Source organism: Pedobacter sp. B4419, assembly GCF_059693725.1.
The window spans coordinates 877010-992352 of record NZ_JCASSL010000002.1 but is presented as its reverse complement, the minus strand read 5'-3'; the positions used below and the strand labels follow the sequence as shown (position 1 = coordinate 992352).

Below are 115343 nucleotides of genomic sequence, written 5' to 3'. Positions count from 1 at the left end.
TCCCAGGCAATTTTTTCGCCTTGCGCTTCCGTATAGTCGAGGTATTTCATCATGCACCAGATCACGTGCTCAAAAGTATTTACGTCGTCGTTCCATAAAATGAGGCGATGAACGGTCTTTAGCGAAGTGAGAATTTCTTCTAGTGTAAATGTTTCTTCCTTGGTTTCTGTCGACATGCTACAAAAATAACAAATAGTATCTAGATATAGATGTAAGTTGTATGATATGAAATTGTTTGTGTAATGATATGCAAACTGGCATCGGAACTTAGGTGTCAAAAAATAACTACATTTGTTAGTCAAACCAACCGTTATGCAGCAGTCAAAAATTGCAGGAATAGGCTATTATGTGCCTAAAAATGTTTACACCAATGCCGATTTGTCTCGTTTTATGGAAACCAGCGATGAATGGATCCAGGAACGTACGGGTATAAAGGAACGCCGCTTTGCCGATAGGTTAACGGAAACTACGACCACCATGGGCATCGAAGCCGCTAAGATAGCCATCGAAAGAGCTGGCATTACCGTTCAGGATGTAGATTTTATCATCTTCGCCACTTTAAGTCCGGATTACTATTTTCCGGGTTGCGGGGTATTGCTGCAGCGCGAGATGGGCATGAAAGAGATAGGTGCCTTAGATATCCGTAACCAATGCTCGGGCTTTGTGTATGCGCTTTCGGTAGCCGATCAGTTCATCAAAACTGGTATGTACAAGAATATTTTGGTGGTAGGGAGCGAGAAGCATTCTTTTGCCATGGATTTCGAAACCCGTAGCCGCAATGTATCTGTCATTTTTGGCGATGGAGCCGGAGCTGTGGTATTGCAACCTACACAAAAAGAAGGCCAGGGTATTTTGAGCACGCATTTGCATAGCGATGGTGCCGATGCCGAGATTTTGGCCATGTTCTATCCAGGTGCGCATGCCAATAAATGGATGCCCGAAAAGCCAGGCTATCCAGATCAGGAGTTGGGCGGTTTGTTTATGACTACCGAACAATTGGAAGGTGGCGCAGCCTTGCCTTACATGGATGGCCCTGCCGTATTTAAAAAGGCAGTAGTGAAGTTCCCGGAAGTAATTAGGGAGGCCTTGGCAAAAAATAATTTAGAAGCAAAAGATATCGATCTGTTGGTACCTCATCAAGCCAATTTGCGCATTAGCCAGTATGTGCAACAACTGTTGGGCTTAAGAGATGATCAGGTATTTAACAATATCCAAAAATATGGCAATACCACGGCAGCCTCGGTGCCCATTGCCTTGTGCGAAGCCTGGGAAGCGGGAAAAATAAAAGAAGGCGATTTGGTTTGTCTAGCAGCCTTTGGCTCGGGCTTTACCTGGGCTAGTGCACTGTTGAGGTGGTAGTCCTTGAGGAGAGTCTGGAGTCGTTAGTCTGGAGTCCGAAGTCCGAAAGTCAGAGGTTGTTAGTCAATAAAGCAATAATCCCTAATGGCTAATCAGCTAATCCTCCAAATGAACCAATGACCAATGAACTATTGAACCAATAAAAGAAATGAGCTTTAAATTAGGAGATTTTGTGCGTTTTGTAGACGAAAAACGTGAAGGTTATATTACACGTGTGATCGATGCACAAACATTTGGGGTAACCGATACCGATGGATTTGAAATTCCGGTGGCGGCGAGCAACTTAACGCATGTGCATGGTCATGGGGCAACCTCTGCCGAAGCGCCACAGCAAACGTTACAGGTTGACGAAGACTTTAAAGAACATGGCGTTTTCTTGGCGGTGGCCGAAGATTCGAAAGCCAGTTCGGTAGCGCATTTTACTTTGGTTAACCGCAGTTCATATCAATTGCTGCTCAGCCTAAAAACTGATGCCAAGGGAATTTATAGAGGTGAATTTTCTGGAACAATACCTGCAAAAGCACAAATGCAATTATTTAGTGCCAATTTGGGCGACCTCGACAATTGGCCCCAGTATATTTTTCAGGCGCTTTATTTTACATCGGGCAATATCAAGCCAAAAGATCCGCTGCACGTCACTAAGAAATTCAGGAGCAAAGATTTTAACTCGGCCAAACAACAGATAGCAGAGATCAATAAATATGGCTGGTTGGTACAGTTGGATGAGCAGGCTTCGTTAATTGATCCCCAGAAACTAAAAGAAAGCTTTTTTAGGGGCGAGACGCCAAAACCAGTAGTTCCAGTACCGGCAAAAGAGGTTGATTTACATATTGAAAAACTGAGAGACGACCATCAGTTCCTGTCGCAATCAGAAATTATCGATATCCAATTGGCCCATTTTCGTCAGTTGCTAGATGCAGCAATTGTGCATCAGTTGCCCTCTATCGTTTTTATTCATGGCGTAGGCAATGGCACTTTGAGGCATCATATCCATCAAGCCATCAGCAAGCATCCGCAGGTGCGTACCTTTATGGATGCCCGTAAAGAGAAGTTTGGCTATGGCGCTACCGAAGTAGTATTTAAGGTCTAATCAGTTATTTCGATTCGGTTTTATTGACGATTTTAATCTCACCTCGCTGGTAGCCAAAACGGCCCATCAGATCAGTTCCTTCTATTTTTACCGAATAAGAAGTAGGCAGATCGGTGGCGTAAAACGATACCGTAGCCTTTCCGTTTTCGTCGGTCACTACATTGGCATTCCAGTAAATGGTTGATCGAAGATCGGGCATAGCCGAGCTGTTAGCCGTATATTTTGGACTGTAAAACTCTTTTGGTACAGACAAAGGCAATGGCCTGTATATATACAGGCCTCGGCTGATGTCAATCCAAGGGCCACGTCCACTTCTGGTGGTGATTTCCAAATAGTAGTTTACACAGCCTCTGTATACGTTTACTTCCTTAATGTCAGCAGCGCTGAGGGCATTGAATACCAGGGTGTTTTGTTCAAATATGCCATCGCCACCATTTGCCGAACTTATACCAGTCTCATTGAAGGTGTCGGGTTGACCATTAGCTACAACACTGGTATTGATCTTATCTACCACCACATGCGAAACCAACATGTTGCCGATCACATAATTGGGGAAATTGTGGTGCGCAAGCCTGCCACTGCAGGTCGCTGTCCAATCGTATCCTACACGAAAGCCAGGAAGAGTCTCTTTCAACAGGTCGATTAGGGTTTTTTGCGGTTTTTTCTTTAGGTCTTCCTCACTGATTGTTTTAATAAATTTGGCATCCCATGCCTGTGTTTCTATAAAATCCTTTAGCTTTTTATTGCCTTTGATTTCTACTTCTTTCAATAGCGTGCCTTTGGCCATCATTTGGGCTTTTTCTTGTTGTGCTATTTGCTTTTCGGCAGTTTTGTAATAATTCAGCAAGGTGCTATCGGTATTTACGTACCATGGCTTAACCATTGCAGCTTCGGTAATGGCTGGGGCAGGCTTAAACTCATCTACAGCTATAGTTGCACTAGAAGTTTTGCCTTTTGCATTTTTGATCTTGATGGTAAAGGCCGGTGTATCTATGAGGGGAATATCCTTAAACACAAATCGGCCTTCGCTGTTGCTAACCGTATCGGTAAAGAAGAGGTTCTTGCCCAAAGAAAGCAAGTTGAGCTTTACGTTGGCGGCAGGTTTGTTGAACAGGCCTGTTAACTTGCCTTCGATCAGGTTGCCTTTTTCGGCCTTGAACTTTGGCAAGGCTTGAGGATCTAATATTTCAGGCCATTTATAGCCTACCCATGCCTGTGTAAGCAATAGGTTGTCTAAGGCCTCTAAGGTACTAGGCTCATTGTTATTGAAATACCAGCCAGGTTCTTCGATATTGCCCTTTATATTGCTTTGCAATAGAAAATAGCTAGCCATATTGCCTTCGTTTTCACTCTGTTTTACCATACCTTGGTCGGTAACTGCAAGGGCAAAGCTGCCACGAACAGGCGACCCGTCTGTAGCAACTGCCTTAAGCTCGAGCGCAATGCTATCGCGGGTACGATAGGTATTTTGGGCAGTGCTGATTTCGAGGTTGATTTTCTCGCTATGGTTAATTACTAATTGACGTTCGTTTAAAGGGGCTTGTTCTGGCGAGAACAACGTAAAGTGGACAATTCCGTTTGGAAAATCCTTTTTGGCCAATTTAAGATTGCTAAAGCCGTTTTTAAGGCTAATGTTAATGGCCAATAGCGTCTCTTCGTTTTGTTGTGCCAAAAGTTCGTATTTACCATCAACGCGCTTGGTTTCGCTGGCCTTAATGTAAACCAGCAAGGAATCGGGCTTGCTTAATGCATCTATTCTTAGCGTAGTGCCTTCCTCTTTGGCCAAGGGTAAGGCCTGTCGCTGCTCTTTGCCGTTGAGGCTAAACAAGGCGAAATAGCTTTCTCCCTTTTGGGGCAGCATATAAAAATTGCCCATGCCTTTATGCTGGGTGTTCAGTTCGGCCATTTGTTCGTTTTTGCTGTTTACGATTTTACCCTTCAGGTTAAAGCCTAAACCGTCGTTACCCACTGCCTTGAAAGCAACTTTGCCATAAATGTTATTTACCATATAGCCGCCTTCGGGCATAAACTGAAGGTCTAACTCGTCAGGCTCTTGCAGCATAACAGGCAAGCTGGCTTTTTTGTGACCGTCTTTTTTATCAATGATATAGAAGTTGTACTTGCCTGTGATCTTGTTGTCGCCCAATGGAATTTTGGTTTCGATAATACCGTCTTGCGTGGTTTGCAAAGTGGCGCGCATAACCCGTTTTTTGTCGTTCATGAGGTAGATTTCTACCTCTTTGTAGCCAATTGCTTCCTTTTTTTTGTTGCTCAGTTTGAGTTTAAGATCGAGGGTTTTGCCCGTGCTCGTGTTGCTGATTTTCTGATATGAATCTACCATCCACATTTGGTTGCCCGTATTGCCGATGTAAATGCTCTTCTGAAAAAAATAGTCGGAACCAAAATTCTGCTGCCAATTGCTGTAGGCCCTGATAACATAGGTGCCTTCGGGCATTTTTTTGTCGATGGCATAATCGCCGTAGCCCAGGCCATTGTTGAGCGCAATTGCTTTTTTTTCTATCAAAGCCAGGCTGTCGTTGTAAAGTTCTACATAAATCTTGTCGGTACGATCGTTACGCATGTAATCGCCGTTCAGAAGTACGCTTTTGAACCAAATTGTATCTCCGGCACTATAATAGGGCTTGTCAAATGAAAGGTAGAGCTTCTCTTTGGGAAATACCTGCTGATATTGTGCTAACCGCTTGGTAAGTGCATTGTTCTGGTCGGCAGTTTGCGCCTGTGCGCGGCTCAGGTTGAATTGTAGCAAGATGAGCAGGCAAAATAGTTGAAGAGCTTTCATTTGTCAATAGGATTAGTGTTTAATTTGATTAGCTTCCCTTGGCCGAGCGGGTCATTTGTTCGAGCATGTCCCACATTTCGGTAGGGATGGCTTCCAGTCCGTTCATTTGTCCGGCACCCTGTAACCATTCGCCACCATCTATCGAAATCACTTCGCCATTAATATAACCAGAGAAATCGCTGATGAGGAATGCAGCCAAATTGGCCAGCTCCTGATTTTCGCCAACGCGTTTAAGCGGAACCCGGTTTTTGAAGTCGAATTTTTCGGCCAAATCGCCAGGCAACAACCTGTCCCAGGCACCCTTGGTAGGAAATGGCCCGGGGGCGATGGCATTGGTCCGAATTCCATACTTGCCCCATTCAACAGCTAGCGAACGGGTAAGGGCCAGTACGCCGCCTTTGGCGCAGGCAGATGGTACTACATAAGCCGATCCGGTAAATGCGTAGGTAGTTACAATATTCAAAACGGTAGCCGGCTGTTTTTGGGCAATCCAATGTTTGCCAAAGGCTAGGGTACAATTTACCGTACCTTTAAGCACGATATCAATAATGCTCGAAAAGGCATTTGCCGATAAACGTTCGGTAGGTGAAATAAAATTGCCGGCCGCATTGTTCAATAGCCCATCCACTCGTCCAAATTTTTCAAGACTTTGGGCCAATACTTCTTCTACCTGTGCATAGTCTCTCACATCGCATTGCACGGCCAATACCTTGCCTCCTGTTTCGGCCTCCATATCGCTTGCCGTTTTTTGCAATACACCCAGTTTCCTGCTGGTGATCACCAGGTTGGCGCCTAGCTTTAAGAAGTAAGTGCCCATGGCGCGACCAAGGCCTGTACCTCCGCCAGTTACTACAATGGTTTTTCCTTTGAGAGCGTCGTCTTTTAACATGGGTTCGTTGTACATACCTTATTGAATGATAGAATGAGTGAATGTTGAGTGGAACGTTTTGATTAGGATTTCTTTTGCAGACTGTCTATAATGGTTTTTAAGATGGCTCGAGTAGTTGGTGCCCACCATTGCTTCAGCATGGCTTCCAAATCGGCACTCTGATCGGCACTTGTACTTGCAATGAGTTCCTTACGGATGTTAACCTTGCTTTGTTGCCAGGTATTACGCTCAAAAGCCATGTATTTTCTTGCTTTTCTTTCGGCTGCGGTTAAAATGCTTTCTGGTTTAACCAGTTCATCTACCAAGCCAACGCTTAAGGCTTCGTCCGGATTAAACAACTTTCCTTCTAAGAGGCTCCTAGTTGCCGAAGCCTTGCCCAGCCAAAAAGCATAGAGGTTAAAAATGCTGTTGGGTACGATAATGCCTACCGGCACTTCGTTGAGGCCGATAATGTATTTGCCCTCGGCCATTACGCGTGCATCGCAGGCCAGTGCAATTACGCAGCCACCTGCCGGACTATGGCCATTAATTGCCGCTACCAAAGGTTTTTTAAAAGCGGTAATCTTGGCTACAAAATCGAGGAACAAATGCCAAAAGCTCTTGGCTTCTTCTTCGTTATAGTTATACAGCTCTATCAGATCTAGCCCTGCCGAGAAAAAATGTTCTCTTCCCGTAATGAGTACGCCGCCGATATTGCTGTCGTTTTCTATGTTGTGCAGCATGTCGCTCAGTTCGGTTACCATTTCGCGGTTCATCGAGTTAGATTTGCCTCTGTTTAGGGTAATAATGGCTAAACCATCTTTTATGCTTGTGTCAATCGTATTCATATCTGATTATTTTACTTCATAAGTATAGACTTTTCTGGCCATCTTTCCAAAACTGTCTATGCCTTCTATGGTAACGCGATAAGTACCAGGACTATCGGTATTGAAGAAACTAAAGCTTGCTTTGCCTTTTGCATCGGTAGTTACATTGGGATTCCAATAAACGGTGCTACGCAGATCAAGCATCTGTTGATCTGTTTTTGGGTTTTCATAATCGGGCACATAAAACTGCTTCATTTTGGTATAGCCAAACTTGCTTATTCTGGCTACATTGGTAGCTTTTATGGCTTCCAAATCGCCTCCTCTTTTGGTAGTGATAAAAATCACTCCATCACCAGCGTCTGGACCAAATACTGATAAGTTATAATCAGAGGTCAATACCTCAATACCTTCTAGATCTAATGGATTTATCGAATTGATAAATTGAGGATCTTTCGCTTGATCTATCTGCACACCATCTACCACGAGCAACATTGGTCTTTTGGTTAAAATAGACCCCCTTCTCATTCTGAATATCATGCCATTTTTGGTGTATATGCCCGGAACCCTTGTGAAGGGCGTTAATATATACGTCTCTTTAGAAAGCGTTTTTTTATCGATTACATAATCAACCGCCCCACTGATGTTTACCGAATTTCGGACATTTATTGAGGGCTTTAATATGGGCTTGGCCACAATATTTACCGCTTTAAGCATGATTCCCTTGTCTAGCTTTTGGTATTTGTCCATTTCGGTATAGCGCGCTTTGGTGCTTTGCAGATAGGGAAGTATACTGAATGATTCTCCAGCAAGCACATATGGCTGTACGGCAGGTCGTTGTATAATGGCAATATTTGAGTTGGGATTGTCTTTGCCAAATTTGGTCTGTACCAAGAACGAAGAACTGTCTGAAACATCGAGCCTGTCAAAAAAGAAATTGCCTTTGGAATCAGATAAGGTATCGAGCTTGAGCAACAGACCTGGTGTAGTAGAAAAGAGGCTAACTTTTGCATTGGCCAAGGGCTTATTGCCCCAGGTAGTAGCCTTACCCACAATTTCCAGGCTTTGTTCTGGCCTGTAGGCAATTTCAGGCTCTTTCTCCTCAATTACTTCCTGCCATACAAAACGGCGCCAACCTTGGGTAAGTAACAGGTTGTCTAGGTGTTTTTCTCGGTCTGGGTTAGCTGCATTGAAGTAATAATTGGGCTGTTCGATATAGCCTTTCAAATCGGAAGTGAGCAAGAGGTTGGAAAATATACTTGTTTCTTCGTCTTCCTTTATTTTTACTTTGCCGGCATCGGTTACAGCAACAGAGAAGTTGCCATCGATAGGGTTATTATTGTTATCGGTTACCTGCATGCTGTACTGCATTTTCTTTTTGGTAGCTGAAAGTGTGTTCTCGTTGCTAAGGACTATTTGGAGCTGATCTTTATGGTCAATAAAAAGCAGGCGTTCTGCGATGGGTTTGTAATCGCCGGTAAATAAAGTAAACTGCACAATCCCAGTAGGAAAGTCGTCTTTTTGTAGGTCGGTTACCATAACTGGACCATCAATTTTCCCTCTAAAAGTAGAATAGATGATCCCATTTGCTTGCCCAATCACAATAATTTCCTTACCAATATTAATCATATCGCTACTTGCGGCAATTCTGAAATTAACCTTGTCGTTAGTTTGGCTTATGGCGAGGCTATAGCCACTCTCTTCAACTATGGGAAGCTCAAACGATTCTGTTTCACCCTCGGCAAGGCTAGCTACTGCTGTATATTTTTCGTTCTTGAGCGGAGTAAAGGCGAATACGCCCATTCCTGCATGCTCGGTGTCAAATTCTGCTACTTTTTCCTTGGCTTTATTGAGGATGTATCCTTTTAGGTTTACACCATTGCCATCGGGAGCTTGTGCCTTAAGGCCAACCTTGCTTCTGATGCCACTCACCAAATTGCCACCTTCAGGGAAGAACTTGAGGCTGATGCCCGATTTTTTGACTTTTGTCGTTTTTTCTGCAGTGTCGAGTACGTTGCCAATTTTAAGTGGCTTTTCAAAAAAGAAATCAGCGGAAAAATTGCGCATATAATTGGTATACGACCTAATGCGGTAATTGCCAGATGGCAAGCTGTCTACCAAATTGATATTGCCATTGGCCAAACCGTCTTCGATAGGCAGGGTCAGTTTTTTCCTGATCACATTGTTTTCGTCTATCAGGTCTACATAAAGTATTTTGCTCAGCAAAGAAGGTTCGTTTTTCTCGGCAGTTACTACATAGCTTTTAAACCAAATGTCTTCGCCTACGGCATAATAGGGCTTGTCGGTATGCAGGTGCACTTTTTCTTGCGGATACGTGGCGGTAAGTTTGGCCAGTTGCTTCAGTATTTTTTCAAGCGGATCGCCAGCCTTAAAGCTGAGGCATGCGATTGCAAACACGCCTAAAACAATCATTTTCAGTTTCCCTGACATACGCATTTGTGTTAATTTACGGTATAGGTATAAACTTTGCGGCCCATTAGTCCATAATTGTCTGTGCCTTCTACTACAATTCTATATTTGCCGGGCAAACTAGTGTTGAAATAACTGAAATCGGCTTTGCCATAAACCGAAGTATTGATATTCGGATTCCAATAAACAGTGCTTCTCAAATCGCGCATCTGCTGATCGGTTTTGGGATCATCGTAATCGGGCACATAAAACTCTTTTGATGCCGTATAGCCGATATTGCTCACCTTGGCTACATTGGTTGCCTTCTCGGGTTTTCCGACTCCGTTTTTTGAAGTGAGATAGATAATGCCCGATGAACCATCAGAACCATAAATGGATAAGCTGTAGTTTCTTACCAATACTTCTATCGCGGCCAGGTCCTTTGTGTTGATGGTGCGTAAGAACAGCGGGTCGTCATCTTGGTCAATTGCTACGCCGTCTACCATGAGTAACAAAGGCTTTCTGCTGGTGATCGAATTTCTCGCCATCTTGTAAAATTTGGAATTTTGCATGTATATACCCGGCACACGAGACAAGACGGTATAGATGCTTTCGTATTTTTCGATTTCTTTTTGGGGAAGCATATAGTCGTAATTGCCGCTTGTATTGTAGGAGTTTGGAGTAGCCAATACTGGTTTGAATGGCAATTTTGCAGTAATGTTTACCTGCTTTAGCAAGATGGCTTTGTCTAATTTGTTGTATTTGTCCAGTTCAAAGAACATGTCTTTGGTATATTGTACATAGGGTAAAATATTAATCGAGCTGTTCACAAATGTATAGGGCAGTACCTGCGGACGTTGGTTTACAAGAATACCAATGTTTTTATTGTCTTTGCCCAGTTTGGATTGGATGAGGAATGTAGCACTATCTGGAACATCAAGTCTATCGAATACAAAGTTTCCGCGCAAATCAGAAAGCGTATCTAGTTGGAGATTGAAGCCTTGCGTAATCGAGAAAAGATTGACGTTTGCATTTGGCAGGGGTTTGTTGCCTGCTGAAGTGATCTTTCCTCCAATTTCAACGCTCTGCTCTGGACGATAGGCAATTTGTGGTTCTTTGTCTGCAATGACGTCCTTCCACACGAAGCGCCTCCAACCTTGGGTTAACATCAGATTGTCTAGTTGTTCTTCTCTATTGGGATTGTCAAGATTGAAATAGTAATTGGGTTTTTCGATAAAGCCCCTCAAGTCTGAACTGAGCAACAAGCTAGAAAAAATGCTCGTTTCATCGTCTTCATTGATCTGTACCTGATCGGCATTGGTAACCGCAATAGAAAAATTGCCATCAATTGGATTGTTATTGGCATCTGTTACCTCCAAATTGTACTGCATTTTCTTTTTTGTGCCTGCGTTAGTGCCCTTGTTATTGATGTTGATTTTGAGTTCATCGTTGTTGTTTACAAAAATCAAACGCTCTGCAATAGGCTGATAATCTTCTGTAAACAGCGTAAATTCGGCAATACCCGATGGAAAATTACTTTTAGCCAGATTGGCTGTCATGATGGTTTTATCCAGTAGCCCTTTAAAGGTAGAGTAAACAACACCATTGCTCTGGCCGATTACAATAATCGATTTGGCCTCATTTGCAATGTTTGCCGTAGCTGCGATTTTGAGGCTAATCTGATCAGCGGTTTGATTAACAGCTAAGCTATAGCCGTTTTCTTGTGCCGCAGGAAGATCGAAGATTTTGCTGCGCCCATCTTCGAAGGTGATTACGGCTGTGTATTTTTCGCTTTTTTGTGGCGTCAATGCAAAAACGCCCATCCCTGCATGGGTAGTTGTAAATTCGGCCACCTTCTCTTTGGCCTTGTTCATTACATATCCAGATAGGTTAATGCCCATGCCATCTGAACTTACTGCCTTTAAGCCTATCCTGCTTCTGATTTCGTTAACCAGGTTGCCGCCTTCTGGGAAAAACTGCAGACTAACCTCTACCTTTGCACTCTTTGTTTTTTGTTGCGCAGTATCTAAAACGCTCCTGATGTTCACTACTTTCTCGAAGAAGAAATCATTAGAAAAATTGCGCATATAGTTGGTGTACGACCTGATTCGATAATTGCCCGATTCCAAGGAATCCAACAGGCTGATGTTTCCCTTTGCCAGTCCATTTTCCAGGGGCAGGGTCAGTTTTTTTCTGATGTTATTTTTATTGTCGATGAGGTCTACGTAGAGTACTTTGCTCAGCAAGGAAGGTTCGTTTTTCTCTGCCGTAATTACATAGCCCTTAAACCAGATGTCTTCACCCACTGCATAATAAGGCTTGTCTGTATGCAAATGGACTTTTTCTTGGGGGTAGCTGGCAGTGAGTTTGGCCAGTTGCTTCAATAGTTTCTCAAGCGGGTCATCTGGCCCTTTAAAGCCCATGCATGCCAACGCAAGCAAGCATCCCAGTGAAAGTTTCAGTTTAGTTGACATAGTTTAGGTTAGTTAATCGTATAGGTATTCATTTCGGCCTATTCATCCGAAGCTAGTTGTGCCCTCCATTATATTTTATGGCTAAAAAAGATTAGCCATAATTCACATTAATTTACAGTATAGGTATAAACCTTACGCGCTAAGTTGCCCAAGTTGTCTATTCCTTCAATTACAATTCTAAAGGTTCCGGTTTGGTCTGTATTGAAATAGTTGATAGTTGCCTTTCCGGTTACATCAGACACCACCTGTGGATTCCAATAAACCGTAGTCCTTAGATCGGGTTTGCTATCTGGATTGGTATCGTATTTCGGCGAGTAAAATTCCCTTACCGAGTAAAAGCCCTTCGGAGAGTAGGTCACAATTCCCGGCGCATACCTGTTGTAATTGCTGCTGCCGCCGCGTTTAGAAGTAATCACCAATACGCCGTTGCCTCCATTCATTCCGTAGATGGCAGTATTCCCGATGCTTTTTAATACCTCCACGCTTTCTACATCCTGTACCACGATGTTGTCTAAGTCAAAATCATCGCCCATGTTCATGCCGTCTAAAACAATGCTCATCGGCTGTCGGCCATTTAAGCCCATCGAACGCATAGAATAGGCCTTGCCATTGGTCACGGTAACCCCGGCAATCCGGCCAGATAAAAACTGCGAAAGCGAAATCGCATTCTCCAATTCTTTTGCGGTAAACACCTGGTCGGCATGGCCAGCCCCATTAAGGTTGGCCGAGTTTGGCGCCGGATTTTTCTTCTCCACAATTTTCACCTCATCGAGCATAATGGTGCGATCTAAAAGCCCTCTTTTGCTCTGTTCGTCAAAATAGCGGCCACTTGCGGTAAGGTATGATTGGAGGCTTTCGTTTACGTTTACCTCCACATCGCCAGTGTTTTTATTGGTCGTTACGATTTGTCCAGGCGTAATGTCTAGGTCTATCTGTACGTTTTTGTTGTTCTTATCTGTACGTGCCTGTACCACAAATTTGGTGCTGTCGCCGAAAGAAATCTGATCGAAATTGAACCTGCCTTTGTCATCACTTAGCGTGTCTACTGCAAACATGCCTCCCGACGAAGAGAAAAGTGATACCCTTCCTTTTACTACGGGCTTGCCACCTTTGGTAATGGTACCACTGATTTTCATGTTTTTTTCTGGCTGAAATATTGGTGCTGGCATTTGGTTGTTTAAAATGCTTTTCCAGCTTATTTTTCTCCAGCCCTGAGTAAGCAACAAGTTGTCAAGTTCGGTTCTTGTTTTCGCGTCATTGCTTAGAAAATAATGGTTTGGTTTTTCTACATAGCCGGTCAAGTCTGAGGTAAGCAACAATCGGGTAAGGATATTGCTCTCATTGTCCAAATCGGGTATTACCGTAGTTGCATTGGTTACCGAAACCGAAAAGCTGCCCCGTATAGGTTTAGCTTCGTGGGTAGTGGTGAAGCTGAAGTTGACATTGCCACGTGTGGCATAAGTTGGTTTCAAGTTTTGTGCTGTTACCTCAATTTTGTCGCTCGGATTGTTCACAAATGCCAAACGCTCGCAAACCGGTTGGTTGTCTGGCGTAAAAAGAGTAAGTTGTACAATGCCCGATGGAAACTCGGCCTTTGGCGCACTCACAGAAACCAATTGTTTAGCCGTAGGCAATTTGGTGGTAAAATATACATTGCCATTGTGTTGCGCCACCAACTTCAGTTCGCCTTTGTTCATCAGGTCTTCGGTCATCATTACCTTAATGGCCATTTTGCCGGTATCTATATTATTTACAGCCATCACATAGCCACTAGGTGCTGCCTTGGGTAGGGCAATGCTTTTTTCCAGTCCACTGGCCAATTTAACTTTGGCCGTATAGGTTTTGCCAGGTAATGGATTGAGGATCAAAGAACCCATACCCAGGTAGGCGGTTTCAAATTTTAATAGCTCTATACCTTCGTTGTCTACTATGGTGCCGCTTACATTTTCGCCGAGTCCACTCGCGTTTACCGCTTTAATGGCTATTTTATTTGGCAAGCCTTCTATCATGCCTCCCCCCTCCGGAAAAAACTGCACGTCTACGGTGTTGGCCGTGGTTTTGATCGGAATGTTTTTAATTACCTTTTGTTTGTTAGGCAGGGTAATTGTTGCGGTAATTTTGCCTGATTTATAAAGACTGGGCTGGGTATTGGTATAGCTGATGTTAATTTCGCCCTCATTATTAGTCGTGGCTTTTCCTTTGGTGATATTTCTGGAGCTGAGCTGCACTTCGTAGCTTACCTCGCAGGCGACATAAGGTTTGCTGTCTTTATCGGTAAATTGCACGGTACTGCTCACCTTTTCGGCATTGTTTTCGGTACTCAGTACGCTTTTGGTTTTGGTAAATACCTTGTTGGCCCAAGAGTTGCCTATTTTAATGGTTTTGTCGAAAAAGAAATCCGGACCTGCATTGCGCATCCATTGGGTATAAGCCCTGATGCGGTAATTGCCTTCGCCCAATGAATCGGTCAGTTTAAAATCGCCCCAGGTAATGCCGCTTTGCATCGGCAATTTGAGCTGTCTTTTAATGGAATCCCTTTCGTTAATGAGTTCTACATACAAGATGTTGCTAATGTTAGAGGGCTCTGATGTCCTGGTGTCTACTACGTAAGCCTTGAACCAAATATTATCGCCGATGGCATAGTAAGGCTTGTCGAGGTGCAGGTAAATTTTCTCTTGCGGATATTTTTTAGTGTATTCCTCGAGTTTTTTGAGCAGGGCGGTAAATGGATCGTCGTCTATGGCAAATGCAGAAAAGCCGAATAGCGCAAATAAGGCAACGGTTAAGAGAAGCAGATTCTTTTTCATTGTGTGTTAAAAAATAAAGCCTTAAGTTACAAAAACCTAAGGCTTTATTACAATAAATCAATTAAAAAGCTAGTTGATTGCTAAAAAGTATTCTTCCACATCATGCTTTCTACCGGCTTGGTGGTTTTGTTGTTGTACTTGGCGTTGCTTTTAGTGTTGTACATATTGGCAATGCTGCCGTCAACCACAAAGTAGATCAGTTGCCCAATAGGCATGCCCGCATACACCCTAACAGGCTGGGCACAAGAAATTTCTAACGTCCAGGTATTGCAAAAGCCAACATCGCCCTTGCCAGCGGTGGCATGGATGTCTATGCCCAGCCGACCGGTGCTGCTCTTGCCTTCCAAAAAGGGAACATGGGCATGAGTTTCGGTATATTCGAGGGTTACGCCCAGGTACAAGGTGCCCGGTTGCAGTACATATCCCTCTTTCGGAATCTCGAAATGGTCTATTTGATTATGGGCCTTGGCATCTAAAACACGGTCTTTATAAGTGGCCAAATATTTGCCCAGATGTACGTCGTAAGAGTTGGTGCCCAAACAATCTATGTTAAAAGGCTCTATAATAATGGTGCCCTTATCTATTTCCTCAAGTATCAGTTTGTCTGAGAGTATCATTTTATGAGTTATTTTGGACTAAATTATGATTAATTTAAGATACTTTTGTATTGATTTTCTAAATAAGAGATGCCAATAGTTTTTAATAGAAAAATTGACGACCAAACCATACTCGCCGTATGGAAAATCGAAGAAACCGAAGAGCAGCTTTTAGCCAGCCTGCAATTGAAGCAGCACGAACTGGATGTAATCGCTTCTTTAAGTAACGGCAAACGTGCCCTACATTGGTTGGGCACAAGGGTATTGTTGCGCACCATGCTCAATACTGCCGATTATATCGATTGCCGAATGGACGAACATGGCAAACCTTACCTGGTTAATTCAGATACACACATTTCTTTAAGCCACTCTTATGATTATGCTGCCGTAATTGTGGGTAAAGACAAGAAAGTAGGGGTTGATATCGAACTGATCAAGCATAAAATAAAAAGCATCAAGCATAAGTTTCTTTCGGATGTAGAGCTGGCCCAAAAACAAATTGGCGATAACATAGACGGCCTTTATGTAAGCTGGTGCGCCAAAGAAGCCATTTACAAGTGGCACGGCAAAAAGGGACTGGAATTTAGGCAACACATTCACATTAAGCCCTTCAAGCTAAAAAAAGAGGGTTCTTTACAGGCTTTGGTTGATTTGCCCGAAGGCACCAAAGAATTGACCGTGAGCTATTTTAAAACCAACGACGGTTACATGCTCGGCTATGTGGTAGCTTAGGGAAACAGATATGGAAAACAAAAATTTGAGTAATGAAGTGCCAGTGGCTACTGATGCAAAAACAAAAGTAGCTTTTTTGGATTGGGGGCTAATCGATTACCAAAAAGCTTGGGACAAACAGGAAGAACTGTTTAATGCCACAGTAGCTTTGAAAACCAAAAACCGTACTGAAGAAACCACTGTTCCAACACCCGATTATCTGGTATTTTGCGAACATCCGCATGTATATACCTTGGGCAAGAGCGGGCATCCAGAAAACCTGTTGCTCGATGAGCAGGGGCTGAAAGAAAAAGAAGCTACTTACTACAAGATCAATCGGGGTGGCGATATCACCTATCACGGTCCGGGGCAGATTGTAGGTTATCCAATCCTCGATCTGGACCACTTTTTTACTGATATACACCTCTACCTGAGAATGCTTGAAGAAGCAGTGATCCAAACCTTGGCCGATTATGGCATTGTTGCCGGTCGCTACCCAGGCTATACGGGTGTTTGGCTAGATGCCGATAATGAAAAAGCCCGTAAAATTTGCGCATTAGGGGTACGTTGCAGTCGTTGGGTAACCATGCATGGCTTTGCGTTTAACGTAAATACCGATCTCGATTATTTTAAAAATATCGTGCCCTGTGGCATTGATGATAAAGACGTTACTTCCCTAAAGCGCGAATTGGGCAGGGAAGTGCCTATTGATGAAGTAAAAGAAAAACTGAAAAACCATATTGCCCAACTCTTTGGGATGAAACTGCACTAGATAGCTTTCGATTTAAGGTCCTTTTAAATAATGCTGTATGGTGTTTTTTTGAAAAGCGCAGGCAACATTTCATGGCAATTGCAGCCCCACTGTCCGCTTTACTTCGTGCCCGCTCCCATCGGGTTTAGGTAATTCGGGTTTGTACAAAACTTAAATGTTGGCAGCTTCGGATTTGCCTGGCAACAAACAGCAATCGGGTTAAGCGACACAAAATGCTGAAATATTTATAATTTAGCATCTAATAGCAATTAGTCTCTTATGATGAAGATAATCACCTTGATTTTATTTGCCTGTTTATCCCAAAGTATAGCCATGGCCCAAAACTTGGATGAATTGATCAGTTTGATCAAACAAAATCCTAAAAAGGCATCGGTTTACCTCATAGAAAATGGGCAAACGACTATTGATTTTAATGGTAATCAGACAATGCCCTTGGCTAGTGCCGCTAAAACCATTATTGCTATAGAATTTGCCAAGCAAGTGGCCGCTAAAAAGATTTCACCCTTAGGCAATGTTGCTGTAAAAGATTTAGCCAAATATTATATTCCCAATACCGATGGACAGGCACATCCCAATTGGCTCAAGTCATTGGGCAAATCGGCTACCGATAGCGTAATCTTGCTCCAAGTGGCCCAAGGGATGATCAGGTTCAGTTCTAATGCCAATACCGAATACCTGCAAGATTTGTTGGGTTTGGCCAATATCAACAAGAATTTAGATGAACTGGGCTTAAAAGGACATCAGCCTTTGTACTATTTTACGGCATCGGCCATCATGGTTTGTTTAAAGCCTGAAGGCAAGAACGAAGAGCAATGGATAGGCGAATTGAAGGCTATGCCTCTGGCAGTTTACCATCAAAAATGCAAGGAGGCGCATCAATTGCTCAAAACAGATCCAAATTATAGCAGGCAGTTTAGTTTTGCCAACCTTTCTATGAACATCCAAAAGGTATGGTCCGACCGTTTAGTGGGAGCTACCACATCCAATTATGCACAACTGATGCAGAAAATAGCCTCGCGACAATTTTTTAATGCCGAAGCGCAAACCGTATTAGAAAGTGTAATGGAATGGCCGATGGCCTTTGCGGGTAATCAACAGCTATTTAATCACCTAGGACAAAAGGGAGGTTCTACGGCTTTTGTGCTGACCGACGCGTTCTATGCAAATCCAAAAAACGGAGCAAAGGTTGCCTGTGCGTTTTTCTTTAATGATCTCAGCACTGCAGAAAGTGCCTTGGTAAACAAAAATTTTGGCAGTTTTGAGGGCAGTATCCTTACCAATGCCAACTTTAGGAAGAAGCTAACAGAAGCGTTACAATAAGAAAATACCGCTATACTGTGGTGTTTCCTAATTGTCTCACGGCCAATAGGTAATGTGGGAAAAAATAACCTTGATTTATTTTGATGTTTAACTGGAAGTTTTAACTTTAGGTTAACTAAAAACTAAAAACTCAAATTAAATTATGGATTACTCGTCAGACTATTCGTCCGGAGGAGCTGGTATCTTAGCAGGTATTGGGCTCACTTTTTTTGTCATTAGCTTTGCAATTGGTATTATATCAATTGCCGGTATGTGGAAAGCCTTCGAAAAGGCAGGCAAGCCCGGTTGGGCAGCAATCATTCCCATCTACAATATTTATGTGATGATTGAAATTGTAGGTAAACCTGGCATCTGGCTTTTATGGTGCATCTTGCCTTGCATTAACTTTGTATTTGTAATCTGGCTCTTAAACTTGGTGAGCAAAAGCTTTGGCAAAACCGAGGGCTTTACCGTTGGGCTGTTTCTTCTAGGCTTTATTTTCTGGCCAATTTTAGGCTTTGGTAGTGCCAAATATTTAGGCCCATCGGCTGCAGAAGCACAAAATCCTTTCGGAGGCAATCCGTACAATAATCCAAATGGACCGTTTAAAAATCCGCCAACCCCACCTAGTAATCCTGAAGCTTAATATCAATTGCAATTATTGACTATTTATAGCCTATCCACTTTGTTAGCCGTTTTTAACAAGGTGGATAGTTTTTTATTGCCCTGTCCATTTAAGTACCTTACGGGGATCGATTGTCCGGGATGTGGCTTTCAGCGCTCCCTTTTAGCCTTGCTGCATGGAAACTGGCAGGAAAGTTTCCAGTTGTATTCACCCACTTTATTGTTTTTGGCCAGTGCCATCGCAACTGCATTAAGCTATGGCTTCAAATGGAACACTGAAGCCAAATGGCTCAAGGTGCTTTACTTTGCTACCGGAATTGTAGTGGTGATTAACTATACCTATAAAATCATAACGCATCAATTGCATTAGCCAAAAACCAGGTTACATCAAATTCCGTAAATTAACTTGATGAACCTTACAGTCAAATTGGTGGAACATCTAAATTATGGTAGCTTCATCACCATTGAAAATATATTTAAAGCCGATGAAAATTAGCGGTATTTTTCTGTCATTTTGTTTATTATTGAGCTGCGATAAAAACACCGCATCTAATATGATTATTGATCCAGTAGTGCCACAGGGCACGTCTTTAACTTATTTAGCCCTTGGCGATTCGTATACCATTGGCGAAGCCGTTACTGCCAACGAATCCTTTCCCTATCAGCTGGTTGCACAGCTCAAAATGCAAAACCTGAATGTGCAAACCCCAAAAATCATTGCCAAAACCGGCTGGACTACCGATGAATTGCAGACTGCCATTACAGCCGCTAACCTCAAAACTTCGTTTGATATCGTTACGCTGTTGATTGGCGTAAATAACCAATACCGCGGCAATTCCCAAAGCACTTACCGAAAAGAGTTCAAGGAACTGTTGCAAACCGCAATTGCTTTTGCGGGTAACAATAAAAAACATGTTTTTGTGGTTTCCATTCCCGATTGGGGCGTAACTCCCTTTGGCAAAAACAGTGGACGCAATATCCAAACCATCGCACAGGAAATAGATGCCTTTAATGCCATTAACAAAGAAGAAACCTTGGCCTTGGGCATCAGCTATACCGATATTACACCGGCTTCTCGAAATGCAGCAACAGATGCGGCTTTAGTAGCATCAGATGGTTTGCATCCTTCGGGCAAGATGTATGGAGAGTGGGCCGTTAAGGTGAGTAGTGCCGTGCAAGGAAATTTCAAATAGCTATACCGCCCTAGAGGTAACCTGGTTATAATCCATTACCACCGTCTTTAAAAAATCAAGCTCGTTCATGCCTTCTGGGATGCCCACCTGCAGGTGATTAGAAAGCTTGGCTGCCATTTGATAAACCAGGTTCGCATTCAATGTTTTATAATAGGCATTCAGCACCTCGTGTACCAGTTCTATTTCCCTGTCGTTTAAATGATGTACACTTTCAAAAACAGGAATGTATTCGGGTGCGGTGGGGTGAAAAGCCACATGTTCCAATTTGGTGCGTGGAACGGTTTTGATAACGGTTGTGCCCGCTACAATATCACCGATGCGTTGTTTGTTGTCTGAAAGTACAACGGTAAGAAAGCCCCCCGCCCAGGCCGTTAAGGGGAAATCTACAATCCTAAACACCCAGCGGATAAAATACTGGCCCAAGGTAGGCTGACCGCCATCAAGGCTGACTACTTTTGTTTTGAGCAGTTTCTTGCCCAGGGTTTGGCCGTTCAGGAAAATTTCCGACAGCAGGTCGTAAAACAAAAAGATAGCCGCGTAAATGATAAAGACGGTGTTAGAAATAATCGACCCCATTGCAGAGCCCATGCTTAAAGCCAAGGCAATGATGATGAAACCAATTGCCAAAGCAGCAATATCTATCAGCCACCCGGCCATCCGTTCGCCTACGCCTGCAACAGGATAGTCAATGTCTACATGTTGGCTTGTGTTTACCTTTACCGTTTCCATAGTCCCAAATATAATATCGTTTTTTAATTTTTGTTGACTAATAAAATTTTTGTTTTATTTTAACACAAAAATTCTAGACCCGGAAAATCTACCTATGAGAGAAGCGCTGTTTGTGAAGCAGAATGCCGAAAAATGGAAGAGCTATGAGCTGCTGCAAACCAATAATCCAGATGAGCTGGCGCAGCGCTTTATAGATATTACCAATGATTTGGCTTATGCCAAAACTTTTTATCCGAAGTCTAAAACCACTTCTTATCTAAATGGCATCGCCTCCTTGCTGCATCAGGCCATTTACAAAAACAAGAAAGAAAATACGAGCCGTTTTACACGCTTTTGGAAGTTCGAACTGCCCTTGTTGTTCCATAAATATCGCAGGCAGCTGCTGTATTCGTTTCTCTTTTTTATCATATCAATGAGCATCGGCATCCTTTCGGCTAAATACGACGAAAGTTTCTTGAGACTGATTTTGGGCGATGGCTACGTAAACATGACGAATGAGAATATAGCCAAAGGCGATCCTTTTGGCGTATACAAACAAGATAGCGAATTTACCATGTTTCTAATGATTGCCTCTAACAATATATGGGTAACCTTGGTTACCATTGTAAGCGGAATCTTCCTTTCGATAGGCCCAGTATTTGCCATGATGAGGAATGGTATCATGATTGGTGCATTTGAATATTACTTTTTTAGCAAAGGTCTTGGTGCCGAATCTATTTTGGTGATTTGGATACACGGCACCTTAGAAATCCTTTCGATTATTATAGCTGGTGGCGCCGGATTGGTTTTGGGCCACGGCTTGCTCTTCCCGAGAACCTATACCCGGGCAGTAGCCTTTAAGAACAGTGCCAAAGATGCCACTAAGATTGCATTGGGAATTATCCCGATTATTCTGCTGGCTGCCTTTTTCGAAAGTTTTATTACCCGTCACACCGGAATGCCCATTTGGCTAAGCATTAGTATCTTGGCCGGTTCGCTTTACTTTATGGTCTGGTATGTGATCATTTATCCAATTAAATTAGTTAAACGCACTCAGTCTGTATCAGATGAAAGAGAAAATAGAATTTAGGAAAATTCGTGAGTTTGGAGATATCATTAACGATACCATTCATTTTATCAAACAAAATATCAAGCCCCTGCTAAAGGCTTATCTCTCTTTGTGTGGCTTCTTTTTGTTAGCCAGTGCATTGAATTCCATCTTTATCCAATTGCAGCTCAAAGGTCTTTTAGATGACGGCAGTAGGTTCGCATCTGCAGATAACCCATTTATAATGCTTCGCAGCTTTACGTTTAGCTACCTGATGATGATTGTTTTTTTGATCCTCAACTATACATCGATAGGCCTCACGGTTTTGTCTTACGTTGCTTTGTACATCAGAAAAGGAAATGTGGCGCCAACAGTAGCAGAAGTATGGTCGTATTTTAAATATTACTTCTTCCGGATGCTGGGGAGCGGCATCATAATGACGCTTTTTGGCATGCTTTGCTTCATCTGCTGCATCATTCCCGGTTTTTATGTAATGCCGGCAATATTTATTTTTTATGCTGTCCTCGTTTTTGAAAATGCCGGGTTTTCATTTTCGTTTAACCGCGCATTTCAGCTGGTAAAAAATGAGTGGTGGATTACCTTTGCCACCATATTGGTGGTGTACTTTATCTATTATGCCTGCGCTATGGTGATACAGGTGCCGGCCATTGTCATTTCTATGGCCAGTGGCTTTATGCAACATGAGGGAGTATTGATGGGTAGCTATGGCATAATTGTTTCCATTGCCCAACAGCTTTCGCAGGTGTTTATGATTATTCCCCTTGTAGCCTCGGCATTCATTTATTTTAACTTGGTAGAGCGCAAAGAAAGCTTGGGCTTGATGCAAAAAATAGAAGGCTTCGGCGAAAAAACTACGGACGAACATCCTTTTACACCGGAGGAATATTAATATGCGTACTAAGTTGGTTTTTGTGTTGTTGCTTGGGGCATCTTTTGCTGTCCAGGGCCAGCCTTTGCAAAAACCTGTTGCCGTTAAGCCAATCGTTGTAAAAAAGCAGCTCAAGCTAGACAGCAGCAAAGTCGAGATACGCAAGTTAGATGAACAGGCTATCGAGGCCTACAGCAAACAAAAGGAATTTAAATATGATGTAGCCCCTCAGCAATTAAATTGGTGGGACAGGTTTTGGAGATGGGTATGGGACATCATCAAGCAAATTTTTCAGAGTGATGCCGGCAAGGGCAGTGCTGGGTTGCTCAGGGTGTTGCTGATTACCTTAAAATACCTCATTATTGTAGGTTTGGTTGTAGGTTTGGCCTTTGCGATCATCAAATTGCTGGGTCTAGACCTAAAAATGCTGACCAGAAAATCGAAGACAATAGAAGTTCCTTACGAAGAAAGCCTGGAAAATATCCATGAGATTGATTTTGACGAACAATTAGACAAAGCTATTTTAGATGGAAACTATCGATTGGCGGTTCGTTTGCTTTACCTCAGAACACTGAAACAGCTAAGCGATCGCGAAATCATTAATTGGCAGCCCGATAAAACTAACCAGGCCTATGTACAGGAGTTGCGCAATGAAGAGCAACGAAAAGAATTTGCCCAATTGACCTATCGTTTCGAATATGTTTGGTATGGAGAGTTCTTTATCGATAAGAGCAGTTTCGAGCCTATTTCACAATCCTTTCAGCAATTTAACCAGCAGCGCAAATGAACGGATTGAGAAGATATTTGATAATTGGAGCTTTGTTGCTGATCGCCTATATGGTTATGCAGTATTTCAAGCCAAAGCCTATCGACTGGCGACCAACTTACTTAAAAGAAGATAAAATCCCTTACGGAACCTATATCCTGTACCAAAGACTGAACGATCTTTTTCCAAATGCACAGGTAAGCGTACAAAGGAAAGCGATTTATAATACCTTAACGGAAGATACGATTTCGGGTAGCTCAAACTATTTGATTGTTGCGCCAGAAATTAACGTCGACAAGCTAGACTATGCGCAAATGGTCAAGTACATGCAAAAAGGCAACCATGTTTTTATTGCGGCCTCGCGGATCAAAGGCGTCTTGCTCGATACTTTAAAGACGTCGTTTTCGAGCAATGTTTATTTTAAGAACGGCAAAAAATATGCGGTCAATTTTGTAAATCCAAGCTTAAAGCGCGATATAGATTTCTACTTTGATAAAGGCATTTGCGAGCAGTATTTTGCCAAGCTAGATACTACAAGGGCAACCGTGCTCAGTACGAGGCAAGAAGGGCCCGCCAACTTTATCCGTTATTCGTTTGGCAATGGCTCATTGTACATCTTGCCTAATCCAGAGCTGTTTTCAAATTTTAATCTGTTGCGGGAAGATGGTGCGGCTTATGCCGGTACAGCCTTATCGTACCTGCCCAAAAACAGGCGCTTAATATGGGATGAGTATTTTACCAGGCCCGATAGCGACAACCGATCGCAGCTGCGTGTGCTTTTCAAATATGACCAGTTGCGTTGGGCCTATTACATCGCCCTGTTTAGCCTTGTCGCTTTTATTTTGTTCGAAATCAAGAGGAGGCAGCGCATTATTCCAATTATTTCGAGGCCAAAAAACACATCGGTAGAGTTTGTCGAAACCGTTGGACGTGTTTACTATCAGCAACGCAACAACAGGGATATAGCCGATAAAAAAATAAACTATTGGCTAGAATACCTGCGCAACAAATACCGCTTGCGCACGGTAGACCTGAACCCAGAATTTAAAGAAACGCTGATCAGCCGGACAGGCGCGAATACTGAAACCATCGAAGCACTTTTTGTAGAGCTGCAATACCTGAGTGGGGGCTATTCGGTAAGCGACCTAGACCTGATCAGATTAAATAAACTTATTGAACAATTTTATAAACAAGACCAATAATATGGAAGAGGAAATGTTTGAGCAAAGAACGGATTTGAGCCAATTGAGCGATGCGGTAGCGCAGATCAGAAGCACATTGGGCAATATCATTGTAGGCCAAAAAGATACCATAGATCTGCTGATTGCAGGTTTGTTGGCCGATGGACATTTGCTGCTGGAAGGCGTACCCGGCGTAGCCAAAACCCTAAGTGCAAAGCTGATGGCCAAATGTATTTCGGCATCTTTTTCTAGGATCCAGTTTACACCCGATCTGATGCCCTCAGATGTGTTGGGAACAGCTGTATTTAGTCCTAAAACGGCTGAGTTCCAGTTTAGGCAAGGTCCTATTTTTGGCAATATTGTACTGGTTGACGAGATTAACCGTGCGCCTGCCAAAACGCAATCGGCCTTGTTCGAAGCTATGGAAGAACGCCAGATTACGGTTGATGGACATACCTACAAACTAGAGGAGCCTTTTATGGTATTGGCTACACAAAACCCGATTGAGCAAGAGGGTACGTACCGTTTGCCAGAGGCTCAGTTAGACCGTTTCCTTTTCAAGATCGAGGTAAAATATCCATCGCTTGAGGAAGAAATAGCCATTTTGACCAATCAGCATCAGCATAAACCCGAAGAACAGTTGCAGGAGATCCATGCGGTTTTATCGGTAGCGCAGATCAAGGCTTTGCGTGCCACCATTAAATCGTTGGTGGTAGAGCCGAAGCTTTTGGCTTACGTGGCGCAGATCACACACGAAACACGCAACAATAAATCTTTGTACTTAGGTGCATCGCCAAGGGCATCGTTAGCGATGGTAAACGGCGCAAAAGCCTTTGCTGCCATGGCTGGTCGCGATTTTGTAACACCTGATGATATTGTTCGAGTGGCTACACCAGTACTGGCACACCGTGTAATGCTAAGTCCAGAAAAAGAAATGGAAGGCCTAACTGCAGCTGATATCATTGCCCAGATTATTAAGAAAATAGAAGTGCCAAGGTAATTCGACGCATCATCCTGGGCCCGACCCAGGATCTCGCTCGAGATAGATGCCGGATCGTGTCCGGCATGACGATTTTGGTAGCCCCGCAATGACGAACAAGAAAAGAAATGAAACAATTCTTTAGAAAATATTATACAGACCTTTTTTTAGGTAAGCGCCTGTTCATCGCATTGGGCAGCTGCGTAGCCCTGTTTTTATTTTCTTTTTTCATTCCTGTGCTGGGCGATTTGCCTTACCTGTTTTTTGGCGTGTTGCTCTTGTTGGTGCTGTTAGATTTTTTCTTGCTCTATAGAACCAAGAAGGGCGTGTTTCTGCATAGGGAAGTACCAGAGCGCCTCAGTAACGGCGATGACAACGAGCTGAAGATCTACCTGGAAAATTTTTATTCGTTTCCGGTAAGCTTAGGCATAATTGATGAAATTCCTTTTCAGTTCCAAAAGCGCGACATATGGTTCAAAACCCATTTGGCATCACGGGAACAAAAAATCATTAGTTATTTATTGCGTCCAACCAAAAGGGGTGAGTACGATTTTGGCCTAACCCGATTGTATGTTCAATCGCCATTGGCTTTATTGAGCCGGAGATTTAATGTAGGCGCTAATAAAACGGTACCTGTTTATCCTTCTTTCTTAAAGCTGAGACAGTACGAACTCATGGCTGTTTCTAATCGCCTAACCGATATCGGGATCAAAAAGATCAGGCGTTTGGGCCATAGCATGGAGTTCGACCAGGTTAAAAATTATGTATCCGGCGACGATTACCGTACCGTAAACTGGAAAGCCACAGCCCGCAAAGGCGATCTGATGGTCAACTCCTACACTGACGAAAAAGCACAGCACGTGTATTGCGTAATCGATAAATCAAGGGCCATGCGCATGCCTTTTGATGGCTTAACCTTGCTCGATTATGCGATTAACGCCAGCTTGATTTTAAGCAGTGTGGCATTGGTAAAAGAAGATAAAGCGGGACTGATTACCATTGCCGAAAAAACCAAAAGCATTGTGCCCGCCGATCGCAGGCCGATACAGTTGAATAGGATTATGGAAGTGCTGTACAAAGAGAAAACCAGGTACCTCGAAACGGATATGGAAGCCTTGTACATCAGCATGCGTGCTACGTTAAAGCAAAGAAGTTTGGTGGTATTCTTCACCAATTTCGAAAGCATGTCGGCACTAGAAAGACAGCTGCCTTTCTTAAAACGGATTGCCAAGTTCCATTTACTGTTGATCGTGTTTTTCGAGAATACAAGCTTGAAGGCACTAAGCGAAGAACCTGCAAAAGACGTGCAGGGCATTTACATTAAAACCATTGCCGAGAAATTTGCCTACGAAAAGAAACTGATGGTAAAAGAACTGACCAAGCATGGTATTCTGAGTCTGCTTACCCCTCCGCAGAACCTAACCGTTAATGTGGTGAATCGTTATTTGGCGATTAAGGCCAAGCAACAGATTTAATCTGATAGACTTGTCATGCTGGACCCTGATGCAGCATCTCACTCGAGATAAGATTGCTTCGTCACTACGTTTCTCGCAATGACGCGTACCCTCAACTTTGCTGTGCAATGAGAAATCTATCTCGAGAATAGATGCTTCGCGTTGCTCGTCATGACAAAATAATTTATGGAGAAATTTGTTATTAGGATTGCCTAACTAACAACTGAAAACTGCCAACTAACTTAACACTCCGGCAAGCTCAGCGGAATATTGGTAGCCAAACCACCGTCAGAAGTTTCTTTGTATTTCGAGTTCATATCTAAAGCCGTTTCCCACATGGTATTTACCACGGCATCTAAACTCACCTTTGCCTTATCAGGATTGGTTTGCAGGGCCAATTGACTTGCGGTAATCGCCTTAATAGCGCCCATGGTATTGCGTTCGATGCAAGGGATTTGTACCAATCCGCCAATCGGATCGCAGGTAAGGCCCAAGTGGTGTTCCATGGCAATTTCTGCAGCCATTAAAACCTGGCGCTGCGAACCGCCCAAACATTCGGTTAAGGCTGCCGCAGCCATTGCAGAAGATACACCGATTTCTGCCTGACAGCCACCCATGGCCGCAGAGATGGTTGCGCCTTTTTTAAAGATGCTGCCTATTTCTGAAGCACAACAGATAAACTGGATAATCTTATCTTCGGTATAGCCATCGCAAAATGCGATAAAGTATTGCAATACGGCTGGAATAACACCAGCAGCACCATTGGTAGGGGCGGTAACTACGCGTCCAAAAGCGGCATTTTCCTCATTTACGGCCAAGGCAAAGCAACTTACCCAATCTAAGGTATAGTTAAAGCCGTTGCCACCTTTTCTGATCACTTGTACCCAGCTATCATAGTCGGTATAGACTTCTCCAGCAGTTAATTTGCTGTTTACTTTCGATGCCCTGCGTGCTACATCTAGTCCGCCAGGTAGAAAGCCACTGGTATGGCAACCCCTGTAAATGCAGTCTCTAATTACTTGGAAGTGTTGCATCACACCGCGGCGGGTTTCGGCTTCTGGTCGCCAAGCGGCTTCGTTTTCCATGACCACTTCGCTTACCTTCAAACCTGTTGAAAGGCACCAATGTAAGAGTTCACTGGCTTTCTCTACTGGAAAGGGTAGATCTACCTGTTCTTTTTCAGAACCGTTTTCGCCTTCTTTAACTACAAAACCGCCACCAATAGAATAATAGGTTTCCGAAAAAGCCTTTCCATTATTTAAAAAAGCCTGAAAAGTAACTGCGTTTGGGTGAAAGGGCAAACTTTCTGCAAAAAGGAAAATCAGGTCTTCGGCGTAGGAAAATGGAATTTCCACTTCTCCGCCTAAATTTAAGCGTTGTTCTTGCTTAATGGTTTCGATGGTACTGTCGATGGCATTGACATCAAAGGTAACAGGATCGCCACCGGCCAAGCCCAACAAAACGGCGATATCGGTGCCGTGTCCTTTGCCGGTTTTAGCCAAAGAACCATACAATAGGATTTTGATCTGCTCTACATCGGCTAAATCGGCCTGTTTTTTTAACGAAGCCGTAAATTGCTGTGCAGCGCGCCAAGGGCCCAAAGTGTGAGAACTTGAGGGACCAATACCTATTTTGAATATGTCGAAAACCGAAATCTGTTCTTTTTGCATGGATAACAAAGCTATATACTTTTACTGATATTTACGTAAATTGGCTCATCAATTCAACCTAACCTATGAAAAAAATCTACTTCTTCTTGCTGCTCCTGTCCACATACAACTTAACCAGGGCGCAGCAAGAACATTTCCAGTCGCAACATTACCAAGCGCCTAGCGATGCCAATGTACGAGCCAAACTGAGCCAATGGGGCGATAAAAAATTCGGACTGTTTATGCATTGGGGGCTTTATGCCATTCCTGGGATAGTCGAGTCTTGGAGTATCTGTTCTGAAGATGCTTCATGGATACCCAGAGACAGCACCAAAAATTACGAGGATTATAAAAGATGGTATTTCGATCTGAACAAGCAGTTTAATCCAGTCAATTTCGATCCGACCATCTGGGCCAGTTATGCCAAGAAAGCAGGCATGCAATATGTGGTTTTTACCACCAAGCACCACGATGGTTTTGCGATGTTCGACACCAAGCAATCAAATTATAAGGTCACGGCAAGCGAAGTACCTTTCGCTAACAACCCGAAAGCCAATATCGCCAAAGAAGTTTTTGGTGCTTTCAGAAAGGAAGGATTTATGATTGGGGCCTATTTTTCTAAGCCCGACTGGCACAGCGAGTATTATTGGTGGCCTCGTTATGCCACAGCCGATCGGAACAACAATTACGATATCCGTTTGCACCCGCAACGCTGGCAACAGTTTAAGCAATATACCTTTAACCAGATCGAGGAGCTGATGAGCGATTATGGCAACATCGATATTTTATGGTTAGATGGGGGCTGGGTAAGGCCAAAAACCACTGTCAATCAGGAAGTTGTTTCCTGGGGAGCGCCAATTCCGGCTTGGGACCAAGACATCAACATGCCTGGTATTGCAAAAATGGCGAGGGCCAAGCAACCCGGACTAATCATGGTCGATCGTACGGTGCATGGCGAGTATGAAAACTACCAAACCCCAGAGCAAAAAATACCTGAAAAGCCTTTGGATTATCCTTGGGAAACCTGCATGACCATGGGCGATGCGTGGGGCTATGTGCCGAATGATAAATACAAGAGTACGAATACCCTTGTCCATTTGTTGATTGATATTGTAGCAAAGGGCGGTAACTTCTTATTGGATGTAGGGCCAAAGCCCGATGGTACTTTTCCGGAACCAGTGTTGCAGCGCCTAACCGAAATAGGACAATGGATGGATATTAACAAGGAAGCGATTTATGCCACTAAACCTGTTGCACCTTATAAAACCAATCAGGTTTGCTTTACGCAAGGTAAAAATGGAAGTGTTTATGCGCTTTACTTATTAGATGAAGGAAAGACAGCCGATGCAACAATAACTATTCAGTCGCCACCAAAAACGCCCAAAAAGATCAGTTTGTTGAGTGTTAAGCAAACTATAAAATGGAAACAAAAAGGGGATGTATTGGAAGTGGTTTTGCCGGCTAGCGCGAAAATGCTAAGACATGCATTGGTGTTTAAGATGGATTAATGTTTTTCACCACCTCAGATACCTAAGAAAGGCTAAGGTAGGTTCGCATATCGTTTCCTCCCCCTGCCCCCTCCAAAGGGGGACAAATTCATTACGAGCGCTTCGCGGAATAACCATGGCGCTGCGATAAAACTTAGATGCCCTTAAACGCCTAAGGTGGTAAAAATAAAATAAGCCTAACCACAAAGGCATGAAGCTAGCAGAAAATTTTAAAGCATTTTATCATCCAGAACGCAGTGAAGGATCTGCCTTGAGTTAGATTCCTCGTTGCACTCGGAATGACAGATTTAATTATAAGAAATCGTCATGATAGACACTGATCTTCCCCCTGCCCCCTCCAAAGGGGGACAAATTCATTGCGAGCGCTTCGCGAATTAACCACAACATACTATGTCTCTTTGAGATAAAACTGAGATGCCCTTAAATGCCTTAGGTGGTAAAAATAAAATAAGCTTGATCATGAGGCGCTAAGCCAAAAAAAAGATGTCCCCTATGTGTCTATGTGGTGAAAATGAAACTGTCCATTTCCTTCCCTTGCCCCTCCGAAGAGGAATAGGCTTAATGTTGAGGATTTCAACTATGTACCTAATGTAGTTAAAAAAGCTAGCGTTTTTTCTTAAGTGATAAAGCCTCGATTGTGAGCTCTTGAGCTTTAATGGTCTGCTCTTGGATGGTGATAATTTTGACCAGCAGTTCGATGTCCTTTTTAGGATCGCCTTCGCCAATGCGTGCGGTTAGATATTTTTCGGCAATCTCGTTGATAACAGAAAGGCTATCATCTTGTTCAGGATATTTTCGAATGGGCAACCCTTTGCCTTTCAAAAGCCAATCGGCATTCAGCTCTTCACATTTCGTGAGTACGAGCTCCAAGTTTATAGTTTTCCTTTTGTGCCAGTTGGCCAAGGTATTGGAGGCGATTCCTAGAAATCTAGCAAGTTCGGCGTCTGATTTAAAATTATAATGAGATTTTATTCTGCTTATAATCAATTCATTATCTTTTTCTATTCCCATTTCGTGAGTTTTTCTTAGGCAGGGTATTGCTTTACTCACGAACAGTGAGTAAATTGGGATGTAATTATAAATGTAAGCAAAATGCCAATATACTAGCAAAAATAGGCATTCGAAAAATATTTAAATCACATCTACACATCTAACCCTTTTGAAAACATGAAAAATCTCATTGAAATTACGCCAATGGCTGATCCCTTTTTGCCAGATGCAGAAAGCACCTTCGCCTCAGAACCCCAAATTGCAAAACCTATTTTAAAGGGTCTGCAAACCTTTTTAGATACCGTGCCTGCCTATCGCCTTAACAAAGGGCTCAGAAAATTGCTAATTGATTATCTATTCTATAACATCGAAGCGCTACCTGTAGATTTTGAAGAACTCTTGGGCGATTTTTATTGGCTTACCCATTTTCTGGATCAGATCCATGAAGAGGAGCTCAGCAAGGCAGGCTAAAAATCGAAGGCAATTATTTTGGTGTCTCTTAGCATCCTATCAACAAACTTTTTATGGTTTTTGGGGCTGCCAACGGCTATCCAGGTGCCACTGATGATGCCATCGGCCAATTCCTGCTTGCCACGGTGCAATGTAAGTTTAGAGGTTCTGATGTATTCTTCATAGCTCTCTAAACTTTCGTTTTCGTATTTTTTTACGATGCGGTAAACCCTTCTGGTAAAGCGTCTTTCTACAAAATTCTCTACAAAAGGGAAAACAAGCAAAGACGCCAATACCACAGCAGTAACGCCAATGGCCTGCTCGTAATAACCGCCACCAACGGCCATGCCAATAGCGGCCACAATCCATATTACGCAGGCAGTGGTCAGGCCTTTTACCTGGTTGTCTTCTTTAAAGATTACGCCGGCGCCCAAGAAACCGATACCAGTTACAATATTAGAAGCAATACGGTCTTGGCTGGTAGGGCCCACTTTTATCGATAAAATGGTAAATAAAGTAGCTCCCAGACCAATCATGATCATGGTTTTGAGGCCAGCCTGTTTGCTTCTGAATTCGCGTTCTACGCCAATGAGTCCGCATAGTAAAATGGCCAATAAAAACTTGTTGACTTCACTTTGGGTAATGAAGTGTTGGTTGTTAAACAAATCCTCGAACATAAAGCTGAAATTGAATATTCCGTAATTTCGAAAATATTATTGAAATAACGCATGCCAAAGGGAAAAGTTTTGTGTCTATTGCAGTGCTTTTGTCATTCCGACGTGAGGAGAAATCTATTTAAAAAGTTGTTCTTTGTAGATCCTTCGCTTTGCTCTGGATGACAATGTTCGCTCTGGACGACAAACTTTTTAAAGATAAATACCGGATTGGTGTTCGGCGTAGCAAATTTTAGGATTAAAACTAAAAGAAACTAGAACAACGCAATCCGTTATACTTTTTGGTACGGGTACTGTTTGGCCAGTATTTTTCATAGCCCAAACTAGCTTCGGTGGTGCCGCTGGTATTGGTATAGTTCAGCTTTGAGGTGGTAGCATCGTGGCTCACGCCGATCCGCATTTTTTCGCTGTCGTTCCTTTTCAAAAAGATATCAAAGATGAGCGAAAACACAATGGCATCCGATCCACCCTCCTGATTGGTCCGGTACCATAAACCTGAATTGAAGCTCCGGTACTTGAACTGCATGCCCGCACTTAATGAGGTGGTATTGCCCTGCCTGTAATAAATCACTGATGGGATGAGGAAGGCGCCTTCATCTTCCAAATAATCGTATCGGTAGCTCAAGGGCATCTTAAAGCTGGCATTAATGGCCAAACGCATAGGCAGACGTGCCTGTGCAGAGCTGAAGGACTCGTCGGGTTTGTTGATGTGGTAAAGGCCGGCACCCAACATAAAGTTACGGTAAACGAAATTGGCCCCTGCTGCCGGATCAAAGAAAAACTTATTCGACATATCTGGAAAAGAGGCCGATGAAATGCTTCCGGGAATATAGCCCAACCGGCGATCTATCTGGTCTAAAAAAACCAGTTTGCTCCAGTCGATACTGCGGTTGGTAAAGCCTGCCTGTAGGCCAAAAGATGCCAAAAAATCATCGCCGCCTACACTGTACGAATAGGTGAGGGCCACATTGTTCTTCACCAAATAAGCGGTTCCTTCGCTGCTGCGGTTAAACGATAGGCCAACCCCTCCCGAAAGCTTGGGCACGTTTACATCAACAGAAGCGTTGATATAAGACAGATCGCCGCTGAGGGAAGACCATTGGTTGCGGTAGATCATATTGAGCCTCAAATCGCCGTCGAACTGCCCGGTTAGTGAAGGATTAAGGTAAATGGGTGCATTAAAAAACTGAGAAAAAAGGTGGTCTTGTGCCTTGATATTCGAAACCATCAGGCAAAAGCATCCTAAAAATCCAGCAATCCTCCTTTTTATCATCATCGTATTAAATATATTTCGCCCGTTCGTTTTGGCGCAGATTTATCCAAGGTTACGCCCTTCCACTCAGTGCCATTGATGAGCTGGACTTCCATTTTCCAAAAGTAAATTCCCTGTGGCTGGGCTACGCCATTGTAGGTGCCGTCCCATCCTTCAACCGGTTTGCCATCGTCGAGTTTGGTGGTTTCCCAGAGTACCTGGCCCCATTTATTGAATACCGTCATTTTCCACGATTTAATACCTGCGCCAATGGCTATGAATTTTTGTAGCGGAACACTGGTGCCACCCGGCATAAACGAGTTAGGCAGATAAACATAGCCTGGCACGCCCACAATGTGTACGTATTTTTGAATGCTGTCTATACAGCCCTGATCGTTGTAGGTTCTTAAGGTAACCAAGAAACGGCCGGTATCGAGGTAGGTATGTGCCGGATCCCTTACGGTAGAAGCATCGCCATCGCCAAAGGTCCATTTATAGGTTTGGGCACCATTGGTGCTTTCGTTGGTAAATTTGAAAGTGTAATTAGGTATGCTGATTACCGCGGCCGGAGCAATAGCGAAATCGGCCTTAGGCGGTCCAACGAGACGGATGTAATCTATTTTTTCTTCGGTAGTTGGACAGCCCAAACTGTTAATGGCAGTTAACTTAACAGTAAAAGTTCTCGGATTGCCTTGGTACACGTGCGTAGGCGCAACTTCGGTAGAGGTTGGAGAACCATCGCCAAAATCCCAAACATAGCCGATGGCATCTTTGCTGGTATTGGTAAACTTCACTTCCAAACCGTTACAACCAATGGTCAGGTTAGAACTGAATGCTGCAACAGGCTGGGGATCGACAATAATGGTAACGGTTTGTAAAGGTGCGGTTGAACAATCGTTGGTAGCCAACATGGTCACATCATAAGTGCCCGGCTTGTTAAAAGTATGTTGCTTAATTTCTGGTCGGTTATTGATAGAAACTTCTGCTGACTGGTCTGGTTCAAAATTATAAATATACTGGCTGGCGCCAACGGTACTGTTGATAAAATCGACGGTAAATGGTGCACATCCTCTTTGTTTGTTTCCATCAACGGTTAGGCCTGGCCTGATGGTATTTGGCGAAACCACGATGACATATTCTCTCGAATCGGTACCACAAGAATTAGTTGCGGTTACTTTTACTTTGTATGTTCTTACTACGTCGGTTGTAAATGTATAAGGGAAATCGGCCTTGCTGGTACTTGGTCCATTTACTACAACGCCGTCGATTTCGTAGGTGAAGGTATTGGTAGAGCCTGGCGATGTGTTTCTGAAATTAACCGTAAGCGGAGAGCATCCACGTGTTTTATCCGGCGTTCCGGTAGCAATAGGCGTAGCATAAACGGTTATTTTTTGTGGTGCCGAAACCGATCTGCCACATGGGCCAATTACGGTAAGGATTACGGTATAGTCTTTGTCTTCGCCAAAAGGATCTGCATTAAATACATGACGAAGATCGGCTGAGGTACCTACCACCACATTGTTTACGCGCCACTCGAAAGTTACGCCAGTTAGGGTGGTAGAAGTATTGGTGAAATCAACAGTGAGCGGACCACAACCGTTAACAGCCGATGGGGTAAACGTAGCCAAAATATTTGGTCGTGTACGGAAGGTATGGCTCATTTCATCTTGGCTACAGCCTAAGCTACTCGTAGTAACTAATTTGATCACAACGGCTGTATTTTCGGTAGCAATGGTATAGCCTGGAAAGTTGACGCCCGTGCCGATCACCACATTATCAGCATACCAAGTATAGGTGGCGTTGCGATCTGGATAAGCCGTTGCTTTGATGTTGCTGGCATTGATGATAAAAGGGAAACAATCGAGGTCGCGGGTAAAGATAAACTCGGCCTTGGCATTCGGATTAACGGTAACCTTAACCACATTGCTTACGCTTTGCAAGGAGCCGGTACAGGCCCCGCTGCTTACCAATCGGCGATAAGAAGTAGTTTGGGTAATGGCACCAGGGGCGTAACCTTGTCCGTTGGCACCGATAATTGCCGTCCAAGTGGCTCCATTGTCAGTGCTTTGCTCCCAGCCATAAGTATAGTTGGTGCCATCTCCGCCAGTTGGCTGCGAACCGGTTATTGGTGTAGCTGTACTGCCAAAGCATATACTTTGGGTGGCCGAAATGCTGTTGTTGGCGATGGCTGGCAAGGCAGTAATTTGCAATACATTGCTCACAGCCGAACACTGGCCACTGGTTACGGTGCGGCGGTAAGAAAGGCTAGTGTTAACCGTAACATTTAAACTTGGGCCGGTTTGACCATTAATGGTTGCCCAGGTGGTGCCACCATCATTGCTGCTTTCCCAAAGGTAGGTGTAAGTGCCATTGCCACCTGTAGGAACATTTCCCGTTAGGGTAATTACTTGGCCGTTGCAGGCAATTAGGAATGGCGTGGTAATATTGATATTGGTTAATGGAGCCAAGTTGGTAATGGTTACCTCATCGCTAGTAGCTGGACATGGAGCCAATCCAGAGATGGTCCAACGGAAGGTATAGGTTTCTCCGCCAACTAAGCCACTTACCTGTGTATTGTATTGGGTTGGATCTGAAAAAGTAACGCCACTTTGACCTGAAACCAAAGTCCACAAACCGGTATTGGTTAATGGCGAATTACCTTGCAAAGTGATAGTTGGCGTATTACACAAAGTTTGATCTGCACCGGCAGTAGCCTGTACAACGGCCTGGTTTACGGTAATGGTAGCTACAGTTGAATAAGCTGTTGCGCAATTGCCGTTTTTAACAGTGGCGCGATATTGCGTGGTAACGGTGAGGTTATTGTAAGAAATGCTGTTGGTTGTATTGCTGATTGGCGTCCAAGTGGTGCCACCGTCCGTTGATTGTTCCCAACCTTGAATTATTCCAACCTGACCGCTTAAGGTAAGCGTGCCGCTGTTTCCACCCGAGCATACGGCCATGCTTCCAGCAATGGCGCCGCCGTTTGAAGCTTCATTTACCTTGATCACAACACTTGATGAGCTTGGAGGGCAAGGTGACAAGCCAGAAATGGTCCAAGTAAAAGTATAAGAATTGCCCGGGATCAATCCGCTTACTTGGGTGTTGTACAAAGTTGCATCGGCGAAAATTGCACCTGCTGGTCCGCCGGTTTGGGTCCATAATCCGGTTTGTGTTTGTGGCGAGTTTCCAGCCAAAGTGGTCGAAGTCAGGTCGCAAAGTTCTTGTGGCGAACCGGCAATAGCGGTAATCGAACCAGGATTAACCGTAATGGTGGCTACGCTAGAATAAGCCGATGCACAGTTGCCATTTTTTACTATGGCGCGGTATTGTGTGGTAATGGTCAGGTTGCTGTAGGCTACGCTCGTGGTGGTATTGTTGATCGGTGTCCAAGTAGTGCCACCATCTGTTGATTGTTCCCAGCCTTGGATCATTCCAACCTGTCCGCTTAGGGTAATGTTGCCGCTGCCACTTCCAGAACATACTGCAGTACTGCCTGCAGTAATTCCGCCATTAGAAGCCGCATTGATGATGACGGTCATGCTTGATGAGCTTGGAGGGCAAGGGGCCAAGCCCGAAATCGTCCAGGTAAAGGTATAGGCGTTGCCCGGGATCAATCCAGTTACTTGTGTGTTGTATAAAGTTGCATCGGCAAAAACTGCACCTGCCGGTCCGCCGGTTTGGGTCCAAATGCCAGTTTGTGTTTGTGGCGAATTTCCAGCCAAACTGGTCGAAGTCTGGTCGCAAAGTTCTTGATTAGGACCGGCAACTGCAGCAATTGAACCCGGATTAACGGTAATGGTTGATACGGTAGAATATGCTGGTGCGCAATTGCCGTTTTTCACTATTGCACGGTATTGGGTCGTGGTGGTGAGGTTGCTATAGGCTACATTGTTGGTGGCATTGCTGATCGGTGCCCAAGTATTGCCTCCATCTGTTGAAATTTCCCATCCCTGGATTACTCCAACCTGCCCGCTTAGGGTAATGTTGCCGCTGCCACTGCCCGAACATACAGCTGTGCTGCCTGCAGTTGTTCCGCCATAAGAAGCCGCATTGATTTTGATATTTACGCTTGATGAACTCGGCGGACAAGGGGCCAAGCCTGAAATCGTCCAAGTAAAAGTATAGATATTGCCTGGGATCAATCCTGTTACTTGGGTGTTGTATAAAGTCGCATCTGCGAAAACCGCACCTGCCGGTCCGCCGGTTTGCGTCCATAATCCGGTTTGGGTTTGTGGCGAATTTCCAGCTAAAGTGGCCGAAGTCTGGTCGCACAGCTCTTGGTTTGAGCCTGCATTTGCAATAATAGAGACCGGATTAACCGTAACGGTTGATACCGTTGAGTTGGCTGGCGCACAATTGCCGTTTTTCACTACTGCGCGGTATTGCGTAGTTGCAGTGAGGTTGTTGTAGGCTACGCTCGTGGTGGTGTTGCTGATCGATGTCCAGGTGTTGCCTCCATCAATCGAACTTTCCCAACGGATGATAGTACCTACCTGCCCACTTAGGGTGATGTTGCCACTGCCGCTGCCCGAACAAACGGTAGCGCTACCTGCAGAAATCCCACCATCAGATTTGGCATTGATCACAATCCGTACGCTTGATGCGCTCGGCGGGCAAGGTGACAAGCCCGAAATGGTCCAGGTAAAGGTATAGGTGTTGCCTGGGATCAATCCAGTTACTTGAGTATTGTATAAAGTTGCATCGGCGAAAACTGCGCCTGCCGGTCCGCCGGTCTGGGTCCATAATCCGGTTTGGGCTTGTGGCGAATTTCCAGCTAGAGTGGCCGAAGTTTGGTCGCAAAGTTCTTGGTCAGTACCCGCGTTTGATGTAATCGACAATGGGTTTACGGTGATGGTAGATGCCGCCGAGTAAGCAGGGGCACAGTTCCCGTTTTTCACTACTGCGCGGTATTGTGTAGTTGCAGTGAGGTTGTTGTAGGTTATATTTGCGGTAGTATTGCTGATCGGTGCCCAGGTATTGCCGCCATCGGTCGAACTTTCCCAGCTGATAATGTTGCCCACTTGTCCGCTCAAAGTGATGGTGCCATTGTTACTGCCTGAACATACCGTAGCGCTACCTGCAGTAATACCGCCACCAGAAGGTGCATTTACTCTAATTTGTACATCGCTTGCGCTTGGAGAACAAGGAGCCAATCCTGAAATGGTCCAAGTGAACACATAGGTTTGGCCCGGAACCAAGCCACTTACTTGCGTGTTGAACTGGGTGTCATCCGTAAAAACGGCACCTGCAGGACCAGATTTTTGGGTCCATTTTCCAGTATTGGTCAATGGTGAATTTCCTGCTAAAGTGGCTATGGTTTGGTTGCAAAGTTCTTGATCGGCTCCTGCGTTTGAGGCAACTACCGCAGGATTAACGGTTATGGTTGCTATGGTAGAATTAGCCGGACCGCAAGATCCATTTTGTACTACAGCTCTGTATTGTGTAGTGGCAGTAAGGTTGGTATAGTTTAAAAAATTGCTGGTATTGTTAATGGTAATCCAAATGTTGCCTCCATCGGTTGACTTTTCCCATCTTAATACCGAACCAACTTGTCCGCTAAGGGTAAGCTGTCCGGTATTTCCGTCAGAACATACCGTGGCGCTGCCTGCAGTGATTCCCCCATCAGAGGGAAGGTAGATTTTTACAGTTACATCGTCTGAACTTGGCGCACATGGGGCTAAGCCCGAAATGGTCCAAGTGAAAACATAGGTTTGTCCGGGTACCAATCCGCTTACTTGAGAATTGAATTGGGTGTCGTCGGCAAAAATCACACCTGTTTGACCTGAGCTTACAGTCCATTTTCCGGTATTGGTTAATGGCGAATTACCTGCCAAGGTAGTGCTAGTGACATTGCAAAGTGTTAACTGATCGGGACCGGCATTAGCTGTTACTACAGCAGGGTTTACGGTAATGGTACTTACGCTTGAATTGTCTGGGGCACAGGCACCATTTTTCACTACAGCCCTATATTGGGTAGTGGCTGTAAGATTGGTATAGTTGAGGGTTGCAGTTGTATTGCTTATTGGAAGCCAGGTATTGCCACCATCGGTTGAACTTTCCCATCTTACAATCGAACCTACTTGTCCGCTGAGGGTAATTTGCCCAGTATTGCCGTCAGAGCATACAGACTTGCTGCCTGCCGTGGTACCACCTACAGACGGAGGATTTACGGTAATGGAAACATCATCAGTTTTTGGCGTACAGGTAGCCGCACCGCTAATCGTCCACCTGAATACATAAACTTGTCCAGCTACCAAACCATTTGCTGTGGTGTTGTATTGGGTATCATCGACAAAAGTTACACCAGTTTGAGGCGAAACCAAGGTCCATTTTCCTGTTCCAACAGCTGGCTGATTACCCTGCAATATATAAGATGCAGCACTGCAAATACTTTCATCGGGTCCTGCAATTGGCGTACTTGGTGTTGGTGCAACCGTGATGGTTACGGTTACGGGTGTTCCGGCACAGCCAGACGCGGAGTAAGGCGTAATCACATAATCGACCGTGGCTGCGGTAGTTAGGCTATTGCTAAGGGTATTGTTAATGGAAGTAACGGCAGTTTGGGTGGCCATGTTGGTGTTGCCCGTAATGCCTGGTTGCGCGGTACTGGTCCAGGTATATTTTACGCCACCCAGGTTCGAACTTAAGGTGATGGCGGTGCCTTGGCCACTACAGATGATGGTATTGGCTGGAGTTGCCGTTAACATTGGGCGTGGGGTAACGGTAACCGTAAAGGTAAAAGGATCGCCCGGACAGCCATCGAAGCTAGGGGTAATGGTGTAGGTAACCGTAGCATTGGCAGTTGGGTCGCTATTGGTGAGCACATCGTTAATGGTAGTTCCATTGCCCGCACTAAAGCCTCCAGCGTTAGTCGAACCCGTAGCTGTCCATGCAAAGGTAGCGCCAACTGTTGCACTTGTTGGACTATAAGCTACTGCATCTCCGGTACAAATGCTTTTGTTGATGACGCTGTTAACGGTAATCCTTGGTTTAATAATCAAAATAACCTGATCCGATACCGAATTACATGGCGCAGGCAGGGTAGTGGTACCTGTTAATGTCAAGGTAACTGTTCCTGCATTTTTTTCGGCAACAGTAGGTGTATAAGTGGCGTTCAGTGTATTTCTGTTGGGCGTGAATATACCGTTACCGCCAGTCCAGACCTGAGTTGTTGTTGTTCCGGTAATCGAGCCGGCCAAAGTAAAGCTCACATCCTTGTAACAAATGCTTTGATCGGTTCCGGCATTGACTATTGGTGCCGTATTAAAAGTCAGTTTTTGACTGTCGCTTGCTCCGGTAGTGTTGCAATTGTTTTTGTGGGTGACGGTAATGGTATAGGTATCGAAACTATCGAACTTGATTTGAGGATATTTAGAATTGGCATTGGTGCCGTTTACAAAAGACCAGGTACCACCATTATCGGCAACAACGGCCCAGGTATAGGTGCTTATCGGCTCTTGCATAGTGCCTGTGAAGGTCGTTCTGGTAATGCTTCCCGGAGTGTCGTCGAAGGTGTACGTATTTGTGCCACAAAGCTGGGCATCAGCAGCCAGAGTTGCCGTGGGTGTGGTGTTAACGACGAGCTGCTTACTTGTTGTAACGGCTGTGCAGGTTCCCGAGGTAACCGCTAAAGTAATGGTATAAACTCCAACAGCATTAAAAATGATTTGTGGATTAGGGCTAGTACTACTGGTTCCGCCAGTATAAGTAAAACCAGCATTTGGTGAAATGCTCCAGTCGTAAGTCGTATTATTTCCACAGATATTATCGATAACCGAAGTATTGGTAAGCGTAACAGTTGATCCTTGACAAATAGGGTTGGCCGATAAATTAAAAGCTGGTTGTGGCGGATCTTGGATACAAATTGTTGTAGAATAAGGATCTGCATCGCAGGTTCCAGAGCTGGTTGATTCGAGTCTCACCGTATGGGTACCATGGGTGGTAAATGGCCAAACCAGATTAAAGCTGATCGGTTTATTGGCTGCTACCAAAACCCCGTCAACAAACCAATTGTAGGTAACCGTATTGGGCTGGCAGCCTGGTGAATTGGTATTGGGATCTTCTCCCTGAATGGAGGTGTTTACAAAAGTAACATTGGTATTGGTACAGGCCGTAAGTGGCGAAGTAAAAGTATTTACTGGCTTGGTAATTACCTTCGCCGTTGATGAAATGGTTGAACCAACCCTACCGCAGTAAGGGTTTTCGACACTGATGGTTACAGCGAATACGTTATACTCGGTTCCAGACGAACCGCTAAAGACATTTCCGCAGGAGGAGCGGGTATAGGTATGCCTAATTTTCCCTGAATTCTGGCGGATATCGCAAAGCGTATAGGTACTGGTACTCTGATCACCCCAGTTTACTACATAAGTGTCGCCCGGAAAGTTCTTTAAAATCCCATCGGTACTAATATCTACTCCAAATTCAAGCTGACTATTGGGCAAGCAAACCACGTTATTGCCACTGGTAGAGAAAGCGGTTACGGTTTGGTTGTTGATCAAGAAATAAGCTTTTGTACCTACGGTTCCATCGGGCATTACCGCTTTTGTAAATACGGTGAAATGAGCTAGGCTGGCATTATAGATTTGGATAGGCGTACTAAAAGTCAAGTTGGTGGGCGCACTGCCTGTAAGTTCGTTTTTTACGGTTGCGGTAACCGTACTTGTTGCAGTGGATTCGTTGGTAAATGCATAGCCAAAATTATCGCGCCCCGCACAGGAACCAAAAGCCTCTTGGGTAGTGCTGTTAATTGGTAGCGAAGTGAGCTTTGCTTCTATCGCCGTACCCGCCCTGATTTCGAATGCCGCCGATTCGTTACTAACTAAAGCAGGATTTGTTGACTTGACACGTACTTTATACCCAAGTCCAGGCGTTATACCTGCAGGTATCAGACCATTAACGAAAGTAGAATAAAAGCCATTGTAAGTTCCGATTAATGTTTCTGAACCAAAATTTCCTGTATCGTCAGATAAATAAAGCTGGAAGGTATTGCCAATAGCAATGCAAGAAGTATTGCCGATGGTAAACGTAGCAGCTAGCGTACTGCCCGGAGTATAGGGGCCAGCATCGACTGTACCAATAGTCAGCTGCGCAAACGCAGTGCTGGCCATTGAGCACAAAAGGCCAATGAGCAGTAAACGTATTCTCTCCACGGTAAAAACAACAATAGGTATTGTAAATATAATGAGAAAATCAGATTACTTGCTGTAATTTATTGCCAAAATCTGTGGCAAAAAAAATCCCTTACAACCATTGGTTGTAAGGGAAATATGATGAATTAAGTATATACTTAAAGCGGAGGCAATTACATCATGCCACCCATGCCACCACCACCCATTGGAGGCATACCTGCACCAGCAGCAGCTTCTTCCGGATCGTCAGCTAAAACAACCTCTGTAGTTAATAACATGGCTGCAATAGAAGCGGCATTCTCTAAAGCCACACGGCTTACTTTAGTTGGATCGATTACACCAGCACCAATCAGGTTTTCGTAAACATCGGTACGGGCATTGTAACCGAAGTCGTCTTTGCCCTCTTTTACTTTTTGTACAACGATAGAACCTTCGATACCAGCGTTCTCACAGATTTGACGCAATGGCTCTTCGATGGCGCGTTTAACGATGGCGATACCAGTAGTTTCGTCTTCGTTTGCACCTTTTAGGTCGTTTAATGAAGCTACTGCACGGATGAAGGCAACGCCACCACCTGCAACAATACCTTCTTCAACAGCCGCACGTGTAGCGTGTAAAGCATCGTCAACACGGTCTTTTTTCTCTTTCATCTCTACTTCGCTGGCAGCACCTACATAAAGTACAGCAACACCACCAGAAAGTTTAGCTAAACGCTCTTGCAGTTTTTCTTTGTCGTAGTCAGAAGTAGTTGTCTCGATTTGAGCTTTGATCTGGCCTACGCGAGCTTTGATATCGGCCGATTCGCCAGCACCATTGATGATGGTTGTATTGTCTTTGTCAACTACTACTTTTTCTGCAGAACCTAGGTAAGTCAAATCAGCATTTTCTAATTTGTAGCCTCTTTCTTCAGAAATAACGATACCGCCAGTCAAGATTGCGATGTCTTCTAGCATTGCTTTTCTTCTGTCGCCAAAACCAGGAGCTTTAACAGCAACTACTTTCAACGAACCACGGATTTTGTTTACCACCAAGGTAGCTAATGCTTCGCCATCTAAATCTTCAGAAATGATTACCAAAGGTTTGCCGGTTTGCACGGTTTTTTCCAATACAGGCAACAATTCTTTCATGTTGCTGATTTTTTTGTCGTAGATCAAAATGAAAGGATTGTCTAATTCCGCTTCCATTTTATCTGCATTGGTTACAAAGTATGGAGAAAGGTAACCTCTGTCAAACTGCATACCTTCTACCGTTTTCACTTCGGTTTCGGTACCTTTTGCTTCTTCAACAGTAATTACGCCGTCTTTGCCTACTTTTTTCATCGCTTCTGCAATTAATGCACCGATTACTTCGTCGTTATTGGCAGAGATCGAACCTACTTGTTTGATTTTATTGTTGTCGTCGCCTACAGATTGAGATTGAGTTTTCAAGTTCTCTACTACAGCAGCAACAGCTTTGTCGATACCGCGTTTCAAATCCATTGGATTAGCGCCAGCAGCTACGTTTTTAATACCCGCAGTAACAATGGCTTGAGCCAAAACGGTAGCAGTAGTTGTTCCATCACCAGCAATATCTGCGGTTTTAGAAGCTACCTCTTTTACCATTTGAGCACCCATGTTTTCGATTGGGTCTTTCAATTCGATTTCTTTAGCTACAGTTACACCATCTTTGGTGATTGCAGGAGAACCGAATTTTTTATCGATGATTACGTTACGGCCTTTAGGACCTAAAGTTACTTTTACTGCGTTCGCTAAAATATCAACACCTCTTTTCAGGGCGTCGCGTGCTTCAACGTTATATTTTACTTGTTTTGCCATCTTTTGTAAATTGTTAGAATGTTTTAAGGTTGAAAAGCTGTAATGTTCACTTTTCTCACGTTATTAATACTGCTCCAGAACGTTACAACATTTAAACATTGCAACGTCACAGGTTTTATAGTGTTCCTAAAATATCAGAATCTCTCATGATTAAATACTCTTTTCCTTCAATGGTCACTTCGGTGCCACCGTATTTGCTGTATAAAACCTGATCTCCAACTTTAACGCTTAGCGGAATTAAATTTCCGGTTTGTTCTGCGTGTTTGCCTGGGCCAACTGCCACTACAACTCCTTGTTGTGGTTTTTCTTTAGCGGTATCAGGGATATAGATACCCGAAGCTGTTTTTTCTTCTGCAGCAGCAGCTTCAACAACTACTCTGTCTGCATTAGGTTTAAAGTTTAAAGCCATAAATACTCTTTATTTTTAGTTTTGATAATTAAATTAATTCGTATGCAAGGATACGATGAAATGGAATGAACAGTTTTTGTGCCAAGTTGTTTGTGCTTGACAAATTTGCACGCACTGGCAGAGAATGGTTTGGCCCAGCTATTTAGAGGTGTCAGTCTGGCAGAAATTTAAGAAAGACAAGCGCGGTTTTTCATCGCTTTCTGCAGTCCGGCTTTTTGGTACAAGTCCGTTCCCGATGCAAATCGGGATCCGGGCTTTCCCCGTCAATCCGGTTTAGCTCACTTGGGCTTGGGCTTCGGCAGAAACTTTAGCCTCATAGTGTGGCTATTTTTTATTGGCCTTGAGCTCTTGTTCTTTTAGAATCAGAATCCTGTTTTTTCTTCTGAAATACCTCACAAAGAAAACAATGATGGATACAGGAAGTATAATCATCAGTATTTGCCAAATGACTAGTCCGATTTCAGTTGTGTGAAGATCCATTTCAATAATGTTTTTAAGTTTTACCGATAACAAAAATGCTGAATAAATTTGAATGGGATAGCTTAAAAACAAAAAAACTCCTGAATTTTGCTCAGGAGTTGCTATTATTTCGTTGAGTGAAATTATTTTTTGGTACTGTCGCCAGCTTTAGGGGTTGCTGCTGGTGTAGTAGATTTTGCAGGTGCACCACCACCGATAAGCGGAGGAGTTGCAGCCTTGTTGATCTGTTCATCAATTTTAGAACCTGTGCTCACGCTGCCGTTTCCAGATTTGCCAATGCTAGTAATAGCCAAAGAAGCTACTACAATTAGGGTTAACAATACCCAGGTGCCTTTTTCTAAAACATCGCCCGTACGTTGTACGCCAAACATGTTGCTGCCTGCGCCTCCTGTAGCCAAACCACCGCCTTTCGGGTTTTGGATCAATACAAAAAGACCTAAAGCAACACAAAAAATAACTAATAAAATGATTAAAAAGGTTACCATATATAAATAAGTTGTTAAATTTTCTTTTCTAAAGATTGAATAAGGTCGGCAAAGTAACGGCTTTTTTCTGGAAACTTCAAACTTAATTTTTCATAAGTGTCTATCGCCTTGTGGTAAAGCATCTGCTCGATATAAATAGCGGCCAAAGTTTCCGTAACCAAATCGTAATTGTCTTCGGCGCTTTTCTTGGCCTTGTTTTCGTTGTTGATCTGCTCTGGCTTTGGCGGACCGATCTGCGGCTCGCTTTTGATAAAAGCCTCTATAATTTCGTCGCCTTTGGTCAACGACCTTTCTGCAACTTCATTGCTGCTTATTTCGTTGGTGTTAAATGGCGTTTGGATATGAAAGATGTGCTCTACATACTGGTGTTGCAATTCTCCGGTAACCGGAGCTTGTGCCGGCGCTTTTGAAGTTACATAAGGCTGAAAAATCTGCTCGTGCTCCTTGCGGGTTTTGGCCAGCCACCATAAAAAGGTATAAGGAAGCTTGTCGTCGTTGTATTTGCTTACCGTTTGTGCCTCGGCATCTTGATCGTATTCTTCTGGCTGTGCAATAGGCGCAGCAACTTTTGCCGTCTCATCGTCCTGTTCTGTTTTGAAACTCTTCTCAAATGCGAAAAAGTCTGTAGCCACAATACTGCCAATGGCCATGTCATCACCTATGGATGCGGTTTGAGAAGTTGCATCAGTTGCAATCGAAACTTCAGTTTCCTCTTGTTCCGATATAAATTCATGCGCATCAAGCTCTGCAATTTCCTCGAAGGTTTCCTGCTCGTCGCTAGGCTGTTCTTCCTGAATTTGTACAGGTGTTTCTTCTCGAACTGCTTCCGCCACTGGTGCACCTGCTTCTATGATTTCCTCGAAGGTCTCCTGTTCGTCGCTTGGTGCTTCTTCGTGTTGTGCAGGTACTTCTTCTCGAACTGCTTCTGTCGCTGGTGCTTCTGCTTCTATAATCTCCTCAAAGGTCTCCTGCTCGTCGGTTTGGACAAGAGGCGCAGCATCAGCCGAATATTCTTCTTTTAAGGGATGGACCAGGTCAATGGCGGTAGTTGTTAAACTCTCGGGTCTGTAAATAACCTGATGTAACAAGCTACCGTTGTTGTAAAGCGCTGCTGTAGCCAAATGATGCTCATGTTCGGCATTGCCTAAGCTGGCTTTGGCCAATAACAGGTGCAGGGGTTGGTAGTAGGGATAGGCCTTCGCCAAATCGGCCAACATGGCAGCATTTGTCTGCGTTACCTGTGTAGGCTTGGCAAGTAATTCTGCTAATTGTTGTTTGATTTCTAAATCCAGCTCCATGCAGCTAAGTTAACGATTGAATTTCAAATCCTTTACCATTGTGCAAAAGCACGGTTAAAAATATTCTCGGTAAGCTTTACGTTTACCTCTTTAATGAGCCTTTGTTGCTGCGATTCTAGTGATTGGCCTGCCAAGGTAAAATCGGTAAAAGCAGTGAACGCTTCGTCAAAGCTTTGTTTAATCTTTCCGGTATCTACATTGTTGGTATACTTAACCTGAACGGTAATGGTGAGGCGGTTGGCGCCAGCCACCGGGCGGGTATTGTCTTGGATGGCAATAGGCTTGATGTCATACCCAGTAATCTTGCCTTCAAAAACAGCATCGGCCTCATTTTGGGTAATGATCAGCCTGCTTTGGTTACGGATCCGCTCTTTCAGGTCTTCAGTTAATGTTTGGCTCAGGTTGGGAACAACCAAGGGTGCAATGTTTTCGATATACTTTACGTTTACGGTCTTTAAGCCATCTGTCGATGCACCATTAAATTTATAGCCGCAACCGGCAACGACAAGAACAGCTAAAAAGAAAATTATTCGTTTCATAAACTAGAGGTTTAATTCTTTGATTTTTCTGTATAAGGTACGCTCAGAAATACCCAGCTCCTGTGCCGCAAACTTGCGTTTTCCCTTGTGTTTTTTGAGCGCCTTTTTAATCAGGTCCGATTCCTTGTCAACCAACGACAACGATTCTTCCACTTCCTCTGCATCGTGGGCGTAATTGAAATCTGAAGGGATATTGTTGGTAGGGTGCTTAATCGTCAATGTAGGCTCGTTGCTATTTAGAGGCTGCAAGTCTACGTCTTGGTACAGCTGGTTAATGTACTGCGGATTATCGGCCATAATATGCGCCGTATTGCCACCGTTCTGGATAATTTCAGCTACAAGTTTCTTCAGTTCCACCATGTCTTTCTTCATGTCGAACAGCACCTTGTACAAAATGTCCCTTTCAGAAAAATCTTCCTTGCTGTTGCCATTAATGGCCATTGGCAGGTTATTGGCTTGTTCGTTTGGAATATATTTGAGCAAAGCTTGTGCATTTACGTTTCTGTCTTTCTCTAAAACGCAGATTTGCTCTGCAATATTTTTCAGCTGCCTCACATTTCCTGGCCAGCTGTAATTGCTCAGCATCTGGATGGCATCTGGTTCCAGCTGAATGCCTGGACTGCGGTATTTGTCGCTAAAATCTGCGGCAAACTTGCGGAACAACAGGTAAACATCTTCCTTGCGCTCGTGCAATGCCGGAATACGCAAAGGCACGGTATTGAGCCTGTAGTATAAATCCTCACGAAACTTGCCTGATTTTACCTGGTTGTACACATCAACATTGGTGGCAGCGATGATACGCACATCTGTTTTTTGGACTTTAGATGAACCCACGCGCAAATATTCGCCACTTTCTAATATGCGAAGCAGGCGTGCCTGTGTGCCCAAGGGCAGCTCGGCTACCTCATCTAAAAAAATAGTACCGCCATTGGCTACTTCAAAATAACCTTTGCGGGCTTCGTGCGCACCGGTAAAAGAGCCCTTTTCGTGTCCGAATAACTCCGAATCAATGGTTCCTTCTGGGATGGCACCACAGTTTACGGCAATAAAAGCGCCGTGCTTGCGTGTGCTCATTTGGTGGATAATATGGGAGAAAACCTCCTTGCCGCTCCCGCTTTCGCCGGTAATCAATACCGACATGTCAGTTGGGGCAACTTGTCTTGCAATATCTATAGCTCGGTTCAGCAACGGAGAGCCACCAATAATGCCGAACCTGTTTTTAATATCTTGTATATCCATGTATGTCTGGTTTTGTTTGTTAGGGGGTTGGCGTAAGGCGCTAAGCGTATCGCTCTTAGTTAAACGCCAAACGCTTTACGCTAAACAACTACTTTCCCTATTAAAGTAGCCGAAGTACAGCTTTCTATATAAACATTGGCATACTCACCTGGTTTTACCGAATCGCTAACTGGGAAAACCACCATTGCGTTTTCGTCATTGCGCCCCCTGTATTCCTGATCCGATTTTTTAGAGAAGCCCTCAATCAGCACCTTAACGGTTTTGCCTACAAACTCTTCTAAACAGGCCAGCGAATCTTCCTGTTGCTTTTTGAAGATCTCGGCCAAGCGACGGGCTTTCACGTCTTCAGGTACATCATCGGCATATTTACGTGCAGCCAATGTGCCCGGACGCTCCGAATAAGAAAAAGTATAGGCGAAATTGTACTTGGCATAATGCATAATGCTCAGGGTATCTTGATGCTCCTCTTCGGTTTCGGTACAAAAGCCTGCAATAATATCTGATGAGATGGCGCAGCCCGGAATGATCCTGCGGATGGCATCGATACGCTCCATGTACCACTCGCGGGTATAGGTACGGTTCATCAGCGCCAACACCCTCGAATTGCCCGATTGCACCGGCAAGTGGATGTAGTTGCAGATGTTATCGTGCTTGGCAATGGTATATAAAACTTCGTCGGTAATGTCTTTAGGGTGCGAAGTAGAGAAACGAATCCTCAAATCGGGACTGATCCCAGCCACCATGGTGAGCAGCTGTGCAAAATTGACCGCTTCAATATCTTCGTCACTGGCTTTGGCCATGGTTGCCGGCAGATCTGTTTTATTGATCAATGCTTCTAGCAAGGCATCTCCGGCTAGCGTATTCATATCGTCGGCCAAATCTGTAGCACTGGCTTTTGCAGGCTGGGCTTTGCTCCAGCGGTACGAATCTACGTTTTGGCCCAACAAGGTTACCTCGCGATAGCCTCTGTCGAACAAATCTTGTGCTTCGGCAACAATAGAAAAAGGATCGCGGCTGCGTTCACGGCCACGGGTAAAAGGTACTACGCAAAACGAGCACATGTTGTCGCAGCCACGCATGATAGAGATGAAAGCTGTAATGCCATTGCCGGTTAAACGTACCGGGCTGATATCGGCATAGGTTTCTTCGCGAGACAGGATAACGTTTACTGCCTTGCGGCCATCTTCTACCTGGTTAATCAGCTGGGGCAAATCGCGGTAGGCATCTGGACCAACCACCACATCAACTAGTTTCTCTTCCTCCAAAAACTTAGCCTTTAGGCGTTCGGCCATACAGCCCAATACGCCCACAATCAATTTTGGGTTTCTTCTTTTTTCTACTCCAAACTGCGAAAGGCGATTGCGCACACGCTGTTCGGCATTCTCGCGGATAGAGCAGGTATTGATAAAAATCACATCGGCCTGGTGGTAATCGCCTGTGGTTTCAAAGCCGGTATCGGCCAAGATCGAAGCTACGATTTCACTGTCGGCAAAATTCATTTGGCAGCCGTAGCTTTCAATATACAGTTTCCTTCCGTCGCCTTTTTGCTGGGTTTCCAACAATAAAGCCTCTCCTTGGCGTTCTTCGTCGTGTTTCTTGTCGCTAAGCTGTAAATCTATCATCAGTGGATTATCAAAATTATGGGCTTCAAAAATACAAAATATAATTTGTAAATGACAAATTGTCAGCCTAAAAATCGGCTCTCCTTACAATTGGCAAACAATATGGCTCTGTTTATTGTATTAGAGGTATAAAAATCGATTATGCCGAAAAAAAAGCGCAGTTTCAAGAAAATAGCCTGGTGGATTGGAGGAGTATTGCTTTTTCTGATCGCTCTTTTGGGCGGGGCAGCCATTTATCTTGGCCAAAAATGGAAACCTCTGGTAAGCGCCAAGCTGAAGGAGGGCATAGCTGAAGCTTCTAATAAGCTTTATCGAATCGATTTTAAGGATGTGCACCTTAACCTGCTGAGCGGCAATGCCGTATTAGACAGCATCACGCTTACGCCCGATACCAATGTGTATAATCAGCTTAAGCTACAAAAGAAAGCGCCAACGCACTTGTTTAAAATCAAATTGGCGCATTTGAAGTTGAGCCGAGTGGGCATTTTGGGCGCCTATTTTAACAAAAAGATCAAATTGAATACAATTGTGCTCGATCATCCTTCTATCGACATGATTTACCATAAAGTGGCCAAACGCGAGGTGGCGAAAGACGATAGGACGCTTTATCAGCAAATTTCAAAAAGCATCAAGTCCATCAGGATTGGAAGCATTCAAGTGGTTGATGCCGATTTCGATTACTACAACGGCACCAAAAAACTAAACGCCATTAAGCACCTTGGCATTAATGTTAAAGATGTGCTGATTGATTCGCTGGCCGACCAGAATACTACGCGGGTTTTTTATACCAAAGACCTGAGTTTTGCCCTTAATGGCTATCAATCGATCACCAAAGACAAAATGTATACCCTTAAACTGGATACTTTGGAAGGTTCCATTAGCCGGAAGACTTTAAAAGTACGGGGCTTTAAGTTAATTCCCATGTATCCAGATGTAGAGTTTAGTCGGAAATACAAGGAGCAAAAAGACCGTTACGATTTAAATTTCAATGAAATTAACCTGAGCGGGGTCGATTTTATGGGCCTGAACAATGATGGCGAACTGCACATTAAAAAACTCGAACTGGGCCCAGCCAAAGTAGCTGTATTTATGAACCGCGGATTGCCGCCACCTAACTTTGACAAAGGCCGAAACTACCCACACGTAGCCTTGAAACGTCTGCCGATCCAAACATTAGTAGATACCTTGCGTGTAAACAAGATTGATGTGGCTTATACAGAATATAACCCAAAAGTGAGTGAACGAGGCACGGTAAGGCTAGAGAATTTAACAGGCAACATCTTAAACGTAACCAACGATTCGACAAGGTTGCTGCAACATGGCCATGCCTTGGCCGATCTGACTACTTATGTAATGGGCAAGGGCAAGATGAACGTGAAAATAGATTTCGACCTGAAGGCTAGCGATGCCGCATTTTCTTATACGGGAACAGTGGGGCCGTTTAACCTGCAAGTGCTCAATCCATTGTCTAAATCGCTCGGACTGATAGAAATAAAGAGCGGCAATGTTCAAAAAGTAGATTTTGCCGTGAATGCCAATGTAAGGCGCTCGAAGGGCAGTATGCATTTTTACTATACCAACCTGAAGGTGAACCTGCTTAAAAAAGGAGAAGACGGCGAGAAGAAAGAACGAGGTCTGTTGTCTTTCTTGGCCAATACCATCCTGATCAAAAATGATAACCCAACTAAAGGCGAAGCCGCAAGATCAGCTCAAATTGCTTTTGAGCGGGTGCCACAGGCTTCTTTTTTTAACCTGATGTGGAAAAGCATTTTTATAGGCATGCGCGAAACCGCGGGCATTGGCATTGTGCCGATGAAAAAAATGCCCGATCCCAAATCGGGCCCTCCCAAAGAACAAGGCAAGAAAGAGCGGGAAAGGCCAAAGAAGAAATCTTAATTTTGCACTTGTTGGTGTTCGTCACCAACAAGCTTTTTCAGAACGTTTGTGCTAAATCGTTGGTGAAGAACACCAACAATAGCCTAAAGCTGCCTTTGTTTTGTAGTGCAATGCCTTTGCACCGATTAGAGGCATTCCAGCTTTCCACTGTATCTTTTTTGCCAAATAAGGCAAAAAAGGATGCCGCTCCAATCTGGGCTATTTTACTTGGGCCTGTGCAAAGTAGCAGAGACTGTTGTTGCTAAACCTGATTGGAAGCGGTAGTTTTGAGGGAAGCGAAAAACTTTAGCAAAAAGCAGGACTAACGCTCAAATCAGATACTGCCAATGCTTTCCAAAAAAACTTCATGGTAAGCTTTTTTGCGCTTGTGATGTTTTTGAATTTGTTAGCGAAGAACAAGCGATAGCATAAAATTAATCGGTTTCTTGTATATTGGGGTGCACAAAGATGGAAACCACTAATAGGACAGAAAGACCGAAACGTAAATTCAAGCTGTTTAAATGGATTGTAGGGATACTGCTGTTTATAGCGTTGAGCCTGGTTGGTGCTTCTTGGTACATCAGCGTAAAATTTAGGCCTTTAATCAGGAAGGAGCTCAAAGAACTGGTGCAAACTACTACGCATGGTTTATATAGCTTGGATTTTGCCACCATCCATACCAACTTTATTACGGGCACGGCCACCATTGGCGATGTCAGGATCATTCCAGATACCAATGTTTTCAAATTGCAAATCGCAGCCAAAACAGCGCCCAATAACCTGTACTACATTCGGCTAAAAAAGCTGTCCATTAAAAAGTTTCGGCCATTTGATATCTATTTCAACAAAATGGTTGATGTAAAGCTGCTGCTGTTCGATAAACCAGAAGTAACGATGGTGAACAAGCATTTCGACTTTAACGACAATCGTCCGCCGAGGCCACGCAAATCGCCTTATGATTACATTGCCAAGCTCTTTAAATCGATGAGGGTTGAGCTGGTCGATTTTAAAAACATTAAATTGAAATACATTGATAATAATGGCCCGATACCAAAAATCGACTCTGTGGCCAATATGAACGTAACCTTGAAAGATTGGCTCATCGATTCGCTATCGGCACAAGATACAAGCAGGCTTTACCTGTTAAAGGATATTGACATCAACATCAGCGATTATGCCTATGCCACACCCGATAGCATGTATCATTTAAAAGTACATCAATTAGAATTTAATGCCAAAAGCGGAAAGCTCAACCTCAAGCAATTTGGGCTGGTGCCAAGGTATAGCGAAGGAACTTTTGCCAAAGTAGCGGGCTATGCGCGCGAGCGATACCATATCCAAATGAACAACATCAGTTTAAATGGAATTAATTTGCCTGCTTTTATCCAAAAAAGAGAGCTTTTTGCAAACGAAATGCATATTTCTGAAGGAGGGATCTCGGTATTCAAAAACGGAACCTTCCCCAAAATGGAAAAGGTAAGGACTGGTCGTTTTCCGCAACAGCTTTTGCAAAAACTAGACCTGATGTTGAGCATTAAAAAAATCAAGCTCAGCAATGTAAATGTCAGCTATGCCGAATTCAGCAAAAGAAGCCTCCAAAAAGGCAAGATTACCTTCGATAGGACTTCAGGCACGATCAGCAACGTAACCAATATACCCAAGGTAAAGGTAGTACAGCCCATAATGCAGGCAGATTTGGAAAGCTATATGATGGGGCAGGGCAAATTGAATGTGAGCTTTAAATTCGACCTGAACTCGCCCACAGGTGCTTTTGACTATAAGGGAACAATCAACAATATGGACGGGCGCAAGCTCAACCAGATTTCGAAACCATTGGGCTTGCTGCAGATCAACAAGGGCATAATCAAACAATTTGCCTTCGACATCAAGGCCGACGAGCAAATGGCCAAAGGCAAGGTAGAATTTAGGTTCAACGATCTTTCGCTCACTTTGCTTAAAAAAGAAGAAGGCAAGGAAAGGCTAAGAAGAAAAGCCTTGTTGTCTATTTTGGCCAATGCCTTGGTAATTTATGCCGATAATCCAGATTCGACAGGCAGGTTTACCGTAGCGCCAATCCAATTTGAGCGCAAGCCGACGGGCTCTTTCTTTAACTTTGTTTGGAAAACACTTTTTCAGGGCGTAAAATACAGCATTGGGGTTACGCCACAAAAAGAGGCTGAAATTAAGGCGAAGATTGCCGCATTCGAACAGATGAAAGACGATAGGGAAGACAGGAGGAAGCGTAGGCTGCAACGGCGTGAACAACGCGAAAAGGAAGAAGCCAACCGTAAATAAAAAAGGCTTGATGAAATTTACCGATCAAGCCTTTTTTATAATAAGAATCGTCATGCTGGACCTGATCCAGCATCTATCTTGGGTGAGATCCCGGATAAAGTCTGGGATGACGTTTTGAATATTAAACTACCCAGTTCCAGCCAAATTGGTCTGGAGCCAAGCCATAACGGATATCGTTTAATTTTTTGGCAATGGCCGGCGAAACAGTGCGGGTGCTTGCTTCAGACAAGGTATAAAGCTCACCATCATAACCGATGCTGCCAATTTGGGTAACCGTTGCGGCGGTACCTACGGCAAAGGCTTCGGTTAAAGTGCCATTTTTAGCACCTTCCAAAATCTCGGCAATCGAAACTTTTCTTTGTTCTACTTCAATGCCCATTTCTTCGGCCAAAACAATAATCGTATCGCGGGTTACGCCATTTAAAATGGTTTCGCCAGTTGCCGGAGTTACCAATTTGTTGTTCAAAATGAACATTACGTTGGCAGCGCCAGATTCTTCTACATATTTATGCTCGGCAGAGTCGGTCCAGATCAATTGATCAAAACCTTCTTTTTGGGCTTCGGCAAATGGGTGCAGCGAACGGGCATAGTTGCCGGCTGTTTTTGCATAGCCTACGCCGCCTTCATTGGCACGGGTATAATGGGTTTCGATTTTTACTTTTAGGGCTTTGGTATAATAAGGACCACTTGGATTGGCTAATACCACAAATTTATAGGTTGAGCTTGCCCTCACGCCCAATTCGGCATCGGTAGCAAACATTACTGGTCTTAGGTACAAAGAATAGTTTTCTTCGCTAGGTACCCATGCTTTATCGATATTGATCAAGCTGGCAATGCCTTGCATAAATACTTCTTCTGGTAGCGTTGGCATGGCCATACGTTCGGCAGAAATGTTAAAACGCTCAAAGTTTTTATCTGCCCTAAACACGCTTACATCGCCATTTGGCAACCGGTAGGCCTTCATTCCCTCAAAAATGGCTTGTCCATAATGCAAAGCAGAAATGGCTGGGCTCATGGCAATAGGGCCATAAGGCAGGATTTCAAAATTCTTCCATTCGCCATCTTCAAAATCTGCAACAAACATATGGTCGGTAAAGACCTTTCCGAAAGGCAGCGCATTGAAGTCTGTTTCTCCCAACCTCGAATGGCTGGTTTTTGTAGTCTTGATTTGTAAGGTATCTATCACGGTTTTAAAGATTTATTGCTGCAAAATTAGGGAAAAAACACGGTTAGGCGTAATTTATTTGTCATTTCGAAGTGTTTTCAATACACTAAGAACCCAAGATTTTCCCCATTCTTCAATTTGCTCTTCCGTCCATAAAAAGGGGTAAAAGATCCGTTTTTGGAAACGTGGTGGCAGGTATTTTTGCCAGTTGGTGCCTCCGGTTGCCGCAATGTCAACAGGATCTTTCTCCAGGTAACGCACGGCAGATTTATAATGCGATAAGGGCCATTCTACGTTTACATACAAGTCTAATTTGCGCAATTCTTCCGCCAATTCGCTTACATCTTCGCCTTTGCTGGCCAGTTGTTGGTACAGGGCCGAAAAATTGCTATGTTCTCGTTCTTTGGCCAGTTGCAGAAATTGGGCCGCATATTTTTTGATGAACTGTTTTAAGGTGAGCGTTTGTTTGCCTGTGGCCAATTCGGTAGCGCCGAACTTCCAATAAATGTATTCGAATTTTTCTTGGATGCTGGCATTTTTTAAGGCTTCGCGCTGGCTCTTGTCCACCAGTTGGGTAAAATCGGTAGCGCTGATTTCTATCATCCGGTACTGGCCCGACTGAAAGCCGCTGGCCGGCAACAGCGACATGCGGAATTTTAGGAACTGCTCTTTTTCCATGCCGTTTACCATCACCTCGAAAGAAGTAGTCAGGGCATTGAAATAGGCATTGATGCGTTTAACCCGTTCGGTAAAAAATTGGGCGCTCAGCTGCGGATGTTCGGCAATCTGTTTGCATTCATGTAGCGAGAGCTTAAAGTAAAGCTCGGTAATCTGGTGGTACATGATGAAAATTTCCTCGTCGGGGAAAGGTGTTTTCGGGCTTTGCAGGCTCAGCAAAGTATCCAAATGGATGTAATCCCAATAGGTGAGGAAATCGGCATATAAAAGGCCGTCGAGGTACGATGCCATATCCTGGCCCATTGCCTCGTATTTTTCTTGAAGCTTGTCGAGTTTGCTTTTAATTTCTGGAGTAAAATCCATGGCTGTATTTTTAAAGAGGTCGAGGCTAAAAACAGCACGACCAATTATTAATTAAATCTATTGTTTTGATGGACGTATACAGTCCAATAAATTAAAGAATTAATCGGCTAGCTGGGCCTGGCAATAACCAAACTAATGATGCGGGCCCATTTCCAAGCTTTAAAGGCTTCGGCAAAATTAAATAGGGAAGACGATGGGTTGTTCATATTGGTTAATAGGCTGCAATTTAGGGAAAATAAGTTATATGAATTCAACCGATTCCCGCTTTCGCATCCCTCGCTTGTTTTGTAAAGCTTTAATCGAAAAGCAAGGCTTGGAGCTCTTGGGCAAATATGGTCCTTTCCGTTCAATCGGGTTTAAAGCACCTAGGGCAATGCATTGTCGGTATTAGGATGCAAAAGGTTTTTGTTCAAGCACAAACATATTTCACTTCGCCATACGGCCTTTGCAGATTCGGAAGCGATAGTGGGTTGATTTTTTGTAGCAGCTTTTGTTTGGCACAGCACAAGCAAGATGGCCGAAGCAAAAAGCACAAGCTATCGTTTTGCAATACAATTCCGCGTCTCCATATTGCGCTGTTCAAGATCGGCACGACTAGCGCAACGAAGATGCAACAGCCTTGATTCTTTGGTCACTTTCTCATCAAGGAGAAAGGACTAGCCCCGCCGGCTAGGAGGCGGAATTCATCAATACAGCACCCTAAACTTAATGGTATGGTCTATTTTTTTCAGCGATTTGAACAACTGCTTATCATATTCGGCATTAATGTCGGTAATTGCATAGCCCAAAGTGGCATTGGTCATCAAAAACTGCCCCACGATGTTGATGTTGTGCTTGGCGAAAATGGTGTTGATCTGCGCCATAATACCCGGTACGTTTTTATGGATATGAATCAAACGGTGTGATTTATCGATGGCGGGCAACTGCAGGTTTGGAAAATTGCAGCTGAGGTAGGTAGTGCCCTTGTTCATGAAATCGATCATCCTTTTTGGCAAGAAAGAAACATTGCGGGGATTGTATTTCTGGTCGTCGAAAACTACGATGCCCATTTGGTTGCAGGTTTGCAGGGAAAATTTGTTCTTTACATTGCCTAAATAGCCAATGGTTTTCAGCTTCACGGCACGCTTGAGTTTTTCTTCTTCAATTTTTTCGCCATCGGCTAAAAGGATCATGCCTACATCGCCAACATATTTTTCTTCAAACGAAGTTTTATGCCTGATTGAAAGTCCATCTTTTTTGAGCAAAGCGATGCTCTCGGCGGGTACATCACCAATCACCAGACACAAGATCCTGTTTTTTGGATAGGAAATCGCCCTTGGCAAATTGTTTACATACAAAAACTCGTCGAAACTGGGCGTAACGTGGTCGGCTTTAGAAACGATGCTTTCGCGGGCAATGTTCTCTGTAAAGGCAAAGAATTTTTTGATCAGGCCACTTTCACGCAGCTGAAAATCAGAATAGCCATCGCCAATGCCATACAAATCGCCCTGTAGGTCTAGCTGACGCATCAATTTCACCTTGCCCCCTTCTTCGCTGAGCGGATTGGCATGGTCGTAGTCTATAATTTTGCCATCGCCGGTGGTAACAAAGGTATTAGCGTAGATGTTTTCTTTTTTGATATGGTATTGGCTCACTACCGGAGTGATAAATTCCTTAAATCCGCCAGAAACAATCAGTACTTCATCGGCATGCTTTTTAAAAAAGGCCTTGTTGCGCGAAAACGAACTTGAAACCTTTTTCTTTAAACGGGTAACCAACTGTTTCAGGTGGGCTTCATTGGCTTCGAGCAGCTTAACGCGCTGAGCCAAACTTTCTGAGAAGGAAAGCTTGCCTTCCATGGCCAGGTTGGTATAATCTTCGATTTTCTGAAAAATAGCCTCTTTTTCTGGATGTTTGCTCAATGAAATACGGGCTAGCTCATCTAGGGCCTCAACTTGGGTAAATGTGCTATCAAAATCAATAATGTAAAAGGCTTTCTTTGACATTTTTACGGAATAAATAAGATGTTGGCGATATTTTCAAAGCTAAAAGCACATCGACCTGCTTCTGCTATGCGCAAAGATAACAATACGTTGTAAATACTTGGGGTACTTGATAAAAAGCAGGAAACTTATTTCAAAGCTTCGCAAACTTCTTGTATGCTGGTTTGAAGCGGCTTGAATTGGATGGGAACTGCCTCGCTGATTTTGGCATTGCTGTAATAGCTCAAGTTGAAGCTGCTGCGGGCTGCATCTTTGGTAAGGGCGGGAGCCTTTCCGGTAAAAAGCGATGCCAGTTTGGCTGCTCTCCAGGCAATGCCTAGCATCCATGGCTTGGCTTCTGTTGAAGGTGCCTTAATGCCAAAGCCCTTGGCAATCGAAGCAAAAAAATCTTTATAGTTCAGGTTGTCGGCCGAAAGGGTGTAACGCTCACCCGTAATTTTGCTGTCCATGAGCAAGATCATACATTTGGCTACGTCCTCTACATCAACGATGCCAGTAGCCCCATCGGTGTAAAATTTAAGGCCGTCCTTAACCAATTTAAAAATAGCGCCGCTGCCTGTAAAGCCGGCGTTTTTGCCAATAATAACGGCCGGATTAACGATTACGGCATCCAAGCCTTCGGCAACGCCCCGCCAAACCTCCATTTCGCCCTCGTATTTGGAAATGGCATAAGAATGTACATGCGGATCGTACTCCCAAAAATCTTTTTCGGTAATCTGTTCGCCCTTTTTGGCATTGCCCAGGGCAGCTACAGAGCTTACGTGCAGTAATCTTACATTATGCTCCATGCAAAGATTAACCACGTTGGCAGTGCCTTCGATATTAACTTTGAGCAGTTTGGTCTTGTCTTTAGGATCGAAAGAAATGAAGGCCGCACAATGATAAACCTGCGTAACCCCATCAAAAGCATCTTCCAGTGTTTCTGGCTCGTTGATATCGGCAATGCGCCATTCAACCAAAGGATTGTCTTTGATCAGGGCTGGGATACTGGCAGTACTTCTTTTGATGGCGCGCACCTGCAATTGCTGATCGGTGAGTTGTTTGATCAGTTCTGCTCCTAAAAAGCCCGTTGCGCCAGTTACCAGTATCATATGATTTTTTTTAGGGAGTTCATTAATATATGCGCCCAAAAATAGATATTTGATGCCAACATTCATATCGCCATATGTCTTTATCAGATTTTTTTTCGCCTATCAATCCAGAAAAATTTAGTCCCAAGCAGGGATTTTATACCAGTCAATTGGGTTTGAAGGCCAGTTTTTACACAGATCAATTTCCTGATCTGGAAGAAAAGCAATATGATATTGCCATTTTTGGCGTGAATGATGATCGTGGAGCCGTAAACAACAATGGTTGTGCCTTGGCGGCAACGTACTTTAGGGAACAGTTTTATGCGCTTAACGAAGGCGCATTTACCACCAAAATCATCGATTTGGGCAATATCATTGCCGGCGAATCGGTTTCAGATACTTATTTTGCGGTAAAAACGGCAGTAGCAGAACTGGTCAAACTCAATATCCTGCCTATTATCATTGGGGGTGGCCAAGACCTTACCTATGCCCAGTACATGGCTTATGAAAGCTTGGAGCAAAAGGTAGATCTGGTGGTGGTCGATTCTAAATTTGATTTGGACGAAGACCAGCACGAAGGGGTCGAAACTACCTCTAATTCTTACTTGAGCAAGATTTTTCTGCACCAACCCAATTACCTGTTCAATTTTAGCAATATTGGCTATCAGACGTATTTTGTAAACCAGGACAGCCTGAAAGTGATGGACAAGCTCTATTTTGATGTGCACCGCTTGGGCGAGTTTTTGCCTGATATGACTTTGACGGAGCCAATTATCCGCAATGCTAACATGATCAGTTTTGATTTGGGTGCCATCCGCTCTTCAGATGCCTGCGCCAATATCAATGCAGGTCCGAATGGTTTTTATGGCGAAGATGCCTGTAGGATTGCCCGTTATGCTGGAATGAACGACAAGCTGACTTCTATCGGTTTTTATGAATTCAATCCGGCCTACGATCGCAATGGACAAACCGCGATGTTGCTGGCGCAAATGGTGTGGTATTTCTTGGAAGGATTTTACAACCGCAAACAGGATTTTCCTTTAACACCAAAATCGCAGTACATCATTTACAGAACAAGTTTAAAGGATGGCTCCGGAGAAATGAATTTTGTAAAAAGCAAACGTTCGGATAGGTGGTGGATGCAGGTGCCTTATCCTTCAGGCATCTCCAAAAACGAAAGATACCACTTGGTTCCATGCAGATATGAAGATTACAATACGGCCGTAAATGGCGAAATGCCGAACCTTTGGTGGCGTACCTATCAGAAACTCAGCTAATTTTACGTTAGAATTTTAGTATCGGAGCTAACATTTGTTATATTTGATTTATAAAGTACCTAAACTTATATTATAAAACAATGAAAAGATTAATCTTATCAGCCATTTGCCTTTTACCTATGGGCGTAATGGCACAACAAGCCTTTACAGTTAAAGGTAAGGTTGGAAGTCTTAACGAACCAGCCAAAGCATTTTTATCATACCGCGCAGGTTCAAGCCAAGTAATAGATTCTGCTGTGATTAAGAATGGCGAATTTGAATTTAAGGGAACTGTTGACGGACCTACGTCAGCTTCTATTAGGGTTAAACATGACGCGGCGCCTGTTGATCCTGCAAAACGAGTACCAGCTGATGCATTAAACATGTATCTTGAGGGAACGACGATTAACATTGCTTCAGCAGATTCTATTAAAAAAGCAAAAATTACTGGTTCAAAAATTAACGACGATAATGCAAAGTTTAAATCACTGTTTAAAGAAATGGATGAAAAAACAGCTGTGTTAATGAAAGAGTACAATACCTTTACTCCTGAACAGAAAAAAGACACTGTTTTTATGAAGCCATTTATGACTAAGTACGAAGCAGTGAATAAAGACAGGGAGCCGTTAACCAAAAAATTTGCAGAAGAAAACAAAGATTCTTACATCGGTCTATCGGCTTATAGAAGTGTAATGGGCTATGATATCGATCCTAAAGTTGCCGAACCAGAATTTATGAAATATTCTGCTGCCGTAAGAGCAACCAAATTGGGCAAAGATATACAGATGGTAATAGAGGGAGCCAAGAAAACCCAAATTGGGATGACTACCGATTTTACCCAAAATGATCCTGATGGCAAGCCAGTAAAGCTTTCTGATTTTAAAGGAAAGTATGTATTGGTTGATTTTTGGGCTTCTTGGTGTGGTCCTTGTAGAGGAGAGAACCCAAATGTAGTGGCGGCCTTCAATAAATACAAAGACAAAAATTTCACAATTTTAGGTGTTTCTTTAGATGGTGGAAATACACGTACCACAAAAGAAGCTTGGTTAAAAGCAGTTAAAGATGATAATTTAACCTGGACTCACGTTTCTGATCTACAGGGATGGGACAACGTAGTTTCTAAAAGCTATGGTATTCAAGGCATTCCTTTTAATTTCCTTGTTGATCCATCAGGTAAGATCGTAGCTAAAAATCTAAGAGAAGAGGCTTTGCATAAAAAACTAGAAGAATTATTAGGTGGAAAAACCAAATAATTTAAAGTAAGCAAGTTATAACATTAAAAAAGTCTTCTGATTTTTCAGGAGGCTTTTTTAATGTTCAGTGTTTTGACTTTTTGCGATTTAAGCTATTTTACATCAAATCAAACCCGATATCTTCTCTAAAATATTTGCCATCAAAATAAATGCGGGCAGCATCTGCAGTAGCGTGTTGTAGGGCCTCAAATTGACTGTCTTGCACGCTGGTAATGGCCAACACTCGGCCACCATTGGTTTTTACCTGTCCGGTTTCGAAGGTGGTTCCGGCATGGAAGGCATACGAATCGCGGATGTTTTCTAAACCTGCAATGGCTTTGCCTTTCTCGTAAGGTCCAGGGTAGCCACCGGCAACAATCATTACCGTAGCTGCACATTTATTGCTAATTGCCAGCTGATAACTATCCAGCTTTTTATTGGCACAAGCTTTAAATAATTCTACCAAATCGCTTTCGATACGTGGAATAACACTTTCGGTTTCTGGATCGCCCATGCGACAGTTGTATTCGATTACATAAGGCTTATCGTCTACTTTAATCAAGCCGAAAAAGATAAAACCGGTATAATCGATCTGGTCTTTGATCAGGCCATCGATAGTTGGTTGTATAATGCTGGTCTTGATATCGGCTAAGAAAGCCTCATTGGCAAACGGAACTGGTGAAACAGAACCCATGCCACCGGTATTCAATCCGGTATCGCCCTGGCCAATGCGCTTGTAGTCTTTGGCCTCTGGCAAGATCACATAGTTTTTGCCATCGGTCAGTACAAAAACAGAAAGCTCAATACCGGTTAAAAACTCTTCGATCACTACGGTTGCGCCGGCTGTGCCGAACTTGCCACCCAACATCAATTTGAGTTCTTCTTGGGCTTCGGCTGTATTGTCAATAATCAATACTCCTTTTCCGGCTGCCAAGCCATCTGCCTTTAAAACTACTGGCAAAGCATGATTTTGTAGGTAGGCCAGGCCTTCATCCAGGTTTTCGTTGGTGAAAGATCTCGATTTAGCTGTAGGAATGCCATGGCGTTCCATAAACTGTTTCGAAAAATCCTTGCTGCCTTCCAAAATGGCGCCTTCTTTTTTAGGGCCGATAACCGGAATGTGTGCCAATTGCTCGTCGTTGCTAAAAAAGTCATGCACTCCGTTTACCAAGGGCTCTTCTGGACCAACCACCAATAAGCCAATGTTTTCTTTTAAGGCAAAAGCTTTGATGGCCTCAAAATCGTTGGGGTTAAGGTTGATATTTTTGCCATAGACACTGGTTCCGGCATTGCCGGGTGCTATAAACAAAGTGTCGCATTGGGCCGATTGGCTCATCTTCCAAGCAAAAGCACATTCTCTTCCGCCAGAACCAAGGAGTAAAATATTCATCAATAGTGTTTTTTCTATGCCAACAAAGATATTGCTTTCTGTTCAGAAGCAGGGATAAAATCTAAAGAAAGCTATTTGGCAGGCAAATTGGCAGTGAAATGGATTTGGAATTGTATTTGCTATAAATCAGATTTCTGTATGTAAAAGATTAAAATTAGATTTGCCGCTAGAATGAGACACCTCGTTACCATATCTCTTGTATTTTTTAGCCTTACGCACTTGGCCAAAGCCGAGCGTGTAGAGGATTTGAGGTATTTGAGCGATAGGTACTGCAACAAGCAGCAGATAGGCACCGAAATCGTTTCTCTGGGAACTGCCCAGCAAGACCACGATAGAAATCCCTTCTTTTTGTCTTATAACGATTTAAGTACCATAGGCATGCTTCCAGAAACAGAAGCAGCTAAATATAGCACACCCAATCATTTTGTTGCCGATCTGGCAACCAGGGAGCAACCCAGAAACAACAGCCCCTAAAGATTTCCTATTCACATCAAGCCTATTAAAGGCATTTGGAGCCAAATGCTCCGCCCGCAAAGCCAAGCTGACCTATGAAGGCCGACGTTTGGGTGTTGCGAATTGAACATTTTTGAATATACACAAACACCACCATACACATGTTAGGATTTTTAGCCAAGATATTTGGAAGCAAATCAGAAAGAGATATTAAGGCATTACAGCCCTTAGTGCAGCAGATTAATGAGGCATATGCCAAACTTTCGTCGTTAAGCAATGACGAATTGAGAAATCAGACTACAGAGTTTAAGGCAACGATTGCCGAAGCATTGGCCAACATCGATGCACAGATTGCCGATGTAAAACAAAAAGCAGAACAACAAGACTTGCCTTTGCATGAAAAAACTGCTTTATACGATGAAGTTGATGCCCTGGGCAAGGAACGTGATGCAGAATTGGAAAAGGTATTGTTGCAAATCATGCCTAATGCCTTTGCCGTAGTAAAAGAAACTTCGCGCCGCTTTAGCGAAAACGAAAATCTAGAAGTTACCGCAACCCAATTCGACAGGGATTACGCCGCGCGCAAAAGCAATGTAAAGATTGTTGGCGATAAAGCACTTTGGGCAAACAGATGGGATGCGTCTGGTACCGAAGTACTTTGGAACATGGTTCACTACGACGTACAGTTGATCGGTGGTATGGTTTTAAATAGCGGTAAAATTGCCGAGATGGCTACTGGTGAGGGTAAAACCTTGGTAAGTACATTGCCTGCCTATTTAAATGCCTTGGCTGGTCAAGGAGTACACATTGTAACGGTGAACGATTACCTTGCACGACGTGACTCGGAGTGGAACGGACCATTGTTCGAATTCCATGGCATCAGCGTCGATTGTATCGATAAGCACGAGCCAAACTCGCAAGAACGCAGAAATGCTTATTTGGCAGACATCACTTACGGTACAAACAATGAATTTGGTTTCGATTACCTGCGCGATAACATGTCACAAACGCCAGACCAATTGGTACAGCGCAAATTGCACTTTGCCATGGTGGATGAGGTCGATTCGGTATTGATTGACGATGCCCGTACACCATTGATCATTTCTGGTCCGGTGCCATTTGGCGATCAGCACGAATTTTATGAGCTTAAACCACGTATCGAGCGTTTGGTAAATGCCCAAAAGGCATACATTACCCAAGCCTTAAACCAGGCCAAAACGTTAATCAACAGCGGCAATACCGGAACCGAAGAAGGCGAAGGTGGTTTGGCGCTATTGCGTGCGCATCGTGGTTTGCCAAAAAACAAAGCCTTGATCAAATTCTTGAGCGAAGGCAGCGTTAGACAAACTTTGTTGAAAACAGAGAACCACTATATGGCAGATCAATCTAAGAATATGCCTAAAGTGGATTCTGAGTTGTTCTTCTATATCGACGAGAAAAACAATCAGGTAGAATTGACCGAAAAAGGTATCGAATTGATTACCCAATCTGGCGAAGATGCACATTTCTTCGTATTGCCAGATGTAGGTACAGAGATTGCCGAAATCGAGAAATCAAGTTTGAGCAGCGAAGAAAAAATCGCCAAAAAAGACAACCTGATGCGCGATTACTCTGTAAAAGCAGAGCGTATCCACTCGGTAAACCAGTTGTTAAAAGCCTACACCTTGTTTGAAAAAGATGTAGAATATATCATAGACGAAGGCAAAATCAAAATCGTTGATGAGCAAACCGGCCGTATCATGGATGGCCGTCGTTATTCAGACGGTTTGCACCAAGCTATCGAGGCTAAGGAAAATGTGAAGGTTGAAGATGCCTCGCAAACTTATGCCACCATTACTTTGCAAAACTTCTTCCGTATGTACCACAAACTTTGCGGTATGACGGGTACAGCAACCACCGAAGCCGGTGAGTTTTGGTCAATCTATAAATTAGACGTGGTAGAAATTCCTACCAACCGACCAATGTCTAGAAAAGACCAGCAAGACTATGTTTACAGAACCGTAAGGGAAAAATACAATGCCGTTGCCGAAGAAATCGTAAAATTAACAGAAGCAGGACGTCCGGTATTGGTAGGTACTACTTCGGTAGAGATTTCTGAATTGTTGAGCCGTATGCTCAAATTACGTGGCATCAAGCACAACGTACTGAATGCGAAATTGCACCAGAAAGAGGCTGATATCGTGGCCGAAGCCGGTCAGGCAGGCACCGTAACCATTGCAACCAACATGGCTGGTCGTGGTACCGACATCAAGTTGGGCCCAGGCGTAAAAGAAGCTGGAGGTTTGGCCATCGTAGGTACCGAGCGTCACGAGTCTCGTCGTGTAGACAGACAGTTGCGTGGTCGTTCAGGTCGCCAGGGAGATCCGGGAACTTCACAGTTCTTCGTATCCCTAGAAGACAACTTGATGCGTTTGTTTGGTTCAGAACGTATTTCAAACATTATGGTGAAAATGGGTATCGAAGATGGCGAAGTAATTCAACACTCGATGATCACCAGTTCTATCGAACGTGCACAGAAAAAAGTAGAAGAAAACAACTTTGGTATCCGTAAGCGTTTATTGGAGTACGATGATGTGATGAACTCGCAACGTACGGTAATCTACTCTAAACGTAAAAATGCCTTGTTCGGCGATCGTTTGGATGTTGACATGAACAATATGGTATTCGATGTGGCCGAAGATATCGTAACCGAATACAAAGAAAGCAGCAACTACGAAGGCTTCAGGCTAGAAGTCATCAAAAATTTCTCGGTAGACAGCAACATTGCAGAGAGCGAATTCAATTCGAAGAACATCAATACTTTGACTGATATGTTGTTTGACGAGGTGACTACTTTCTATGCCCGTAAATCAGAAGGAACCATCAATCAGGCGATGCCGGTATTGAAACAGGTATTTGCTGAGCGTGGCGATCAGATAGAGCAGATCGTGGTACCTTTCAGCGATGGCATCCGTCATATTCAAGTGCCTGTTGATTTGAAAAAAGCAATCGACAACAATGGCAGGGAAGTAACTAAGGCCTTCGAGAAAACCATTATTTTGGCCTTGATCGATGACAGCTGGAAAGAGCATTTGCGCGAAATGGACGAGTTGAAACAATCGGTTCAAAATGCGGTTTATGAACAAAAAGATCCATTGATTATTTACAAAATGGAAGCTTTCAACTTGTTTAAAGGCATGTTGAGCGTGGTAAACAAAGAAGTGGTAAGTTTCTTGTTTAAAGGAAGCATTCCTGTACAGCAAGATGCAGATGAGGTAAAAGAAGCCAGGGCACCAAGGCCACAGCCAAGCAACCTGCGCATGTCAAAGCCCGAATTCAACGAATCGAGCAGCAGTGCAATGCCAATGGAAGATACCCGCGAAATGGCGCCACAGCAACCCATTCGTAAAGAAGCAACCGTTGGTCGTAACGAACCTTGCCCATGTGGCAGTGGCAAAAAGTACAAAAACTGCCATGGTGCTAATGCATAATTTGTAATACCAGATAAGAATGCCGAATTTTGCAAAAAGTTCGGCATTTTTTTTGCCCCGAAATGGCCTTGAAGAGCCAAGCTGTTATGATGAAAAAAATATATCTGTTTCTGGTTTTTGTATTGTTTGCTCAATTTGTCTTGGCGCAGGCCAAAGGCGAGCTCACCATCATTAAAGACCCGCGTATTGATAGCCTGATCGCCAAAAGGGCAGAGCTCAATAAAAAGAAAGCTACTACCACCAATCCAGGCAGTACCGCTATTGTTTCGGATATGGGCTACCGGGTACAAGTTTTCTATGGATCAGACCGGCGCGAAGCCTTTAGCGAACAAAGCCGTTTCAAGAGCAATTACCCTAAAACAGGAACCTATATCACTTATAAAGAACCAAATTATTACCTGCGCGTTGGCGATTTCAGGACGAAGATGGAAGCCCAGCGCTTCTTAAACGAATTGAAGACCAGCTATCCTACCCTTTTTATTTTTAGGGAAAAGATCAATGCGCCAGAATTGGAAGAAGTAAATAAATAGCTTCTTCGCCATAAAAAAACATACGATGAAAGATAAAGTACAAGAACTAGCTGCCAAAATATATAACGACGTAGTGGGCTATCGTCACCATATCCATGCCAACCCAGAACTTTCCTTTAAAGAGTTTGAAACCTCATTGTTTATTAAGGATAAGCTAAAAAAATGGGGCATCGAATATACAGAAATGGCCAATACGGGAGTTGTTGCCTTGATTAAAGGCGCTATTCCTTCAGATCAGGTGGTGGCTTTGCGTGCAGACATGGATGCCCTGCCTATCCATGAAGCCAATGATAAGCCTTACCGTTCTAAAAACCATGGTGTAATGCATGCCTGTGGACACGACGTACACAGCTCATCACTTTTGGGTACGGCCTATATCCTCAACGAATTGAAAGCTGATTTTGCAGGAACCATCAAATTGGTGTTTCAGCCAGCAGAAGAACTGTTGCCAGGTGGTGCCAGCATCATGATCAAAGAGGGTGTATTGGAAAATCCGAAGCCAAATGCCATGATCGGACAACATGTGATGCCGTTGATCGATACCGGTAAAGTAGGTTTTCGTTCGGGAATTTACATGGCCTCTACCGATGAATTATATGTAACCGTACATGGTAAAGGCGGTCACGGCGCACAGCCACACCAAAATATCGACCCTGTTTTGATTACAGCACATATTATTGTGGCCTTGCAACAAATCGTAAGCCGCAATGCCGATCCACGTTTGCCGTCTGTACTTTCTTTTGGCAAAGTAAATGCCAATGGGGCGACCAATATTATTCCGAACGAGGTAAAACTTGAAGGTACTTTTAGGACATTGAACGAAGATTGGAGAAACGAAGCCCATAAACTCATGAAGAAAATGGCCGAAGGCATTGCCGAAAGCATGGGCGGGAGCTGTACTTTCGATATCATGCGTGGCTATCCCTTCTTGATTAACGAAGAAGAACTAACCGATAGGGCAAGAACCTATGCCGAAGATTATTTAGGCAAAGAAAACGTAATCGACCTGGATATTTGGATGGCGGCAGAAGATTTTGCCTATTATTCGCAAGTAACAAATGCCTGTTTTTACCGTTTAGGTACAGGTAACGAAGCCAAGGGAACCCAATATTCGGTTCATACGCCAAATTTTGATATCGATGAAGATGCCTTAAAAACCTCGACAGGTTTAATGGCCTACATTGCATTGAAACAGTTGGGTAACTAGGTAAAAGGTAAGACGGAAAATGGAAGAAGGGAAATGTAAAGACGCGTCACCCTGGACTTGATCCAGGGTCTCTCTCGAGATAGATGCTGAACCGAGTTCAGCATGACGATGTATTTTCGGGCAGGATATTTGTATTTAAAGAACTAGATGAAGAAATTATTGCTATTACTGGTTACAACGATGCTTACATTTGATGCGGCTGCGCAGCAAATCCAACGTTTTAATCCAGATACCATTCCTACCATACAGCTCGATTCGGTGGTTAACATCAAGTCTAAACGACTGAATGTAGAAACCTTTATCGATGCCATCATCAACGATACCAGTTTTTATCAGGCTTTTCGCAACATGAAGAAATATACTTTTATTGCCGAAAACAGGGTTTTTACCTATGATAAAAAGAACAAGGTTGATGGCCGTATCTATAGAAAAATCAAGCATAACAACGACGGACCTTACAAGATGGAATACTTGGTAAAGGAAGACAACGGCAAGATCTACAAGAAAAACGGGAAATATCAATTATACACCGTTGAGATGTTCGATTACATTTTTATGAATGCCTATAATACCGATTTCGTGCCCAACTCGGCACCAAGCACCGAAAAAGGCAAGGGTGGCACGAACGAAAGCTATAAAGACAAGCTTAAAACCTTGATTTTTAATCCCGGAAGGCCCATTAAAGGCTTGCCATTTATAGGGAACAAAACACAGATTTTCACGGCCAATATGCGCCAATATTACGATTATACCTTTTATAGTGGAACTTACTTGGACTCAATCCCGGTCTATCGCTTCAAGGTGTCGGTAAAGCCCGATCTGAGCAGCTGGACCAAAGATGGTTTGATGATCAAAGAGCTTGTTACTATTTTCGACAAGCGGAATTTCGAGATATTGGGTCGTTATGTAGACATGAAATACAGCAATATGCTTTTCGAGTTTGATGTGCAGATGAACATAGAGATGAGCTATTTTGATGAGGTGAAGCTGCCTACTAAAATTACCTACCAGGGCAATTGGGACTATCCATTTAAAAAAGAGGAACGGGCCAGTTTCCTGATCCTTCATAAAGATTACAAACTGGGCAAAGGCAAATAGTTTTGGCGCCATGGTCTGTGGCCCATAGACCATAAGTTAATTAACTTTGTTTATTTTGTATCACCGATCAGGGCACGAGCAAATTATTAGATAATTTTAAACAGGCTCTAAAAGATCATTATCTTTATCATTTAAATCTTTGAACTATGCATTCATCATACCGCTTAACAATTGGGCTTGGCCTGGTTGCCTTATGCGCTTTCGTTGGCAACCTGCAGGCGCAGGTGCTAACCTCCAAACAAATAGATAGCGTTGCCGAAAAAACACTGAGTACTTTTAATGTGCCAGGCATTGCCGTAGCCGTTATCAAGGATGGAAAACTGATCCATGCCAAAGGCTATGGCGTACGTTCGATCAAAACCAATCAGAAGGTAGACGAAAACACCTTGTTTGGCGTAGCGTCTAATACCAAGGCATTTACCGCCGCTGCTTTAGGCATGTTGGTTGATGAGAAAAAAATTACCTGGGATACCAAGGTTACCGATGTCATTCCAGAGTTTAAAATGTACGATGCTTTTGTAACCAGCGAATTTACCATAAGGGATTTATTGACACATCGCAGCGGTTTGGGTTTGGGTGCCGGCGATTTGATGATCTGGCCAGATTCGTCAACCGTTGATAAAAAGCAGCTGATCCATAACCTTCGCTTCTTAAAACCGGTTTCTTCCTTCCGTACCAAGTACGATTATGATAACCTGCTCTATATTGTAGCTGGAGATGTGGTAGCCAGGGTTTCAGGCACTACTTATGAAGATTTTATCGAGAGCAGGATCATCAAGCCTTTGGGCATGAACAAAACAGCTGCTTCTTGGTACCGTTTAAAAGATAAATCAAATGTAATTGATGGCCATGCTCCTTACGAAGGCAAATTGTTGCCCGTAGGATTAAGCTTTGGCGAAATTGCCAATGCGGCAGGTGGCATCTACTCGAGCGTAACCGACATGAGCAAATGGGTAACCGCAATGATCAACGGTGGCAAATACGGCGATCAATTGGAGAAAAAGCTGTTCAGCGCCGCCGTGGCCAGAGAGCTATGGACCCCGCAAACCATTATCAGTGGCGGCAATCCGGCCAGCTTTAGCAGCTACGGCCTGGGCTGGTTCCTAAGTTCGGTAAATGGCAATTTTCAGGCAACACATACCGGTGGTTTATCGGGCATTGTAACCCAGGTAACCATTTTGCCAGAGCTTAAGCTGGGTATTATCGTACTCACCAACCAGCAATCTGGCGCTGCCTTTAATTCGATTACCAGCTCAATTAGAGATGGCTACTTGAATATCAAAGGACAAGACAGGATCAAAACCTATAACGATAACCGTTTAAGAAACGAGAAGCAGGCCAAGGAAATGGTTGATAAGGTTTGGGCAGATATCGCAGCGGCACAAAAAGCAAGCACCGTTAAACCGGAGGTTAAAAATTACCTAGGTACGTTTAAGGATGCCTGGTTTGGCGAAGTAACCATTAGCGAAGTAAACGGCAAGATGCATTTTCAGGCCAAAAACGCTCCAAAACTCAAAGGCGACATGACTTATTACAAAGGCAATACCTTTATTGTAAAATGGTACGACAGGAGTTTGGATGCAGATGCTTTTGTGAACTTTGGCTTAAGCAATACAGGCACAGCTGATGGCTTTAAAATGGAAGCCATTTCACCTTTAACCGACTTCAGTTTCGATTTTCAGGATTTAGAATTCAAGCTAACCGATATAAAATAACCAAAATGAAGAACCACATTAAGAACATTGGAATAGTTGCAACAGCACTAATTTTAACATTAAGCATGGCCATGACAGCAAAGCCTAAAAAAGTAATTTTCTTTGGCGATTCGATTACACAAGCCGGAGTGCAAGGCAATGGCTACATCAATCAGCTGAAAAAAGTGTTGGATGCCGACAAATACGAACTCGTTGGAGCGGGTATTGGTGGCAATAAGGTATACGATCTTTACCTGCGCATGGAAGAAGACGTGCTGGCCAAGAAACCAGATCTGGTACTGATTTATGTAGGAATTAACGACGTATGGCATAAATTGGGCGCCAGAACAGGTACCGATTATGATAAATACCTCAAGTTTTATCAGGCATTGATCAATAAAATCCAGGCCAATGGTGCAAAGGTAGTGCTATGTACGCCTTCGGTTATTGGAGAGAAAAAAGATGGGACCAACGAAGCTGATGCAGACTTGAACAAATATGCGCAAGGCATTAGAGAACTGGCGGCCAAAAACAACCTCCCACTTTGCGATTTGAGAAAGGCTTTTACAGAATACGAAGCAAAAAACAATACTGAAGATAAAGAAAAAGGTGTTCTAACTTCAGATAAGGTACATTTGAACGATGCCGGTAACCAATTGGTGGCTGATCAGATGTTGCCTTTTATAAAATAAGAAAAGATGTAAAAGGTAAGATGGAAGAGGTAAAATGTATGCTCTTGCTACTTGATACCTGCTCCTCGATACCAACAATAAGTAAAATGGGACAGGAAAGATTCGTTCTCTTGCTACCTGATACTTGCTACTCGATATTACAAAAAAATGATCAACCGCGAAACGATAGACAAAATAATGGATACTGCCCGTATAGAAGAGGTAGTAGGCGATTTTGTACACCTTAAAAAACGCGGTACCAGCTTAATTGGAAATTGTCCGTTTCATGGCGAAAAAACACCTTCCTTTCACGTTTCGGTAAGCAAAGGCATTTACAAGTGTTTTGGCTGTGGCAAAGGTGGCGATTCGGTGCGCTTCATCATGGATCATGAGAAGTATTCTTATCCCGAGGCGCTTAAGTTCTTGGCCAATAAATACAATATCGAAGTTGAAGAAACGGTTGACAGCCATCAGGATGTAGAGGCCCAAAATGCCCGCGAGAGCTTATACATTGTTTCGCAATTTGCAGCTGGTTTTTTTGAAGATCACCTCTGGAATAACGATGAAGGCAGGGCAATCGGTTTGAGCTATTTTAAGGAGCGCGGCTTTAGGGAAGACATCATTAAGAAATTTAACCTCGGCTACTCGCCTGATGTTTGGGATGCGCTAACCCTCGATGCCATAAAAAACAAGCATGCCGAAGAATACCTAGAGAAAACAGGCTTAGCCATCAGAAATGATAAAGGCAAGCTGTACGATCGCTTCAGGGGCCGTGTAATGTTTCCCATCCATAACTTTACGGGTAGGGTAATTGGCTTTGGCGGACGTACTTTAAAAACAGATAAAAATGTTCCCAAATATGTAAATTCTCCCGAAAGCGAGATTTACCATAAATCGAATGTGCTGTATGGTTTGTTTCACGCCAAGAAAGCCATTCGCGATCAGGACAACTGCTATTTGGTAGAAGGCTATGCAGACGTACTTTCGGTGCATCAGGCCAATATCGAAAATGTGGTGGCTTCCTCAGGTACCTCGTTAACCGTTGAACAGATTCGTTTAATTGGACGTTTCACGCAGAATGTCACTATTTTATACGATGGAGATGCTGCAGGGATCAAGGCTTCACTAAGGGGATTGGATATGATTCTGGAAGAAGGACTTAACGTTAAAGTGGTCTCTTTTCCAGATGGCGACGACCCCGATTCGTATATGCACAAAGTGGGTGCGGGCGAGTTTAAGGCTTATGTAGAAAGCAAGCGTCAGGATTTTATCTTGTACAAAGCCAATATTTTGTTGGCAGAAGCCGGAACAGATCCGATTAAGCGGGCAGGCATCATCCGTGATATTGTAGAAAGCATTGCTAAAATACCCGATAACATCAAAGCTTCGGTATTTATTCGAGAGTGTAGTGGCTTATTGGGCATTGAAGAGCGCATTTTGCTCAATGAGCTCAATACCATGCGGTCGACCAAGCTCAAGAAAAGTGTCGCATCGGCCGCTGCCCGACAGTCTTCTCATCCAGACATGCCACCCGATGATCTTTTTGCCGAAGATGGGCCTGGCAATCAGGCTACGGTAGAAATCTCTGCAGACGATGAGCGTCAGGAAAAGGAAATCATTCGTTTGTTGTTGGCTTTTGGACACGAATTGGTGAGCTGGGATAAAATCGACAATATGTACATCGGTTCGTTCATTATGCAGAACCTAACCGACGTAACTTTTGAAAATGCCCTTTGCAAGAAAATTATTGATCATTACCGTACAGAAATAGAAAATGGCCAGTTGCCAACTGCCAATCAGTTTATCAAAAGCGAAGATCGTGAAATTGCCGATTTGGCCATTACGCTTTCTACATCACCTTATAGCCTGAGCGAGAACTGGTACAACAAGCATACGATTTATGTACGCGATGAAACGGTTAACCTAAAGGCGACCATTCTGGGCGGTTTGTACCATCTTAAAAAGCGGAAAGTAGATAAAATCCTCTTGGATCTTTTGCAGGAAATCAAATCTGAACACGATGTAACCAACCAAGAAATCCTGATGCAACGCTATGTTTTTATCAAAAACGTAGAAAAAGAGATTTCGAAGTACTTGGGTTCTGTTATTGTGAAATAATTCAGTTTGCAATTGGCAGTTTTCAGCTGAAGCCCAATAGTTGTCAGAATTAGCTCAACAATCAGCTAATATGCTAACCCTCTAATCATCCAATGAACTAATGCACCAAAGGAATGGCAACACATAACGACCTAGGCGAGCAGGGCGAAGCCATAGCCGCCAATTATTTGAAAGAAAAGGGCTATGAAGTGCTCGAAGAAAATTGGATTCATGGAAAAGCAGAAGTAGATTTGATTGTTTATTTAAATAGGCAATTGATTTTTGTGGAAGTGAAAACGAGGACTTCGACTGCTTTCGGACAACCAGAAGATTTTGTAGACGATGCAAAGCAAAAACAAATGGTCCTTGCCGCAACAGCATATGTCGAACTCATGGACCATCAAGGAGAAATTAGATTTGATATTGTTTCTGTTTTATTTAATGTACAGCATAATTACACCATAACCCATATTGAAGATGCATTTTGGCCAATCGATTAATCAGAAATTAAAACTTAGCCTGACGGTTTTAGTCATTGCTCTTGGAGCCTGCCGACAAGACGATACAAAGAGCTACATTACCTTTAGCGCGCCTACGCAAGGTCAGCAGATCGAATTTGGACAACCGATACCCTTAAATTTGGATTTTGATAAAGGTGAAAAAATCGAAGAAATCAATTATTATCTTGATGGTAAGCTAAAGGCCAGTTTGCATGATAATTTTGGCAGCATTAGCATTAAAAGTGACAGCTTATCGCTTGGCTATAAAAATTTAATGGCAGTGGTTACAAAAGCTGGGAAAAACGATACCATTACAACGAACATTGTCATTACAAGTGGTGTAAAGCCAAAATCATTGGCCTATAAAGTAGTAAATACCTTTCCGCATGATACCAGTGCCTATACCGAAGGCTTGGCCTATGTGGATGGTCGCTTATTGGAAAGTACGGGCGAAAAAGGAGCTTCTAAACTAAAATATGTCGATTTACAAACCGGTAGAACTTTGCAACAGATTCAATTGCCTGCGCAATATTTTGGAGAAGGTTCGCTTAAAATCGGCGATAAGATCATTATGCTGACTTGGCAGGAAAATATCGGTTTCGTGTTCGATGCTAAAACACTTAAACAGCTGGGCACTTTCCCATACGAGCAGAGCAGGGAAGGTTGGGGCTTAACCTTCGATGGCAGAAACATCCTACGGACAGACGGAACCAATCGCATTTGGTTCATGAATGCCAATACCTATAAGGAAGAAAGCTATATTGAAGTTTACGACAGTAAGGGTCCAGTAGATAGCTTGAACGAAATGGAATTTATTGATGGTAAGATTTATGCCAATGTGTACCTTACCAATAAAATTGTTCGCATCGATCCAAAAACAGGAATAGTAGAAGCCGAAATAGACCTGTCGGCCTTAGTGCCTAAGAATTTCTTCAAAACCCAAGACGAACAGAACAACAACGTGCTGAATGGCATTGCTTGGGATGCCAAAGGCAAACGTTTATTTGTTGGTGGTAAAAAATGGCCTAAACTTTACGAGATCAAGCTGCTCAATTAGCCTCAGTCTTTTTTGGTATTTTCGCTCAGGTAGCCATTATAGGTAATCGACTGCCTGTTATTGCTTACCATGCTTAAAGTGGCATAACCGCTTTCGCTAATGGTTAAAGTCATTTGTGGACTGTCTTTTACGTCTTTGGCGTTAATTCGGATGTCCCAGCCACCTTTTTTACGTTTGGTTGCATTGTAAACAAATTTTGTGCTGGTAAATTTAAAGCCGGCTTCTTCATTGCTAAGCGGAGCGCTGTAAGACCTGCCGTAAAAAGGCAAATAGGCCACTAAGCTATCCTTTGATAAACGCAGGTCATAATTGCTTCCCGTTAGGTTAATATTGCCACCATTGTTGATGCCTCCTGGCATTTTAGACATGATGCTATTGATATCTGAACCGTTTAAGGGCAATGCGCTGGTGGCTACAAAGGTATAGGTTTTGTCTTCAACAATTTTGCGGGTAGTTGCCTTATCTGTTTGGGCAAAAGCTTCGATAGATAAAAGGGCTAAACCAGCCATAGCTAATATTTTCAATGATTTCATGGTTATGAGATTGGTTAAATACTTAAAAAAGATTTGAAGATTAAATTCAAAATCAGCTATATGATTAAAAAGTTAACCAATTTCCATAAATAAAACAAAAAAAGGGCGGGAAATATTTCTCCCGTCCTGCCTTCAACCTTAAAAATTACGAAATAGTAGCAGTTAATGTATTGCCGGTAATGCTTGTGCTGTAAACTTTAAGGGCACTTGTGGTTCCGCCATCGTTAGGTTGCCTTAAAATGGCACCACTGGTGTTGTATTGAGAGGCATGTAAGCTACATTGGATCAGGTTGCTGGCTTGGATCCAGTTTAATGAACCACCTTGATGTGGACAAGCAGCTTGTGTTGCTACAAAAGACGAGGTCGTATTTCCTGTAGCCATGCGGATAAACAATACGCCACCGGTAGCTACAAAAGAACCAACCGTGGCAAGTTGCGTGGTTAGGTCTATGTTTACTTTAGTGCCTACTGCGCCACCGCCACCTCCTCCGCCACCAGGGCCCGGAGCAGGATCATCAGACTTGCTGCCGCATGCAGATAGGCAACTTCCAGCACATACCAGGGCCACACCAAGCCCCAAGGATTTAATAAATTCGTTACGTTCCATATGATTTGATTTTAGTGAAAGATCAGTGATGTTAATTTGGACTCAATTAGGATAGTTAGGTTTTCTTTTTGTCAAAGGAGAATCTGCGGGAAATACTGAAGCCCCAACGATACTGTCCCTTAAGCCAAGAAGTATTGGTATCTGTAATAAACTGAGATTCTTGGATAGCCGTAGCATTGGTAAAGTTGAGGTGGAAAATATGCCCCCCAGTGTCAAATTCTAATCCTGCGCCCAAAGTGTTATAATACTTATTTCCCGAGAGGCTTTCGAGGTACTCTTTTTTATCCTTGTTTCTAAATGGCAGCGTGTAATCTGCCACAAAAGCCATTCTTTTGGTCAGCTTTATACGTCCGCCAACAGATAGGGCAAATAGGTCGTTTTGGTCGCCAAATGCTGTAAAATTCCGATGCACATAAGAAGGCATCAGGAGCATAGAAAAATTTGAATTGAACTTTCTGGCAAATACCCCTTGCAGCACATAAACAATGCGGTCTTGAAATTGACTGAAGGCATTTGCGGCAACGGGATCGGTAGATGCTTTTGAGGCCGCTATGGTGGTGCTGCCAAACAGGGTAATGCTGATCGGCATTCGATTGTCGGTGCTTTGGGAAAGCAAACGATATTTCAGGTTGCCTTCATAAAGCTGGGTTATTGGTCCGGCCCCCTTGGCTCGTGCCAGGCCTACAGATAGATTATCGCTAATGCCGTAGTCGAAACCAATACGTATATCTGTTGACTGGTCGAGCCCATAAAAGTTTTTGATGCCGCCAGCACTTCCGGCAATATCTCCAAAACGATGGTCAACCCTAAAATCGAGTTCGTTTTTGTAAATGGTTTCGTTGGTTTGGATATTAATAAGCTTGGGCGATTTAAATGTGGCACTTACCTTCTTTTTAAGCTCTGGCATTTGAAGTGCCTTTTCTAATGAATCCTGCGCAAATACATGATTAGGCATTGCGTAAATGAGGCAAACTAAAAGAAATGTGCGAAAAATTGATTTCATAGCGATGTTTATTTCTTAGGTTGATATACTGCGTTTATTTTTACCTGTATTACTTCGGCGATGTTTTTGAATACGAGTCGAGGAACCTTTATTTTATGGTCTTCCAGCTTTACATTGAATGCAACGTTGGCAGTAACCTCATTGGCGGTTATGATGAGCTTGGCCTCTGTTTGGTAAGGCTTTTCTACGCCATGCAAAAGCAAGGTTCCCTTTACGGTAACGGTGTAAGTTCCAGGTTTCGAAAAATCTACAGGATCAATGATCTTTCCCTTGAACTCGGAAGTTGGGTAGGTATCGCTTTCCATGTAGTTTTCGTTGAAATGCTCTTCCATCAGTTTCTTTTTGAACTGAAAGGAGGTATTGTTGATTTTAACCAGCACATTCCCGGTTTTGGTATCTATGGCCGATGCGCCCGTTTTGCTTGTTGCATTGATGTCTTCAATAGGGGTAGAAGAAAAGAAGGACGCGGTTACGCTTTTGCTAACCAAGGTTTGCGCCTGCAATTGAGTAAATAAAACAACTGCAAACAAAATGGACACTGCTTTTTTCATATAAATTAGATTAAGGTTATTGTGGCATGCCTTTATCAAACCAGGCTTTTAACAGCTCTTTTTCTTTCGCCGTTAAGCTTCCGCCCTGCGGCATGCTCATGGTTACCAACATTACATTATTTAATTGAGTGGCATTAGCCGTTACAGATGGCAAACCAGTAAACGCCCAAAAGCTTCTTGCGCCTCCGCTTGGTCCGTGGCAACTATTACATTTGGTTTGCAAAAGATTGCCTGTAAAATTGGCGTAGGTTACATTTGCAACGGTAACTTCGGTGCCGGTTTCTGGCTTGATCTCATCGGCCTGCTTTTTTGAACAGGCATAGATTGCCCCGAAGAGCATGCAAATGCTCAGGTAGATGCTTAACTTTTTCATAAGATTGTTTTAATTGTTTCGGAAACTATAATTGAGTTTTAGGGATACACCACTTGATTTTAAAGGCACATTTCCTTCGCCAATGCCACTTAGGGGAATTTTAACATAAGGTTCGATGCCAAAGCCGAATTTATTGTTGAGCTTGATATTATAAGTAGCCGAAAGATCGAGCACGCTTAAGAAATGCTGGTTGGCATTGATCTTTTCGGTAACTCTATCAGCCCTGCTTGCAGCTTGCGTATATTTGAAAACATAATTTTCTCTGAGCATGAGGTAACTAGACAAGCCTCCATTGAGCTGGATGCTGCGCTTGCTGTTATTGCTTAGGGTATAAGATGCGCGCAAGGGAATTTCTAATACCTTACAAGCCGCATCAATTTTTTCAATAATATTTTTTACATCTGGATTGTTAAAATGATAGTCATAGCCATTAGCTGTATAGTTTTTAGCGCCATAAATGAGCCCGGTTTGTACAGCTAATTTCTTGCTCAGGCCAACACCAACGGTAAGCCCAAAAGTGGCAGCTCCCTTGCCACCTACCAAGGTACTGGTAGAGTTAAAATCTGGTCCTGCACTAATGGCCAAGGTAATAGGGAGTTTACGTTTTACTTTTATCTTTTTTGTGGGATTAGAAAGTGTGTCCACGGTATTAATGCTCGGTGATGTAAGCTGGGCAATCAATTGCTGATCAGTCAACTCGGTTTTTTGAACCGGATTAGCTGGTTGCACGGGATTTACTGGTTTTTGTTCAGCAGGTATCGCATTAGCTGGCGTCGGAACAATCACATTGGCAATGGCATTGTTTGGAACAATTTTGTTGTTATCAATAGGGATGATTACAACAGGTTTTACTTCTTGTGATGGTTTCGAATTAAAATCAAGTAGGCGTTTCTCATTAGCAACAGGTTTCTCCTGTGCCAGTTCCACAGCCGGCTTTGGTGTATCAGCTACAGGCTTTTGCGTTTGTTCTAGCTGGCTTTGTGGTTGTTTCTTGCGCGCAATCTCTTGTTTAGGCTGTTCTTTTTGATTGAACATATAAAATCCTATGCCGAATGAAAGAAACAACAAGATAATGCTGGCATTTCTCAGCCAGATCATACGATCCCTCTTCTGGAGCTTTTTCTCCATTTTTAACCAAGCTTCTTCTTCAAACTCCAGGTACTCTTCCGTAACCCGTGTTTTAAAAGCCTGGTCGAAATCTTTATCGTTCAATTCTTTCATTTTTGATAGTTAATTTGTTGTTGGTCGGCAACCAAAGTTTCTGTCAACATCTTTTTTAAGTTTTCTCGGGCCTTAAACAAGTTAGATTTTGAGGTGCCAACCGAAATAGAGAGCATGTCGGCAATCTCTTCGTGAGAATAGCCGTCTATCGCAAAAAGATTAAAAACCGTTCTATAGGCATAAGAAAGCTTTTGAACCAATTTAATCAGGTCTTCATAGTGTAAATGGGAAAGAATATTCTCTCTGTCTTCCAATTCGTGCTTAGCGTTAAGTTCTTCCATTTCCATTTGTTTTATTCGGTTTCTGTAGTGGTCTATCGAGGTGTTGATCATAATGGTACTGATCCAGGCATTAAATGACCGCTCCCTGTCGTAGCGCTGCATATTCATGAATACCTTCATAAAACCATCATTTACCAACTCAACCGCTTCGTCTTTGTTTTTGGCGTAGCGTAAACAGATCCTCATGGCATAGCCATAGTAGAGTCGGTAAAGTTCTTTCTGACTTTTCCGGTCTTTTCTGATACAGCCATTAATGAGTTCGGGTGTTAGCAAAATAATTCCAATAAATTTGTTTAGATATATGCAGTTACGGCAGGTTTTTGATAAAGGTTGCCTCGATATAGAAATTTAAGCAATAAAAATTGCTATAAAACAAAAAATCGCCATTTAATTACTTATAAAGCAATCAAATGGCGATCGATTTTTGGCTTAAAATCTTTTGTTAGTCGATGCTGGCCAAGTAACCGTGTAATACGGTGGTTTGGGTTTTGCTAGGTTCTCCTTGCAAAGTTGCTTTGCCGTTTTCTAAAACTTCGATGTAAATTTTTTCGTTGCTGCTCTCTGATTTTATTTTATAGGTAAGCAGCCATTTGTCCTTTTGTTTTTTGGCCGAAACAAGTTTGTAATCTACTGCATCGTCTAATGTTTTAAACTGGCTGCCTCCGATTTGGGCAAAATTGTTTGGGTTTTTTACATTTCTTAAAACAAGTTTATTACTGTCTTGGATAAGAAATACCTGTGCCTTGGATTTTTCTTCAGTTGTTGAAGCCTTTCCTTTTGGCGATTTGATGTTGTAAGTCTCAAAATAACTTCCATTACCTTGCGATAGTTTATAATAATTATTAACCACGTATTGGCTCATACCTTTGTCCGTTATTTGCTTACTAGTTGCCGGATTTAAAGTACTTGGATTTAATTGGGTAAAGTCTGGGAAACTATTACGGGGCACGCCGTTTAGCCCAGTTTTAACTTGAATAGTATCAACAACAAAAGCGAATTTTTTGCCTTTGATCAATTCATCTGTTTCACCACCCTTGGTTTGAGCAAATGTGCTCATGGCACAAAGCATTACAACGCCTGTTGCCAACGATTTTAAAAGTTTCATAATGATTTCATTTAGTGTGTACACTAATATAACAATATTTGTCGATTATGTCAGTAATTGCTTGGACTCAGTTAGCAGTTTTCGGCTTTCAGTTCGCAATACGCTGTACACAATACGCTCTACTGTTTCCAATGAACTAATGAACCAATGAATGGTTACCTCCAGTCCTTATACTGATTGATCAACCCGTTGGTAGAAGAATCATGAGTAGTTACAGGCTGGTTGTCTGTTAGCTCGGGCTGTATTTTTTGTGCCAGTTGCTTGCCGAGCTCTACTCCCCATTGGTCGAAACTGAAAATATTCCAGATAATGCCTTGTACAAAGATCTTATGCTCATAAAGGGCAATTAAGCTGCCTAAACTGTAAGGCGTTACTTTTTTAAGTAGGATGGAATTGGTTGGCCTATTGCCATCAAAAACCTTAAATGGCGCAAGTGAGGCGATATCCTCATCAGATTTTCCTGCTTTTTTAAGTTCTGCTATTACTTCTTCCTCGCTTTTGCCATTCATTAAAGCTTCGGTTTGGGCAAAGAAATTAGACAGCAAAATAGGGTGGTGGTTGCCTAGGGGATTAAGGCTTTGCGCCGGCGCGATAAAATCGCATGGAATGATGCGGGTACCTTGGTGGATCAACTGGTAAAAGGCATGCTGTCCGTTGGTGCCCGGTTCGCCCCAAATTACAGGACCTGTTTCATAGTCTACCGCATTCCCGTTTCGGTCTACATGCTTGCCGTTGCTTTCCATATCGCCTTGCTGAAAATAAGCTGCAAAACGATGCAGGTATTGATCGTAAGGTAAAATGGCATGCGTTTCGGCATTGAAGAAGTTGATATACCACACGCCTAAAAGTCCTAGAATTACAGGAATATTCTGCTCAAAAGGCGTATGCTTAAAATGTTGGTCGGTAGCATGGGCACCCGCCAATAATTGTTTAAAGTTGGCATAGCCTATACCCAGGCAGATCGAAAGGCCAATGGCGCTCCATAAAGAATAACGGCCACCTACCCAATCCCAAAACTCAAACATGTTCTCGGTATCGATGCCAAATGCAGCTACGTCTTTTGCATTGGTAGAAAGCGCGGCAAAGTGCTTGGCAATGTCCTCTTTTTTGGCGCCACTATTTAAAAACCATTCCCTGGCACTGTTGGCATTGGTCATGGTTTCTTGAGTAGTAAAAGTTTTGGAGGCTACCAAAAACAAGGTAGTTTCCGGATTCACTGCTTTTAAGGTTTCGGCGAGGTGCGTACCATCAACGTTAGAAACGAAATGCAGGTTTAAACGTGTTTTGTATGATTTTAAGGCTTCGGTAACCATTACCGGCCCCAAATCAGAACCCCCAATGCCAATATTTACGATGTCGGTAATCTGTTTGCCCGTATAGCCTTTCCACTCGCCAGAAATAATCGAATTGCTAAATTTTTCCATTTTAGCCAAAACGGCGTTTACCTCAGGCATTACATCTTTGCCGTCAACCAAAATAGGCTCATTGCCCTGGTTGCGCAAAGCGATGTGCAGTACAGGTCTGCCTTCGGTTTGGTTAATCTGGTCGCCACTGTACATGGCCTTAATGGCCTCGTCTAATTTGCACTCGCGCGCCAACTGAACAAGCAGGGCTATGGTTGTGTCATTGATCCTGTTTTTCGAAAAATCGAATAAAATGTCTTCGAACAAGATCGAGAACTTGGCAAAGCGATCGGCATCTTGGGTAAAAAGATCTTTGATGCTTTGTTGGTTGATGTCTATAAAATGATCGGCCAAATATTTATAGGCCTCTGTTTTTGTAAAATTTATTTTTGGAAGCATGGCATTTATGTTTTTGTAAAAGTAAGAAAGCAAACAATTTAAATTGTCTTTTTTATGTTCAAAAACCATCAAATTTTTCTATCTTCAATAACCAATCAACTCGCCTATTGTTCAATAATTTTATCAATTAAAAATTAAAGCCATGTTAGAAAATTTGAATGAATTGGTGCGTGAAAATGCACAGGATGCTGTTGCAAACAATAGCGAGATACCAAATGAGCAAAATGAAGCTGTAATCGAAGCCGCATCAGGCTCTATTTTCGATAGCCTAAAAGAACAGGTTTCTTCTGGAAACTTTAGCGGATTGGCCGATATATTCAATAGTGGCAATGCCGAAGGTTCGCCTGTTGCCGCACAGGCTGCAGGCAGTTTTGTAGATAAGCTGAGTGGCTTGGGCATCAGTGCCGAAACAGCTAAAAGTGTAGCCTCTACTATTATTCCCTCTATTATCAGCAAGCTTACCCAAAAAACAAACGATCCCAACGATAGTTCATTCAACATTCAGGATGTTTTAGGCAAATTGGCAGGTGGCAGCGATGGCAAGTTCGACCTTAGCGATGTGATGGGTATGTTTACAGGAGGAAGTGCCCAAAACACAGATGGACAAAATACACAAGGTGGCGGAATTGTAGATAAATTAAAAGGAATGTTTAACTAGCTCATACTGATTTTAATAATTAAAGAATGAAGAAAATTCTGCTCTCAGGGCTTTTAGTGGCTCCGCTATGGTTATTTGCACAAAATGCGACCCAAAAGGCAACAGTTTCCAAACAGGCTGATGCCTTAGCCGAAAAAGTAATCAATTGGCGTCGCGATTTTCACGAACACCCAGAGTTGGGCAATAACGAAGTCCGTACGGCAGGCATTATAGCCAAGCATTTGCAATCGCTAGGCATAACCGTGAAAACCGGCGTGGCCAAAACTGGTGTAGTAGGACTATTGGTGGGCGGAAAGCCTGGTCCGGTAGTGGCTTTAAGGGCTGATATGGATGCCCTGCCGGTAACTGAGCGAGGTACATTGCCCTTCGCTTCAAAAGTAAAGACCACTTATAACGATCAGGAAGTTGGGGTAATGCATGCCTGTGGCCATGATTCGCATATGGCTATTTTGATGGGTGTTGCCGAGATTTTGGCGGGCATGAAGAAAGACTTGGCCGGAACGGTGAAATTTATCTTTCAGCCGGCAGAAGAAGGCGCACCGGTTGGCGAAGAGGGCGGAGCCGAATTGATGGTAAAGGAAGGCGTATTGCAAAACCCAAATGTCGATGTTGTTTTTGGACTTCATATCAATTCTCAAACGCCGGTTGGCCAATTGACCTATCGTCCGGGTGGCACCATGGCTGCGGTTAACGACATGAAAATTACCATTACCGGCCGTCAGGCGCATGGCGCTTATCCATGGAGCAGCATCGATCCTATTGTAGTGGCGGCGCAAATTGTAAATAACCTCCAAACCATTGTAAGCAGGAACTTAAACATTACCGAAAATCCGGGCGTAGTTACCATTGGCTCTATCCACGGAGGCGTTCGCTCTAACATCATTCCAGAAAAGGTAGAAATGTTAGGAACGGTAAGGAACTTTACCCCTGCCGATGAAGCGATGTTTATCGAACGCATCAAAACCATCGCCACCAAAACAGGCGAAGCGGCAGGAGCCAAGGTAGAGGTACAAATTCCTTACAGTGCACATTATCCGGTTACTTTTAACGATTTGGCACTGACCGAAAAGATGTTGCCAAGCTTGCAGGCAACTGCCGGATCGGCCAATGTGAAGTTGAAAGCGCCGGTAACAGGGGCCGAAGATTTCTCTTTTTATCAGGAAAAAGTGCCTGGGCTTTTCTTCTTTTTGGGTGGCATGCCGAAAGACCAGGATCCTTTAAAGGCGCCATCGCACCATACGCCAGATTTCTTTATAGATGAAAGTGGTTTTGCATTAGGCGTAAAGGCATTGTGTAACCTGACGTTGGATTATCTATCGATGAAAAAGTAATCAGTCGCTATTCTGACAATCATTTCTATATTTGTTGCATGACAAAAGACCAGTTACAGGATTTAAGAGATAGAATAACTTCTCTGAGGAGGCATCTTTGACGTTGATGAACTGTTATATCAAATAAGCGAAGAAGAAAAAAGAACAACGGCTCCCGATTTTTGGGATAATCCGAAAAAGGCAGAGAGCATTCTGGCCGAAATCAGCACAAAGAAAAAGTGGACAGAGGGTTTTACAAAAGCGAATGCGGTTGTAGAAGACACCACCGTGCTTTATGATTTCTTGCAAAGCGGCGATGCCAGTGAAGAAGAGATGGACGAGCAATATGCCATCGCCCTTCAAGTGATCGAAGATTTAGAGCTGAAAAACATGCTCAACAGCAAGGAAGACCAATTACCCGCCGTGATGCAGATTACTGCAGGGGCGGGCGGTACCGAAAGTTGCGATTGGGCAAGCATGCTTTTGCGCATGTACCTGATGTGGGCTGAAAAAAATGGCTACAAGGTTACCGAACAAGACTATGCAGAAGGTGAGGTGGCCGGTATCAAATCGGTAACGATAGAAATTGTGGGGGAATTTGCCTATGGCTATCTTAAGGGAGAAAACGGAGTGCATCGCTTGGTACGGATTTCTCCTTTCGACAGCAATAACCGTAGACACACTTCTTTTGCGTCGGTTTATGTGTATCCATTGGTTGACGATACGATACAGATTGATGTTAATCCCGCCGATATCGAGTTTGAGACCTTCAGGGCTGGTGGTGCCGGCGGACAGAACGTAAACAAGGTAGAAACCGCCGTGCGTTTATACCACAAACCTTCAGGCATTATTATTAAAAACCAGGAATCGAGATCGCAGCTACAGAATAAGGAAAATGCTATTCGTTTATTGAAATCGCAATTGTACGAAGCCGAAATGCGCAAACGCATGGAAGCTACCGCATTGATAGAAGGCAATAAGAAGAAAATAGAATGGGGTTCGCAAATCAGGAGCTATGTGTTGGATGACCGAAGGGTGAAAGACCATCGCACCAATTTTCAGACCTCCAATCCAGATGCGGTTTTGAATGGCGATATCAACGACTTTCTAAAGGCTTACTTAATGGAGTTTTAAGGAATTTTATCATATAAAGAGTTATATTTAAGCGATTATAAATCAAAGGCAAGTTTGCGATAGAGAACACAACTTGTATTAAACTTAGTGATGAATTGATATAATGAAACAACTATTCGTTTTAATTTTCGTTTTTTTCGTGATCATAAACAAAGCACAAAGCCAACAGGTCATTCCGCTTTATAATGCCGCTATTCCAGGGTCGAAAACACCGCCTGCCGATTTCAAGGAAACTTCAGAAACGGGGACTGACGGCATATTGCGCATCAGCAAGGTAACCGATCCTACGCTCACCGTTTATACGTCCGCAAAGGCAAATGGAACTGCTGTAATTATTTGCCCGGGTGGCGGTTATAGCATTTTGGCTTTCGAAAAGGAAGGCACTTTGGTGGCCAAGAAATTCGCCGAATTAGGCATTACCGCCTTTATACTTAAATATCGTTTGCCAAACGAAGCCATCATGGTCGATAAATCATTGGCACCCTTGCAAGATGCCTTGCAGGCCATCTACCTCGTTAGAAAAAATGCCGGCGTTTGGGGCCTTGATCCGAATAAAATTGGCATCATGGGCTTTTCTGCAGGTGGACATTTGGCTTCTAGCCTAAGTGTTCACTACAACGACATGAAGGTAAACAACCAGGAAAACATCAGCCTAAGGCCTGATTTTTCGGTGCTGATCTATCCGGTGATTAATTTCGGACAATACGCGCACGCAGGTTCGGTTAGAAGCCTCTTGGGCGATGAGCCAACGCCACAGCAGCGCCGTTATTTTTCTTCGGAGCTCCAGGTAAATAGCGCTACGCCACCTACTTTTTTGGTGCATGCCAATAATGATGGCACGGTGCCGGTAAAAAACAGTCTGCTTTACGACGAAGCTTTAGCCAGAAACAAAGTTCCAGCCGAAATGCACATTTACCAAGCTGGTGGCCATGGCTTTGGCTTATACAACAAAACCACCAAAGAAGACTGGTTCGAAAGCCTAAAAAGCTGGATGCAACAGAATAAATGGCTTTAAACAAGTGAGGTTTTGGAGCGCATTGTTCTTCGCGTTATTAAAGTCTGTCCAGCTTTTCGCTGTATCTTTTTGCCTAAGCAGCAAAAAAGGATGTCGCTACAATCTGGGCTATCTGACTTTGGCCTGTGCAAAATAGAGCAGAAGAAACGATTGTTTCCTAAATCTGACTGAAACCACAAACCGATTTAAAATTTCTTCGGGATAACCGCGGTAGCCTCTATTTCGATCAACAAATCGTCTCTATAAAGCCCACTCACCTGAACCAAGGTACTGGCTGGTCGTTGCTTTACATTGATAAATCGGTCTCGAACGTCTCTGAGTGTCGACACCTGAGAGGCATCTAGCATAAAAATACCGATTTTTACCAAATCGTTCATAGTGCCGCCAGCATCCTCCACAATTGCTTTGATATTGGTGAAAACCTGTTCACTCTGTTTGGCCAAATCGCCTTTGCCAACTAGATTTCCTTGTTTATCCAAGGCAACTTGTCCAGAAATCAGTAGCATTTTGCTGGTGCCTAAATCTATTTCGACCGCATGCGTGTAGCCTTTTGGAGTAACAACCTGATCAGGATTCCGAAATTTGACTACAGGAGTAGCATTTTGAGAAAAAACCCAATTTGAGCTGAAAAGAAAGATTAGGATGATTAGTTTTTTCATACGATTTAACTATAAATGAGAATAACCCGAAGAGCAACTCATGCTAAGTTACAAATTGAAAACAATTGCGATGTAATTTTAAATTAATATATTTGTAGCCAACAGTTTAGCTGTAAATACTTTAAATTTAATGCTCGCATCTACCCAATCCATGATCAAAAATTTTAGAATAATTATGGTGGCTACAATGGCCATTTTAAGCATTTTTGGCTGTGCCAAAGAAATCGATTTTAGCCAATTGCCAGGTGCTGGAGGAGGCGAAGAGACAGGTGGAAATGCAGGTGATTGCAGGTTAAGTAAGGTAGCTGCAGATCTTGGTGATGCAGGTGGTTTCGATGCAGAATTTACCTATGATGCAACAGGAAGGTTAACAAGAAGTACAAGGAACTTCAGATTTAAGAATTTTAGCTATAGTACAAATAGAATAGAAACTGTTGACCAAGACGATGAACGTGCCCAGATTAATTTGGTAAATGGGAGAGCTGAATCTAGCACAGTCGTTAATTTTGTTGACGGCAATGGTGTAACCAAAGACCTGACTAGAAAATATACCTATGATGCCGAGGGTTATTTGACACTGATTGAGTGGTATGAAAATGGAGAATTAAATTCCAAACACGAATTAGCTTATACAAACGGTAATTTGGTGCAAATCAAGTCAACTTTCGAACAAGAAGGTCGGACAGCGTTGACCACTTTCGAATATTCAACAGAGCTGGCAAAAGATGCCCGTGTTTATGAAAGATTTGATCCTATCTATATGCTAGTAGATTATTGCCCGGGAAATTATTTTGGTAAAGCATCAAAAAATGTGCTCGTCAAGTCAACTAGCCTTACTACATACACATCAAGCGGAAATAAGGTAAAAGACGATATCACTTTGTATACGTACAAATACACTAAGACTGGAAAGCCCGGACAAGTAACAACGAACATTGCCGTAAATAACTACTATTTGGATGGGACTAAGGATTCTTCTTCTTTTGTGTTTATTTACAATATGACTTATTCTTGCAGATAATCCGAAAAACTAAATGTCATTTTCAGACAGGATATCCTGCAATTCTTTTAACTCGTCTACTTTTTCGGTAGCGCCAAGGTTTTCGTAGGCCGAAATCAGGTTGCGGATAATGCGCCTGATGATTTCTGTATTGCTGCAAGGCGAATAAAAGCCCGGCTGCGGTTCTAAATTAAGCTGGCGCAGAAATTGGTCTACATCATGCTTGCCAAAAATAGCGCCCTTGTTAAAGGCATTGATGTAAAAAAGTACGCCATATTCCTTTTCGGCATTGCCTTCGTCTATGTAGCCTAATATGAAGTGCTGTGGCAGGTTTACACCATAAACAGGTATATCCAGCTTCTGTGCCAAGGTGGCATAAATAATGGCCAAAGAAATCTGGTTGCCTTTTTTGCTTTCCAAAACCTGGCTCAGGTAAGAATTCTGCGGATCGTGATGGTTTTTGGTGTTGCCACTAAAGCCATATTGGTTGTAAAACACATGATTAATCAGCTTCACTTTTTCAATAGAACTCATTTCGTATTGCAGGCCCACCCATATTTCGCGCTTAATTTCTTCGATCTGGTTGATGAGCTGCTGCTCGTCGAGATCGGGATACTGGTAACGGTTGATCACAATGGCACCTTGCAACAAATCAAAAGCGCCGCTCTGGTACCATAAATTAAGGTCTTCTTTTACGCTGTTGAATTGAATGGTGTGCACCAGGTTTTCAATGCGTTCCTGTAATAAAGTGTTGAGCGATTGTTCCCAGGCGCTTTCCAGATAGTTGATCACCTCGTTGCCGTATTCGAGCAGGCGTTGCTGTACATGCAGGTACACCTCCTCATCAGGATCGTCTAATAATTTGACAAGTGCGCTAATTTCTGCAAGATTTTCCATTAATGTGCAATTACAATTTCTGTTTGCTTATTTTTGTGGCTATGGTTTTTACATTTATCGTCGATTATCTCAAGCATCGATTAACTGCCAAAAGCAGACACGGTACCCATTCGCCTTTTGTGTATAAGCTCGCTGATGAGGTAATTTACGACTTTTCTGCGAAAGAAGCATATAAGCGCATAGAAGCGCAGCGAAAAAAACTTTTGCATGACGATAAGCTGATCACCGTAACCGACCTCGGCGCAGGATCGCACCTCAATAAAAACCGTACAAAAAAGGTGAGCCAGATTGCCAAGAATGCGCTCAAAAACCCAAGGCTTGCCCAATTGATCTATCGTTTGGTGGCCGATCAAAAACCACGCAATATCATCGAACTAGGCACCTGTTTGGGCATTACTACGGCTTATTTGGCCGAAGCACAGCCTACAGCCAATCTATTGACCATAGAAGGTTGCCCTGAAACTGCCGCAGTTGCCTATCAGAATTTTAATGAACTGGAACTGAAAAATGTGGAACTACAGGTTGGCAATTTTAACGATTTGTTGCCAGCAGCTATTGAAAATGCCGATCAGTTGGATTTTGTATACATTGATGGCAACCACACCGAAGAAGCCACGCTGAATTATTTCAATTGGTGCCTGCCTAAGCTACATGAGGGCTCATTGCTCATATTCGACGATATTTATTGGAGCGAAGGCATGAAAAATGCCTGGGCAACCATTCAAAACCATCCTGATGTAACCGTAACCGTAGATCTGTTCTGGATCGGGCTGGTCTATTTCAGAAAAGGACAAGCCAAGGAGCATTTTAAGTTGAAGTTCTAGTCAACAGTCAGAAGTCGGAAGTCCGGAGTCCGAAGTCTAGGGAGTTGCCCAATTTTTTGTCATTCCGACGAGAGGAGGAAACTGCATTGAGAAATTTCCTTTACAGATCCTTCGCTTTGCTCTGGATGATGAATTGAGCGTTCAAATTTCATAACCCTCTATTTAGTAGTAATAAAATTATTATCCTGATTATCAGTTAATTAATATTAAAAACTGATTTTTTAGTTGTATAACTGAAAAATCAGTTGTAAGTTTAGGTTATGGAAGAATTAACCAAAACAGAAGAGCGCATCATGCAGGTTTTGTGGAAACTGGAAAAAGCGTTTGTTAAAGATATCATCGAAGAGCTCGACGAAGAGCCAAAGCCGCCTTACAATACCATTTCCTCGATAGTAAGGCTATTGGAAAAGAAAGGTTATGTAAACTACAAGGCCTATGGCAAAACCTATGAGTATTTTCCAAGCATCAGCAAGGAAGACTATACCAAAACTACCTTCTCGAAAATGTTTTCAGGCTATTTCGATAATTCGCCGGCCAGCCTGCTTTCTTTTATGGTAAAGGAAGAGAAGCTGAGCGAAGCTGACATTGAAGAATTAAAAGCATTGATCAATAAAAAATCCTAGCTATGGAATGGTTCATCTATCTCTTAAAAGTAAGCGCCTGCTCGGCCCTGTTTTTCGCCTTTTATTTAGTGGCGCTCAGGAGGCTTACTTTTTTTAAGGCCAATCGTTTTTACCTGCTGTTTAGCTTGTTGCTGAGCTTTGTTATTCCAGCCTTAAATGTAGAGGTAGAAAAGGTGTTGCCACCAATTGTTTTGCAGGCAAGCGAAGTTTACTCGGTGGCACAGGCACAGCCCATTGAGCAGGTTCCTTTGGTAGCTCCTCCAACAACAGATTGGTCTCTTTGGCTAAGTTCTTTGTACACGATTATTGTATTTGCACTTTTGGCCTTGGCCCTATGGCGCCTGGTTCAATTGCTGAAACATACCAATAACTACAATCGCATTGATGGCTTAAAACTGATCCATAAGAATGATGGCTTTACCAATTGCTCTTTTTTCAATTATGTATTTATCGATCGGAAGAATTTAACAGAAGAGGAAATCGGTCTTTTGCTTAAGCACGAAGAAGTACATGCCAAACAATACCATTCGGTTGATAAACTATTGTTGCTTGTTGCAAAAGCGGTGCTGTGGTTTAATCCAATCATCTATCTCTACAATAAAGAACTGGAGCAAATCCACGAATATGAGGCAGACGCATCAACCTCTTCCAACTTTGGAACACTGCCTTATGCCAATCTGCTCCTAAGACTGGCCATTCAGGAATACAGCGATCCCCTGGTGCATAACTTTGTGAAAAGTCCGATTAAGGAAAGAATAAAAATGTTATACCAATCAAAATCAAAAAACATGAAAAAGTTAAGTTATGTATTGGCACTGCCAATAGCAACTGGACTGGTTTGGGGCTTTGCCGTAAACGTGGTCTATGCCCAAGAGAAAGTAATCGAAACCAGAACCGTGCCTGTAAAAGAGGTACCTGCAAGCAGAGTTAAACAAGTAAGAGCGGAGAAGCTTACTTCAAAAAACGATGTGTCAGTAAAAGAAACCAATGGCAGGGCAACGGTAGCAGGCGTTGAAGTCAGCGCGGTGAACGATGTTGTGATACAAGCTAGAGGAATTGCAACCAATAATCAACAAGCGACTACAGTAAGAGATTTTACAGTTAGGAGCTTGGGAAGCACAAATAAAGTAACAGGTATTCAAAGCGATGTAGCGGTTATTGGTAATGCCAAAGGTACCAATGTAACAAGCGGTGTAAGCGAAGTAAGGATTGCAGGCGTTTCGAGAGATGTAAATTCAATAGCAGTAGCTGGTGTACCTAGCGAATTTAGGGCTACCGGAGCACGCACCATTAATGATGTAGTAATTGCAGGCCGTTCGGAAGGTATAAGCGGAACCCAGGTAAGAACGGGTATAGCCAGAGGTGGAAATGCCGTAACCGTTAGTGGCATTACTACCAAGATTGCAAGCCTAGGTACTGGCAGAACGATAAACGGAAATGCCCTAACGATTAAAGAAGAAGGACCTTATTTCCAAAGGTATTCCCAAATGGGCGATAATGGCCAAGAAGAGGACATTGTTATGCTCAGAACAGTTGTGGGAAGCTCGGCATCAACCAATATTCCGAAAAACGGTAAAGTAATGATCTATGTAAATGGAATTGCCTATTCAGAAAGCCAGGCACAAAATATAACCAAGGCTATGATCGAAAGATGCAATGAGGTTTCTGTATGTGATAAAGAAGCGTCAGATTTTGCCAAAAGATATCCTAGCCTGGTAGGCAAGTATGATGCGGTACTGGAATTAAGAACCAATAAATAATTAATCACTCTCCACATGATCTACCTGCTTAAAGTTTGCATTTGCTCGGCCGTATTTTTTGGGCTTTACGTATTGTTTCTCAAAAAACTGACTTTCTTTAAGGGAAACCGCTTTTACCTGCTGTTTACCTTGTTGCTGAGTTTCGCTATTCCGGCATTGCAATTTACCATTGAGCAGGAAGTAGACCAGATTGCCCTTGCAGATCAGGGCTTTATATTGAAAGGTGCTCCGGATGGTGCATCAGGTATCCAGACATTTCCTCTCATTGAAACCCAAAACCAATTGGATTGGAAAAGTCTGGTGCCTTTTCTCTATGGTACAATCGTAGCTGGATTGTTCTTGCTTATGCTTTGGAGAATTGTGAGGCTCTTGCAACATGTTGGTAAAAACACCGAGCGCCTCAACGGATTAAAACTGGTGGCCAAGCAAACGGGTTTTACCAATTGTTCTTTCTTCAATTATGTTTTTATTGATAGAAATAGCCTCAGTGTCGAAGAACTGGCCATTTTATTAAAGCATGAAGAAGTGCATGCCAAACAGCTGCATTCGATAGATAAGCTCTTGCTAATGTTGGCCAAAGCGGCATTATGGTTTAATCCTATTATCTATCTCTATGATAAAGAATTGGAGGAGGTGCACGAGTATGAGGCTGATGAAGCCACTTCTGCTAGCATTGGCGCCAAACACTACGCCCACCTCTTGCTCAAGTTGGCCGTAGCCAAAAGCGCAACTCCCCTCATTCACAATTTTGTGAAGAGCCCAGTTAAGGCGCGAATTAAAATGTTGTTTAATACAAAATCGAAACAAATGAAAAAGGTGATGTATTTGTTGGCTGTTCCAGTGGTGTTAAGCCTGGTTTGGGGCTTTACAATAGATGTAGTAAAGGTTTTTCCAAGCATGAAAGTGTTTTCGAGCGCTAAGGTTGAAGCAGAGAGTCCAAAAAGTATAGCAAATGATCTCCAAAAAAACGAATTGGATAATAAGGCCAAAACTAAGACAGTTCCTCCTTTAAAAACGACAGATACCGCCAAACGCAAATTGCCGAGACTGATCTCCTCATCACTCGCACGGGTTGATACCAAATTAAATATCAGCTATATCAAAAAAGGAGTAATGGAGATATTTGGAAGCATTTTAGAAGCTGACGATATTACATGGGATGCCCAAAATGGAATAGTAACGGCAGCAAAAGCAAGCTTGAAGACAGGGGATGGTTCTGTTATTACGAGCAAAAATATGGTATTCGATTTGAACAAGGGAACCTATCATGCGGTTGCACCATCAGGTAATGTTGAATCAAATCCAATCGAAACCGTAGACCTGATGAAACACCTCAAATATTATGCAAGCGATTCGATCAGAACATCTAAGATTGATGGTATAATGACCTTATACGGCAATGCCAAAATAGAAATAGATGGCTTTATCTTAGAGGCAAAAAAGATAGAGCTAGATAAACTGAAAGGCACAGCTCGAGGTTATGAAGCTGTTATTACCATGCCCAATGAAGGTAGTACAAAGGCTAAAGAAGTTTCTTTTGACCTAAGGACTAAACAAGGAGTTCTTATCGGAGTGCAGAAGCAATAATCGCTAAGCCAAAATGATGTACTTGTTGGCATTCTTCACTAGCGATCAGAGAGCTGGTCGCAAACAGGGGTGTTAAATCTCCCGATAAAATCAATAAACTTATTCACCTGGTTTATAGGTGCGCTCCGCATTTTTGACCACATCTTCCTTGTAAAACAACACGTCTTTAAAGTGGCCCTTGCTGTACATTAAAGCCTGGTCGTTAAAATGCTTAGAATTAGGGTCGCCACTATTGCCTCCGGCCAATACAGATTTGGCCCTAATTCTTTTTCCAAATTCTACAGCGCACACAAAACTGTTGCCACTGTTGCCATAGCGTTTATTGGTTTTAAACATGTTGCTCCTAAACGAAGGCAGCTGCCCCCACATGGCCGAGCCAAAACCTACAGGCAAGCTAGGCGCATTATCGTCGTATTTTTCATTAACGGCACCTGTTAAGCGTTGGAAACGGTTGATTTCGCCCCAAGCAACCTGCCATTTGCCAAAGCGCTTGTTCAGGTCGGCAATAGTAGCCTTTAAAGGATTTAACAAGTCATTCGAACGGGCACTGGCGGCAAAAGCCTTGGTATTTTCTACTTGATCTCTTTCGCCAGGATTGATATATACTTTTTGGATATTCATGTTGAGGCGTGGTGCCCATTCCATGGCCAAGGCGGCGGCTTCAGAAGTTTCGCCAGAGCGGTAATCCCAATTCTTTAACAAGGCAATAGGGGCTTTTAACTCTTCCAGTAAAGGATCGCTTTGTGGCAATTGCGCATAAGCCTTGAGCAGTGCCGGTACCAAAATGTCGAAAGCAGGCATATAGGTGTCGTATCCGGTGGCAATCACCTTTTCTAAGGTATATTTTTGGGGTTGGCTCAGTAAGCGAACAGCGGCAACCCCTCTAAAGTTTTCTCCATCAGGTGCCATGTAGCTTGGGTAATTGGCCTTAATCGGACTGTCTTTCCCGGCTACGGTAAATGGTGTAGAATTGCAGTTTTGCAACCAGCCATTTGGCGGATTGTAAACATGTACGCTTTCCTTCACTGGATGAAGTCCTTTCCATGCCGTGGCCGATGTAGAACCGTCAACCACGGCAGCCCAGTTGTAGCTTGGATTTCTGATCGGAATAAAGTTTCCATGCCAATAGGCAATATTGCCCTGCGCATCGGCGTAAACGGTATTGTTAGAAGCATTGGCTTTCAGGTCCATCGCTTTCTGGTAATCTTCAAAACTTTTAGACTTGGTGCGTACCCAGCTTTGGATCAGGCTTTGGGTGTTTCTGTTTTTTGATTGCAAGCTGATCCATTTGCCATCTCGTATAGCCATTACCGGACCGTTATTGGTAAAATAGGTCGTAAAGCTTTTATGCTTTAAGGCATCGCCGTCTTTATAGCGGAGATCCATCTTCTTGATGCCTACGGGATATTTCTTTTTGTCGTATTCGTAAAATAGGCCTTTATCTGTTTTGGTGATTTTTTCGGCATACATATCTGCAATGTCTACATTGTTTGAGGTATGCATCCAGCCGCAATGCTCGTTAAAGCCCTGGTAAACAAAAAACTGTCCCCAGGTTACGGCACCATATACATTTAAGCCTTCCTCGCTTTGCATTTGTACTTCTGGTCTGAAGTAAAATGTAGTATGCGGATTGATATACAAAATGGCATTGCCGGTTTCGGTAATGGATGGTGCAAAGGCAAAACCATTCGAGCCGCTTTGCTGATCCTTGATTACAGGAACGTAGGCAGTAGGGCTATAATCGCCAGTGTAGAATTTTTTGAGTTCCCCTATGCTTAAATCTGCGGTATTGATGGCGCCAATACTCCCGTCTGTCCACAATAAAGCATACCAAGGCTTAAACCGATGGAGCAAGGCTGGTTTTACTTGCGGATTTTTATAGAGGTAGTAGTTAATCCCGGCTGCATAGGCATCCAACAGCTTTTTGAGCCAAGGCTGTGTCTTTTGGTAATCAGCAATGGCTTCGGTAGTGTCAATCAGCAAACGGATCTGCAAATCGCTGAAAAGGTCTTTTTCTCCATTCACTTCCGCCAACCGGCCCAATTTTTCGATGTAGTTGAGCTCTACGCGCTTAAAATCGTCTTCGCATTGGGCATAAAGCAAACCAAAAACCGCATCGGCATCGCTTTTTCCGTATACGTGTGGTATGCCCCAATTGTCTCTGATAATGGTTACACGCTTGGCTTGGGTCTGGTAGGCACCGATTTCGGCAGGCGTAAATTTCTGCGCCCAAAGCTGTAAGGGCGCTAAGAACAATAGGAGATACAGGTAACGCATAAGGGTTTGGTTAGAATCTTTTTAAACTTACGAAGTTTTGCTTTACGGAAGATGTAAAATGTAAGATGGAAACCAGTTATCAGTTTACGGTTCTCAGTTATCAGTTTATGGTTCTCAGTTTGCAGTTGCAGGTTTTCGATCGGACTAATCGTTATTGCGAACGGAGTGAAGCAATCTTTCGAGATGAGATTGCTTCGCCGATAAATCGAGCTCGTAATGACGAGTTGATGAATGAACTATTGAACCAATTAAAATGCTTCAGCCAAGCTGATGTAAAAGCCGCTTTGACGTTTTTCATTGGCTTTTTTCTCGCCAATGCCGTAATCTAAACGAACGCTTAGGCCTTTAGCCGTATCGAAGAAATAACGGCCGCCTAAACCATAATTTGGTTTCATGTCGCGGAGAGAAAAATTACCGTTAGAGAAAACCCTGCCTCCGCCAACAAAAGCCACGATGCCGAAACGGTTCATAAAGCGATAGCGCAGTTCTGCCTGTGCGGCCAATAGGTTTTCATCGCGGTAGCGACCGGTATAATAGCCACGCATAATTTCGTCGTTGCCCAGTTGTGGCAATAAATAAAACGGCGTTTTAGAGCCTTGAACCGTATGGTAAAGGCCTTGAACACCCAGTACCACTTTAGGTGCCAGCGACCAAAAATTACGGATGTTTACCTTGATTTGGCTTCCTGTAAAATCGCCACCACCAAATAGGTCTGGCGCATATTGATAGGTTACACGGCCAAAAAAGCCTTTGGTAGGATAATTATTAGAGTTTCGGGTATCGTAGCTCTGCGAAACGCCTATAAAAACAGCCGATCCGCCAGCTCTATCGTATAAATTGCTTGCGGTGCTGTAAATGCCGCCTGTTTCCTTATCGCTAAAAGTATAGTTTTCGAAGCCGAGCGAAACTCCGGTATAGGCATTCTTGAAAAAAGTTTTTTCGGCGTCTAAATTGATTTTGATCTGTTGCTGCACCAGCTTATCCTCGTCGGTTTTTTGGGTATTGTTGCCCAATCCGAAGAAGTTGAAAGGCATTTTTTTAAAGCGGATATCGCTAATGAAATGATATTTGTTGCCTTTGCTCCAGGCATCGCCCTTAATGGTAAGGTTATAGGTTTTTTTGGTAGAGTAAGAGGCCGTGCCCGAAAAATTGGAGCTGCGGTTGGTGGTGTCTTTTCGGTCTGTGTAAAACGAATAGATGGCACCCAATCCGAATTCAAACCCTGTTTCCTGTGCGTAGCCCAATACTGGTACGGGCATGAAACTGGCCTTGCGGGTAGTGTCTTTTTCGTTAGACAGCATTCTTTTAATCAATTTCATTTGTGCATGAGCACCAGTTCCAATCGCAACGAACAGCAGGAGCAGCAGAGTTTTTTTCATCACCGCAAATGTAAAGAAATCAGGTGATAGTCAATAGTCCATGGTCAAGAAGCCAAAATCGAAAACAATTAATCAGTTGGCAGTTTTCACAAGTCGTTATTGCGAAGAAAGAAGTGATGAAGCAATCTTTCTAGAGATGAGATTGCTTCGGGCCATCAAAGATCGGCCTCGCAATGGCGAGTCGACTAATGAGCCAATGAACAAGTGAACCAATGAACTTTCTTATAAAAACCTTACTTTTGCAGGCAAACCATAAAAAGATAAAAATGAGTACTACAAGAGGACCGATATCAAAATTCATGGAGACTAATTATCTTCATTTTAATTCGGCAGCGATGATGGATGCCGCCAAAGGTTACGAAACCCACTTAGCAGAAGGTGGAAAAATGATGATTACCCTTGCTGGTGCCATGAGTACCGCAGAATTGGGTATTTCATTGGCCGAAATGATCAGACAAGACAAAGTGGCCATCATTTCTTGTACCGGCGCCAACCTGGAAGAAGATATCATGAACCTTGTAGCGCACTCACACTATAAACGCGTGCCTAACTACCGCGATTTAAGTCCGCAAGACGAGTGGGATTTGCTAGAAAACCACTACAACCGCGTAACCGATACCTGTATTCCTGAAGAAGAGGCATTCCGTAGGCTGCAAAAACACATTTACGAAATCTGGAAAGGTGCGAACGACAAAGGCGAGCGTTATTTTCCGCATGAGTTCATGTACAAAATCCTGTTAAGCGGCGAATTGGAGCAATATTATGAAATCGATCCTAAAAACTCGTGGATGTTGGCAGCAGCCGAAAAAAACTTGCCGATTGTAGTACCGGGATGGGAAGATTCAACGATGGGCAATATCTTCGCTTCTTATGTAATCAAAGGCGAATTTAATCCTACTACCATGAAGAGCGGTATCGAGTATATGGCTTGGCTGGCCGATTGGTACGTGAAAAACAGCGAAGGCAAAGGCGTAGGCTTTTTCCAGATCGGTGGCGGTATTGCCGGCGATTTCCCAATCTGCGTAGTGCCGATGCTTTACCAAGATATGGAAATGGAAAACATTCCTTTTTGGAGCTATTTCTGCCAGATTTCGGATTCGACTACTTCTTACGGTTCTTACTCTGGAGCGGTGCCAAACGAAAAGATTACTTGGGGAAAATTAGATATCAATACGCCAAAATTCATTGTAGAATCGGACGCAACAATCGTAGCGCCACTGATTTTTGCATGGATATTAAAAATGTAATTATAAAAGCAAAATTTTTTCTGAAAAGATCAACTTTAAGGAATCAGCAGTTTTTTAAAAATTGCTGATTTTTTTGCTTCTAAGGCAGAAAAACCAATAATTTAGAATGATTATAAATTGTATTTCACTGTCATTAATATGTCATTGGTATCTTAATAAGTTTTACTTTTGTCGAAATCTTTTTGAATGGCTAAATGGCCAAAATCCAAAGGGATTTAAAATTTATTTCAATAAATAGCATAAAATACTCATTATGAGGAATATCTCATTAGTTTTTAGAAAAGTTTGGAAGTCTGCCCTGGTAGTGGCCGCCCTCTCTTTTTTAAATGTTGCGGTAACGCAAGCACAAGATGTAGTAGAAGGAAGGACCTTGTTCAAGGCTAAGTGTGCTTCTTGTCACGCTTTAGATCACGATAACACTGGTCCGGCTTTAACTCCTAAGGTTAACGAGCTAGACGAGGCGTTCTTGATTCCTTGGATCAAAAACAATGTGGCCTTAATTGCATCGGGCAACAAACAAGCTGTAGAAGCTTCTAAGTTCTCTCCTTCGGAGATGAAAACTTTCCCTGAGCTGAGCGACGATCAAATCAAAAGCATCATCGCCTATGCAAAAGCAGGAGAGCCTAAGAAAGTTGCTGACGTAGCTGTAGCAAAAGACGAAGGTGCTTCGGGCCTTTCAATTGCAGGTATCATTGGTATCATCATCTTGGCTATCGTTGTTTTGGTAGTTTTGGGCCGTTCGGTAAAAGTATTGGAGCGCTTAATTCTGGAGAAACAAGGTATCGATACTACAGAAGAAGAAACTGTTCCTTTGTCGGTTGGCGTTCGCAAACTGTTCAAAAACAAGAAATTCGTGTTCTTCTTTATCCTTTGTTTGGCAATTACCTTAGGTTCGTTCGGTTGGATGGGCATGTGGGATACAGGTGTGCACACGGGTTATCAGCCGGTACAGCCGATCAAATTCTCTCACGAATTGCACGCTGGTATCAACCAAATCGACTGCCAATATTGCCATACCAGTGCATTCAAATCTAAAAACTCTACCATCCCTTCATTAAACGTTTGTATGAACTGTCACAAGAACGTACAGGCTAGAACAGAAGATGGTCAGATTTCGCCAGAAATTCAAAAAATCTATAATGCTTTAGGTTATGATGCCGACAAGCAGACTTATGATAAAACCAAAGAGAAGCCAATTGAGTGGGTTCGTGTACACAACTTGCCAGATTTCGCTTATTTCAACCACTCTCAGCACGTAGTAGTTGGCGAAGCAGCTATCCGCAAGGAAAAAGGCTTAAAACCTACAGATCCTGTATGTTTTGCTTGTCACGGTCCGGTTAATACCATGGAAGAGATCTACCAGTATTCTCCGCTAACCATGAAATGGTGTATCAATTGCCACAAAGATGCTGATATCTCTGGCAAGAAAAACGATGCCTTCTATGCCAACATCATTGCTGCGCACGAGAAAATTAAAAAAGGCGAGAAAATTACCCCAGCTATGCTAGGTGGTTTAGAGTGTGGTAAGTGCCACTATTAATTAATAGAGTTTAGTAAGAACGTTCGATAAACAGTAATATAGCTTAAATGGAAAGCAATAAAAAATACTGGAAAGGCTTAGAGGAGTATAAAAATACCCCCGATTTTGTTGAAAACAACAAAAACGAATTTGCAGAGCCACTTCCAATAGAAGATGTTTTAAGTGAAGCAGGTTTAAGTACAGTTACCCCACGCCGCGACTTTTTAAAAGCCCTAGGCTTTGGTTTAGGTGCGGTAACCTTGGCGGCTTGTCAGAAAACGCCGGTACACAAATCAATTCCTTATCTAGTGAGACCGGAAGAGGTGGTGCCAGGTATCCCTAACTATTACGTATCTACTTATAAAGGTAACAGCGTATTGGTTAAAACGGTAGTAGGTCGCCCGATTAAAATCGAGGCCAATCCAAATGCCGGCGAATTCAACTGCGGTACCGATGCACAAGCGCAAGCTTCAGTATTGGATCTGTATGATGTATCTAAATTAAAACAGCCCTTGCTTAAAAAGCAGGAGGCAACCTGGGCTGAACTTGACGCTTTTGTAAAAGGCGAATTGAACAAGGCCCAAGCTTCTGGCAAAAAGATCCGTATCGTTTCATCAAGCTTAAACAGCCCTTCGGCTAAAGCTGTTGTTGCAGATTTTACGGCAAAATACCCAACTACTAAAAATGTACAATACGATGCGGTATCTTACACAGGTATCATCAAAGCCAACGAAAACAGCTTTGGTAAAGCCGTATTGCCAAAATACAATTTCGAAAAAGCAGACCTTATTGTAAGTTTTGCAGCCGATTTCTTAGGTACTTGGATCAGTGGCGAAGAGTTTACCGCTCAGTACACTGCCAACAGGAACTATAAATCATTAGAAAAAGGCAAAATGTCTCGCCACTTCCAGTTCGAAACTGGCATGAGCTTGACTGGTACCAACGCTGATACCCGTGTTCCGATCAAATTATCGGAAGAAGGTCCGGCTTTGATTACCTTATATAATGCAATTACCGGTGGTAATTTAGCTGGTGGTGCATTGCCTAAAAATGCAAATGCGGCTACAGCGCTTAAATTGGTAGCGGCTGAATTGTTGCAGAACAAGGGCAAAGCAGTTGTAGTAGCTGGCTCTAACGATGTTTCTACCCAAATCTTGGTAAATGCCATTAACGTTGCCATTGGCAGTTATGGTACCACCATCGATTTAGATAATCCTTGCAAACGCTATGAAGGCAATGATGCAGAATTTGCAGAATTGATCAACGAGATGAACAGAGGCGAAGTTGCTGCTGTTTTCTTCTTGAATTCGAACCCTGCCTACGATGCCATTAATCCTAAAGCGTTTACCGATGCTTTAGCTAAAGTACCTTTCAAAGTATCATTCGCTGATAGGGTAGACGAAACTTCTGACCTTTGCGAAGTAGTGGCCATTACGCCAAACTATTTAGAGGCTTGGGGCGATGCCAACAGCTACGAAGGCTACTATTCAATTGTACAGCCAACTATTAATCCAATATTCAACTCACGTCAGGCAGAGCAAAGCTTATTGATCTGGTCTGATGCAGCAGTTCAGGATTATTATCAATATGTACGCAACAACTGGGAGAAAAACATTTTGCCTAGCTTAGGTAAAACTTGGAACGAATTGTTGCAGACAGGTGTGATTGCTAACGCTCCTAAAGCTGCAGGCACTTATGGCTTCAGCTTGGCTCTAGATGCTGTTGTAGCTTCTATTTTGGCAAGCAGCAAAGCTTTGGATAACAACGATATCCAATTGCATATTTACGAGAACATCCCAATGCGCGATGGTAAGAATGCGAATAACGCTTTCTTGCAAGAATTGCCTGATCCGGTTTCTAAAGTAACTTGGGACAACTTTATTGCAGTTGCACCTAAACAAGCAGAAAAATTAGGCTACAAAGAGTTTGATTTGATTACGGTGAAAGGCGCAAACGGCTACGAAGTAGTGTTGCCATTGTTGATCCAACCAGGCCAAGCCATGGGTACAGCTTCGATTGCCTTAGGCTACGGACGTACCAAAGTTGGTAAAGCAGGAGACAACGTTGGTAAAAATGCTTTCCCTTTTGTAAGCTTCGCCAATGGCACTTTAAAATATGCAACTACAGCTAAATTAACAGCTGCAGGTGGCAGAGAAGAGTTGGCTCAAACCCAAACCCACTATTCTTTCGAAGGCAGAAACATTATCCGTGAAACTACTTTGAAAGATTACCTGAAAGATCCAGCATCGGGTTCGGGCAATCACCATAAACACAAAGTATACGATTTATGGACAACAGATAAATATGAGAAACTAGGTAATAACTGGGTAATGGCAATCGATTTGAATGCTTGTACTGGTTGCGGTTCTTGTATTGTTGCCTGTAACGTAGAAAACAATATTCCAGTTGTAGGTAAAGACGAAGTACGCAGACGCAGAGAAATGCACTGGTTGCGTATCGACCGTTACTATAGCTATGACCAAGAGCCTAGTGCAGCTGCAGAAGGCGCACATGGCCACGAAGAAGGTTCGAATGCAGTAACTAAAGAAAAAGAAATTGCTCATTTGAAAGAAGAGCAAATGAACAATGTTTCTGTAGTGCACCAGCCAATGTTGTGTCAGCACTGTGATCACGCTCCTTGCGAAACGGTATGTCCGGTATTGGCAACAGTACACTCGTCAGACGGCTTAAACCACATGGCTTACAACCGTTGCGTAGGTACCCGTTATTGCGCCAACAACTGTCCGTACAAAGTGCGTCGTTTCAACTGGTTCAACTACTGGAATGATTCACGTTTCGACAACTACTTGAACAACGAGTTTACTCAATTGGTATTGAACCCTGATGTAACTACCCGTTCGAGAGGTGTAATGGAGAAATGTTCAATGTGTATCCAACGTATCCAAGCTGGTAAATTAACTGCCAAAATGGAGAAACGTGCCCTGAAAGATGGTGATATCAAAATGGCTTGTCAAGAAGCTTGTTCTGCAAATGCGATTATCTTTGGCGACAAAAACGATCCAAACTCAGAAGTTTCTAAAGCATTGCGCAGCGAACGTATCTACTATGTATTAGAGGAGATCAACGTACAACCAGGTATTGGTTATATGACAAAAGTTAGAAATATAGATTCAGAAACTAAAAAAGCACACGCGTAAGCTGTACTTAGAGCAATATAAATTATGTCAGGACATAACGAATCAATTTTAAGAGAGCCATTAATTACCGGAAAAGACATCACGTATGCCCAAATTACGGATGACATTCTACTTCCGGTAGAGAACAAGCCTAACAAAGCTTGGTGGATAGGGTTTATTATCTCACTTTGTGGAGCAACGCTTTGGGTGGTTGCGGTAAGTTATACTTTTTGGTTTGGTATCGGATCATGGGGATTAAACAAAACCGTAGGCTGGGCATGGGACATCACCGGTTTCGTATGGTGGGTAGGTATTGGTCACGCAGGAACACTGATCTCTGCGGTATTGCTACTCTTCCGTCAGAACTGGCGTAACTCCATTAACCGTTCGGCAGAGGCGATGACGATCTTCGCCGTAATCTGTGCCGCTACCTACGTAGTATCTCACATGGGTAGGCCATGGTTGGCTTATTGGGTATTGCCATTGCCAAACCAGTTCGGTTCGCTTTGGGTAAACTTTAACTCACCTTTGGTATGGGATATGTTTGCCATCTCAACTTACTTCTCGGTATCCCTATTATTCTGGTACACTGGTTTATTGCCAGATATCGCTACCATTAGAGACCGTGCGGTAGGTATGCGCAAAAAGATCTATACCATCTTTTCATTTGGCTGGACCGGTAGCGTAAAAACCTGGCAGCGTTTTGAGGCCGTATCATTAATCTTGGCCGGTATCTCAACACCTCTGGTACTTTCGGTACACACCATCGTATCTATGGACTTTGCAACCTCGGTAATTCCGGGATGGCACACCACGATCTTCCCTCCATACTTTGTGGCTGGAGCGATCTTCTCGGGTTTTGCCATGGTATTGACCTTGTTATTGGTTGCCCGTAAAGTATTAGGCCTAGAGAACTATATCACCATGTTCCACATCGAATCGATGAACAAAATTATCATCTTGACAGGTTCTATCGTGGGTGTGGCTTATTTAACAGAATTCTTCATCGCTTGGTATTCAGGTTCTGAGTATGAGCAATATGCCTTCATCAACCGTTCAACTGGTCCTTACTGGTGGGCGTACTGGATGATGATGACTTGTAACGTAATTTCTCCGCAATTGCTTTGGTTCAAGAAAATCCGTACCAGCATTGCAGCAACTTGGATCTTGTCAATCGTAGTAAATATCGGTATGTGGTTTGAGCGTTTCGTAATTATCGTTACCTCTTTGCACAGGGATTATTTGCCATCGAGCTGGGCCATGTTCTATCCAACTTGGGTTGACGTGAGCGTGTTCGTAGGTTCGATCGGCTTGTTCTTTACCTTGTTCCTATTGTTCTTAAGGGTATTGCCTTCAATCGCTATTGCAGAGGTGAAACTATTACTGAAGAGCGCCAGTGAGCAAGCTAAGCTAGAGTTGATTAAAGAAGGTCATTTAGATAAAGAACAAGTACAAGAGTACGTAGAGTCTTTAGAGAAATTTGATAGTGTTAAACAAGAAGATTACGCAAAAATATAACAATGAGTAATATCAAATATATTTTAGGCAGTTTCGGCGACCCTGATGAAATGATGCACGGCATCGAGAAGTTGCAGGAAAACAACATCAAAATACATGATGTATATACGCCAATGCCTATCCACGGCATCGAAGCCAAATTGGGAGTTAAAAGATCTAGATTAGACATCGCCGCGTTCTTTTTCGGTATTACCGGAACGTTGACCATGCTAACTGGCGTTTATTTGGCTACCGTGGTAGACTGGCCAATCAACATTGGTGGAAAGACCCACTTTGCATTGCCAGATTTTATTCCAATTACTTTCGAGTTGACGATCCTTTTCTGTGCCTTTGGCCTAGTTGGATCATACTATGCTTCAACCCACCTTTTTCCGGGAAGAGCGCCAAGAGTAATGGACCTGCGCGCAACCAACGATCGTTTTATCATCGCCATTGATGCCAAAACAAATGCCGAGCACGAAAAAATAGACGAACTATTAAAAGGTGCGGGCGCTTTGGAAGTTAAGTATAATGAAAGGAAGTATATTAGCTATGAATAAGAAGAATATAGTTTACGCCACATTTATAGTGCTTGCTTCTGTGGTAATGCTTTCGGCCTGTAGAGACAAAAGAAGTACAGGTTTGGAGTATGCAAGAAATATGTATGATCCGATTGCCTACAATCAGGATCAGCCAAACAAGAATTTTGCCAACGGAGCTACAGCACAAACACCTCCGCCAAATACAGATCCTATCGGTTTTGTAAAGTACGAATATCCAAATACAAAAGAAGGATATGAGGCTTCTGCAGCATTGGTAAATCCATTGCCGTTAACCGAGAAAAACCTGTTGGAAGGCAAGCATTTCTTCACCGTATTCTGTGCGCCATGCCATGGCGACAAAGGAGATGGTCAAGGCCATATCGTAAAATTGGATAAAGGTATTTCTGGTGTTCCAGCTTACCACGGCAAAGATGCAGTATCATCTCGTGGTGGTGCAATGGCTACTATGCCTGCTGGTAAGATCTACCACACCATTATGTATGGTTTAAATGCAATGGGATCTCATGCTTCACAACTTACGCCAAGCGAAAGATGGAAAGTGGTGATGTATGTTCAACAATTACAAAAAATACAATAAGAAAAGCAGATATAAATGGGAACTCATCATTATAATTTAAGTGAACAATTTGAGTTTACAGGAAAAGTAAAAACCCTGAGCATTATCGGTATCGTCATCGGATTGATTACCATAGGCTACTACGGTTTTGTAAGCAAGGAAGAATGGGCTCACGAGCGTATTTTTGCTAACCTGTTGCTAATGGCATATTATTTTGCCTGTGTATGTATGTCTGGCGCTTTCTTTTTGGCCGTACAATACGTGGCACAAGCCGGATGGTCTGCATCGATTTTGCGTGTGCCTCAGGCCATGGCAAGGGTTTTGCCTATAGCTGTAATCATCTTATTGGTCGTAATCGGTTTGGGTTTATACAGCCACAACCTTTATCACCACTGGCATGCAGATGGCTTAACTGATCCTAATTCAGATAACTTTGACAAGATCATTGCTGGTAAATCAGCTTTCTTGAACGTGCCTTTCTTCATGTCGAGACAAGTAATCTTTTTAGGTACGTATAGCATCTTCGCTGTATTGTTGGCCAAATGGTCGGCAAATGAAGACTTGGAAGGCGGCTTGAATTCATACCGCAAAAGTTTCAAATACTCTTGTATATTCTTGGTAATCTATGGCTTTACCACTCCGGTATTTGCCTTCGATACCATCATGTCGTTAGAAGCACACTGGTTCTCTACCATGTTTGGCTGGTACAATTTCGCCGCCATGTGGGTGAGCAGCTTGGCCACTATCGCAGTAATCATCATTCTATTGAGAAAAGCGGGTTACATGAGCTGGGTTAACAATAGCCACTTGCACAACTTAGGACAGTTTATCTTTGGTTTCTCTATTTTCTGGACTTACGTATGGTTTGCCCAGTTCTTATTGATCTACTATGCAAACATGTCTGAGGAGACCGTATATTTCTACAACCGTTTTAACAACTACGAATCTTGGTTCTACATCAATTTGATCATGAACTTCTTGAGCCCGTTGTTGTTGTTGATGGATCGTGACAACAAACGTAGCGAGACTACCTTGTTAATCGTATCGATCATCGTGCTTTGTGGACACTGGGTAGATTACTATCAGATGATTATGCCGGGTGTATTTACAGAAGGTACAAAAGACGGTAGCGGTTTTGCCCTGCCAGAAATTGGAACTGCATTAGGTTTCTTAGGTTTATTTACCTTTACCGTAATGAGTACTTTGAGCAAAAGGCCTTTAATTGCGAAGAACCATCCGTTTTTACAAGAAAGTTTAAATCACCACCTATAACAGGTAACGATTTAGGAATATATAGATTAAAATAATAAAAGTACAGCGTACTACTTTTAAGAAAATGAGTTTAAAAAAATTAATAAGTAATAAAACAATGGCGGTGTTAGCAGCAATGCTTACTGTATTCTCAAATACCAGTGCGTTTGCCCAAGAAGCTGCCGCTGCCGCCGTGGCCAAACCTGTAGACATGGAGCCGGTTTATAAATCGACCCTGTTCTATGTATTGCTGTTCTTGCTATTGTGCTTATTCATTGCGATAGTAGGCAAGGCCCTCAGAGTATATGAACTAACGCGCGAAACCCAAGGCAAGGGCGAAGGCATCAACTGGAACAAGATCAACGGTGTTTTATTTGCCTTGTTCCTAATTGTTGGTTTGTATGGCGTGTATTGGGAATATACGGTTCATGGCAGCATGATCTTGCCAGATGCGGCTTCAGAGCACGGTAAAAAAATCGATCAGATGTTCAACATTACATTGATCATTACCACCATCGTGTTTGTTTTAACTCACATTATCTTATTTGCCTTCGCTTATTTTTATAAAAATACCGGCAAAAGAAAAGCTTACTACTATCCGCACAACAACACCATCGAGCAGATTTGGACTATCGTTCCTGCTTTGGTATTGACCGTGTTGGTATTGATGGGTTTCTTAACCTGGAGATCGATCTTCTACAAGATAGAAGACCCTAAAAACAAGCCTTTGAGCATCGAAGTAACCTCATCTCAGTTCCAATGGGATGTACGTTATCCTGGAGCTGATGGCGTAGTAGGTAAGAAAAGCTATAAATTGATCACGGCTTTCAATGCTTTGGGTATCGATTTCAACGATAAAAACAGCATGGACGATCAAATGGCTGATGAAATCGTATTGCCGGTTAACAAACCAGTAAGATTCATCTTAACCAGTAAAGACGTAATCCACAGTTTTTATATGCCACACTTCAGGGTTCAACTGAACACTGTACCGGGCATGACCTCTTATTTCGAATTTACGCCTACGTTGACTACTGAGCAAATGAAGGCTAAGACCAACGATCCTACTTTTAAATACTTATTGCTTTGTGCCAAAATCTGTGGTGCCAACCACTTTAACATGCAGAAACCAGTTAGGGTTGTAACTCAAGAAGAATACGAGGCATGGGTAGTTAAACAAAACCCTTACCTCACTAACGATTTGAGAAAAGCCTTTAAACTACCTGTAATTGAAGTGCCTGTAAAAGAGGCTCCTGCAGCTACAGATACCACTGCAAAAGATACAGCAGCGACCACAACAAATCAATTAGCAAAAAAATAAATAATACTGGAGAACCCTTATTATGTCAACTATATCACTACAAGATAAACACCACGACGATAGCCACGATGATCACGGTCATGGCCATCACCACGAAACCTTCCTAACTAAATACGTATTTAGTCAGGATCACAAAATGATTGCCAAACAATTCCTGATTACAGGTATTATCATGGCAGTTATTGCAATGGGTTTATCTATCCTTTTCAGGATCCAATTGGCTTGGCCAGACAAATCTTTCCCACTGCTTGAGACATTCTTAGGTCACTGGGCAGAAGGTGGCAGGATCAAACCAGATTTTTATTTGGCTTTGGTTACCATCCACGGTACCATCATGGTATTCTTTGTGTTAACTGCTGGTTTAAGTGGTACATTCAGTAACTTGTTAATCCCATTGCAGGTAGGTGCAAGAGATATGGCTTCGCCATTCTTGAACATGCTTTCATACTGGTTCTTCTTTACGGCTTGTGTGATCATGATGGGTTCATTCTTTATCCAAACTGGTCCGGCAAGTGGAGGTTGGACAGTATATCCGCCGTTATCTGCAGTTCCTAAAGCAATGCCGGGTTCTGCATTGGGTATGACGATGTGGTTAATCAGTATGGTGCTTTTCGTTGCTTCATCTTTAATGGGTGGTATCAACTATGTAAGTACCGTGTTAAACATGCGTACCAAAGGTATGGATCTTTGGAAAATGCCTTTAACCATTTGGGCTTTCTTCTTAACCGCTATCTTGGGTATCCTTTCGTTCCCGGTATTAGTAGCCGGTGTAGTATTGTTGGTTTTCGACCGTAGTTTCGGTACAAGTTTCTACTTGTCTGATATCGTAATAGGTACCCAAATTCTTCCAAACGAAGGTGGTTCGCCAATTTTATGGCAACACTTGTTCTGGTTCTTGGGTCACCCAGAGGTATATATCGTAATTATGCCAGCCTTGGGTATTTCATCGGAGATTATCTCTGTAAACTCAAGAAAACCAATCTTCGGTTACCATGCCATGGTTTATTCATTGATTGGTATCACAACGCTATCGTTCATTGTATGGGGTCACCACATGTTCGTAACCGGTATGAACCCTTTATTGGGTGGTGTGTTTATGATTACCACTTTGATCATTGCGGTTCCATCGGCAGTAAAAACCTTTAACTATTTAGCCACCTTGTGGAGAGGTAACATCAGGTTTACGCCTGCCATGTTATTCGCCATCGGTTTGGTTTCTTTCTTTATCTCAGGTGGTTTAACCGGTATTTTCTTGGGTAATGCTGCACTAGATATCAACTTGCACGATACTTATTTCGTAGTTGCCCACTTCCACTTGGTAATGGGTTCTGCGGCTATCTTTGGTATGTTGGCCGGTGTTTACCACTGGTTCCCTAGAATGTTCGGCAGAATGATGAACGCTAAATTAGGTTACTTGCATTTCTGGGTAACTTTTATCTGTGCGTACTTGGTATTCTTCCCACTACACTTCTTAGGTTTAGATGGCGTACCTCGTCGTTACTATGCATTTACCGAGTTTGAGTTTATGCAAAAATGGTTAACGGTTAACGTATTTGTAACTTGGTCGGCTATTGTAGCAGCCTTGGCTCAAATCGCTTTCTTATTCAACTTCTTCTACTCTATATTTAAAGGTAAAAAAGCACCTCAAAACCCTTGGGAAGCTAATACTTTAGAGTGGACAGCACCAGTTGAGCACTTGCATGGCAACTGGCCAGGAGAAATTCCAACTGTTTACCGTTGGCCATACGATTATAGCAAACCAGGTGCAGAAGAAGACTTTATTCCACAAACTGTACCTTTCTCTCAAACCATGAGCTCTAACTTGCCTCATGATTTTGAAGGAAACGCAGAGGCAGAGCAAATCCAAAAAGAATGGGATGCGGCCAACAAAAAAGAAGAAAAGACGGACTTAGACTAGTTAGTTTACTTGTTTAAGCATTTGATATAAGGTATCTGCTGAAGTAAACTAACTTGCACAGATACCTTATTTTTTTATAATCCTGTATTAACCTATGGTTGCTAAATCTGAGAATAGATTTATTCGATTAAATTTCATTACCATTATTGTGACACTACTGGTTGTTTTGGCCGGTGGCATTGTTCGCAGTACGGGTTCTGGAATGGGTTGTCCGGATTGGCCTAAATGTTTCGGACAGTATGTGCCGCCAACTTCGGCCAAGCAGTTGCCTGCTGATTATAAAGAAAAATACGTGGCCCAGCGTTTGGCCAAAAACGAACGTTTTGCGAAGACTCTAGAAAAACTGGGTAAGGCCGATTTAGCCGATAGCATTAGAAATGATGCCTCTATTGCACAACCAGAAGCTTTTAATGTAGCCAAAACCTGGACCGAATACGGAAACAGATTGGTAGGTGTAGTAACCGGTTTCTTTTTGATCTTATTGGTGGTCTATTCTTTCGCCTTTAAAAAATCGGCCAAACGCATTATTGTATTGAGCATCATTAACCTTATTGTAGTTGGGTTTCAGGGCTGGTTGGGTTCTATTGTAGTTTCTACCAATTTGCTACAGTGGATTGTAACCCTGCACATGTTGCTGGCATTGGTGATTTTGGCCATCCTGATTTATACCTATAATTACGCCAAGCAATTGCACAAAGAACGAAGCGTAATTATGTACCGCATCGCCTGGCTAAAGGGATTTTTGTTCTTTACCATTGTAATATCCATTATCCAGGTTATTCTGGGAACGGAAGTAAGGGAAAGCGTAGATTCCATTTCAAAATCATTGAATTTTAATGGTCGCAATACCTGGGTTTCGAAAGTAGGCGAGCTGTTTAATTACCATAGAGACCTGGCCATTTTGGTTGCCGTATGTAATTTTGTGGTTTACAAAATGGTTAAAGACCGTTTTAGCGGCAAGGCTTGGCCTTTGCAAACTGCCAATTATATTATTATTACATTGTTGATACAGGTAGCCTCAGGCTTCTTGCTTTCATACTTGGCACTGCCGCCATATGCGCAGGCCATACATATTTTATTTGCTACCATGTTATTTAGCCTGCAGTACTATCTGTATTTGCTAGTATACCGTACGGCTACTTATAAACCTAATTAACCAATTTAAATTGAAACAGTTTTTTTCAGATTTCTCTAAATTAATCAAGTTCAGGCTTACCTTTTTGGTGGTATTCTCAGCCTCTGTTACTTTTTTGATTGGATCGAAAGTACAAGTAGACAGGGCTATTTTGCCCCAGATCGACTGGAATAACTGGCTGATTTTAATTGTTGGGGGATTTTTGGTTACGGGAGCGGCCAATTGTTTTAACGAGATTATTGAGAAAGACCTCGATAAGTTGATGAGCCGCACCAAAGACAGGCCTATGCCTGCCGGAAGAATGACTACCGGACAAGGATTGGTATTGGGATTGATCATGGGCATGGCTGGTACTTGGTTATTAGGCAAGCTCAATCTGGAAACAGGTTTAATTTCGGTGTTCTCGATCTTGTTGTATGCATTTGCCTATACGCCATTGAAGCGCAAATCGCCGATTGCCGTATTTGTAGGGGCTATACCTGGTGCCTTGCCACCGCTCATTGGCTATTTGGCCGCTTTGGGCAAAACAACGGTTTTTTCGCAGGTAGATTACGAAATTGCAGGCATTTTGTTCCTGGTACAGTTTGTATGGCAGTTTCCACATTTCTGGTCAATCGCCTGGGTGCTGGATGATGATTATAAAAAAGCAGGTTTCAGGTTGTTGCCTACCAAAAAAAGAGATAAAACAAGCGCAATTATAACCTTTGTGAGTACGTTGATATTGATACCGGTAAGCTTGCTGCCAACCATTTATAGTTTTGGAGGATATTATATTGCAGGAGTTTCGGTTATTGCCGGACTGCTGTTCAGCTGGTATGGCTATCAGCTGGTCGTGAAAATGGATTTGCCAAGTGCCAGAAAAGTGATGTTCTGTTCATTCTTTTACATCCCTCTGGTACAATTGGTTTTATTGTTTGATTTAATAGTTTAGGATTTTAAATGGATTTAGCATTGCAACAGCAGGAGATCAAATTCGACGCCAAGCCCAAAAAGTTTGTGCTTTGGCTTTTTGTAGTTTCATCAACCATTATGTTTGGCGGATGGACCAGTTATTATATTGTATTCTCGGCATCGAAAGGCAAGGGCCATGGCTTGGTATTGCCTGATGCCTTTATGTATAGCACAGCCGTGTTGGTGGCGAGCAGTGTCTTCCTTTTCTTGGCATCGAGAGCTTTAAAGAAGGAAGAAAGAGGTTTTCAGCAATTATTTTTATGGATCACCTTGGCACTCGGTATTGTATTCGGCGTATTGCAGTTTCAGGCCTGGTCTGGCTTATACCATAGCGGTGCGGCCCTGATTAACAACAACGCAGCCATTTCGATGATCTACATCGTATCGGGATTTCACTTGTTGCACATTTTTGCAGGCATTTGCTTCATCTTGAACAGCCTTGTTGGTTCTTATAAGCAAGTACCAATGGAGAAAGCAGTTTACAAACAGGATATCGCCTCTATTTTTTGGCATTTTATAGATATATTATGGATATATCTGTATGTTTTTTTACTTTTGAACAGTTAGATTTTTTAACAAACTATTATACGATTACTAAATGGATTCTTTATCAAAATTAGACCAAGTTAAAACCACTCCATGGGCCGGCGGTCGTTCGCCATGGTCTGTAGAATATGGTAAAATAATGATGTGGTTTTTCTTACTATCAGATGCCTTTACTTTTTCATCATTATTGATCTACTACGGAGCGCAACGCTTTTCAAAGTTTACTTGGCCAGATCCAGACCACGTTTTTCAATCAATCCCTGGTATTGCCGATCACGGTTATCCATTGGTGTTTGTAGGTATCATGACTTTTATTTTGATCATGAGTTCGGTAACCATGGTATTGGCTGTAGAAGCAGGACACAGAAGAGCTAAAAAGGAAGTAATCTGGTGGATGGTAGCAACCATTATCGGTGGTTTCATGTTCTTGGGCTGTCAGGCCATTGAGTGGACCCACTTGCACCACGAAGGTTTCTGGTGGGGACATATTCCAACAGCAGAAGAGTTGAAACACTTCTTTAACGGACCGGTATCTACCGTTGCCGCACAACAATTTGCAAACTTATTCTTTACCATTACCGGTTTCCACGGTTTCCACGTATTTAGTGGTGTGGTGATCAATATCATCA

91 protein-coding genes (2 of these 91 running past the window's edge) are annotated in these 115343 nt (G+C 43.0%); 52 read left to right on the top strand and 39 right to left on the bottom strand.

Translation table 11 applies throughout. From position 1 onward, the window contains the following. Positions 1–176, bottom strand: partial view of an ATP-dependent Clp protease adaptor ClpS gene (locus AC570H_RS15825; RefSeq protein ID WP_372816074.1) — the 5' portion only. The gene continues 106 nt to the left of window position 1, outside the view; 176 of the gene's 282 nt are visible here — the first part of the coding sequence; it begins with the start codon at positions 174–176; its stop codon lies beyond the left edge, outside the window. Positions 177–312: 136 nt separating this feature from the next. On the opposite strand from AC570H_RS15825, the gene AC570H_RS15820 reads away from it, so the two are divergent. Further along, positions 313–1359 carry a 3-oxoacyl-ACP synthase III family protein gene (locus AC570H_RS15820; protein ID WP_497356535.1) on the top strand — a complete coding sequence of 349 codons (1047 nt, stop codon included), beginning with the start codon at positions 313–315 and terminating at the stop codon, positions 1357–1359. Positions 1360–1507: 148 nt separating this feature from the next. Continuing rightward, complete coding sequence (locus AC570H_RS15815; protein ID WP_497356533.1) at positions 1508–2449, top strand: Smr/MutS family protein; 942 nt, start codon at positions 1508–1510, stop codon at positions 2447–2449. A gap of 4 nt (positions 2450–2453) precedes the next feature. Here AC570H_RS15815 and AC570H_RS15810 read toward each other — a convergent pair whose 3' ends face one another. The 7 genes from AC570H_RS15810 to dcd all read right to left on the bottom strand — a co-directional run bounded on the left by AC570H_RS15810 (position 2454) and on the right by dcd (position 15248). Continuing rightward, positions 2454–5249 (bottom strand): hypothetical protein, encoded by a 2796-nt coding sequence (locus AC570H_RS15810; protein WP_497356531.1) that lies wholly within the window; start codon positions 5247–5249, stop codon positions 2454–2456. Positions 5250–5277: 28 nt separating this feature from the next. Continuing rightward, positions 5278–6153, bottom strand: coding sequence for an SDR family oxidoreductase (locus AC570H_RS15805; protein ID WP_497356529.1), 876 nt, complete (start codon positions 6151–6153; stop codon positions 5278–5280). 47 nt (positions 6154–6200) lie between these two features. Next, positions 6201–6965: an enoyl-CoA hydratase/isomerase family protein gene (locus AC570H_RS15800; RefSeq protein ID WP_497356527.1), complete on the bottom strand. Its 765-nt coding sequence runs from the start codon at positions 6963–6965 to the stop codon at positions 6201–6203. Between the two features lie 6 nt (positions 6966–6971). Next, on the bottom strand, positions 6972–9392 hold the full coding sequence (locus AC570H_RS15795; protein ID WP_497356525.1) for a TonB-dependent receptor: 2421 nt from the start codon (positions 9390–9392) through the stop codon (positions 6972–6974). Between the two features lie 11 nt (positions 9393–9403). Beyond that, on the bottom strand, positions 9404–11824 hold the full coding sequence (locus tag AC570H_RS15790; RefSeq protein ID WP_497356523.1) for a hypothetical protein: 2421 nt from the start codon (positions 11822–11824) through the stop codon (positions 9404–9406). A 107-nt stretch (positions 11825–11931) separates the two neighbouring features. Beyond that, positions 11932–14631 (bottom strand): TonB-dependent receptor, encoded by a 2700-nt coding sequence (locus AC570H_RS15785; protein WP_497356521.1) that lies wholly within the window; start codon positions 14629–14631, stop codon positions 11932–11934. An 80-nt stretch (positions 14632–14711) separates the two neighbouring features. Next, positions 14712–15248: a dCTP deaminase gene (dcd, locus tag AC570H_RS15780; protein WP_497356519.1), complete on the bottom strand. Its 537-nt coding sequence runs from the start codon at positions 15246–15248 to the stop codon at positions 14712–14714. A gap of 69 nt (positions 15249–15317) precedes the next feature. Here dcd and AC570H_RS15775 point away from each other — a divergent pair, with 69 nt between their 5' ends. The 6 genes from AC570H_RS15775 (at position 15318) to AC570H_RS15750 (ending at position 19826) form a co-directional block, all read left to right on the top strand. Further along, positions 15318–15959: a 4'-phosphopantetheinyl transferase family protein gene (locus AC570H_RS15775; RefSeq protein ID WP_497356517.1), complete on the top strand. Its 642-nt coding sequence runs from the start codon at positions 15318–15320 to the stop codon at positions 15957–15959. A 10-nt stretch (positions 15960–15969) separates the two neighbouring features. Next, a complete protein-coding gene (gene lipB / locus AC570H_RS15770) occupies positions 15970–16710 on the top strand; it encodes a lipoyl(octanoyl) transferase LipB (RefSeq protein ID WP_497356515.1) in 741 nt (246 codons plus the stop codon). A gap of 258 nt (positions 16711–16968) precedes the next feature. Further along, positions 16969–18030: a serine hydrolase gene (locus AC570H_RS15765; protein WP_497356513.1), complete on the top strand. Its 1062-nt coding sequence runs from the start codon at positions 16969–16971 to the stop codon at positions 18028–18030. Positions 18031–18172: 142 nt separating this feature from the next. Further along, positions 18173–18655, top strand: a complete 483-nt coding sequence (locus tag AC570H_RS15760) for a DUF5684 domain-containing protein (protein WP_497356511.1) — start codon at positions 18173–18175, stop codon at positions 18653–18655. A 60-nt stretch (positions 18656–18715) separates the two neighbouring features. Continuing rightward, complete coding sequence (locus AC570H_RS15755; RefSeq protein WP_497356510.1) at positions 18716–19003, top strand: DUF2752 domain-containing protein; 288 nt, start codon at positions 18716–18718, stop codon at positions 19001–19003. Positions 19004–19187: 184 nt separating this feature from the next. Then, positions 19188–19826, top strand: coding sequence for an SGNH/GDSL hydrolase family protein (locus tag AC570H_RS15750; RefSeq protein WP_497356508.1), 639 nt, complete (start codon positions 19188–19190; stop codon positions 19824–19826). Here AC570H_RS15750 and AC570H_RS15745 read toward each other — a convergent pair whose 3' ends face one another. Then, positions 19827–20555 (bottom strand): RDD family protein, encoded by a 729-nt coding sequence (locus AC570H_RS15745; protein ID WP_497356506.1) that lies wholly within the window; start codon positions 20553–20555, stop codon positions 19827–19829. Between the two features lie 94 nt (positions 20556–20649). Here AC570H_RS15745 and AC570H_RS15740 point away from each other — a divergent pair, with 94 nt between their 5' ends. The 6 genes from AC570H_RS15740 (at position 20650) to AC570H_RS15715 (ending at position 26872) form a co-directional block, all read left to right on the top strand. After that, positions 20650–21624 (top strand): stage II sporulation protein M, encoded by a 975-nt coding sequence (locus AC570H_RS15740; RefSeq protein WP_497356504.1) that lies wholly within the window; start codon positions 20650–20652, stop codon positions 21622–21624. Next, complete coding sequence (locus AC570H_RS15735) at positions 21602–22492, top strand: hypothetical protein (RefSeq protein WP_497356502.1); 891 nt, start codon at positions 21602–21604, stop codon at positions 22490–22492. Before AC570H_RS15740 ends, AC570H_RS15735 begins: the two co-directional genes overlap by 23 nt. 1 nt (position 22493) lies before the next feature. Further along, entirely contained in the window at positions 22494–23258 is a 765-nt protein-coding gene (locus AC570H_RS15730; RefSeq protein WP_497356500.1) for a DUF4129 domain-containing protein, read from the top strand. After that, on the top strand, positions 23255–24439 hold the full coding sequence (locus AC570H_RS15725; protein WP_497356498.1) for a DUF4350 domain-containing protein: 1185 nt from the start codon (positions 23255–23257) through the stop codon (positions 24437–24439). Before AC570H_RS15730 ends, AC570H_RS15725 begins: the two co-directional genes overlap by 4 nt. Before the next feature lies 1 nt (position 24440). Next, on the top strand, positions 24441–25418 hold the full coding sequence (locus tag AC570H_RS15720) for an AAA family ATPase (RefSeq protein WP_497359160.1): 978 nt from the start codon (positions 24441–24443) through the stop codon (positions 25416–25418). Between the two features lie 107 nt (positions 25419–25525). Beyond that, positions 25526–26872, top strand: coding sequence for a DUF58 domain-containing protein (locus AC570H_RS15715; RefSeq protein WP_497356496.1), 1347 nt, complete (start codon positions 25526–25528; stop codon positions 26870–26872). A gap of 221 nt (positions 26873–27093) precedes the next feature. Here AC570H_RS15715 and AC570H_RS15710 read toward each other — a convergent pair whose 3' ends face one another. Then, on the bottom strand, positions 27094–28521 hold the full coding sequence (locus tag AC570H_RS15710) for an L-serine ammonia-lyase (protein ID WP_497356494.1): 1428 nt from the start codon (positions 28519–28521) through the stop codon (positions 27094–27096). Positions 28522–28586: 65 nt separating this feature from the next. Here AC570H_RS15710 and AC570H_RS15705 point away from each other — a divergent pair, with 65 nt between their 5' ends. Beyond that, positions 28587–30008, top strand: coding sequence for an alpha-L-fucosidase (locus AC570H_RS15705; RefSeq protein ID WP_497356492.1), 1422 nt, complete (start codon positions 28587–28589; stop codon positions 30006–30008). 603 nt (positions 30009–30611) lie between these two features. Here the strand turns inward: AC570H_RS15705 and AC570H_RS15700 are convergent. Continuing rightward, positions 30612–31019: a helix-turn-helix domain-containing protein gene (locus tag AC570H_RS15700; RefSeq protein WP_497356490.1), complete on the bottom strand. Its 408-nt coding sequence runs from the start codon at positions 31017–31019 to the stop codon at positions 30612–30614. A 156-nt stretch (positions 31020–31175) separates the two neighbouring features. Here AC570H_RS15700 and AC570H_RS15695 point away from each other — a divergent pair, with 156 nt between their 5' ends. After that, positions 31176–31469, top strand: a complete 294-nt coding sequence (locus tag AC570H_RS15695) for a hypothetical protein (protein ID WP_497356488.1) — start codon at positions 31176–31178, stop codon at positions 31467–31469. Here the strand turns inward: AC570H_RS15695 and AC570H_RS15690 are convergent. The 10 genes from AC570H_RS15690 to AC570H_RS15645 all read right to left on the bottom strand — a co-directional run bounded on the left by AC570H_RS15690 (position 31466) and on the right by AC570H_RS15645 (position 50391). Then, on the bottom strand, positions 31466–32125 hold the full coding sequence (locus AC570H_RS15690; protein WP_497356486.1) for an MgtC/SapB family protein: 660 nt from the start codon (positions 32123–32125) through the stop codon (positions 31466–31468). The two genes, AC570H_RS15695 and AC570H_RS15690, sit on opposite strands and share 4 nt — an antisense overlap. Positions 32126–32366: 241 nt before the next feature. After that, complete coding sequence (locus tag AC570H_RS15685; RefSeq protein ID WP_497356484.1) at positions 32367–33398, bottom strand: PorP/SprF family type IX secretion system membrane protein; 1032 nt, start codon at positions 33396–33398, stop codon at positions 32367–32369. Then, the gene (locus tag AC570H_RS15680; RefSeq protein ID WP_497356482.1) at positions 33395–42526 is read right to left on the bottom strand and encodes a DUF8696 domain-containing protein; all 9132 of its coding nucleotides are present in this window, start codon (positions 42524–42526) and stop codon (positions 33395–33397) included. Before AC570H_RS15680 ends, AC570H_RS15685 begins: the two co-directional genes overlap by 4 nt. Positions 42527–42678: 152 nt before the next feature. Beyond that, positions 42679–44319 (bottom strand): chaperonin GroEL, encoded by a 1641-nt coding sequence (gene groL / locus AC570H_RS15675; protein WP_497356480.1) that lies wholly within the window; start codon positions 44317–44319, stop codon positions 42679–42681. A gap of 115 nt (positions 44320–44434) precedes the next feature. After that, entirely contained in the window at positions 44435–44728 is a 294-nt protein-coding gene (groES, locus tag AC570H_RS15670) for a co-chaperone GroES (protein WP_497356478.1), read from the bottom strand. A gap of 602 nt (positions 44729–45330) precedes the next feature. Then, positions 45331–45693: a preprotein translocase subunit SecG gene (secG, locus tag AC570H_RS15665; protein ID WP_497356476.1), complete on the bottom strand. Its 363-nt coding sequence runs from the start codon at positions 45691–45693 to the stop codon at positions 45331–45333. Between the two features lie 14 nt (positions 45694–45707). Then, positions 45708–46991, bottom strand: a complete 1284-nt coding sequence (locus tag AC570H_RS15660; protein ID WP_497356474.1) for a DUF8458 domain-containing protein — start codon at positions 46989–46991, stop codon at positions 45708–45710. Between the two features lie 32 nt (positions 46992–47023). Further along, on the bottom strand, positions 47024–47530 hold the full coding sequence (locus AC570H_RS15655) for an LptE family protein (RefSeq protein WP_497356472.1): 507 nt from the start codon (positions 47528–47530) through the stop codon (positions 47024–47026). Positions 47531–47533: 3 nt separating this feature from the next. Then, on the bottom strand, positions 47534–48769 hold the full coding sequence (locus tag AC570H_RS15650; RefSeq protein ID WP_497356470.1) for a sigma-54 interaction domain-containing protein: 1236 nt from the start codon (positions 48767–48769) through the stop codon (positions 47534–47536). 80 nt (positions 48770–48849) lie between these two features. Beyond that, positions 48850–50391 carry a MiaB/RimO family radical SAM methylthiotransferase gene (locus AC570H_RS15645; RefSeq protein ID WP_497356468.1) on the bottom strand — a complete coding sequence of 514 codons (1542 nt, stop codon included), beginning with the start codon at positions 50389–50391 and terminating at the stop codon, positions 48850–48852. A 141-nt stretch (positions 50392–50532) separates the two neighbouring features. On the opposite strand from AC570H_RS15645, the gene AC570H_RS15640 reads away from it, so the two are divergent. After that, positions 50533–52287 (top strand): AsmA family protein, encoded by a 1755-nt coding sequence (locus AC570H_RS15640; RefSeq protein WP_497356466.1) that lies wholly within the window; start codon positions 50533–50535, stop codon positions 52285–52287. A gap of 447 nt (positions 52288–52734) precedes the next feature. Then, entirely contained in the window at positions 52735–54561 is a 1827-nt protein-coding gene (locus AC570H_RS15635) for a hypothetical protein (RefSeq protein ID WP_497356464.1), read from the top strand. A gap of 121 nt (positions 54562–54682) precedes the next feature. On the opposite strand, the gene AC570H_RS15630 is transcribed toward AC570H_RS15635, so the two are convergent. The 4 genes from AC570H_RS15630 to AC570H_RS15615 form a co-directional block, all read right to left on the bottom strand. Then, positions 54683–55747, bottom strand: a complete 1065-nt coding sequence (locus AC570H_RS15630) for a branched-chain amino acid aminotransferase (RefSeq protein ID WP_497356462.1) — start codon at positions 55745–55747, stop codon at positions 54683–54685. A 54-nt stretch (positions 55748–55801) separates the two neighbouring features. Further along, positions 55802–56767 (bottom strand): tryptophan 2,3-dioxygenase family protein, encoded by a 966-nt coding sequence (locus AC570H_RS15625; protein WP_497356460.1) that lies wholly within the window; start codon positions 56765–56767, stop codon positions 55802–55804. Positions 56768–57453: 686 nt separating this feature from the next. Next, entirely contained in the window at positions 57454–58752 is a 1299-nt protein-coding gene (locus AC570H_RS15620; protein WP_497356458.1) for an HAD family hydrolase, read from the bottom strand. 125 nt (positions 58753–58877) lie between these two features. Then, complete coding sequence (locus tag AC570H_RS15615) at positions 58878–59840, bottom strand: NAD-dependent epimerase/dehydratase family protein (protein WP_497356456.1); 963 nt, start codon at positions 59838–59840, stop codon at positions 58878–58880. Positions 59841–59914: 74 nt separating this feature from the next. On the opposite strand from AC570H_RS15615, the gene AC570H_RS15610 reads away from it, so the two are divergent. Further along, on the top strand, positions 59915–61096 hold the full coding sequence (locus AC570H_RS15610) for a formimidoylglutamase (protein ID WP_497356454.1): 1182 nt from the start codon (positions 59915–59917) through the stop codon (positions 61094–61096). A gap of 80 nt (positions 61097–61176) precedes the next feature. Continuing rightward, on the top strand, positions 61177–62328 hold the full coding sequence (locus AC570H_RS15605) for a DUF4369 domain-containing protein (RefSeq protein ID WP_497356452.1): 1152 nt from the start codon (positions 61177–61179) through the stop codon (positions 62326–62328). A gap of 97 nt (positions 62329–62425) precedes the next feature. Here the strand turns inward: AC570H_RS15605 and purD are convergent, their stop codons facing one another. Continuing rightward, a complete protein-coding gene (purD, locus tag AC570H_RS15600) occupies positions 62426–63697 on the bottom strand; it encodes a phosphoribosylamine--glycine ligase (protein ID WP_497356450.1) in 1272 nt (423 codons plus the stop codon). Positions 63698–63868: 171 nt separating this feature from the next. On the opposite strand from purD, the gene AC570H_RS15595 reads away from it, so the two are divergent. From AC570H_RS15595 to AC570H_RS15550, 10 genes are all read left to right on the top strand, one after another. Continuing rightward, positions 63869–64171: a hypothetical protein gene (locus AC570H_RS15595; protein WP_497356448.1), complete on the top strand. Its 303-nt coding sequence runs from the start codon at positions 63869–63871 to the stop codon at positions 64169–64171. Positions 64172–64311: 140 nt separating this feature from the next. Then, entirely contained in the window at positions 64312–67620 is a 3309-nt protein-coding gene (gene secA, locus AC570H_RS15590; RefSeq protein ID WP_497356446.1) for a preprotein translocase subunit SecA, read from the top strand. 86 nt (positions 67621–67706) lie between these two features. Next, positions 67707–68150: an SPOR domain-containing protein gene (locus tag AC570H_RS15585; protein WP_497356444.1), complete on the top strand. Its 444-nt coding sequence runs from the start codon at positions 67707–67709 to the stop codon at positions 68148–68150. A gap of 25 nt (positions 68151–68175) precedes the next feature. After that, positions 68176–69357: a M20 metallopeptidase family protein gene (locus tag AC570H_RS15580; RefSeq protein WP_497356442.1), complete on the top strand. Its 1182-nt coding sequence runs from the start codon at positions 68176–68178 to the stop codon at positions 69355–69357. 147 nt (positions 69358–69504) lie between these two features. Next, a complete protein-coding gene (locus tag AC570H_RS15575; RefSeq protein ID WP_497356440.1) occupies positions 69505–70455 on the top strand; it encodes a hypothetical protein in 951 nt (316 codons plus the stop codon). A 146-nt stretch (positions 70456–70601) separates the two neighbouring features. Then, entirely contained in the window at positions 70602–72170 is a 1569-nt protein-coding gene (locus AC570H_RS15570; protein ID WP_497356438.1) for a serine hydrolase, read from the top strand. 5 nt (positions 72171–72175) lie between these two features. Beyond that, positions 72176–72841 (top strand): SGNH/GDSL hydrolase family protein, encoded by a 666-nt coding sequence (locus AC570H_RS15565; RefSeq protein ID WP_497356436.1) that lies wholly within the window; start codon positions 72176–72178, stop codon positions 72839–72841. Between the two features lie 147 nt (positions 72842–72988). Then, positions 72989–74938 carry a DNA primase gene (gene dnaG, locus AC570H_RS15560; RefSeq protein WP_497356434.1) on the top strand — a complete coding sequence of 650 codons (1950 nt, stop codon included), beginning with the start codon at positions 72989–72991 and terminating at the stop codon, positions 74936–74938. Between the two features lie 113 nt (positions 74939–75051). After that, positions 75052–75417 carry a YraN family protein gene (locus tag AC570H_RS15555; RefSeq protein ID WP_497356432.1) on the top strand — a complete coding sequence of 122 codons (366 nt, stop codon included), beginning with the start codon at positions 75052–75054 and terminating at the stop codon, positions 75415–75417. Beyond that, positions 75395–76474: a glutaminyl-peptide cyclotransferase gene (locus AC570H_RS15550; protein ID WP_497356430.1), complete on the top strand. Its 1080-nt coding sequence runs from the start codon at positions 75395–75397 to the stop codon at positions 76472–76474. Before AC570H_RS15555 ends, AC570H_RS15550 begins: the two co-directional genes overlap by 23 nt. Positions 76475–76476: 2 nt before the next feature. Here AC570H_RS15550 and AC570H_RS15545 read toward each other — a convergent pair whose 3' ends face one another. The 9 genes from AC570H_RS15545 to pgi all read right to left on the bottom strand — a co-directional run bounded on the left by AC570H_RS15545 (position 76477) and on the right by pgi (position 83950). Further along, complete coding sequence (locus AC570H_RS15545; protein WP_497356428.1) at positions 76477–77007, bottom strand: DUF4251 domain-containing protein; 531 nt, start codon at positions 77005–77007, stop codon at positions 76477–76479. Positions 77008–77152: 145 nt separating this feature from the next. Continuing rightward, a complete protein-coding gene (locus AC570H_RS15540; protein ID WP_497356426.1) occupies positions 77153–77614 on the bottom strand; it encodes a QcrA and Rieske domain-containing protein in 462 nt (153 codons plus the stop codon). Positions 77615–77669: 55 nt separating this feature from the next. Beyond that, entirely contained in the window at positions 77670–78617 is a 948-nt protein-coding gene (locus AC570H_RS15535) for a DUF5777 family beta-barrel protein (RefSeq protein WP_497356424.1), read from the bottom strand. An 8-nt stretch (positions 78618–78625) separates the two neighbouring features. After that, the gene (locus AC570H_RS15530; RefSeq protein WP_497356422.1) at positions 78626–79168 is read right to left on the bottom strand and encodes a YceI family protein; all 543 of its coding nucleotides are present in this window, start codon (positions 79166–79168) and stop codon (positions 78626–78628) included. Between the two features lie 16 nt (positions 79169–79184). Next, positions 79185–79541, bottom strand: coding sequence for a hypothetical protein (locus AC570H_RS15525; RefSeq protein ID WP_497356420.1), 357 nt, complete (start codon positions 79539–79541; stop codon positions 79185–79187). A gap of 9 nt (positions 79542–79550) precedes the next feature. Then, entirely contained in the window at positions 79551–80762 is a 1212-nt protein-coding gene (locus tag AC570H_RS15520; RefSeq protein WP_497356418.1) for an outer membrane beta-barrel protein, read from the bottom strand. Further along, entirely contained in the window at positions 80759–81316 is a 558-nt protein-coding gene (locus AC570H_RS15515) for an RNA polymerase sigma factor (RefSeq protein ID WP_497356416.1), read from the bottom strand. The genes AC570H_RS15520 and AC570H_RS15515 overlap by 4 nt, the downstream gene beginning before the upstream one ends. Before the next feature lie 169 nt (positions 81317–81485). Further along, a complete protein-coding gene (locus AC570H_RS15510) occupies positions 81486–82148 on the bottom strand; it encodes a hypothetical protein (protein ID WP_497356414.1) in 663 nt (220 codons plus the stop codon). Between the two features lie 155 nt (positions 82149–82303). Next, the gene (gene pgi / locus AC570H_RS15505) at positions 82304–83950 is read right to left on the bottom strand and encodes a glucose-6-phosphate isomerase (RefSeq protein WP_497356412.1); all 1647 of its coding nucleotides are present in this window, start codon (positions 83948–83950) and stop codon (positions 82304–82306) included. A gap of 142 nt (positions 83951–84092) precedes the next feature. On the opposite strand from pgi, the gene AC570H_RS15500 reads away from it, so the two are divergent. From AC570H_RS15500 to AC570H_RS15485, 4 genes are all read left to right on the top strand, one after another. Beyond that, positions 84093–84608, top strand: coding sequence for a DUF937 domain-containing protein (locus tag AC570H_RS15500; RefSeq protein ID WP_497356410.1), 516 nt, complete (start codon positions 84093–84095; stop codon positions 84606–84608). A 26-nt stretch (positions 84609–84634) separates the two neighbouring features. Further along, positions 84635–85939, top strand: a complete 1305-nt coding sequence (locus AC570H_RS15495; RefSeq protein WP_497356408.1) for an amidohydrolase — start codon at positions 84635–84637, stop codon at positions 85937–85939. Between the two features lie 38 nt (positions 85940–85977). Continuing rightward, a protein-coding gene (gene prfB, locus AC570H_RS15490) for a peptide chain release factor 2 (RefSeq protein WP_497356406.1) occupies positions 85978–87052 on the top strand; the annotation gives its coding sequence in 2 pieces (ribosomal slippage) (positions 85978–86037 and positions 86039–87052; 1074 coding nt in all). A gap of 139 nt (positions 87053–87191) precedes the next feature. After that, positions 87192–88067, top strand: coding sequence for an alpha/beta hydrolase (locus AC570H_RS15485; RefSeq protein WP_497356404.1), 876 nt, complete (start codon positions 87192–87194; stop codon positions 88065–88067). 185 nt (positions 88068–88252) lie between these two features. Here the strand turns inward: AC570H_RS15485 and AC570H_RS15480 are convergent, their stop codons facing one another. Next, on the bottom strand, positions 88253–88726 hold the full coding sequence (locus AC570H_RS15480) for a RidA family protein (protein ID WP_497356402.1): 474 nt from the start codon (positions 88724–88726) through the stop codon (positions 88253–88255). Between the two features lie 151 nt (positions 88727–88877). Here AC570H_RS15480 and AC570H_RS15475 point away from each other — a divergent pair, with 151 nt between their 5' ends. Further along, positions 88878–89747: a hypothetical protein gene (locus AC570H_RS15475; protein ID WP_497356400.1), complete on the top strand. Its 870-nt coding sequence runs from the start codon at positions 88878–88880 to the stop codon at positions 89745–89747. A 9-nt stretch (positions 89748–89756) separates the two neighbouring features. On the opposite strand, the gene AC570H_RS15470 is transcribed toward AC570H_RS15475, so the two are convergent. Then, complete coding sequence (locus tag AC570H_RS15470; protein WP_497356398.1) at positions 89757–90623, bottom strand: transglutaminase-like domain-containing protein; 867 nt, start codon at positions 90621–90623, stop codon at positions 89757–89759. Positions 90624–90664: 41 nt separating this feature from the next. Between AC570H_RS15470 and AC570H_RS15465 the strand changes: the two genes are divergently transcribed. From AC570H_RS15465 to AC570H_RS15450, 4 genes are all read left to right on the top strand, one after another. Then, positions 90665–91447 carry an O-methyltransferase gene (locus AC570H_RS15465; protein WP_497356396.1) on the top strand — a complete coding sequence of 261 codons (783 nt, stop codon included), beginning with the start codon at positions 90665–90667 and terminating at the stop codon, positions 91445–91447. A 260-nt stretch (positions 91448–91707) separates the two neighbouring features. Further along, positions 91708–92070: a BlaI/MecI/CopY family transcriptional regulator gene (locus AC570H_RS15460; RefSeq protein WP_497356394.1), complete on the top strand. Its 363-nt coding sequence runs from the start codon at positions 91708–91710 to the stop codon at positions 92068–92070. Positions 92071–92072: 2 nt separating this feature from the next. Beyond that, positions 92073–93830, top strand: coding sequence for a M56 family metallopeptidase (locus AC570H_RS15455; RefSeq protein WP_497356392.1), 1758 nt, complete (start codon positions 92073–92075; stop codon positions 93828–93830). A 15-nt stretch (positions 93831–93845) separates the two neighbouring features. Continuing rightward, positions 93846–95417: a M56 family metallopeptidase gene (locus AC570H_RS15450; RefSeq protein ID WP_497356390.1), complete on the top strand. Its 1572-nt coding sequence runs from the start codon at positions 93846–93848 to the stop codon at positions 95415–95417. A 99-nt stretch (positions 95418–95516) separates the two neighbouring features. On the opposite strand, the gene AC570H_RS15445 is transcribed toward AC570H_RS15450, so the two are convergent. After that, complete coding sequence (locus tag AC570H_RS15445) at positions 95517–97694, bottom strand: penicillin acylase family protein (protein ID WP_497356388.1); 2178 nt, start codon at positions 97692–97694, stop codon at positions 95517–95519. A gap of 248 nt (positions 97695–97942) precedes the next feature. Continuing rightward, on the bottom strand, positions 97943–99073 hold the full coding sequence (locus tag AC570H_RS15440) for a BamA/TamA family outer membrane protein (RefSeq protein WP_497356386.1): 1131 nt from the start codon (positions 99071–99073) through the stop codon (positions 97943–97945). 266 nt (positions 99074–99339) lie between these two features. On the opposite strand from AC570H_RS15440, the gene AC570H_RS15435 reads away from it, so the two are divergent. From AC570H_RS15435 to AC570H_RS15375, 13 genes are all read left to right on the top strand, one after another. Beyond that, positions 99340–100320, top strand: a complete 981-nt coding sequence (locus AC570H_RS15435) for a deoxyhypusine synthase family protein (protein ID WP_497356384.1) — start codon at positions 99340–99342, stop codon at positions 100318–100320. 253 nt (positions 100321–100573) lie between these two features. Further along, positions 100574–101860 (top strand): c-type cytochrome, encoded by a 1287-nt coding sequence (locus tag AC570H_RS15430; protein ID WP_497356382.1) that lies wholly within the window; start codon positions 100574–100576, stop codon positions 101858–101860. A 47-nt stretch (positions 101861–101907) separates the two neighbouring features. Further along, the gene (locus AC570H_RS15425; RefSeq protein ID WP_497356380.1) at positions 101908–104997 is read left to right on the top strand and encodes a TAT-variant-translocated molybdopterin oxidoreductase; all 3090 of its coding nucleotides are present in this window, start codon (positions 101908–101910) and stop codon (positions 104995–104997) included. Between the two features lie 24 nt (positions 104998–105021). Then, complete coding sequence (nrfD, locus tag AC570H_RS15420) at positions 105022–106494, top strand: NrfD/PsrC family molybdoenzyme membrane anchor subunit (protein ID WP_497356378.1); 1473 nt, start codon at positions 105022–105024, stop codon at positions 106492–106494. Positions 106495–106496: 2 nt separating this feature from the next. Continuing rightward, on the top strand, positions 106497–107033 hold the full coding sequence (locus AC570H_RS15415) for a DUF3341 domain-containing protein (RefSeq protein ID WP_497356376.1): 537 nt from the start codon (positions 106497–106499) through the stop codon (positions 107031–107033). Then, complete coding sequence (locus AC570H_RS15410; RefSeq protein ID WP_497356374.1) at positions 107026–107613, top strand: c-type cytochrome; 588 nt, start codon at positions 107026–107028, stop codon at positions 107611–107613. Before AC570H_RS15415 ends, AC570H_RS15410 begins: the two co-directional genes overlap by 8 nt. A 15-nt stretch (positions 107614–107628) precedes the next feature. After that, on the top strand, positions 107629–108864 hold the full coding sequence (locus tag AC570H_RS15405; protein WP_497356372.1) for a quinol:cytochrome C oxidoreductase: 1236 nt from the start codon (positions 107629–107631) through the stop codon (positions 108862–108864). Positions 108865–108961: 97 nt separating this feature from the next. After that, complete coding sequence (locus AC570H_RS15400) at positions 108962–110164, top strand: cytochrome c oxidase subunit II (protein WP_497356370.1); 1203 nt, start codon at positions 108962–108964, stop codon at positions 110162–110164. A 22-nt stretch (positions 110165–110186) separates the two neighbouring features. After that, positions 110187–112082 carry a cytochrome c oxidase subunit I gene (locus AC570H_RS15395; protein ID WP_497356368.1) on the top strand — a complete coding sequence of 632 codons (1896 nt, stop codon included), beginning with the start codon at positions 110187–110189 and terminating at the stop codon, positions 112080–112082. 94 nt (positions 112083–112176) lie between these two features. Then, positions 112177–113238, top strand: coding sequence for a COX15/CtaA family protein (locus AC570H_RS15390; RefSeq protein ID WP_497356366.1), 1062 nt, complete (start codon positions 112177–112179; stop codon positions 113236–113238). A gap of 10 nt (positions 113239–113248) precedes the next feature. Beyond that, positions 113249–114148 carry a heme o synthase gene (gene cyoE / locus AC570H_RS15385; protein WP_497356364.1) on the top strand — a complete coding sequence of 300 codons (900 nt, stop codon included), beginning with the start codon at positions 113249–113251 and terminating at the stop codon, positions 114146–114148. Positions 114149–114156: 8 nt separating this feature from the next. Continuing rightward, positions 114157–114735, top strand: a complete 579-nt coding sequence (locus tag AC570H_RS15380) for a cytochrome c oxidase subunit 3 (protein ID WP_497356362.1) — start codon at positions 114157–114159, stop codon at positions 114733–114735. Positions 114736–114766: 31 nt separating this feature from the next. Continuing rightward, positions 114767–115343: the 5' portion of a cytochrome c oxidase subunit 3 gene (locus tag AC570H_RS15375; RefSeq protein WP_497356360.1), read on the top strand. 131 nt of this gene lie beyond the right edge of the window; the window shows 577 of its 708 coding nt (coding positions 1–577); its start codon is at positions 114767–114769; its stop codon lies off the right edge, out of view.

Excerpts from the sequence above, each read along its gene's own strand:
- AC570H_RS15820 (WP_497356535.1), top strand. The coding sequence starts at position 313 with ATGCAGCAGTCAAAAATTGCAGGAATAGGCTATTATGTGCCTAAAAAT.
- AC570H_RS15815 (WP_497356533.1), top strand. The coding sequence starts at position 1,508 with ATGAGCTTTAAATTAGGAGATTTTGTGCGTTTTGTAGACGAAAAACGT.
- AC570H_RS15810 (WP_497356531.1), bottom strand. The coding sequence starts at position 5,249 with ATGAAAGCTCTTCAACTATTTTGCCTGCTCATCTTGCTACAATTCAAC.
- AC570H_RS15805 (WP_497356529.1), bottom strand. The coding sequence starts at position 6,153 with ATGTACAACGAACCCATGTTAAAAGACGACGCTCTCAAAGGAAAAACC.
- AC570H_RS15800 (WP_497356527.1), bottom strand. The coding sequence starts at position 6,965 with ATGAATACGATTGACACAAGCATAAAAGATGGTTTAGCCATTATTACC.
- AC570H_RS15795 (WP_497356525.1), bottom strand. The coding sequence starts at position 9,392 with ATGTCAGGGAAACTGAAAATGATTGTTTTAGGCGTGTTTGCAATCGCA.
- AC570H_RS15790 (WP_497356523.1), bottom strand. The coding sequence starts at position 11,824 with ATGTCAACTAAACTGAAACTTTCACTGGGATGCTTGCTTGCGTTGGCA.
- AC570H_RS15785 (WP_497356521.1), bottom strand. The coding sequence starts at position 14,631 with ATGAAAAAGAATCTGCTTCTCTTAACCGTTGCCTTATTTGCGCTATTC.
- dcd (WP_497356519.1), bottom strand. The coding sequence starts at position 15,248 with ATGATACTCTCAGACAAACTGATACTTGAGGAAATAGATAAGGGCACC.
- AC570H_RS15775 (WP_497356517.1), top strand. The coding sequence starts at position 15,318 with ATGCCAATAGTTTTTAATAGAAAAATTGACGACCAAACCATACTCGCC.
- lipB (WP_497356515.1), top strand. The coding sequence starts at position 15,970 with ATGGAAAACAAAAATTTGAGTAATGAAGTGCCAGTGGCTACTGATGCA.
- AC570H_RS15765 (WP_497356513.1), top strand. The coding sequence starts at position 16,969 with ATGATGAAGATAATCACCTTGATTTTATTTGCCTGTTTATCCCAAAGT.
- AC570H_RS15760 (WP_497356511.1), top strand. The coding sequence starts at position 18,173 with ATGGATTACTCGTCAGACTATTCGTCCGGAGGAGCTGGTATCTTAGCA.
- AC570H_RS15750 (WP_497356508.1), top strand. The coding sequence starts at position 19,188 with ATGATTATTGATCCAGTAGTGCCACAGGGCACGTCTTTAACTTATTTA.
- AC570H_RS15745 (WP_497356506.1), bottom strand. The coding sequence starts at position 20,555 with ATGGAAACGGTAAAGGTAAACACAAGCCAACATGTAGACATTGACTAT.
- AC570H_RS15740 (WP_497356504.1), top strand. The coding sequence starts at position 20,650 with ATGAGAGAAGCGCTGTTTGTGAAGCAGAATGCCGAAAAATGGAAGAGC.
- AC570H_RS15735 (WP_497356502.1), top strand. The coding sequence starts at position 21,602 with ATGAAAGAGAAAATAGAATTTAGGAAAATTCGTGAGTTTGGAGATATC.
- AC570H_RS15730 (WP_497356500.1), top strand. The coding sequence starts at position 22,494 with ATGCGTACTAAGTTGGTTTTTGTGTTGTTGCTTGGGGCATCTTTTGCT.
- AC570H_RS15725 (WP_497356498.1), top strand. The coding sequence starts at position 23,255 with ATGAACGGATTGAGAAGATATTTGATAATTGGAGCTTTGTTGCTGATC.
- AC570H_RS15720 (WP_497359160.1), top strand. The coding sequence starts at position 24,441 with ATGGAAGAGGAAATGTTTGAGCAAAGAACGGATTTGAGCCAATTGAGC.
- AC570H_RS15715 (WP_497356496.1), top strand. The coding sequence starts at position 25,526 with ATGAAACAATTCTTTAGAAAATATTATACAGACCTTTTTTTAGGTAAG.
- AC570H_RS15710 (WP_497356494.1), bottom strand. The coding sequence starts at position 28,521 with ATGCAAAAAGAACAGATTTCGGTTTTCGACATATTCAAAATAGGTATT.
- AC570H_RS15705 (WP_497356492.1), top strand. The coding sequence starts at position 28,587 with ATGAAAAAAATCTACTTCTTCTTGCTGCTCCTGTCCACATACAACTTA.
- AC570H_RS15700 (WP_497356490.1), bottom strand. The coding sequence starts at position 31,019 with ATGGGAATAGAAAAAGATAATGAATTGATTATAAGCAGAATAAAATCT.
- AC570H_RS15695 (WP_497356488.1), top strand. The coding sequence starts at position 31,176 with ATGAAAAATCTCATTGAAATTACGCCAATGGCTGATCCCTTTTTGCCA.
- AC570H_RS15690 (WP_497356486.1), bottom strand. The coding sequence starts at position 32,125 with ATGTTCGAGGATTTGTTTAACAACCAACACTTCATTACCCAAAGTGAA.
- AC570H_RS15685 (WP_497356484.1), bottom strand. The coding sequence starts at position 33,398 with ATGATGATAAAAAGGAGGATTGCTGGATTTTTAGGATGCTTTTGCCTG.
- groL (WP_497356480.1), bottom strand. The coding sequence starts at position 44,319 with ATGGCAAAACAAGTAAAATATAACGTTGAAGCACGCGACGCCCTGAAA.
- groES (WP_497356478.1), bottom strand. The coding sequence starts at position 44,728 with ATGGCTTTAAACTTTAAACCTAATGCAGACAGAGTAGTTGTTGAAGCT.
- secG (WP_497356476.1), bottom strand. The coding sequence starts at position 45,693 with ATGGTAACCTTTTTAATCATTTTATTAGTTATTTTTTGTGTTGCTTTA.
- AC570H_RS15660 (WP_497356474.1), bottom strand. The coding sequence starts at position 46,991 with ATGGAGCTGGATTTAGAAATCAAACAACAATTAGCAGAATTACTTGCC.
- AC570H_RS15655 (WP_497356472.1), bottom strand. The coding sequence starts at position 47,530 with ATGAAACGAATAATTTTCTTTTTAGCTGTTCTTGTCGTTGCCGGTTGC.
- AC570H_RS15650 (WP_497356470.1), bottom strand. The coding sequence starts at position 48,769 with ATGGATATACAAGATATTAAAAACAGGTTCGGCATTATTGGTGGCTCT.
- AC570H_RS15645 (WP_497356468.1), bottom strand. The coding sequence starts at position 50,391 with ATGATAGATTTACAGCTTAGCGACAAGAAACACGACGAAGAACGCCAA.
- AC570H_RS15640 (WP_497356466.1), top strand. The coding sequence starts at position 50,533 with ATGCCGAAAAAAAAGCGCAGTTTCAAGAAAATAGCCTGGTGGATTGGA.
- AC570H_RS15635 (WP_497356464.1), top strand. The coding sequence starts at position 52,735 with ATGGAAACCACTAATAGGACAGAAAGACCGAAACGTAAATTCAAGCTG.
- AC570H_RS15625 (WP_497356460.1), bottom strand. The coding sequence starts at position 56,767 with ATGGATTTTACTCCAGAAATTAAAAGCAAACTCGACAAGCTTCAAGAA.
- AC570H_RS15620 (WP_497356458.1), bottom strand. The coding sequence starts at position 58,752 with ATGTCAAAGAAAGCCTTTTACATTATTGATTTTGATAGCACATTTACC.
- AC570H_RS15615 (WP_497356456.1), bottom strand. The coding sequence starts at position 59,840 with ATGATACTGGTAACTGGCGCAACGGGCTTTTTAGGAGCAGAACTGATC.
- AC570H_RS15610 (WP_497356454.1), top strand. The coding sequence starts at position 59,915 with ATGTCTTTATCAGATTTTTTTTCGCCTATCAATCCAGAAAAATTTAGT.
- AC570H_RS15605 (WP_497356452.1), top strand. The coding sequence starts at position 61,177 with ATGAAAAGATTAATCTTATCAGCCATTTGCCTTTTACCTATGGGCGTA.
- purD (WP_497356450.1), bottom strand. The coding sequence starts at position 63,697 with ATGAATATTTTACTCCTTGGTTCTGGCGGAAGAGAATGTGCTTTTGCT.
- AC570H_RS15595 (WP_497356448.1), top strand. The coding sequence starts at position 63,869 with ATGAGACACCTCGTTACCATATCTCTTGTATTTTTTAGCCTTACGCAC.
- secA (WP_497356446.1), top strand. The coding sequence starts at position 64,312 with ATGTTAGGATTTTTAGCCAAGATATTTGGAAGCAAATCAGAAAGAGAT.
- AC570H_RS15585 (WP_497356444.1), top strand. The coding sequence starts at position 67,707 with ATGATGAAAAAAATATATCTGTTTCTGGTTTTTGTATTGTTTGCTCAA.
- AC570H_RS15580 (WP_497356442.1), top strand. The coding sequence starts at position 68,176 with ATGAAAGATAAAGTACAAGAACTAGCTGCCAAAATATATAACGACGTA.
- AC570H_RS15575 (WP_497356440.1), top strand. The coding sequence starts at position 69,505 with ATGAAGAAATTATTGCTATTACTGGTTACAACGATGCTTACATTTGAT.
- AC570H_RS15570 (WP_497356438.1), top strand. The coding sequence starts at position 70,602 with ATGCATTCATCATACCGCTTAACAATTGGGCTTGGCCTGGTTGCCTTA.
- AC570H_RS15565 (WP_497356436.1), top strand. The coding sequence starts at position 72,176 with ATGAAGAACCACATTAAGAACATTGGAATAGTTGCAACAGCACTAATT.
- dnaG (WP_497356434.1), top strand. The coding sequence starts at position 72,989 with ATGATCAACCGCGAAACGATAGACAAAATAATGGATACTGCCCGTATA.
- AC570H_RS15555 (WP_497356432.1), top strand. The coding sequence starts at position 75,052 with ATGGCAACACATAACGACCTAGGCGAGCAGGGCGAAGCCATAGCCGCC.
- AC570H_RS15550 (WP_497356430.1), top strand. The coding sequence starts at position 75,395 with ATGCATTTTGGCCAATCGATTAATCAGAAATTAAAACTTAGCCTGACG.
- AC570H_RS15545 (WP_497356428.1), bottom strand. The coding sequence starts at position 77,007 with ATGAAATCATTGAAAATATTAGCTATGGCTGGTTTAGCCCTTTTATCT.
- AC570H_RS15540 (WP_497356426.1), bottom strand. The coding sequence starts at position 77,614 with ATGGAACGTAACGAATTTATTAAATCCTTGGGGCTTGGTGTGGCCCTG.
- AC570H_RS15535 (WP_497356424.1), bottom strand. The coding sequence starts at position 78,617 with ATGAAATCAATTTTTCGCACATTTCTTTTAGTTTGCCTCATTTACGCA.
- AC570H_RS15530 (WP_497356422.1), bottom strand. The coding sequence starts at position 79,168 with ATGAAAAAAGCAGTGTCCATTTTGTTTGCAGTTGTTTTATTTACTCAA.
- AC570H_RS15525 (WP_497356420.1), bottom strand. The coding sequence starts at position 79,541 with ATGAAAAAGTTAAGCATCTACCTGAGCATTTGCATGCTCTTCGGGGCA.
- AC570H_RS15520 (WP_497356418.1), bottom strand. The coding sequence starts at position 80,762 with ATGAAAGAATTGAACGATAAAGATTTCGACCAGGCTTTTAAAACACGG.
- AC570H_RS15510 (WP_497356414.1), bottom strand. The coding sequence starts at position 82,148 with ATGAAACTTTTAAAATCGTTGGCAACAGGCGTTGTAATGCTTTGTGCC.
- pgi (WP_497356412.1), bottom strand. The coding sequence starts at position 83,950 with ATGCTTCCAAAAATAAATTTTACAAAAACAGAGGCCTATAAATATTTG.
- AC570H_RS15500 (WP_497356410.1), top strand. The coding sequence starts at position 84,093 with ATGTTAGAAAATTTGAATGAATTGGTGCGTGAAAATGCACAGGATGCT.
- AC570H_RS15495 (WP_497356408.1), top strand. The coding sequence starts at position 84,635 with ATGAAGAAAATTCTGCTCTCAGGGCTTTTAGTGGCTCCGCTATGGTTA.
- AC570H_RS15480 (WP_497356402.1), bottom strand. The coding sequence starts at position 88,726 with ATGAAAAAACTAATCATCCTAATCTTTCTTTTCAGCTCAAATTGGGTT.
- AC570H_RS15475 (WP_497356400.1), top strand. The coding sequence starts at position 88,878 with ATGATCAAAAATTTTAGAATAATTATGGTGGCTACAATGGCCATTTTA.
- AC570H_RS15470 (WP_497356398.1), bottom strand. The coding sequence starts at position 90,623 with ATGGAAAATCTTGCAGAAATTAGCGCACTTGTCAAATTATTAGACGAT.
- AC570H_RS15465 (WP_497356396.1), top strand. The coding sequence starts at position 90,665 with ATGGTTTTTACATTTATCGTCGATTATCTCAAGCATCGATTAACTGCC.
- AC570H_RS15460 (WP_497356394.1), top strand. The coding sequence starts at position 91,708 with ATGGAAGAATTAACCAAAACAGAAGAGCGCATCATGCAGGTTTTGTGG.
- AC570H_RS15455 (WP_497356392.1), top strand. The coding sequence starts at position 92,073 with ATGGAATGGTTCATCTATCTCTTAAAAGTAAGCGCCTGCTCGGCCCTG.
- AC570H_RS15450 (WP_497356390.1), top strand. The coding sequence starts at position 93,846 with ATGATCTACCTGCTTAAAGTTTGCATTTGCTCGGCCGTATTTTTTGGG.
- AC570H_RS15445 (WP_497356388.1), bottom strand. The coding sequence starts at position 97,694 with ATGCGTTACCTGTATCTCCTATTGTTCTTAGCGCCCTTACAGCTTTGG.
- AC570H_RS15440 (WP_497356386.1), bottom strand. The coding sequence starts at position 99,073 with ATGAAAAAAACTCTGCTGCTCCTGCTGTTCGTTGCGATTGGAACTGGT.
- AC570H_RS15435 (WP_497356384.1), top strand. The coding sequence starts at position 99,340 with ATGAGTACTACAAGAGGACCGATATCAAAATTCATGGAGACTAATTAT.
- AC570H_RS15430 (WP_497356382.1), top strand. The coding sequence starts at position 100,574 with ATGAGGAATATCTCATTAGTTTTTAGAAAAGTTTGGAAGTCTGCCCTG.
- AC570H_RS15425 (WP_497356380.1), top strand. The coding sequence starts at position 101,908 with ATGGAAAGCAATAAAAAATACTGGAAAGGCTTAGAGGAGTATAAAAAT.
- nrfD (WP_497356378.1), top strand. The coding sequence starts at position 105,022 with ATGTCAGGACATAACGAATCAATTTTAAGAGAGCCATTAATTACCGGA.
- AC570H_RS15415 (WP_497356376.1), top strand. The coding sequence starts at position 106,497 with ATGAGTAATATCAAATATATTTTAGGCAGTTTCGGCGACCCTGATGAA.
- AC570H_RS15410 (WP_497356374.1), top strand. The coding sequence starts at position 107,026 with ATGAATAAGAAGAATATAGTTTACGCCACATTTATAGTGCTTGCTTCT.
- AC570H_RS15405 (WP_497356372.1), top strand. The coding sequence starts at position 107,629 with ATGGGAACTCATCATTATAATTTAAGTGAACAATTTGAGTTTACAGGA.
- AC570H_RS15400 (WP_497356370.1), top strand. The coding sequence starts at position 108,962 with ATGGCGGTGTTAGCAGCAATGCTTACTGTATTCTCAAATACCAGTGCG.
- AC570H_RS15395 (WP_497356368.1), top strand. The coding sequence starts at position 110,187 with ATGTCAACTATATCACTACAAGATAAACACCACGACGATAGCCACGAT.
- AC570H_RS15390 (WP_497356366.1), top strand. The coding sequence starts at position 112,177 with ATGGTTGCTAAATCTGAGAATAGATTTATTCGATTAAATTTCATTACC.
- AC570H_RS15380 (WP_497356362.1), top strand. The coding sequence starts at position 114,157 with ATGGATTTAGCATTGCAACAGCAGGAGATCAAATTCGACGCCAAGCCC.